Raw genomic sequence first — 115,343 nt, forward strand, 5'->3', positions numbered from 1 at the left:
AGTTTTGGAAACATGCAAAACCAAATCTCTAGAGGGAAAGACGGTATTAACGTTTTCGACGTGCAGAAAGACACTAGAGAATTCAAAGGTTTAAGTATCGACCTTGGCGGCGCTTTCAATATGGATTTTCAAGCAACCAATTCATTTAACGACCAACCAACTAACATTACGACTACAACAACTACAGCTGCGGGAACTACTACTAGATCAATTACTGGATATCGTTTAATGAATACGGAAAACAATTTTACTCTTCCTGCTGCTGATATGTATATTGGCGCTCAATTGTTTGACGGAGTACGAGTAAATTTAGATATTTATTTAGCTTCAAGACACCACAATGATTCTTATGTAAAAGGTGGATACTTGCAAATTGACAAATTAGACTTCATCAAAAAAGACTTCTTGGCTGATGTAATGAAATATGCTACAATTAAAATTGGGCAAATGGAAAACAATTTTGGTGATGCACACTTCAGAGGTTCTGATAATGGAAACACAATCAAAAATGCGTTTGTTGGAAACAATATCATGTATTCTTTTACTACAGAAATGGGTATGGAGGTTTACTATAACAGAAATGGACTGGTAAGTATGCTAGGTGTTACAAACGGTAATTTAAATCAAAGTAATGAACAAGTTTTTTACACTGCTGGACCGAACACAAACACAACGCATAGTCCTTCAATCTTAGCTAAATTGGGTTATGACAAACAGCTTAACGAAGATTTAAGAATAAGATTAACTGGTTCTTATTATCATAATTCAAATCTTGGTAATGCAAACATATATTCTGCTAATAGATCAGGATTTGGTTATTGGGGTATCTTGAATAATAATGCTTATAAAAATACTATTACTAAGACCGATGCCAATGGTACTGTTATTTCTACAACTACTACTGATGTTGCTACTAGTTTTAGTAAAACATCTACTCCAGAAGCAACGTTTAATCCTAATTTCAAAAACTGGGCTACTACATACATGATTAACCCTTTTATAAAATATAAAGGACTTGAATTCTTCGGAACAATCGAATTAGCTTCAGGAGGAGATAAAGCTGGTACTGACGACAAACGTACTGCTAATCAATATGCTTCAGAGCTTATATACAGATTTGGAAAAACAGAACAATTCTATCTAGGAGGAAAATACAATACAGTATCTGGAAAATTATCTAATGCTGATGCTAAAGAAGTTACCGTAGATAAATTTGAAGCAAGTGCTGGTTGGTTTATGACTAAAAACATTTTAGCTAAACTAAACTATGTCAATCAAAACTATAAAAATTACTCACAATTTACAGGAGATCCTGCTACTGGAAACGTAAATAACTTTTATGGTGGTAAATTTAACGGTTTAGTATTCGAAGCAGTAATTGCATTCTAATATATAAAAAAATGAAAACGAGATTTTCAATATTAATGATGGGTTTAGCAATTTTCTTTTTATTAGGAAGTGCTAAACCCACTTTTTTTCCAGAAGATAACGCTGTGGTAATAAACAAAATTAAAATAGAAATCACAGGACTATCTACAGTTGGAAAGTACAATTGCTCTAATACCTTTAATATAAAAGATACGGTTTATGTAAATTGTGCTAAAAAAAACACTTTCAATACCGATATTAAAATGTCAAATTTTGATTGCGGCAACAAAATCATGACAAAGGATTTGCAAGGAACTGTGAAAGTAAAAAAATTTCCAAACAGCACAGTAAGTATTACTGACATCAAAAAAGACGGTAAAAATTACAAATGCAAACTAAACTTTTACATCACAGATAAAACGCTGAAATACAAAGATTTCATTTTATACAATTCTGATGATAAAATTCAGGGAACGCTAAATTTAAAATTCTCTGATATCGAATTAGAAGCTCCGGTAAAGATGGCTGGATTGATAAAAGTGAAAGACGATATCATTATAAATTTCAGCTTATATAAAAACTAAAAAAATTAGCATCACATTTCAAAATTGATAATTTTTGGCATAAGAATTGTCTTGCTCTCGAAAGAAAAATAATCTTACAAAGAGCTCAATCATTTTAAAATTTGTATTTTTATTTTTCAGCCATTAACCTTTAAGTGTTATCAACCTAAAAAAAAATTGAAATTATGAAAAAACAGATTTTAAGTTTAGCTGTAATTGCTTTATTAGCATTCGCTGTTCAATCATGCGAGAAGAAAGAAACGAAACCTGCAGAAGATGAATTAACTCTTGGAAACAAGGTTGATTCTCTAACGACAGACATCGAAGAAGTAACGGATAGCGCTGTTAGCAAAGCTGAAGGTGCTGCTGCAAAAGCAAAAGATGCAACTAAAACTGCAGCCGAAGATGTAAAAGACGCTACTAAAAAAGCTGCAAACGATGTAGAAAACGCTGCTAAAAAAACAGCAACAGACGTAAAAGACGCGACTAAAAAAGGCGCTGAAAAAGTTGAAAATGCAGCAAAAGCAGCAAAAGACGGAACAGTAAAAACAGCAAAAGAAGTTAATGAAGCTTTGAAAAAATAAGTTTCATTTAAACATTGAAAAGAAACCATTCGCCAAAAACGAATGGTTTTTTTATGCCAAATAGTTAGCATAATTTTTTTGTATTTTTGTTTTCAAATTACAAGATACTTCAACATGCATTTTATATCACAAGAACTAGAAGATTATATCGAACAGCACTCTGAAAACGAACCAGAATTGTTGGCAAAACTCAATAAAGAAACTTATCAAAAAATACTTTTGCCAAGAATGTTAAGTGGTCATTTCCAAGGTCGTGTTTTGAGTATGTTGTCTAAATTAATTCGTCCTGTCAATATTTTGGAGATCGGAACTTACACAGGTTACGCAGCATTGTGTTTATGTGAAGGAATGCAGGAAAACGGACAATTACACACAATTGATATCAAAGAAGAATTAGTTGATTTCCAGCGAAAATATTTTGATGCATCACCTTGGGGCAAACAAATTTTTCAGCATTTAGGTGAAGCTGTAAATATTATTCCTGATTTGGATGTAAAATTTGACTTGGTATTTATTGATGCTGATAAAGAAAACTATCTCAATTATTGGGAAATGATTGTTCCAAAAATGAATAAAGGCGGAATTATTTTGTCGGATAATGTTTTATGGAGCGGAAAAATTCTTGAACCAGTTCACCCAAATGACGTTAGCACAAAAGTACTTTTAGAATACAATCAGCTTTTGAAAGATGACCCTAGAGTTGAGACAGTTTTACTGCCTATTCGCGATGGATTGACGGTTAGTAGGGTTCTTTAATCTCATTTTTTGTCATTTCGACGAAAGGAGAAATCGCACTAGTGGCTCGACAAAGATTGGCGATTTTCTTTTTGGATTTCCGGTGTGATTTCTCCTTTCGTCGAAATGACAATCGGACGTTAACTTCAATAAAAAAAAATCAACAAGCATTTTAATCATGAATTATAACACCGAAATAAGGTCTGAAGGCTTTGCAATAATAAATGATGTTTTCACAGAAAAAGAAATTGAAAATATAATTGCATTAATTGAAAACAATACTGCTAATAATCAAGAAAATGCTACTTTCAGAAAATCTCAAGACTTATTTGCAATAAGACAATTTCATAAAGAAATACCTGAAACTTTAGATTTTATTTTCAATGAGAATTTAAAAGAAATTATCGAATCTAATTTTGGAAAAGGGTATTTCATAACCAAATCTATTTATTTTGATAAACCAGAAAAATCAAATTGGTTCGTAGCTTATCATCAAGATTTGACTATCTCTGTCAATCAAAAAATTGAGTTAGAAAATTTTGAAAACTGGACAGTAAAACAAAATCAGTTTGCAGTTCAGCCTCCCACAGAAATATTAGAAAACAATTTTACAATAAGAATTCATATTGACAAGACCACCAAAGATAACGGAGCTTTAAAAGTTATCAATAATTCGCATTCAAAAGGAATTTTAAGAATTGAAAATCTTGATTTTGAAAGCGAAAAAGAAACTATTTGCGAAGTCGAAAAAGGCGGCGTAATGATTATGAAACCTCTTTTATTTCATGCCTCTAATAAGACCACAAATAACGAACGAAGAAGAGTTATCCATATTGAATTTAGCAGACAAGAACTCCCAAATGGACTAGAATGGAGTGAAAAAATGACTTTAAACTAAAAAGCTTTAGCCAAAATCTAAACTAGTATTTGGATAAAGCCTTTTAATATTTTATTATATAAAAACCTTAGAATCTTAGCATCTCAGAACCTTAGCACCTTTTAAAAAAAAACCTACCCAGGAAAATATTGCGGTTTCAATTTTTTGTACACTAAATAAAGAAGCGAACCAAAAAGTGCTCCAAAGAAATATCCAGCAAGAATATCGCCTGGAAAGTGCAATCCTAAATAAATTCGGCTGTAAGCGAATATTAAAGGCCACAAAAATAAGAAGCCAATATATTTAAAATAACGTCTTAAAACCCAAAATAAGAAAGTTGCAACTGCCATTGTATTTGCAGCATGTCCAGAGAAAAAGCTAAATGATTTTCTAACCTGAACAACTCTGATAATTGTATTCACTTCTGGGTCATTGCAAGGGCGCAAACGCTGAAAAGTATGCTTAAATAAATTACAAGTCTGATCTGTAAAAGCAATCAAAACCGCTATAAAAAGTAATAAATATAGAGTCTGCTTACCTCCTATTTTTTTATAAATAAGATAAAAAAGCAATAGAAAAAATGGTGTCCAATACAACTGCTGAGTAATAATCAGCCAAAGTTTATCATAAGTTTCAGAACCTAATCCGTTAAGATATATTAAGAGATTTTTATCTAATTCCTTTATTGTTTCAAGCATTATCTTTGGCGTTTAATAGGTCCAGAAAGTGTGTCAATATCTTCTTTTACTTTTTCGATCTCGTTTGTGGTATCTCCTAAAAGATTTCCTGTATCTCCGAGTAAATTAGATTTTGCATTATTAATTTCTGCATTAATATTTCCGGTGATATCAGTCAAAGATTTAGAATCAAGACCGTTGGCCTCAGCTCCTTTTTGAATTTCACTTTTAATATCATTAGTTGCATTTTTTAACTGAGCCATAGCTTTTCCCATTGTACGAGCAATTTCCGGAACTTTATCTGAACCAAAAAGCATTAGTACTATAAACAGTATAAAAACTAATTCTCCTCCTCCTATACCAAACATAACTTTTATTTTTGTTGACGCAAAGATATTAAATTTTGCACCTTAGAGTTTTAAAATTAACTTAAAAAGTCCTTTAAAATGCATTTATTAGAAAAAGAAAAAAGTTCATTAGGCTTTTATACCCAATGAACTTTTCTCTAACTTTTTATTTATTTAGTCAAATTTCGACTTCGTTTCTACTTTTGGCCAAGAATTATTGGTTACATCAATATCTGCTGTAAGCAATTTTGGATCGACCTGAATACTTTTAATTGCTTTAGTAGTAGCGTATACTTTTCTAGCCGACTCATTACCTTTTCTCCAAATCTGCGCTGGATATTTGTAATTATCTTTTGAACCGTCTTCGTATGTAATTTCAACTAAAATCGGCATAATCATTCCGCCTGGCTTATTAAATTCTACTTCATAGAAATATTTAGGCGTTTTGATGCTTGCTTTTTCTTCAGCTGTAAAAGTCTGATTTACATAATCTGCCAAAGTTCTAAATTCTTCTACTTGCAAAGCTTTTTTAGAAGACGCTTTTACTTCTGCATTATCTCCAGCAACTAAGTAAACGAAAGGTCCTTTTTCAAATCCGAAACGACCTTTTCTTACTTTAACATTTTTAAGATCTGCAGTTGGAGTTTCTGAAACATAATATTGTTTTACTTCTTTAATTCCGATATCTACAAAATCTGTTGAGTAAAACCATCCTCTGAAAAACCAATCCAAATCTACTGCCGAAGCATCTTCCATCGTTCTAAAGAAATCTTCTGGAGTTGGGTGTTTGAACTTCCATCTGTTTGCATATGTTTTAAAAGCATGATCAAACAATTCTCTTCCCATAACCACTTCTCTCAAAATATTAAGACCAGTAGCTGGTTTTCCGTAAGCATTATTTCCAAATTGGTGAATTGTTTCTGAATTCGACATAATTGGTTCTAAAAACTTCTGATCACCACTCATGTAAGGAACGATATTTTTTGCTGGCCCTCTTCTTGATGGAAAATTAGAATCCAATTCTTGCTCTGCCAAATATTCTAAAAATGAATTTAAACCTTCATCCATCCAAGTCCATTGACGCTCATCTGAATTTACAATCATAGGAAAGAAAGTATGTCCAACTTCATGAATAACAACGCCAATCATTCCGTTTTTAACTTCTTTACTCGTTACGCCATTTTCGTCTGGGCGACCATAATTCCAGCAAATCATTGGATATTCCATTCCTTGATCTTCTGCAGAAACTGAAACTGCTTTTGGATATGGATAATCAAAAGTATGAGATGAATAGCTTTTCAATGTATGTGCCACGACCATTGTAGAAGTTTCTCCCCAAAGCGGATTTGATTCTTTTGGATAAACAGATTCTGCCATCACAGTTCTGTTTCCGATTTTTACGGCCATTGCATCGTAAATAAATTTTCTAGAAGACGCAATTCCGAAATCACGAACATTTTTAGCACTAAATTTCCATGTTTTTTTCTTTTCAGAAAAACCTTTTTCAGCTGCCTCTGCTTCTGCCTGTGTTACAATAACCACAGGTTTATCAAATGATTTCTGAGCTTGTTCGTATCTTTTTACTTGTTCTGCTGTAAAAACTTCGCTTCTATTTGTTAATTCCCCAGTTGCATCGATTACGTGATCCGCAGGAACTGTAATGTTTACGTCAAAATTTCCGAAAGGAAGAGCAAATTCACCACTTCCCCAAAACTGCATATTCTGCCACCCTTCTACATCATTGTAAACTGCCATTCTTGGATAAAATTGAGCAATCACATATAATTTATTACCGTCTTTCTCGAATAATTCATATCCTGAACGACCGCCTTCTTTTCTGTAATTATTGATATTGTACCACCATTTTATTGAAAAAGAAATTTTTTCTCCAGGTTTTAAAGGCGAAGTCAAATTAATACGCATCATCGTTTCGTTGATCGTATACGACATCGCATTACCTTTTGCATCTTTTACCTGCTCGATATTAAAACCACGTTCCAAATCTTTTTTCAAATATTTAGAAGAAAAACCATCAAGCGCTAAAACCTGACTTATTTTATCGCTTTCAGCTAATGAAGTTTGCGTATTAGCTTTAGCTTGGTTTTGATCTAACTGTATCCATAAATACTCCAAAGAATCAGGAGAATTATTGCTATATGTTATAACTTCAGACCCGCTTAATTTTGAATTTTTATCATCCAATTCAATATCAATTTTATAATCTGCTTGTTGCTGATAATAAGCTGGCCCTGGAGCACCAGAAGCAGTACGAAACATATTTGGAGTAGCCAATAGATCGTACATCTGGCTAAATTTGTTGGTATCGTATTTTCCTTGTTGCCTAACAGGAGCGGTTTCTTTTTCTTGTGCAATTAACATTGCTGGAAAAAGCAATAATAATGAAAGTTTTTTCATAAAAAGTTTAAAGGTAATTTGTCAGGCTGTGAAAATAATAATTAATACATAATTTCACGACTTCATTTAGTATTTTAACACTTCTTTCCTTGAAGATTGTGTAAAAAGAACACTCTTTTTAGTATCAAATGCTGAAATATGTGTAATGTTTTGCTGTTCTGAGTTCCAATCCACTAAGATTGTATTCGAAATTTCTATTGTTTTAAACTTATCAATATCCTTAATTCTAGAATAACAAACCAAAACATCGCCAGCTTCGACTTCTTTAGATAAAAAAGTTATTTTTTTTGATTGACCGTTTACTTTTATCAAAAAGTTTTCTGAAAGATATTTTTCGAATAAATCTAAATCTGCTTGCGTTTCTTTTTCGGTACCTACAAAAGTTTTTTTATGGTACTTTTTTTCCATTGCATTATTCAAATCATCAATAAAAATGCGTGAAGTTATCTGAATCATCTTTTTTTCGGCCGTATAATTTACCTGAAAAACTCCAACATAAAATTTATGGAAACTAAATGCAGAAGACAATACAAATACAACCGCCAGAAAACAGTAAACTAATTTATTTTTCATTTTTGAACAGCAGCAGCTTTCTTAAATTCTTTATTCTTATTAATCATGAAATCTATTAACTGAAATTTCTGATCTGGATTTACCATTTGCTTTGAATGCGGATCGTTTGAACAATACATTAAAAACAATTCGATTTCATCATCTTTAAGATTTAATGTGTTGGTGTAGAAATCTTTTGTAAAATTATCTTTAGCATATTCCACAAAAGCAATATCCGTAATTTCTTCGTCTTTTATGTCGTCTTTTTTCCTAAGCAGTTTTTTAACATCTTTAAAAATACGAACGAAATCCATTCCGTATTTTATCGTTTGATCTGAAAGCATCGCGGTATTTTTTGCCGTAGACTGTTTATCATCTTCAAACTGCATATCAACAATACCTTGCGGACCGCCTCCAAGCGCTTTAACTTTTAATTCCTTATGAACAACAACTTCTTTAAGCTGATTATTTACTAAATCTAATTTTACCTTAAAAAGCACTTCTGAACAATCTTTCTCCGTTAAAATGATTTTTTTTGATTGAAATGCCAGACCAGAAAATAGCAAAGTATCTTTTGGACGCGCCATGATATCAAACAAACCGCCTGAACCAATAAAAGTTCTGACATTGGCATTGATATTCATAACATAACCACTTTCAATGGCTAAAAAGTCATTTAAAACCTGACCGTGTAATGGCTTCCTTGAACCGTTTTGTCCTAATACAATTTGACAAAATAAGCAGACAACGAGTACTCCTAATTTATTTTTCATTTTCGAGAATTGTTAGATATTTTCTTGCTAGATCTGTGATTAAAAACATACTCATTGTTTTGTTTTTACTATTCAAAGATACAGCAAAATCGGCATCTTCCACACAAAATAATTGAAATCCTTTTATATCATCAACCGGAATCTTCAATCTATCTGTATAATAATTCTGCTCGAAAAGATATTCTAGTTTTCTAAAAAGCGCTTCTTTTTTCTCCACATTTACTTCCTTTTTCAGCATAGTAGTTCGGCCTGAAATGGCATTCAAAAGCTTATCTACCGAAGTTGACGTTGCGGTGTAAACTTTTCTTTCGGCGGGAGTATATTTTTTTTGTCCGTAAGGGATTATTCCTAAATTTTCTGCCGTTATATTAGCATTTTCGTTTACCACTACCTCTTTCAACTCCACTTCTTTCGCGGTCATTTTAATGACTAAAATATTAGGGTAAAAATCGCCTGAGACAACTCTATGCTTTAGCGGCTCAAGATTCACAGCAGACAAAACCAAAACATCTCCTTCTTTAACCTGCATTGCAAAATTACCTTCAGAATCTGAAACGGTTGCTACTTGAGTTGCATTATTGATGATATTAATACCTTCAATTGGAGTGGAATGCTCGACTACTTTTCCAATTAATTGCTTAAAATCATTTTTTTGTCCAAAACTAATTTGAACAAAAAACGCAAGAACGATTATGAATATGTTTTTATTTATTTTCACTAGAAATTATCTCTTTATACTTGGCCGCCAATTCTCCTAAAAGAAATTCTGCCGAAGTTTTATTTTTTGAATTTAGAACGTTGCAAAACTCTGCATTTTCAATCACAAAAAGCTTAAATTCATTTACATTTTCTTCTCGTATTTGCAACTTTTGGACAAAATAGACATCGTCAAATAAATAACCTAATTTTAGAAGATTTTTTTCCTTTTTCTCAATCTCTACATTTGCTTTTAATTGCTTTGTTCTTCCATTAATTTTATTAATTAACGGATCAAGCTGCATCGACCCGCCCAAAAGTCCCAACAACATTATAGGTTTAAAGTCTCCCGCTGTCGCTAATTGCCTTTCTGCCTGAGTATATTTTTTCTGCCCTCGCGGAATTATTCCTAAATTTTCGGCCGTTATATTAGCATTTTCATTTATAATAACTTCTTTTAATTCCAGTTCTTTTATTGTCATTTCAATTAACAGCAATTCCTCAGATGTCAAATGATCTTTCGTAATTCTCTTTTTTACAGGATTTAAATTAACTGCTGAAAAAACCAAGATCTCACTTTCTTTTACCTGAATTGAAAAACTACCTTCCACATCTGAAACCACAGTTATTTGCGAATTAGTATTGGTTATATTAACGCCTTCAATAGGTTTCGAATTCACGACCACCTTTCCATACAATTGTTTTAATTCGGTTTGCCCAAAACCAGTTTGGACAAAAAACAGAAAAAACACAGCAGATATGGTTTTACTTTTCTCCAAGAGCAAGCAATTCTTTATATTTTACTGCCAATTCGCCTAACAAAAATTCTGTAGAAGTTTTATTTTTCGAATTTAAAATTACCGTAAACTTGTCATTTTCTATTGCATAATATTCAAATCCTTTTACATATTCTGCAGGAATTTTTAATCTTTCAATAAAATGCTCCACACTAAACATATTTTCCAAAAGTTTCATGAAAAATTCCTTTTTTTCTACTGCAACCTCCTTTTTCAGCATCGCTGTTCTTCCTGAGAAAAAGTTAAGCAAAGGATCTGCAGAAATAGATCCGCCAACCATTCCTCCTCCATTGGCTGTGGCATTTAGCGCTGTTGCCGTATGCAATTTCCTTTCTGCTTCAGTATATTTTTTCTGACCGTAAGGAATTACACCCAAACTTTCTGCATTGATATTGTCGTATTTTTTAATTACTACTTCTTGCAGCTGATACATCACCATATTTAGTTTGACAGCAAAATTAAGATTCGAAAAATTTTCTGCCTTCAATAAAATTCTTTTTTCTTTATAACTGATAGAAGAAAAAACCAGCACATCATCTGGTTTTGCCAAAATAGAAAAAGATCCAGAAGTATCTGTTGTAACAGTTTCTTCTGTCTGAGCATTAATTACATATATACCGCTCAAATCTGAAGTATTTGATTCGACTTTTCCATTTATAACAGATCGATCTTGCGCTTGAGAAATACAAGTTTGCGCTAATAAAACAACTAAAAAGAAAGTAATTTTCTGAATCAAAATGAAATAAATTAAAAATATTCTTAAAACGGTAAAAATATCTCAATACGCTCCAAATTTAATATTAACGACTTGGTAAAAAAATGTTAATTAAAAATTTTAAAATTTACATGAAAACATACTTTTTAATACCTTTAACAAACAAATTACCAGTTAATAAATCATGAAAAGCATTATCATCGCAAGCACCTCAACTTTACACGGAGGAGGCTATTTAGAATACATTTTACCCGTTTTGCAAACGCATTTTAAAAATTGTAAAACCTTATTATTTATTCCTTATGCTCGTCCGAGTGGTATTTCACACGACGAATACACACAGAAAGCCAAAGAAGCATTTGCTAAAATAAATATTGACGTTAAAGGAATTCATGAATATGAGAATCCGCAGGATGCTGTAAAAAATGCCGAAGGAATATTTACAGGCGGCGGAAATACTTTTTTATTAGTAACCCAGCTTTACAAAAACAATATTATGCAGTTGGTCTCTGAAACGGTAAAAAGCGGCACACCATATTTAGGATCAAGCGCTGGAAGCAATATCTGTGGATTATCGATGCAGACTACAAACGACATGCCTATAATTTATCCGCCAAGTTTCCAGACTTTAGGATTAATTCCTTTCAATTTAAATCCACATTACCTAGATACCCATTTGCAGTCTAAACACATGGGAGAAACCCGCGAAACTAGAATTAAAGAATTTCATGCTTTCAATTCCATTCCGGTTTTAGGTTTAAGAGAAGGAAGTTGGCTTGAGGTAAAAGGAGAGCAAATTACTTTAAAAGGAAATCTATCAGCTAGATTATTCAAACAAAATCAAGAAGCTCAAGAATTAGAACCAGAAAGCGACTTAAGCACTTTAAAGTAAAAATAGTTTATCATATAAGCGATATAAGTTCATTTAAAAATACTTGAATAAAAAACTTAAATTTTCTTATATCACTTATATGGTTTAAAAATGATAAAAAACAAAAAAGCCTCAAACAATGTTTGAGGCTTCTGAAGAGCGAAAGACGAGGCTCGAACTCGCGACAACCAGCTTGGAAGGCTGGAGCTCTACCAACTGAGCTACTTTCGCATTACTAGGGTGCAAATATAAATAATTTTAATCTTTAAAAAAATAAAAATCTAAAAATTATTTATTTTTAGAGCGAAAGACGAGGCTCGAACTCGCGACAACCAGCTTGGAAGGCTGGAGCTCTACCAACTGAGCTACTTTCGCATTGGTGGTGCAAATATAAAAAGAAAGTTCAGTTCAAAACAAGCTTTTTCGCAAAAAAATTCAATAAAAAACAACAATTATTTATAACTTATTTAAAATTAAAAAGTTATAAAAGCAATATTTTTTAAAAAAATCATGATTACAATTAAAGAAATTACATCAAAAGAAACTTTTACCGTTCGTCAGCCAGTTTTAAGAGCGGGAAAACCAATAGAAAGCTGTATCTTCGAAGGAGATGATTTGGAAACAACACATCATTTTGGATTATTTGTTGATAAAGAATTAATAGGAATTATTTCCTTATTTCAAAAAATCAACACTATATTTGCCGAGCAAAATCAAGCACAAATTCGTGGGATGGCTGTTTTAGAAACACATCAAAAAATGGGATTTGGAGAGGCTTTGGTTAAACATTGTGAAACCTACTGCAATGCAAACAAAGTCGATTTGATTTGGTTTAATGCCAGAACGGCAGCCGTTGGCTTTTATCAAAAACTGAATTACCAACCCCTAGGTGAATCTTTTGATATTAAAGACGTTGGCGAACATTATTTGATGTTTAAAAATTTACGAGAATGAAAAAACTTTACTTTTTATTGGTAATATGTATTATTGCGGGCTGTAAAAAAGATATGCCCAAACCTGTTCCTGCTGCTCCAAAAAAAGCACCAGCAATCATACTTACTGATGAAAGAAAAGTTGATATTGATACCGCTATAATTGGCTCTTATAAGAGCGAAACACTAAAACAATTTTATATTGCTTCTGAAAACCAAACGGTTTGGGGAAATCTTCAAAAAAGAAAATATGTCTTATCTCAATTAGAAAAATCAGACAAATTAGGTTTAAATCCAGAAGATTACAAGGCATCTCAACTGAAAAAGTTTGAAACCAAAATAGGCTCACTGAGCGATAAAGATTTAGCTACGTATGATATTTTGCTGACTTATAATTTTGAAAAGTATCTAAATGATTTATACAAAGGTAAACTAGACCCTAAAAAACTTTATGGCAACTGGGATCTTGACGAAAAGGTATTTGATGTAAATAATGTTTTAATTAAAGCTTTCAATAAGAATAAATTAGACAGCATTGTTGACAATATCCAACCAAAAACTCAAACTTACAAACAGCTATTAAAAGCCCTTGAAATCATCAATACTTTTCCTAACGACGAGATCAAAACAATCGAATCAGTAGAAAAAATTGTTTTGAATGACACCAATACAGCTTTGATCAATATTAAGAAAAGATTACGCTATTGGAATGATCTAACAGGAAGAGATAGCCTAACAAAGATATACGACAGTAAAACTTTTGAAGCCATTAAAAGGTTTCAAGAAAGACATGGTTTAGCAGCAGATGGCGTAATTGGCGTAGGAACAATCAAAGCTCTGAATTATTCTAAAGAACAAAGAAAAGAGCAAATTATAGCCAATTTAGAACGCTGGAGATGGTATCCAAGTGAATTTGCAGAGAATTATTTCATTATAAATATTCCCGATTACAGTTTAAATGTGGTCGAAAATCAAGATACTACTTTAGTTAGAAATGTGGTAGTTGGAACAAGCAAAAGAAGAACCCCGATTATTACTTCTGTTTTAAAAACAGTGGTTTTTAATCCGACTTGGACTGTTCCTCCCACAATTTTAAAAGAAGACGTTGTTCCGGCAATGAAAAGAAATCGAAATTATTTAGCCAAAAAGAACATCACTATTTACGATTCGTCAGGAAATGTTGTTGATCCCGTTAATTGGAATGAAAACAAACCGAACAATTACCGCTATGTACAAAGCCCTGGATATTATAACTCCTTGGGTTTAATGAAAATTTTATTCCCAAATCATCATAGCGTTTATTTGCACGATACTAATCACCGTAATATTTTTGGAAGAAATAATCGTTCGATGAGTTCAGGCTGTGTACGCGTTGAAAATCCGCTCGAACTGGCGCAGCATATTTTGGATGTAGATGGAAATTGGCCTCAAGATAGAATTGACACCATCATTGCAACTAAGAAAACAATGAGTTTCAAAATCACTAAAAAATACGCACTCTATCAGTGGTATTGGACCGCTTGGAGCAAAAAAAATCAGCTCCTATTCAGAGCTGATATTTATAATCTAGATTCGGATTTATATGCTAAATTAAGAAATTAGCCTCTCTTCCATCGCGAAGCTTCTTGATGGATGATAAATATATAAACACGATTTTTCTTTTATTAATTGAATGATTTCATTTGTCAATTCAACAGGAAGAGCAGGACAACCTTGGCTTCTTCCTAATCTTTTATGATCTCTAATGAAAGATTCAGAAACATAATCTGCACCATGCATTACAACACCTCTTTCGCGAGCATTATCATTTACACCATTTTCTAAACCATCTAAACGAAGAGATGCACCATGTTTTCCTTGGTAAATTTCTCCAGTAGCGTAAAATCCTAAACTGCTTTTAAAAGAAGAATTAAGATTTGAAAATGCTGAAGCAAATTCTTCTCCTGTATTTCTTCCGTGTGCAACAAGTGAATTATACAAAATAGTATTGGTTGTCAAATCAATAACCCACAGACGTTTTGTATTTGATGACAAACTAAAATCAATAAGGGTCAAGATATTTTTCTTGATAACACCTTTGTCTTTCAACAAATAAAATCCCTTTAAAGCTTCCGAAAAAGTCTTCAGTTCAGGCATTTTGTAATTGTTTGAATTAAGGGCACTGTAAACGCTTTCGATTTTTGAATCAACAGTTACTTTTTCAACTTTAGCAATCGTTTTTTCAGCAGCGTTCTTTTTCAGGTCGGCTGTGTTTTTAGAATCTTTTGTAAAAGACAATAGCAAAAACACGAATAACGGATAGATCTTGTAAATCATTGAATTTCTTTAGGTTAAACAAAAAATTTGGGTAAGGCAAAAGTATAAAAATTTCATTCCTTGCAAAATACAACCCTGATTTTCAGGCGTTTTTTGCTTAAACTTTAACATTATTAACATAAATGCGCCGATTCTGTAAGATTTTTTCTTATGGTTAAAAACTTAACATTTTGACGAATTTTCCTAAAAAAATCAAAAAAAAGTGGGAATTTTGAAACTTAAACTGTAACAAATAGAACAAATACGTGTCTATAATTCATAAATTCTTGTACTCTAAAGGGCATTTTGCATCCAAAACATTAATGAAAAAAGTAATTTTATTCGGTTTTATATTATTTACAACCTGGAGTTACGGGCAGAAAAAAACAATTCATGCTCAGTTAGCTCCTCAAAGCATTACTATTGACGGAAAACTGGACGAAAGCGCTTGGGAAAATGTGCCGATTGCCACAGATTTTGTTATGTTGGAACCAGACAATGGAAAAGCGATTCCGCATGAAAAGAGAACAGAAGTTAGAGTTCTTTATGATGATGACGCCATTTATATTGGTGCTACAATGTATGATAATGAGCCTTCAAAAATTTTAAAAGAAATTTCGCAACGGGACAATTTTGGTACAGCCGATTTGTTTGGCGTTTTTATAAACGGATTTAATGACGGACAGCAAGATTTTATGTTTTATGTTTCTGCTGCAGACGTTCAAGGAGATTGTATTATGACAGATGCGAATGGCGAAGATTATTCCTGGGATGCCGTTTGGATCAGTAAAGCTTCTTTAACGGAAAAAGGATGGATCGTGGAAATAAAAATCCCATATTCTGCTTTGCGTTTTTCGCCAGAAAATAAGCAAACTTGGGGAATCAACTTTTTTAGAGAAATAAAACGTGAACGTTATAAGTATACCTGGAATTTTGTAGATGGAAAAATAGGCAGTTTTACACAACAAGCAGGAATTCTGGAAGGAATCGAAAACATAAAACCTCCTACTCGATTGTTTTTGATGCCTTACGCCTCGTATTATTTAAACGCTGCTGAAGGTCAAAAAACATACGGAACTATTAAAGGAGGTATAGATATTAAATACGGAATAAATGATGCTTTTACCGTAGATGCGATTTTAATTCCAGATTTTGGACAGACAAAATACGATGATCAAATATTAAATCTCGGTCCTTTTGAACAACAGTTTAATGAAAACAGAGCTTTTTTTACAGAAGGAACTGATTTGTTTAACAAAGGAAAAATGTTCTATTCCAGAAGAATTGGCGGCGCTCCATCTACCGAACCAGAATTAAATGAAAACGAAGAAATCAGCGAAATTCCGTCTGCTGTTAATCTTTTAAACGCTTTAAAAGTATCAGGCAGAACCAAAGGCGGATTAGGAATTGGGATTTTAAATGCTGTGACCGAAAAAACTTTTGCCGTTATAAAAGACACTGTTTCCGGAGAAACCAGAAGAGAAATTGTAGAACCACTTACCAATTACAATGTTTTGGTTTTAGATCAACGTTTTAGAAAAAATTCTTCAGTTACTTTAATTAATACAAATGTTAGTCGAAACGGTCATTTTAGAGATGCAAACGTAACTGGTTTGGCTTGGGATTTAAACACAAAAGCCAACACTTATAGTTTGTTTGGAAACGTAAAATATAGTTTCATTAATGATATTGAAGATAAAACTGGTCTATATTCTACAGTAACTTTTGCAGAAACCAGCGGAAATTACAGATATAGTTTTGGTACAGATTTCGTAACTAAAGATTTCGATCCGAATGATTTGGGAATTAATTTCTACACCAATTATTACAATTTTTATGGAAATGCCAACTATAGAATTCTTAATCCAACCAAACGTTTTAATACGTTTCGGGTAAACTATAATATGTATACAGAATTCAATAAAGAATCTGGAAAATTACAAGACAACAGCATTAATGCGAATCTGAATTTAACCACAATAAAAAATAATTATTATGGAACAGGAATTACTTTTTATCCTTTAGAAATATATGATTATTATGAACCTCGCGCAGAAAACAGATATGTTGCAATTCCGAGAAGAATAGAAACTTGGGGAAGTATTTCAACCAATTACAATCATAAATTTGCAATTGACTTAAATGGAACATTTAATGTTTTTGATGAATCTGAGAGAATTTCATATGGATTTGATATTGGTCCGAGATACCGTTTTAGCGACAAATTATTATTGACCTATTTCTTCAGCTATCTTAGAAGAAACAACAACAAAGGCTATATTGACCAAATTGATGATGATAACAACTCTAATTCACCCAATGAAATAGTTTTTGCAAATCGTAATGTGATTACTTATTCTAATACTTTAGGAGGAAAGTATGCAGTAAATAGTGCGATTACGATTAATCTTGCTGTTCGTCAATATTGGTCTTATGCAGACAATAAAAATATTCTTTTACTGGAACCAGACGGAGATTTAAGTCCTTATCCGCAATATACAATCAATAAGAATTCAAGTTTTTATTCCTGGAATGCTGATTTATCATTCTCTTGGTGGTTTGCGCCTGGAAGTCAGCTTTCTGCATTATACAGAAATAATGCTTCTAATTTTGAACGTATTATAGATAAAGATTTCAAACACAATGTTTCTGGACTTTTAAATAATGACGCCTTAAAACACATTTTTTCTATTAGTGTAAAATATTTTATTGACTATAATGCTGTCAAAAATAAAGTCAGAAAAAGAGCTTAGCGTGAATAAATTTTAAAAAATAAAGACTTCTGTAATTAAATTAATATTTTTTGTCGAGCTTCATTTTATAAAACATAAATGTAACAAAGCTTTCTTGCCTATTTTAGAAATGACTTATCTTTGTAGAAAACAAAAAGTAATGAACAAAAAAGTTATCCTTATGATTTTAGACGGTTGGGGAAAATCTCCTGACCCTAAAGTATCTGCAATAGACAATGCAAATGTTCCTTTTATAAACAGTCTTTACAAAAATTACCCAAGCGCTCAACTTAGAACCGACGGATTGAATGTTGGTTTACCTGAAGGTCAAATGGGAAACAGCGAGGTTGGACACATGAACCTTGGTGCTGGAAGAATTGTATATCAGGATTTAGCCAAAATAAACTTAGCTGTAGAGCATAAAACATTAGCAAAAGAGAAAGTGTTAATTGATGCTTTTACTTACGCTAAAAACAACAATAAAAAAGTACACTTTTTAGGATTAGTTTCAGATGGTGGTGTTCACTCACATACTTCACACCTTCGCGGATTAATCGATGCTTCTCAAGAATACGGTTTAGATCAGGTTTATGTTCATGCTTTTACAGACGGACGTGACGTTGATCCTAAATCAGGAGGAAAATACATTCACGATTTACAAGATTATATTAAAGATACTCCAGTAAAAATTGCTTCTATCATTGGACGTTATTATGCAATGGACCGCGACAAACGTTGGGAACGTGTAAAACTTGCTTACGATTTAGTAGTAAACGGTGTTGGAACTCCATCAACCAATGCTGTTGCGAGTGTTTTAGACAGCTATGCAAAAGATGTAACTGATGAGTTTATCGAACCTGTTGTTATTGTTGATGAATATGCAAAACCACTTGCTACAATTGTTGAAGGTGATGTTGTAATTTTCTTCAATTTTAGAACTGACAGAGGTCGTGAACTTACAGAAGCGCTTTCTCAACAGGATTTCCACGAGCAAAACATGCATAAATTGAACCTATATTATGTAACATTGACAAACTACGACGAAACGTACCAAAACGTAAAAGTAGTTTACAATAAAGATAATATTACAGAAACTCTTGGTGAGGTTTTAGAAAAAGCGGGTAAAACACAAATTAGAATTGCTGAAACTGAGAAATATCCTCACGTAACTTTCTTTTTCTCTGGAGGAAGAGAAGTTCCTTTTGTGGGCGAATCAAGAATTTTGAGAAACTCTCCAAAAGTAGCAACTTACGATTTAAAACCAGAAATGAGCGCTTACGAACTTACTGATGCTCTTGTTCCTGAATTGAATAAAGGTGAAGTTGATTTTGTTTGTTTGAATTTCGCAAACGGAGATATGGTTGGCCACACCGGAATTATGGAAGCAGCAATTAAAGCTTGTGAAGCTGTTGATGCTTGTGTAAAACAAGTTATTGAAGCTGCACTTGCAAATGATTATACTACAATCGTAATTGCCGATCACGGAAATTGTGAAACTATGATTAATCCTGACGGATCACCAAATACCGCACACACAACAAACCCAGTGCCTATTATTTTAGTTGACAAACAATTGAAAAGCATTCAAGATGGTGTATTAGGTGATATCGCTCCAACAATTTTAGAATTAATGGACGTTCAGCAGCCAAATGCAATGACTTGTCATTCTTTATTATAATTTTTCAAACCATATAAGTGATATAAGTTCATTTAAATAGAACTTAAAAAAATCTCGCAAAGACGCTAAGTCGCAAAGAAATTTATAAACTTTGCGTCTCTGCGACTTTGCGAGAACTATTTTGTAGCAGATTGTAAAGCTTAAAAATGTTCGAGTCCCATATATTTCTTTTGTGATTTTATTTTCGCAAAGAAAAAACTACGAATTTATATTTACTTATATCACTTATATGGTTTAAAAAACATAATGATAAAGCTGTTCAACTCCATAAATCACAAGTCCGATAAAACCTCCAACCAAAGTTCCATTAATCCTTATATATTGAAGATCTTTTCCGATTTCCAATTCCAGTTTTTCTGAGACTTCTTTTCCGTCCCAGCTTTTTACGGTGGAAGAAATTAAATCTCCAATTACTTTTTTATTGTTCAAAAGAACCGAAAGCAAATCGTTTTTAATGAAATTATTGATTTTATCAACCATTACGGAATCTTCTTTAAGTCCGTTTCCAAAACCTTGAATTAAATTGGCAATATTATTTTTGATGGAAGAATCATCTCCTTTATTAATATCGTTTGTAATCGAAAGTTTTATTTCGTCCCAAATTCCGTTGATGTAATCCTGAACTTCTTTTTTTCCAACAAAACCTAAAATCATATCGTTGATTTTAATTCTCATTTCTTCTGAGTTTTTTACTTTCTCCAAAAAATTAAAAATATATTCATCAATCTTTAAACGAACGGCGCTTTCAGGCTTTTTAGCTTCATTCAAAAAATCCTGCAAACCATTAAAAACTCCTTCCGTGATTTTTTTATCAGCCAATCCAAAACTCAATAACGGAGTAGATGCTTTTACTTTCTGTCTTATTAAATCCTTATTGCTAGTCAATTCGGCACTCATTACTTCAAGAAGGTTGGTTAGCATTTGATTTTTCAAATCACCTTTTTGCAAAGGTTCTAACGCAACGGCAACCCAATTTCCAAAGTTTATTCCTTCCATTTTTTCTTTGAACTGAACCTGAATAAACCTCTTAACATCTTCATCTTTTATGGTTCTTAAAATTCCTGGAATAATATTTATTGCGACGGCATCCGCAATCTTATCGGCATTTTCTTTTTGCGAAAGCCAGTCTGAAGCTTTAGTTGCAAAATTGAATTCGTCTAATTTAATTTCTAATTTTTCACGATCAAGAAATTCCTCAGAAACAAAATTTCCCAGATTTTCTCCAATTTCGTTTTTCTTTGTTGGAATAATTGCGGTATGCCAAATCGGAATTCCCATCGGATGGCGAAACAATGCTACAACAGCAAACCAATCAGCGATTCCTCCTACCATTGCTGCTTCGCTAAAAGCTTGAAGCATCGGGATTTTAAAATAAATAGCAATGACAAACAACAGCACTGCAAAACCTAAAAGTGCAAAAGCATTTCTCTTCATTTTCTTGAGAGCCTTTACTTTTGCTATATCTTGATCTGTAATTGTTTCCATAATTAAAAGCATTTGTACATCTAATTTATGGCTTTTTTATCAAAATTCTTAACTCTATTAAATGTTTAATAGCCTTCAATTGATGAATTTTTTCTTTTTTTAGCTCTAAAAATTGAAATTGCTGAAATTCAATTTTAGAAAATTTATATATATATTAATTCGAGAATTCGTGGCTAAAAAATTTAGATAAAAAATTGTACTTTTGCGAACTGAAAATGGGAAAAATATGATTATCCAAAAAACTAGAGAGGAAATCGAATTAATGCGCGAAAGTGCTTTAATCGTATCAAAAACATTAGGAATGATTGCTTCTGAAATTAAAGAAGGAGTAACCACATTATATCTTGACAAATTAGCGGAAGAATTTATTCGCGATCATGGTGCTGTACCAAGTTTTCTTGGATTGTACGATTTTCCGAATTCCCTTTGTATGAGTCCAAATGCTCAGGTTGTTCACGGTATTCCTAATAACACACCTCTTAAGAATGGCGACGTTATTTCGGTTGACTGTGGTGCTTTTAAAAATGGTTTCCACGGAGATCACGCATACAGTTTCGAAATTGGAGAAGTTGCACCAGAAGTTAAAAAACTTTTACGCATTACTAAAGAATCTCTTTACGTTGGAATTAGAGAATTTAAAGCTGGAAATCGCGTAGAAGATGTTGGAAATGCGATTCAAAAATATACAGAAGCTCACGGTTACGGAGTTGTTCGTGAATTGGTTGGACACGGTGTTGGGCAAAAAATGCACGAAGAACCAGAAATGCCAAACTACGGAAAACGCGGACGTGGAAAAATGTTTGTTGAAGGAATGGTTGTTGCCATCGAACCTATGATTAACATGGGAACAAGAAACATCAAACAACTAAAAGACGGCTGGACTATTCTGACCGCTGATGGAAAACCAAGCGCGCATTTCGAGCACGATGTAGCTTTAATCGATGGAAAACCAGAATTATTATCGACTTTCCAATATATCTACAAAGCTTTAGGAATCGAAAGTAATGAAGAAGACGAATTCAGACAAATACCACTTATTCTCTAACACTAATTTCACGAATTATCACGGATTAGTGTTACAGTAAAAATTACACTAAAACGAAATAAAAATAATGAGTGAATTGTATTTAAGAGAAGAGTCCTATAAAATTATTGGGATTTGTATGGAAGTCCATAAAATATTAGGAAAAGGACATAGTGAAAAAGTTTATGGCGACGCTTTAGAATATGAATTTCAACGAAATCATATTCCATATAATAGAGAATTAAGATATAATATTGCCTACAAAGACATCATATTACCAAGTTATTATTTTGCAGACTTTGTTATTTTTGGTGAAATTATATTAGAACTAAAAGCAATTGCAACATTAACAACAGGAGAAATCAAGCAAACATTAAATTATTTAGCGGCATCAAAAAATAAATTAGGCTTATTAGTCAATTTTGGAGAAGACAGCCTTAAATACAAAAGAATAATACTTTAACCCAAATCAAAAGTTCGTGAAATTTCACCACAATATTAATCCGTGTAAATTTGTGAAATTCGTGTTCAAATTTATTTAACTGTGAAGAAACTTTTTAAATTAGTACTTAATACAATTCCACGTCCATTATTAATTCGATTGAGTTATGTGGCGCGTCCGATTTTAGCATTATCTCTGAAAGGAAACAAATATACTGATCCTATTGACGGGAGAAGTTTTAGATCTTTTTTACCTTACGGATACGGAAAACAACGCAATAATGTACTTTCACCAAGTACACTTTCTTTAGAGAGACACCGTTTACTTTGGTTATATTTAAAAGATCAGACCGATTTTTTTACTGCACCAAAAAAAGTATTGCATTTTGCTCCAGAACAAGCTTTTTACAAAAGATTTCGCAAACAGAAAAATCTTGATTACACCACAACCGATTTACTTTCGCCTTTGGCCGATGTAAAAGCAGACATCTGTAATTTACCTTTCAAAGACAATGAATATGACGTTATTTTATGTAATCACGTTTTAGAACATATTCCAGACGATACAAAAGCGATGCAAGAATTATATCGTGTTTTAAAACCTGGCGGAATGGCAATTTTGCAAATTCCACAAGATTTATCGCGCGAAGTTACTTTTGCAGATGATTCGATTACAGATCAAAAAGAACGCGCTAAAATTTTCGGACAATACGATCACGTTCGTGTTTACGGACGCGACTATTTCGACAAATTAAGAAGCATTGGTTTTATTGTAATTGAAGAAGATTATACTAACAAAATTGCACCAGAATTGGTAGAAAAATACTGTTTAGCAAAAGGCGAAATTATTCCGCTTTGCTTTAAACAGGAAAACTAATTTTTTCAACATATAAATGATATAATTTCATTTAAAAAGGAGTTTTCAAATTATTATTATTTTGAAAACTCCTTTTATTTTTTGCCCAAACCTAAATTATAAGCCTAACCAAATCCCAATATTTTGCAACCTACAAAATCATTTCAGTTCTGTTTTGACATCAGTTTTGAAAAAAATCTGAATGCCTATATTCCTACAGCCTATATTGTTGAAAATACTAGCGAAATCAAATATCTAGACAAAAAAGCAACAAAAGGCGTGCTTGAAAGTTTCGGAATTGATTTTGAAAATTTAGATCCCAATTCAAAAAAAATAATAACGATCTGTGAATCTTTAAAACCTGAATTTATTTTCAAAAAATTTGGTGCAAAAATCAAATCAGCCAAAACAATTGCAGATTTGCAGAAAGATTCTAAAATTGATTTTGCGATTCGCCAGCATTTACAACTTAATCTAAGTACCTTTTACGATTTGATTGTTAGAGAACAATTTCTGCTGTCGCTAAATTTAGGACCTGAAAAAGATTTTTATCGCTCTAGAATTAGCATCGATCCGCTGGATTTTGAACCTCAGATTCAATTTGACAAACATGCTGAAGGAATCGCTTATACCCTTTTATTAAAAGAAAATGAAACTACATTTCTTCCAATGAATAAAACTGCTGATATTCTTTTAGACGAACCTGGCTGGTTAATTATCGACAAGAAATTAGGACGATTAAAAGAACTGAATGCCAAAAAACTAACTCCTTTTTTGAAGAAAAAATCTATTGAAATTCCTTCAAAATTAGTCGATGATTATTTTAAAAATTTCATACCAGCAATAGCTAAAAAAATTGATATCGAAGCAAATGGTTTTGAAATTGAACTTCGCGACCAAATTGTTTCCTGTACTATTCAACCTATTTTTGATTTCTTTAAAAACTGTTACTATCTCAATCTTTATTTTGATTATAATGGCTATATTTTTGACGCAAGCAAAACCAAAAAAACACATTCTTTTGTAGATTTTAGTGTGGCGAATGAACCTAGAATTATTCAGTTTAAAAGAAATGCTGAAGAAAATTCATATATCGAAAAATTAGCTGAAATTGGTTTAGAAAAAATCAAAAACGAATTATTCGGATTGAATTCTGATCTAGAAACTTCTGATCCTTATGTCAATATTCAATTGATTATTGACCATAAAGAGAAACTTGAAAGTTTAGGATTTACAATTCAAAAGTTAAAATTAGAAAGTAAAGAAATCATTACCGAAAGCAATACAATTTCGATTGCAAAAGAAACAAAAGCAGATTGGTTTGATATTAAAATTATCATTACAATTGGTAATTATAAAATCAATTTCAGCGAAATTATTCCGAACATAAAAAGCAAAGAAAGACTTTTCCAGCTGCCCGACGGAAACTATTTTTTAATTCCGTTAGAATGGTTCAGTAAATATGGTTCTTTGGCAAAATTGGCTAAAACAGAAAATGGAGCATTACTTTTAAGAAAAAGCAATTTTACTGCTTTAGACGGTATTTCTGAAATCAGTAATGATTTAGACCAAATCCATAAAGCTGAGTTTAAGGCTTCCGATTTACTAAAAGCAACTTTAAGACCTTATCAAATTGATGGCGTAAAATGGCTTTTAGGTCATTTCAACTCCAATCTTGGAGCTTGCCTTGCTGACGATATGGGACTTGGAAAAACCTTGCAAACTTTAGCCGTTCTAGTTTCAGTACAAGAACAATTAGGTTTTACCACCAAAACCACCAATTTTGATTTGTTTGCAAATGAAACTACTATTGAAAGAGAACCGCTTAAAGCTTTAATCGTTTTACCTTCTTCTTTAGTTTTTAACTGGTTTAACGAAGCTGGAAAGTTTACACCACACTTTTCTAAAATGCAATATGTGGGCAATGACCGAAAATTATTGGCCAGCAGATTAGATTCGACCGATTTAATTTTTACAAGTTACAGTATTGTTCACCGTGATATTTCTATTCTAGAAAAATACGATTTCCGTTATTTGATTTTAGACGAAAGTCAATACATCAAAAATAAAAATTCTAAGATTTTTAAGGCCATAAATAAAATAAGTACAGGTCATAAAATTGCGCTAAGTGGTACGCCAATCGAAAATTCGCTTGACGATTTATGGTCGCAAATGCAATTTATCAATCCGGACATCTTGGGCAGTTATGCTTTTTTTATGGAAAATTTCAAAAATCCGATTGAGAAAAAACAGAATGAAGAAGTTTTAAGCGAATTAAAAAATCTCATTGCCCCTTATATTTTACGAAGAACCAAAGAACAGGTTTTAAAAGATTTACCCGAATTAACCGAACAGATTTATTATTGCGATATGGATCCTGAACAGGAAAAATTATACGAAAAAGAGAAATCTAAAGCTCGTAACTTTTTACTTAAAACAGATGGATCTGGTCCGGCCAAAATCAGTATTATTAATACATTGATGAAGTTACGTCAATTAAGTAATCATCCTAAAATGGTCGATTCAGCTTCAGAAATTGATTCAGGAAAATATATTGCGGTTACCCATTATCTGGAAAGTTTGGTAAAAGGAAAACAAAAAGCGATCATTTTCAGTTCATTTGTAACCAATTTAAATTTTTACACGGATTGGTGTAAAGAAAATAAAATAGAATTTTGCGAAATTACTGGAGAAACTCCGGCAAGCAAACGAGAACAAGAAGTAAAACGTTTTCAGGAAAAAGAAAATACGTTGCTATTTTTTATTTCGTTAAAAGCTGGTGGGGTTGGTTTGAATATTACAAAAGCTTCTTATGTATTGTTCTTGGATCCTTGGTGGAATCCTTTCGCAGAAAAACAAGGAGTTGGACGTGCACACAGAATTGGACAAATGAATAAAGTAAACGTGATTCGTTTTATTTCTAAAAACACCGTTGAGGAAAAAATCATTAAACTGCAGGAAAACAAAAAATTGTTATCTGATTCTCTTTTAGAAGAAAGTTATATCAACGATGAAATTGAGGGCAATTTAGAATATATTTTAGGATCTTAAGAGTTAAAGCCAATAGATTGGGCTATTTTTCGTTATATAAATTTGTTATATTTACAATCTTTCAACGTAATAAGATGCCGAAATTTTTATATACAAGCTTTATTTTTCTTTTTATTTTCACTTTCGCGAAAGCACAAGAAAAAGAAATTGATCCGCCTTATAATATTAAAACCGTTTCTTTTGTTCAGAATGGCAGTAACGCTGTTCCTATTTTCGAATTAGGTTCTACTTTCACGTTTCAATTTGATGATCTATTTGGAAGCGAAGCAAATTATTATTTTGAGGTAATTCATTGTGATTATAACTGGAAACCAACTGAGATTCCGAAAACAGATTATATTTATGGCCAGGATAATCAGCGAATTACAGATTATTCTAATTCGTTTAACACTTTGCAGCTTTACTCTCATTACAATCTTTCTTTTCCAAATCAATTTACAACGCAATTACGCCTTTCAGGAAATTACATGCTTCGAATTCTTAATGAAGATAGAGAAGTCATTTTTTCAAGAAAATTTATTTTACATGAAAATCAATCGACCGTTTCAGCTCAAGTAAAAAGAAGCCGAAACTTAAGCAATATTGATTTTAAGCAAAATCTTGATTTTGCGATTGCTTCAAATGATATAAATTTTCAAACCCCTTTACAAAATGTAAAAGTGCTTTTACTGCAAAACGGAAACTTCAATACGGCGATAAAAAATATTGTTCCACAATATACAATCGGCAATCAGCTAATTTATAAATATGATAAAGAAACACAGTTTTGGGCTGGTAATGAATTTTTATATTTTGAAAACAAAGACATTCGTGCTGCAAATAATTTTGTTGCGCGCATAGGCTCAAATAATGACATCTACAATGCGTATCTATATACCAATGCCGCACGAGGAAATCAGATCTATACATTGTATGAAGATGTAAATGGAAATTTTGTAGTCAAAAACATTAACGGTTCAAACAACGATATTGAAGCTGATTATGCTTGGGTTTATTTTACTTTATCGGCTCCCGCTTTCAGATTGAACAAAGACATTTATATTACGGGAATGTTTAACAATTACAGCCTTTCGCCAGAATACAAAATGGATTACAATACAGACAAGGGCGTTTTTGAAAAAGCAATCATGATCAAACAAGGTTTTACCAATTTTCAGTACACAGTTGCCGACAAAAAAGGAGTTATTGATTATGAAAATGCTATTGATGGAAACTTCTATCAAACTGAAAATGAATACACCATTTTAGTCTATTATAAAGAGGCAACAGACCGCTACCAGCGCGTAATCGGAAAAGGAAATGCAAACTCTATCAATATAGTCAACTAAAACAAATGTTAAGGTTCTAGATTAAATGATTTTTTTTTGTAGCTTTGCCACTATAACACTCACATATATACTGCGTTAGTATGGTTTCTCAGATAACAAGAGGCATAAAAATATCTGTTTTGACTAGTTTTGAAGGTACTTACTTCAAGAACTACAAGATTCATTTTGCTTTTAGTTATGTAGTTACAATCGAAAACCATAGTAAAGATTCTGTTCAACTTACTTCACGTCATTGGGAAATTTTTGATTCTCTTAACGATTTAGAAGTGGTAGACGGCGAAGGTGTAATTGGCAAAAAACCAGTTTTAAAACCAGGAGAAAATCATACTTACAGTTCTGGCTGTTTATTATCATCTCCATATGGAGCAATGAAAGGTCACTTTAATATGATCAATTTTACTACTACAAAAATATTCAAAGTAATAGTGCCTACTTTTAGAATGTGTGCTCCTTTTGCTTTAAACTAATTTGCAATTAAGCAATAGTTTCTTTTTATTTTTTCTTTTGTTACAGCAGTTTTAATAAATTACTGTGATTTTATATCGCCATTTTGTTAATTTATCACTAAGCGAAACTTGTTCTACAATAAAATACAACTTTTTAATATTGTATTGTGATATATTCAAATTATCATTTGTACTTTTGTAAAAAATTAAACAAATCGTAATTTTAAAATAATTTATCCCATGTTAAAAGGATTCTTTCATGTACCAAAAGCGGTAAACGAGCCTGTAAAAAGCTACGCACCGAACTCGCCAGAAAAAGCAGCTGTTCAGGCAGCTTACACCACAATGTGGAATTCTCAAATTGACGTTCCATTACATATTGGAAACGAAGAAATTAGAACTGGAAACACAAGAAACATTACGGCGCCACATGATCACCAGCATGTTGTTGGAAAATATCATTTGGCTGAAAAACAACATATTGAAAAAGCAATTGCAAATGCACTTGAATCAAGAAAAGCATGGGCAAATATGGCATGGGAACAACGTGCTGCTATTTTCTTAAAAGCTGCTGAACTTATTGCAGGGCCTTATAGAGCTCGTATTAATGCAGCAACAATGATCGGTCAGTCTAAAAATATTCACCAAGCAGAAATTGATGCTTCTTGTGAATTAATTGACTTTTTACGCTACAACGTTGAGTTTATGACTCAAATCTACAACGATCAGCCAAAATCAGATTCATCTGTTTGGAACCGTGTAGAATACAGACCATTAGAAGGTTTTGTTTACGCTATTACTCCTTTTAACTTTACTGCTATCGCTGCAAACCTTCCTGCAAGTGCTGCTATGATGGGTAACGTTGTAATTTGGAAACCAAGTGATAGCCAAGTATTTTCTACAAAAATCATTTTGGATGTTTTCAAAGAAGCTGGAGTTCCTGATGGAGTTATCAACGTAGTTTTTGGAGACGCGTTAATGATTACAGATACTGTTTTAGCGAGCCGTGATTTTGCTGGAGTTCATTTTACAGGATCAACTCATGTATTTAAAGATATCTGGGCAAAAATTGGAGCTAACATTCACAATTATAAAACATACCCAAGAATCGTTGGTGAAACTGGTGGTAAAGATTTTATCATTGCTCACCCAAGCGCAAACGTAAAACAAGTAGTTACAGGAATTACTCGTGGAGCTTTTGAATTTCAAGGACAAAAATGTTCTGCTGCATCTAGAGCTTATATTCCACAAAGTTTATGGCCAGCTGTAAAAGAACAATTGATTACTGATGTAAAATCTATGAAAATGGGTTCTCCAGAAGATTTCGGAAACTTTATCACTGCAGTTATTCACGAAGGTTCTTTTGATAAATTAGCAAGTTATATCGACCAAGCTAAAAAAGATGCTGACGCAGAAATTATTATTGGAGGAAATTACGACAAATCTGTTGGATACTTTGTTGAGCCAACCGTTATTGTAACTACAAACCCAAAATACACTACAATGGAAACTGAGTTGTTCGGACCAGTTATCACAATTTATGTTTATGAAGATGCTAAATGGGAAGAAACTTTAGAATTAGTTGATACTACTTCTGAATATGCTTTAACTGGAGCTGTTTTTAGCCAAGATCGTTATGCTATTGAAGTAGCAACTACAAAATTGCAAAACTCAGCTGGTAACTTCTACATCAACGACAAACCAACTGGAGCGGTTGTTGGAATGCAGCCATTTGGTGGAGCAAGAGCTTCAGGAACTAACGATAAAGCAGGTTCTGCATTAAACTTATTGCGTTGGGCTTCTCCAAGAACTATCAAAGAAACTTTTGTAACTCCAGAAGATTACAGATATCCTTTCTTAGGTTAATTCGTTTCAAATTTCAGGTTTCAAGTTTTGTGACCTGTCCACATACAAAAGCCGAATCTTTATGAGATTCGGCTTTTTGCTTTTATATTTCATTTAAACATCATTTTATTTTGTAATATTTTTCTTATTTATTTAAAAATCAGCACTTTAATATTTTTAATTGTCTTATTCTAACATTTTAAAAACTTTTTGTTCCTATCAAAAAAGAAGCATCAATTTAAATTTGTTTTCAATATTAAACAGCATTAAAGCATATAATTAAGATAAATAGCATAAGCATGAGAAATTTGAATAATGTTCCTAAGATCATAATGGAATCAAAAAGCATAGGCCATTCAATAGACTACAAATGGACAAAAAAGAAAATTGATAAAATGTTAGATCCAGTTTTTGGAAATGATGAACTCGAAAACATTTTAACGCAGATTAACCACAAAGGATCATTAGGACTTACCGCTGCTTTATTAGAATGGATTTACTGGCGCTTCACAGGTTACACTCAAGCAACAAGTGACACTCAGAAACGTATTGAGGCAATTTGGTGTTTAATTAACAATAAAGAACAAACGAATCCTTTGCTATTTGATATAGATTTTCAAACAGCAGCTTCAGGTTCTGTCAATGGCGCTTTATGGATCGCATTAATGAATGTAAGAATGATTGATGTAAGATATCGAAAAGGTTCTTATTTTTTACAAAATGAACTTGTCGGCTTAGTTTTATTGGCAAGACATATTACACCCAAAAAGAAAAAATTTGATAATTGGTTTAATAAAATCACTACTCAATTAATATACACTCATCCTAATCCGTACAAAAATAATAAGCTAGATGAAAGTGATGAAGCAGTTTATGATTCTTCAAATGAACCCGTAATCTCTCGCGAATATTTCTTTGACTCGGCGTTTACCTATACAATCGAAGCTTCAGAAAATGCCCTTCATAACTTCATTGATAATTTAAATCACAAAACAAATGCTTTTCTAAATTTCTCTAAAAAAGCCTCTTAATAGTATTTTCAATTAAAAAAATAACCCGATCAAATAATTATTGATTGGGTTATTTACTTTTATCTAAGCTTTAAATTTCAAAGGCAAATGCACTACTTTTTTAGTTTCAAAAAACTCATCTTCAAATATTTCAGACAAATCATATAAAGTAGCATTTGGAAAATCTTTTAGTTCTTCGCTCAAATCTCCACCTTTTAAATATAGAATTCCATTTTTCAACTTGTGCTTATGCTGTTTCTTAATCTTATCTTTAACCCAAGAAACAAAATCTGGCATGTTCGTTACGGCACGGCTTACAATAAAATCAAAATCACCTTTTACCAATTCTGCACGCTTTTGTTCCGCTTTTACATTTTTCAATTCTAAAGCCTCAGAGACACCTTGAACCACTTTTATTTTTTTTGCAATAACATCAATTAAGTAAAAACGGGTTTCAGGAAAGAGAATCGCCAACGGAATTCCAGGAAAACCGCCTCCAGTTCCAACATCTAAAACTGTTGCTCCTGGTTCAAACTTCATAATTTTAGCGATCCCTAGTGAATGCAAAATATGTTTTGTATATAAAGAATCAATGTCTTTTCGCGAAATAACGTTGATTTTTTCATTCCAATCGTGGTATAAAAAGTCTAATTTTTGAAATTGTTCGATTTGAAGATCGGTCAAATTGGGAAAATATTTCAATATCTCATCCATTGCTGTAAATTTTTAACAAAAGTACTACTTTACGATTGAAATATTTAACTCAATTTTGCAAATTGAAAATTTATAATAATTACCTTTGAAAACTATTTAAATTAATTATGAATAACAACGCTCCAATTTTTGCAAGGCAAGACAATCTGAAGTTTTTCAGAACACTTAACTCTCGAGTAAACAATTACTTCAAGGAGAACAACATTCAGAAAACTGGAAACTGGAAGTTACATCTAAAAGCGGTTATTCTTTTTGCTATTTTCCTTACTCCTTACTTTTTAATTCTAACACTAAACATGCCTTTTTGGGTAATGTTATTATTATCAATAGTAATGGGAGTTGGAATGGCGGGCGTCGGAATGAACGTAATGCACGACGGTAATCACGGTTCCTATTCTAACAAAAACTGGATCAATAAATTTATGGGTGGTACCATATACGTTCTAGCCGGAAACGTTTATAACTGGCAAGTACAACATAACGTACTGCATCACACTTATACCAATATTCATGGCCATGATGAGGATTTGGATGCGGGAAGAATTATTCGCTTTACTGAACATGCTGAATGGCATAGTTTTCACCGTTTTCAACATTATTATTCTGTTTTCTTATATGGATTATTAACTTTCAATTGGGCAATTACTACAGATTTTAAACAAATGCGTAGTTACTTAAAAAGAAAATTATCTTATGGAGAACCAAAAAGCCCAAAAATTCTTTGGACAACTTTAATTATTACAAAAATCATTTACGCGTCTATCTGGATTGTGTTACCAATGGTAATTGGAATTACATGGTGGAAAGTACTTCTTGGGTTCTTTGTAATGCATTATACAACAGGATTAATTTTGAGTATTGTATTCCAGTTGGCACACGTAGTAGAACATACTACAAACCCAACACCTAATGAATTAGGAGAAATGGATAATACTTGGGCAATTCACCAATTGTACACTACAACTAATTTTGCACCAAAAAATGCAATTGTAAATTGGTATACTGGCGGGTTAAATCATCAAATCGAGCATCATATTTTTCCTCATATCAGTCACATTCATTATGGCAAAATTGCAAAAATTGTAAAAGAAACTGCAAAAGAATGCAATTTACCTTATTACGAATACAAAACAATGAGAGGTGCTATTGTAGCTCACTTCAAGCATTTACGTGAATTGGGAGTAAAACCTGAATTATCAGTTTAAAACTAAAAAAAATCTATTAATAATAACCTTCCTTAATCGGTACAGCAAATTAAGGACATTCAAAAATTTTATAATGAACCATATTCTTTCGGACAGAATCAACAACTTAGCGACTTCACAAACTTTAGCAATGGCTGCTTTAGCACGCGAATTAAAAGCACAAGGAAAAGACATTATCAGTTTAAGTTTAGGTGAACCAGATTTTAATACACCAGACTTTATTAAAGAAGCTGCTAAAAAAGCAATCGATGATAATTACAGTACATATTCTCCTGTTGATGGATACCAAGATTTAAAAGAAGCTATCTGCAGAAAATTCAAAAGAGACAACGATTTAGAGTACAAACCATCTCAAATTGTAGTTTCTACAGGAGCAAAACAATCTCTATACAACATTGCGCAAGTAATGTTAAACGATGGTGACGAAGTTATTTTACCAGCACCATACTGGGTTTCTTATTTTGAAATCGTAAAACTTTCTGGCGGAGTTCCTGTTGAAGTTCCAACTTCTGTAGAAACAGATTTCAAAATCACACCAGAACAATTAGAAGCTGCAATCACGCCAAAAACAAAAATGATGTGGTTCTCTTCTCCATGTAATCCTTCAGGATCTGTTTACAGCAGAGAAGAATTAACAGCTTTAGCAAAAGTGTTAGAAAAACACCCAAATATTTACGTAGTTGCAGACGAAATTTATGAGCACATCAATTTCTCTGGAACTTTCTGCAGTATCGGTTCAATTCCAGGAATGTTAGAAAGAACTATTACTGTAAACGGAGTTGCAAAAGCATTTGCCATGACAGGATACAGAATTGGATATATTGGAGCGCCAGAATTTATCGCAAAAGCGTGTACAAAAATTCAAGGACAAGTAACTTCTGGAGCAAATTCAGTTGCACAAAGAGCTACAATTACAGCTGTAGATGCAGATCCAAGCGTATTAAACGAAATGGTTCAGGCTTTCCACGGTCGTAGAGATTTAGTTGTTGGATTATTAAAAGAAATTCCAGGAGTAAAAATCAACGTTCCAGAAGGTGCATTTTACGTATTCCCAGACGTTTCGTCTTTCTTCGGAAAAACTTTAAAAGGAACTGAAATTAAAGATGCAAACGATGTTTCGATGTATCTTTTAGCTGAAGCAAACGTTGCAACAGTAACGGGTGACGCTTTCGGAAATCCGAACTGTATTCGTTTCTCTTACGCAACAAGCAACGATATTTTAAAAGAAGCATTACGCAGAATCAAAGAAGCTTTGACTGCATAACAATATTCTAAGTTTTTATAAAAACGGCTTAAGGTTCAAAAGTTTCATCACTTTTATACTTTAAGCTGTTTTTTTATAACGTTATTTTGGGCGTGCCCCTGTCCCGATAGCTATCGGGAGGCTATCCGTTGCAAGTACTCGCACTTCCTTCGTCAGGCTGTGGGTTTTCCACTTCTATCTCTCACGCAAAGCACAAAACGAGAAGCTTTCGTTTCCAAAGAAAAAATCTGCTAAAATCTGCCAAATCTGCGTGAAACAAAAAACAGTTTCAAAATTCCCATTCTACAATATTGTAAAACTTCGCTCGTAATCCTGTAAAACATACCACTTTATAAATCGCCAACTTTGTAATGTATTAATTTAAAAACTATTAGTCATGATACATACAGATGAAACCACAAAAGAAGCAGTTAAAACTTTAGAAGGATTAATTTCAATTCTTGAAGATGGAAAACTAGGATATACAAATGCAGCAGAACACGTAGAAAACCCTGCAATGAAAACCGATTTCCTAGAATATGCGAGAGAAAGAGCCCTATTTATTGTAGAACTACAAGACGAAATCAACAAATTAGGAAAATCAACAGACACTTCAGGAGGTGGACCACTTGGTGCTTTACACCGCACATGGATTGATATTAAATCATCTTTCACAGGCGGAGATACAGAAGCAATTATTAATGCATGTATTACAGGTGAAGAAGCTGCAATTGAAAAATATAAAACGGCACTCGAAGAAAACCATCTAGAACACAACCAAGTTTCAGTTGTTTCTAAACAATTAAACAGTATTCAAAATACTTTATCACAAATTAAAATGAGAGCGAATTAATCGATCGATCGATTCATGCTTTTTTTTTGAGAACTGCTCGGTCTTCGGATTGAGCAGTTTTTTTATTTGCTAAAATAAAGCAATAATACTTACATTCGCCTTAACCAATTTTTAACCAAAGTAAAACCAATATGAACCTAAATTTACGCAGTTTTATAATTATGTTATTTACTTGCTTTTTTTCTTCTTTAATTCAAGGACAAACAGAAGGCAAATTCATTAAAGCTTCTATCGGATTTGGATCAAGCACCTCACATTATGAAGAAGAAAATCCTGAAATTATAGACGGTTTTGGTTTTTATACACAAGGAGAATATATAATTGGAATAAAAAAATGGTTTAGTGTCAGGCCTTATGCCGGATTAATTATAACCTCTACTGACGAAGATAAAATAAGAAATCCGCAAAATTATAAAGTAGAAACTAAAGCTTTTTTTCTAGGCGGAAAAGTTCGTTTTTGCGCTCCAATTCCGTGGGTTGCTCCTTTTATAGAAACGGGTATTGGTGCTTCTATTGGCTCTTTCGAAACCTATACAGAATATGTCAATGAGAAAAAAAGTGGCGTTGTAGCTCACATCCCAATTAGCTTTGGACTTGCTGTTGGCCGAAAAAATAATATAGAACTTGGAATTTCTTTTTACTCCAATTTATCAACCGAACAATCTTTCGGAGGTTTTACGGCTGGATATACTTTTCCTCTAGACTAAAAATTTCATTTATCATCATTCCATATTAAGTTAACAAATTCAAAAAAATCGCTTCAGCATTAGCAAACTCAAATAATTTATAAGACCTTTGCACACTTTTTTTCGGGAATACCACAAAAGTCTAAAGTTTTAGAAATGAAGAAGAAAATCGAAATATTAGCTCCTGCTAAAGATTTAATTGGAGGAATGGCGGCCATAAATAGTGGCGCAGATGCAGTATATATTGGTGCACCACAATTTGGAGCGCGCTCTAATGCCAACAATTCTATTGAAGATGTTGCTGCTTTGGTACAATATGCGCACTTGTTTAACGCTCAGGTTTTTGTTGTTATGAATACCATTTTGTATGACAACGAATTAGAAACTTGCCGTTCAATGATTTGGGAATTATACGATATTGGTGTAGATGCTCTGATTATTCAGGATATGGCGATTATGGAAATGGACTTGCCTCCTATCGTACTTCACGCCAGTACACAAGCTAATAATCGTGATGCCGATAAAATTAAATTTCTTAAAGATGCCGGAATTAAACGTGTGGTTTTAGCGCGCGAATTGAACTTGCATCAAATTAAAACGATTTACGACGAAGCTGATGTTGAACTAGAGTTTTTCGTAACCGGAGCCTTATGTGTTTCATTTAGTGGAAACTGTTATATGAGTGTGGCTAACGGAGAACGCAGCGCCAACCGTGGTTCTTGTGCACAAAATTGTCGTTTACCTTATAACTTAATTGATGGAAACGGAGAAACTTTAATCAGAAACAGTCACTTACTTTCGATTAAAGATTTAGATATTTCTGAGCAAATCCCAAATTTGATTGAAGCTGGAATTGTTTCCTTTAAAATTGAAGGCCGATTGAAAGATGTTGTTTACGTAAAAAACAACGTGTCTTACTTACGTCAAAAACTAGATAGTTATTTAGAAGGCGCAGGAAGCGAAAAATACATGAAAGCTTCTTCTGGAACTTGTACATATACTTTTGATTCTTCTTTAAGCAGAACCTTCAACCGTGGTTATACGGATTATTTCGTAAACGAAAGACACAGTTCTATTGGTTCTTGGGAAAGTCCAAAATCAAAAGGACAATATATTGGAAAATTAATTAGAACTGTTGGAAATGCTTACGAAATTGAAAACGGCGAATTATTAAACAACGGTGACGGACTTTGCTTCATCAACGAAAATAATGAAGCCGATGGAATTTACGTAAACAAAGCCGAAAATGGTAAAATTTACCCGAACGTTTTAAAAGAAGTAAAAGACGGAACTTTCATCTACAGAAATAACGACGCTGCTTTCATCAAAATTGTGGAGAGAGAAGACAGCGCTGTTCGTAAATTAAGCACCACTTTGTTACTTACAGAAACAGAAACTGGTTTTGAATTAATCGCAACTGATGAAGACGGAAATGTAAGTATCGTTAATTTAGAACATGCAAAAGAACAGACCAAAACTGGCGAATCAATAGAAGAAAACATTAAAACACAATTGGCAAAAACAGGTTTTACACCTTATACTGCTAATGAAATCAACATTATGTTTTCGCAAAACTGGTTCCTTCCTATTTCAAAAATTAACGAAATGCGAAGAACCGTTTACGATCAGTTGACAGAAATTCGTTTGGCAAACTACAAACGTGAAGAGCACCAAATGGTAAAAACGTCACATCCATATCCTGAAACCAAATTGGATTTCATGTACAATGTTTCGAACAAAACGGCTCGTAAATTCTACGAACGTCATGGTGTTACCGAAATCGAAAAAGCATTCGAATTGCAATGGGATCCAGGAAAATCGCGTGTAATGACAACAAAATATTGTATCAAATACGAATTGAAAAAATGCCCGATACATCAAAAAGACATAGTGGGTGTTAAAGTAAAAGAACCATTGGTTTTAAAACAGGGAGAACTTGAATATAAACTAAAATTCAACTGCAAACCCTGCGAAATGGAAATCTGGGAAAAAGATGCTGAATTTGAGATCGAAGAAGATCATTTTCATTAATATACAAACCGATACTTTTAAAAGAAGTATCGGTTTTTTATTTTGGGCGTGCCCCTCCGGGTCGGGCTATCCGTTACAAGTCCTCGCCTGTTCGTTCCTCACGACTGTGGGCTTTCCACTTCTATCCCTCACGCGAACGGGCTTATAAGAACTTTTACGTTTGTAACACCCTCAACCTTGTCATTTCGAGGAACGAGAAATCGCACGCGGGATTCCGCAAAGTAAAGCGCCAATCTTTATCGAGCATCTAGTGTGATTTCTCGTTCCTCGAAATGACAAACTATAATAATTACTTTATTTAAAAAACAAATCGGTTATTAAATTAAATCCGTCGAATCTCCAAAATCTACGTGAGAATAAATTTCATTTTATTTATCTTTACTCTCAAAATAATTTTAAATGGAATCAAAAAACAACATTCAAAAACATGCAATTATTGCTGGTTTTTTTGTGACCTCTTTTTTTCCACTTTTAATTTTTTCAAAAAGCCTTTTCATCGACTTATGTATACAAATATGTGATTTTGGTGTTTTTTGGAACCCTATATTTTGGGGAATTTTATTCCCACTATTTATTATTTTTCTCTTTTGGAATACTGCTAGAAAATTAAACTACTCGTTAGATCAAACAACTTATTTTCAAGATTGCTCCCAGTTTTCTTTTGGAGTAAGTTCTAAACTTATAATATCACTTTTTACAATTTACATAATCGGACAATTGGTTAATGGACTGTCTGTTGTATTAAAATCACAAATTCCAGATATCATTCTGTTTTCGATACTAATGATTTTATTCCTATCATTTGTATTAATGATTTTAACTTTTATAAGCAGTTTAATAATTGTAAAAGCAAGCCAAAATACCCAAACTTTAAATCAAACAAAATGAAAATACTACTCCTAGGTTCAGGCGAATTAGGCAAAGAATTTGTCATTGCCGCACAACGAATCGGACAAACCATAATTGCAGTTGACAGTTACGAAAATGCTCCCGCCATGCAGGTTGCACACGTTTTTGAAGTCATCAATATGCTCGACGGCGAAGCGCTGGACCGAATCGTAACCAAACACCAACCCGATTTTATCGTTCCAGAAATAGAAGCCATTCGCACCGAACGTTTTTATGATTACGAAAAACAAGGAATTACCGTTGTTCCTTCAGCGAAAGCGGCAAATTTTACCATGAATCGCAAAGCCATTCGTGATTTAGCAGCAAAAGAACTTGGTTTGAGAACTGCAAAATACGAATACGCAACTTCAGCAGAAGAACTTCAAAAAGCTGTTCAAGAAGTTGGAATTCCGTGTGTAGTAAAACCTTTAATGTCATCATCAGGAAAAGGACAATCAACAATCAAAACAGAAAACGATATAGAAAAAGCATGGCAATATGCCGTTGCTGGTTCGCGTGGCGATGTTATCGAAGTGATTGTTGAAGCTTTTGTCGATTTTCATTCAGAAATTACGCTTTTAACGATTACTCAAAATAACAACCCAACTTTGTTTTGCGCTCCAATTGGTCACAGACAAGAAAGAGGTGATTATCAGGAAAGCTGGCAACCGGCTTTGGTATCAGAAAAGGATTTATATGAAGCTCAGGATATGGCCGAAAAAATTACGGAAGCGCTTGGCGGTGCCGGACTTTTTGGTGTTGAATTTTTCCTAACGAAAGAAGGCGTTTATTTCTCTGAGCTTTCTCCCCGCCCGCATGATACCGGAATGGTAACTTTAGCAGGAACGCAGAATTTTAACGAATTTGAATTGCATTTGAGAGCGATTTTAAGTCTTCCGATTTTTGAAATTACTTTAGAAAAAGCTGGCGCAAGTGCTGTAATTTTAGCATCAGAAGATTCAGCCAATCCAACTTTCAGCGGAATAGAAAAAGTAGCCGCTTTACCCAAAACCGATTTCAGGATTTTTGGAAAACCGACGTCAAGACCCTACCGAAGAATGGGTGTGGTTTTAAGCCACGATACACTTTCAACTCCAATTAACGAAGTAATAGAACGTGCCAAAGAAACGGCAAAATTAATAACTGTAAATTCTTAACTATGAAAAATATACTTTTAGCGACTTTCATTTTTATCGGAATCGCAGTACAAGCACAAGACAAAAAGAAATTTGACAAGCCAACAGTCGTTGAGGCTTCATGCGGAGAATGCCAATTTGGAATGAAAGGCAAAAGCTGTGATTTAGCCGTACGTATTGACGGAAAATCTTATTTCGTTGACGGAACAACCATTCACGATCATGGAGATGCACACGCTGAAAAAGGTTTTTGTAATGCAATCAGTAAAGCTTTAGTTACAGGAGAAATCAAAGGAGATAGATTTAAAGCAACTTCATTTACCTTAATCGACGATAAAAAATAATGGCATTAATTCTCGAAAACATTGCCAAACACGTTTCTCTGACACCAGAAGAACAGGCGCTTTTTTTATCTAAACTAGAAACCAACACTTACAAAGCCAAAACGCTTTTATTAAACGCCGGCGAAGTCTGCAAACATTCGTATTTTGTAAACTCTGGAATTTTAAGAAGTTTCAATATCAACGACAATATTGTTGAACATGTCTTATCGTTTGCCTGCGAAGGCTGGTGGATGAGCGATATGTATAGCTTTTTTTCACAAAAACCAGGACAACTTTTTATTGAAGTTCTGGAAGAAGCCGAAGTTGTTTCTTTATCAAAAGAAAATCAGGAACAGTTATATCTTGAAATTCCAAAACTGGAACGCTTTTTCAGGATTTTAATTGAAAATTCATTGGTTGCCAATCAACAGCGATTAATGGATAACTTAAGTTTACCTGCCGAAGAACGCTTTGAAAAATTCACTAAAAAATATGGAACATTAGTTCACAAAGTTCCTCAAAAACAAATCGCTTCTTTCATTGGTGTAACACCAGAATTTTTCAGCAAAATGAAAGCCAGGCTTTTGAAGAAATAGTTTTTTTTGCCACAGATTAAAAGGATTAAATAGATTAAAAAAATATTGCCACGAATTACACAAATTTCCACGAATTAATTGATTTAAAAATTAAAATAAAATTCGTGGAAATTTGTGTAATTAGTGGCGAAAAAAAAAATCCTTTTAATCCTTTTAATCTGTGGCAAAAAAATAAAGCCAGTTCAATGAACTGGCTTTTCTTTTGAATTAAAATTGCTCAACCTCAGTAGAATGTTTCATCGCTGTTATTGCCGATTTTCCTAACATAACCGTATTCTGTACAGCGTCGAAATAAGAAGTTCCCACAAAAACCTGATGTTTTACTGCTCTGAATCCGTTTTTTTGTAAAGCGAATTCGCGTTCCTGCAATTCAGAATATCCTGCCATTCCACGTTCTTTATAGGCTTTAGACAATTCGAACATACTGGTATTCAAAGCATGGAATCCTGCTAAAGTGATAAATTGGAATTTATAGCCCATTGCAGCTAAATCTTCTCTAAAGGTTTCCATTTCGGCAATTGATAATTTTGCTGCCCAATTGAAAGATGGAGAACAATTGTATGCCAGCATCTTATCTGGGAATTCTTTTTTCATAGCCGTTGCAAACTTTCTTGCATAATCCAGATCCGGATTACTGGTTTCCATCCAAATTAAATCAGCGTAAGGTGCGTAACTCAAACCTCTTGCAATTCCTTGATCGATTCCGTTATTTACATAAAAGAAACCTTCAGCCGTTTTTTCGCCAGTTAAAAACTTTCTATCTCTTGGATCGGCGTCGCTTGTTAATAAATTTGCTGCATCAGCATCTGTTCTAGCAACGATTAAAGTCGAAACGCCCATAACATCTGAAGCCAGTCGCGCAGCAATCAGTTTATTAATTGCTTCTTGTGTTGGAACCAAAACCTTTCCGCCCAAGTGTCCGCACTTTTTAGCAGAACTTAATTGATCTTCAAAATGAACTCCAGAAGCTCCCGCTTCAATCATCGATTTCATTAATTCGAAAGCATTTAAATTTCCTCCAAAACCTGCTTCGGCGTCAGCTACAATTGGCACTAAATAATCTTTTCTATCTTCAATATTGTTAACCGTCTGAATCTGATCGGCACGTAACAACGCATTATTGATTTTTCTAACAACCATCGGAACGCTGTTTACAGGATAAAGCGATTGGTCAGGATACATTTCCCCCGCCAGATTTGCATCAGCAGCAACCTGCCAACCGCTTAAATAAATCGCCTCTAAACCTGCATCGACTTCCTGAATTGCCTGATTTCCAGTCAATGCTCCCAAACCCGCTACATAATCCTGATTTTTTAACTTTCTCCATAATTTCTCTGCACCTATTTTAGCAATAGAATGTTCGATTTTATACGATCCCTGTAGCGTTACTACTTCACTCGCAGTATAAGGACGCTCAACGCCTTTCCATCTTGGGTTCGTGATCCAATCGTTAATCAATTCCTGAATTCTGTCTTCTGTTGTTTTCATAAATAGTTTAGTTAAAGTGGTTAGTAAAGCATTTCATTCAATTAAAAATTGAGAATTAAAAATCAAAAATCTTTGTTATCTGCTAAATCTTGCTGATTTTTTTTTAATTTTTAATTCTCAATTTTTAATTGTTTAGAGGTATTTGTAGCACGGAATCGTTAGAAAATCAACAAAATGTAGATTTACAACCAGTCTTTCCAACATTTTTTCAGCTAATGGAAATTGCTGTTTTTCGTGATTTTCCTCTCCTAATTCTTCTTTGATCTTTTGAAATTCATCAAAAGCAAGTTTATGATAATATGCCAAATCAAGCTTTTTACCATTATCTAGAATTACTTTATTCTGAAGCCATTGCCACAGTTGTGATCTCGAAATTTCTGCTGTCGCCGCATCTTCCATCAAATTATGCAAAGCAGCTGCACCTTGTCCGTTTAGCCATGAAGCGAGATACAAAACCGCAACATTGATATTTTTTCGAACACCATTTTCTGTAATCAATCCGATTGGTGGTTCAATCAAATCTGCTTCTGTAATTCTTCGATGCTCTCTTTTTACGTGAATCTGATTTGGAGTTGGCATTCCTTTATCAAAAATCTCTTTTGCCACGGCAACCAAATCTGGATGTGCTACCCAAGTTCCGTCGTGGCCGTTTCGAACTTCACGTTCTTTATCGGTTTTCACTTTCGCGAAAGCTGCTGCATTTGCTTCTTCATTATTTCTAATCGGAATCTGTGCAGCCATCCCGCCAATCGCATGGATTCCTCGTTTGTGACATCTCTGAATTACTAGATTTGAATAGGCATTCATAAAAGGCGAAGTCATATTTACCTGATCACGATCTGGAACAATGAATTTTGGATTCTTTCTAAACTTTTTGATATAAGAAAAAATGTAATCCCAACGCCCACAATTTAAACCAACAATATGTTCTTTTAACTCGTAAATGATTTCATCCAGCTGAAAACTCGCCGTTATGGTTTCAATTAAGACCGTCACTTTTATGGTACATCTTTTTAGATTCAAATAATCCTCAGTAAAATCAATTACATTATTCCACCATCTCGCCTCTAAATAATGTTCTAGTTTCGGAATGTAGAAATATGGCCCTGAATTATTTTCTAAAAGTTTTTTATGATTATGAAATACATACAAGCCAAAATCTACCAAAGATCCAGAAACCTCATGACCTTCAATTAAAATATGCTTTTCTGGCAAGTGTAAACCTCTTGGGCGAACAATTAGCGTTGCGATTTTTTCATTTAAATGATAGGACTTTTGCTTTGCCAAATCGGTAAACGTAATCGTTTTGTTAACAGCATCAATCAAATTCACTTGTCCATCCATTAGATTTTGCCAAGTTGGCGAAGTACTGTCTTCAAAATCGGCCATAAAAGTTTTTGCTCCTGAATTCAAAGCATTAATAATCATTTTGCGATCAACCGGACCTGTAATTTCTACTCTGCGATCCAATAAGTCTTTCGGAATTTCTCCTGCTGTCCAGTTTCCTTCTCGAATACTTTTTGTTTCTGGAATAAAAACCGGCATAATTCCCTGATCAAAATTGACTTGTTTTTGTTCGCGCTGCAAAAGAAGCAACTTACGCTGTAATTCGAATTTTCTGTGCAATTCGGTTATAAAAACAATCGCTTCTTCTGTCCAAATTTTTGGATAACGAAGCTTCTTTTCGGCTAAAAATTCCATTGCCGTTTCGATAATTTCAGTTTGGTTTCTCATAGCTGTGGTTTTTAATTTTTATTAGAAACAATTGAATCATCTTTGTGTTTTTCAAAACATCAAATCATAACAAACTGATAACTAATATTTTCTACACCACAATATTAGCAAAAAGTTTTTTACAAAACAAGCGAACGTTCGCTAAAAATGAAAAATAATTTTTTGGCGATTATTTCTAGAATAACTATATTTGGTTCATGGATATTGAAAAAGACTATATAAAGCTGATCTTCGGACTAAAATTGAAGCAAGTCAGAACGCAAAAAAATCTGTCTCTTTTTGGCTTGGCCAAATTGACAAATCTTTCAAAATCGTACTTAAACGAGATTGAAAAGGGAAAAAAATATCCAAAAACAGACAAAATTTTGCTTCTATGTGAACATTTGGATGTGACTTACGACCAAATGGTATCATTAAAACTGGATAACAACCTCGCTCCGATTGGCGAAATTCTAAAATCAGGAATTTTAAAAGAGATTCCTTTAGAATTGTTCGGAATTCAAGAAACTGATTTAATTGATATTATTGCCAATGCTCCTGCAAAAGTCAATGCTTTTATCAGTACCATTTTTGAAATTGCCCAACATTATAATTTAAGCCGTGAAAGCTTCTTTTTGGCTTCATTACGCTCTTATCAGGAAGCACATAGCAATTACTTTGAAGACTTAGAGGAAAAGGTAATTGCATTTTCAAAATCTTTCCAGATTAACCTCGATTCTAAAATCAGCGTTGAAGAACTGGAAGCCATTTTAAAAGAAGAATACGAATACGTCATTAAAGAAATTGCTTTTACAGATCAAGAAGCTTTGGGCGATTTGCGTTCGATTTATGTTCCCAAAAGCAAGACTTTATTACTTTCGACCGAACTAGATTCTCCGCAGAAAGCTTTTATTTTAGCAAAAGAAATTGCTTATAATTATCTAAAAATTTCCGATCGCTTATTGACTTTCAGTTGGATTAAGTTTGAAAATTTCGATCAAGTTTTGCACAACTTTTATGCTTCTTATTTTGCTGGCGCTTTATTATTGCCTAGAAAATTGGTTGTAGATAAAATCAATTCTTTTTTAGAAAACGAAAAACCAAAACCGCAAGAATTTGTTTCATTGATTGAAAGTTTTGAAGTCTCACCAGAATCGTTTTACCAAAGGCTGACCAATTTACTACCGAAAGATTTTCAGCTGAAAAATTTATTTTTTTTAAGATTATCACATAAAATAGGTTCCGATTTTTATCAGATAAATAAAGAATTACACATTACGCATCAGCAGGAACCACATGCCAACGAAACCAATGAGCATTATTGCAGAAGATGGGTTTCGGTAAAAACCATTGACGAGGCCATCAAACAAAATAAATCTCATTTTTTCGATGCTCAAATATCCAGCTACGCGAATAGCGGAAACGAATATTTGGTTTTTTCATCGGCTACAAAAGATCCTTTTTCGCATGATACCATTAGAAGTATTTCTGTTGGGATTTTGATTAATCCAGCAATGAAAAAGAAATTTAAATTTATTGAAGGCAAACCTTTAGTTAAACGAATTGTTGGCGTTACTTGCGAAACCTGCGCTGTTCACGATTGCCTAGAAAGAGCTGCTCCTCCAATTATTCTAGAAAGAAAGAAACGACATGAGAATACGGACATGGTTGTGCAGCAGTTTATTAATCAATACAGTTAGAATTTTATGAAATATTTTGCTTTACTTATCACCTTACTTTCTATTAACTTCATTCAAAAAACGGACAAACTTACCGGACGTTACAATTATTTGATAGAAAACGACAATTCTTATATCCAAAAAGATAAAATTACTTTCAGGGACAGCATTTTTGCTTTTGACAACAAATACTTGCCAAAAGGAAAAGTTTCTTATGGAAATGTAATACTACTAGATAATTTTATCAATACTGATTTGATTATAAGCATTCCGAAAGACCAGATTACAAAAGATACAATTCCTTTTTTTATGCATGATAAGAAAAGTTCTGCTGCGAATTATCTTGATGAAGTTGTTGGGAAAGGAAAATTGATTAGGATTAAATAATTCGAAACAATCTTGTCATCTCGACGAAGGAGAGATCACACTAGAAACTCTGATTCAATAATCGCCAATCTTTGTTGCCCCACTTTGAAGAATGGATTAAAATCCATCCCTACAATATGTTTTGTTCCTTCGGAACGTTTTCCCTTTTCGTCTATTCAACTTCTGAAAACAAAAACTTCTAAATTAGCCCCGATAGAAGTGGAAATCCTTTTGTGTCTCGTTTCTTTAACGAGACACAAAAGATTGCAACGGATAGCGGGACTAAACGTCTTTTGAAAACTAAAATTTCTGCTCCAGAAAAAACTTAGCATCTCAGCATCTTAGAACCTTAGCACCTTTTCTTAATCTAGGTTAAGTGCTTTTCCTCTACATCGACCGTATCTTTGTACTATAAAATTAACAAAAGGACAAATCATGGAAAATATAGTATTACATAAAGCAGACACAAGAGGAAACGCAAATCATGGATGGCTTAACGCTTATCACAGTTTTAGTTTTGCAAGCTGGTACAATCCAGATAGAATTCAGTTTGGAGCGCTTCGTGTTTTGAATGATGATACGATTGCTGCGGGAATGGGATTTGGAACACACCCGCACGATAATATGGAAATTATTACGATTCCACTTGAAGGAGATTTGGCGCATAAAGATAGCATGGGAAATACTGAAATCATCAAAAATGGTGATATTCAGGTTATGAGCGCTGGAACTGGAGTACAGCACAGTGAATTTAACCCGAATGAAGATCAGCAGACTAAATTGTTGCAAATCTGGTTGTTTCCAAATAAAAGAAACGTTGCGCCACGCTACCAACAAATCACTTTAGACGTTGCTGACAGACATAATAAATTGTCTCAGATTTTATCTCCAAATGCAGATGATGAAGGCGTTTGGATTCACCAAGATGCCTGGTTTAATATGGGTAATTTCGATTCTGGATTTACTACTGAATATAAAATCAAAAAAGAAGGAAACGGAGTTTACGCTTTCGTTTTAAAAGGAAATGTAACCGTAAACGGTCAGGAATTAAACAGCCGTGATGCAGTTGGAATTTCAGGCACAGATATTTTAAACATCAAAGCAAATACAGACGCTGAAATTTTATTAATGGACGTTCCGATGAATTATTAATTCGAAAACAAAAAACAATTAATACCTGTATGCCGAAACGATAACGAATCTATTAATCAGATTGTTATCGTTTCTTTTTTTACATAAACTTTACACTCAACCAAAAAAGAACACTTAAATTTATAAGTATAAGTTTCTTTTAAAGAAATCTAAATCTTTCATTTCTTAATCTAGGTTAAGTGCTTCAGGACAACTGTCACCGTAACTTTGTCCTATCAAAATGAAATAAATTAATTATTAAAAAAATAAAATTATGGCAACTACAAAATGGTCAATTGACCCAACCCACTCAGAAATTGGTTTTAAAGTTAAACACATGATGTTTACAAATGTTTCAGGAAAATTTGGAACTTACGACGCTACAATCACTACAGACGGAGACAACTTCGAAAATGCTACTATCGAATTTTCTGCTGATATCGCTTCAGTAGATACTGCAAACGCAGACAGAGACGGACATTTAAGAAGCGGAGATTTCTTTGATGCTGAGAATCATCCAAAATTGACTTTCAAAGCTTCTTCTTTCAAAAAAATCAATGAAGGAAGCTATGAAATTACTGGAGATTTAAACATTAAAGGTGTTTCTAAAAGTGTAACTTTTCCTGTAGAATATAGCGGAATCTTAACTGATCCTTGGGGAAATACAAAAGTAGGTTTAAGCATAGAAGGAAAAATCAATCGTAAAGATTGGGGTCTAAACTGGAACTCAGCTCTTGAAACTGGTGGTGTTTTAGTTGGCGAAGAAGTAAAATTAAACATTGAATTACAATTTGTAAAACAAGCTTAATTTTTAAAAATAGGTTTTAATTTGGTTGGCTAAAGAGCCTGCACTTTTTCTCGGAGTGCAGGCTTTTTTTTTGGTTTGCCACTAATTACACTAATTTTCACTATTTTTTTTCTTTCCCAACTGGAAATTTTTTTTGGCCACAGATTAAAAGGATTTTCACTGATTATTTATTCGTAGCAATGCAGAAAAAAAAATCTTTTTAATCCTTTTAATCTGTGGCAAAAAAAAAAAAAAAAAATCAACGCAAAGCATTTCGAAATTCCGTCGGAGACATTCCTGTTTGTTTTTTGAAGAATCTGGAGAAATACGAATAGTCATCGTAGCCTACTTTGAATGCTACTTCGTTTACCGCTAATTGTTTGTCGATCAACATTCTTTTTATTTCCAGAATTACGCGATCTGTAATCACTTCTGTGGCTGTTTTTTGGAGAATTTCGTTGCAGATTCTGTTTAAATGTTTCAGCGTTATATTTAGTTTTTCCGCATAAAAAGAAGGCAATTTTTGAGTTCTGAAATATTCTTCTAAAAGCGACTCAAACTTATTGATTTTAATGTTGTACGAATGTGTTTGATGCGAATAGGTTTCGCTATATTTTCTTGCGACTTCGATATGAATGCAATCAAGCAAATTCAATAATTTATCCAATTGATATTTATTATCTTGAATGTTTTCCTGAATGAGCAAATCAAAATAAGGCTGAATTTTCGAGATTTCTTTTTCTTCAAAAACCATTTCTGGTCGGTTTTGAATGGAATGGTAAAAATTATAATCATTAATTTTTTTCTGTCCAAAATATAAATTGTACAATTCCTGCGAAAAGATAATTACAAAGCCTTCAATATCTTCAGATAGATTCCAATGATGCATTTGCCCCGGCTGCAAAACAAATAAACTTCCTCTTTTGATTTCGAATTGATCAAAATCGACTTCGTGAAATCCCGAACCTTTTGTAAAAAATACCATTAAATACGAATCATGACGATGCGGTTCTTCGACAAAACTGTGACTTTTTAAGTGTTCTGTAAAAGTATTAACGTAAAAATCGCGATGGATATCATTACAGCTGAAATTCTGAACACTATAAATGGGATATCGTTTCATAAATAAGTATTATTTATTTTTTTGATTATAAAAATCACCGTTTTCCATTTTGTAATTTGGAATTTGTTTTTTAAAATTTAAATCAAAAATGTCTTTTTTGTGCTATAATAAGCGAAGATATAAAAAAGACTTTTAATTCATTACAAATTACCTTTGTATAAACAAAAATCAACAATATCATGTCAAGCGCATTAACACATATTTTAAAAAACGAATGTCCTGTTTGTCATAAAGGAAAAGTTTTTACTGACAAGAATATCTTTTTAAATTTCAGTTTCCCTAAAATGAATGAACATTGCAGTCACTGTAATTATAAATTCCAAAAAGAGCCTGGTTATTTCTTTGGCGCAATGTACGTAAACTACGGATTAACAGTTGCTCAGGGAATTGCAACATATTGTATTGCCCAATTTTTCTTTGAGAAAAATTTTGATTTGAGAATTCTTCCCATTATTGCTATAACCATTACTTTATTCACTCCGTTTAATCTCAGATTTTCAAGGTTAGCATGGATTTATATGTTTAAAGGTTATACGAGCTAAAAAAATATTACTTTTGCGTTCCAATTGAAACTAATTTTCAATTTTAAAAAAAAGTAAAAATTAAATTAGACAAATGAAAGCATACGTATTTCCAGGTCAAGGCGCGCAATTTACAGGAATGGGCAAAGACTTATATGAAAATTCGGCTTTAGCCAAAGAATTATTCGAAAAAGCCAATGAAATTTTAGGTTTTAGAATTACAGATATCATGTTTGAAGGCACTGCCGAAGAACTAAAAGAAACTAAAGTTACACAGCCGGCTGTATTTTTACACTCTGTTATTTTAGCTAAAACTTTAGAAGATTTCAAACCAGAAATGGTTGCAGGACATTCATTAGGAGAATTTTCAGCTTTGGTTGCTAACGGAACTTTATCTTTTGAAGATGGTTTAAAATTAGTTTCTCAACGCGCTTTAGCTATGCAGAAAGCCTGCGAAATTACACCGTCTACAATGGCTGCAGTTTTAGGATTAGCTGATAATGTTGTCGAAGAAGTTTGCGCTTCTATTGATGGAGTTGTGGTTGCTGCAAATTATAACTGTCCTGGACAATTAGTTATTTCGGGCGAAACTTCAGCTGTTGAAAAAGCTTGTGAAGCTATGAAAGCTGCGGGTGCAAAACGCGCTTTAATTTTGCCTGTTGGTGGAGCTTTTCACTCACCAATGATGGAGCCAGCAAGAGAAGAATTGGCTGCTGCAATTGAAGCAACTAATTTCTCTACTCCTATCTGTCCAGTGTATCAAAATGTAACTGCAAGTGCTGTTTCTGATGCAAACGAAATTAAAAAGAACTTAATCATTCAATTGACTGCGCCAGTAAAATGGACACAATCTGTACAGCAAATGATCGCTGATGGAGCTACATTATTTACTGAAGTTGGGCCAGGAAAAGTTTTAACTGGATTGATTAATAAAATAAACAAAGAAGCTGCTGTTGCTAATGCTTAATTTTTAAGTGTTCAGTCGCAGTGACAGTTTTCAGTTAAAAACTACACACATAAAAAAGCTCTGAAAAATAGATTTTTCAGAGCTTTTTGTCATTCGACGGAGGAGAAATCTTCGCAAGAAACTCTACATAGAAAGTCCAAAAACTTTGCCGAGCTACTTGCGAAGATTTCTCCTCCGTCGAAATAACATACTAAAAGGAAAGCAAAAAAGACATATACTTTTAGAATTTACATTACAAAACTTTCTTTTCCTTCTTTTTGTAATTAATAATAAAAACTCCCAAAATGATCAGGATTGTTGCAATTATAAAATCAACGGTAATTTTTTCATCCAAAATAAGCCAACCAAAAAACACCGCAATTATAGTGTTTATATAGGCTAAAATAGAAACCTGAACTGGAGTAACGTGTTTCAGAGCATAATTATAGCTAAAAAAAGCAATTACAGATCCAAAAACCGACAAATACAATGCTGCTAAAATACTTTTAGTACTCCATAAATTCACATCAATAGTGGGCGAAAAAATAAATGCCAAAACAATCTGAATGCATGAAGCCATTGTAAACTGGTAAAATAAATTAAGAACTATATTTTTAGATTTATTCCCATGAATTTTGGTATAAATTGTTCCGGCTGCCCAAGCGGTAATTGCAAATCCCATAAACATCATTCCGATTCTGTAATCGGCATCTAAAAAAGATCCTAATCCATCTTTAAATATAAAAACAACTCCCGAAAATCCTATTACAACCCCAATAAATCCTCTTAAACTTGGCTTTTGTAATTTAAACAAAATACTGCCCAAAAAAATAAGTATAGGAGCCATAGCACTGATTACCGAAGCTAGTCCGCTTGGCACAGTCTGTTCAGCAACGGTTGTAAAACCATTCGCTACTACGATCATCAAAATAGAAGGAACGAGCTGATGTTTTAAATTTTCCCAGCCAATCCATTTCAATTCTTTTTTAAACAATAAAATAATCATCATGATTATTCCCGCCAATCCCTGACGAATTGAAGTTACAAACCAAGGCGGAATCGTTTCAACCGCAACACGAATTCCTAAAAATGTTGTTCCCCAAATAATTCCAACCGCTGCGAGAGCAAAAATTAATTTATAATCTAAATTTTGTTTCATAAAAATCTCTTTAAAAAAAATCCCAAATTATATTGCTATAATCTGGGACTTTAAAAATTTATAATTTTATTTAAAAAATTATTTATTCCTCACCTTTTGTTCCCATTTCCAAGCGCTCGACATTGCTTCGTCTAAGCTTAACTCAGCCTTCCACCCTAAGACATTATTTGCCTTATCTGTATTTGCATAAGCTTCTGTGATATCACCTTCGCGACGTGGTTTAATTACATACGGAAGTTTTTTATCGCTTACTTTCTCAAAGCTATGAATGACTTCTAGAACCGAACTTCCTGTTCCTGTTCCTAAATTAAAAGTTTCAACTTTCGCTAAATTCTTTTTATTCAATAAACGCTGTAAAGCAATTACGTGTGCTTTTGCTAAATCAACCACATGAATATAATCACGAACAGCAGTTCCGTCTGGTGTTGGATAATCATTCCCAAAAACAGATAATTCCTGGCGCAATCCTGCTCCTGTTTGCGTAATAAACGGAACTAAATTTTGAGGAACACCTAAAGGCAATTCGCCAATTTCTGTTGACGAATGCGCTCCAACCGGATTAAAGTAACGCAGTAAAATAGCACTGATATTCGTAACTTTTGCTGTATCTGTAATAATTTCTTCTCCAATCTGTTTTGTATTTCCATACGGAGACATTGCCGTTTGAACAGGAGCATCTTCTGTAATTGGCATTTTTTCGGCTTGACCATAAACTGTACAAGACGAACTAAAAATAAAACTCGCTTCAGGTTTTTGTTGTAATTCCTGCAAAAGATATATTAAACTGCTAATATTGTTTTCATAATACAATAAAGGCTGTTCAACACTTTCACCAACTGCTTTTGAAGCCGCAAAATGAATTACCCCAGTAACATCATTATGTTTTTTAAAGAAATCCTGAACGGAACTTTTTTCTCTTAAATCAATTTTTTCGAATAAAGGCGTTTTTCCCGTAATGGACGTAATTCCTTTTAAAACATCTTCTGAAGAATTGGAAAGATTGTCAATTATCACTACTTCGTAGCCTTCATTTTGCAATTCGACTACCGTGTGAGAACCTATAAACCCTAATCCTCCTGTTACTAATACTTTCATTTTGTGGTTGTTTTTCGCGGTTATTATAGTTTAAATTTTTATTTATTTAAAAATTCTAAAACAGAGTCAGTAATAAATTTAATCTGCTCATCATCAAGTTCTGTATGCATTGGCAGAGCGATTACTTCTTGTACTAGTTGGTTCGTTACAGGAAACTGCTCTTCTTTATAGCGAGGATCCAAATAAGCTTTTTGAGAGTGCAACGGAATTGGATAATAAATCGCACATGGAATTCCTTTATCCAATAAATGCTGCATTAAAGCATTTCTGTCTGCATCTAAAATTCTTAATACATATTGATGAAAAACGTGATCATTTTCGTTTTCATCAAAATCTGGTGTAACGATATGTGGATTCCCAGTGAAAGCTGCGTTATATTTTGTTGCTGCTAAACGACGTGCCTGATTGTATTCATCTAAAAGAGGCAATTTTGCATTTAAAACTCCAGCCTGAATACTATCTAAACGTGAATTTACTCCCACAACATCATGATGATAACGCTCGTACATTCCGTGATTTACGATTCCGCGGATGATATGAGCCAATTTATCATCATTTGTAAAAATTGCTCCTCCATCTCCATAACAACCTAAATTTTTAGATGGAAAGAAAGAAGTCGCGGCAACATGACCAATTGTACCTACTTTTGATTTTGTTCCTGATTTAGAAATATAATCAGCACCAATGGCTTGCGCATTATCTTCAATTACATATAAATTATATTGCGCTGCAATTTCCATAATCGCATCCATATTCGCAGCTCGTCCAAATAAATGCACCGGAACAATTGCTCTTGTTTTTGGAGTAATTGCTTTTTTTACAGCATCAATATCGATATTCATATTAGTCATATCAACATCAACCAAAACTGGAGTCAATTGTAGCAAAGCAATAACCTCAACCGTAGCTGCAAAAGTAAAATCGGCAGTAATAACCTCATCTCCTGGCTGAAGACCTAAACCCATCATAGCTATCTGCAATGCATCAGTTCCGTTCGCACAAGGAATAACATGTTTTGCGCCCAAATAATCCTCAAGATTCTTTTGAAACTGGTGAACTAAAGGCCCGTTGATATAAGTATTTGTATCCAAAACTTCTTGAATAGAAGCATCTACAGTAGATTTTATTTTTTCATATTGACTTTTTAAGTCAACCATTTGAATTTTTTTCATTTTTGAATTTATTTTAAAATTAAAGAAGCTGTTTTCACACAGAAATCTCTAAAGGGAGCAACAAAAATAGTTATTAATCACTTCAAACCAATGAAAATAGTCGAAAGAAATGTAATTTAGCTGCAAAAAAAATTACATGCTTTTTTTATACAATCTACTCATACATATCGCAGGATTTTTCTTAAGAATCATCGCCTTATTTAGTCCGAAAATTAAGCTTTTTGTTGAAGGCAGAAAAAATGTATTTTCAATTTTAAAAGAAAAAATAAAAGCAGACGACAAAACGATTTGGTTTCATTCAGCTTCATTGGGTGAATATGAACAAGGACTTCCGGTTATAGAAAAAATCAAAGAAAAATATCCTTCCCATAAAATAATTGTAACTTTTTTTTCACCTTCTGGATACGAAGTGCGTAAAAATAACACAGTGGCAGATCTAACGCTTTATCTTCCTTTGGACACAAAAGCAAATGCTAAAAAATTCATCAAACTTGTTCATCCAGAACTTGCTTTTTTTATCAAATATGAATTTTGGCTGAATTATCTAAAAGAGTTAGAAACAAACAAAATCCCTACTTATTTAATTTCAGGAATTTTTAGAGACAACCAAATGTTCTTTAAATGGTATGGCGGATTTTACAGAAAAGCATTGAAAGCTTTTACCTACTTCTTTGTTCAAAACGAAAAATCAAAGCAAAAAATAAAAAGCTTAGGCTTTAATAATGTAATTGTTTCTGGCGACACTAGATTTGATCGTGTAAATGCCATTTTACAACGTGACAACTCTTTAGATTTTATAGAAAACTTCAAGAACAATGAACCTGTTATTGTAATTGGGAGTTCTTGGCCAAAGGACGAAGTTATACTTGCAGACTATATCAATCAAGCTTCCGAAAATGTAAAATTCATTATTGCTCCGCACAATATTAAAGCTGATCAAATTGAAAACCTTAAATCTCAGATTACAAAATCAACTATATTATATTCTGAAAAAGAAAACATTGATTTATCTAAATACAATGTATTAATTGTAGATACAGTCGGCTTATTAACCAAAATTTACAGCTACGGAACGATCGCTTACGTGGGTGGTGGTTTTGGAAATCCTGGAATACATAATATTTTAGAACCTGCCACTTTTGGAATTCCAATTGTAATTGGCCCTAATTATTCTAATTTCGCAGAAGCCGTTTCGCTCGTACAATTAAAGGGCTGCAATGTTATTTCTAATGCAGAAGAACTTAAAAATGCATTTGATAAGCTTTTATTAGACCGTTCTTTCTTTGAAGAAAAGAGCAAAATCTGCAGTTCATTCATTCAAAACAACAAAGGCGCCACAGAAACCATTATGAAAATTGTTTCTTAAATCCTTCAAATCGCATCATTTTAATTCACAAAATGAAGTTTTATTATACAAAAAGAACACAAAACTATAATTTTACAACTATTTACAAATCGAAATAATCCTTAAAAAACAAAACAAACTACAACAAACCTAATTAAAAGAGCCAAAATAGCAACAGAATTTTCAACAAAAAATAAAATAGACAAAACATACCGTAATATAATTTATTTTTACTATTTTGGCATATTATTTGATAAATAACATAATCGTGAGTAAGGAAAATATTTTAAAAAAAAAGTGAAAAAATATTTTACATATTAAAAAATTTATATCTTTGCCACGAATTAATAATTAACCTTTTATAATAAAGTAAGATGAAAAAAGTATTTTTAAGTTTAGCTGTTGTTGCTGTTTTAACTGTTGTATCTTGTAAAAAAGCTGACGCTGCTGCTTCAGAAGCTGCTGTAGATTCTACTGCTGTTACTGTTGATTCAGCTGCTGCTGTTGTTGATTCAGCTGCTGCAACTGTTGATTCTGCTGCTGCTAAAGTTGATTCAGCTGCTGCTAAAGTAGAAGAAGTAAAAAAATAATTAGAACCTAAGTTCTAACGATTTTAAAACCATCATTTAGATGGTTTTTTTTATGATTAATTTTAATATTAATCTACTTCAATAAAAAAAAAAGCGTTTACAAATTGTAAACGCTTTTTTTATTGTTATTCTGCAGCCTCATCTTCATTTTCTTCTTCATCTCCAAAAATAGATTCACTCGAAGAGAAATCCAAAATTTCCGACTTAGAAGAATAAGTCACAATCTCTTTTATTCCTTTTTGCAAAAGCAATTCCGTACTATATTTTCGACTTGTAGCAAAGTGAACCTCACCCAACATCAGTTTAAAAAAATACTTCCCTCCAGAGCCTTTAAATTTTAAAAACCTCGCCAGCTCAATGTTCTTTTTAAACTTCTCAATATCCTCTTCACACTCAAACCTCAACTCATAACTCAAACTTGTAAAAATAACTTTCCCTCTACGCGAAGTAAAAGTAAATTTATATTCATCATTAAATCGCTTGCTAATTACAAAAGCACCCATATTTGAATTTTAGATTTTAGATTGTTGATTTTAGATTGTCGCTTTTAAACCCTCAGAACCTTAGAATCTCAACACCTTAGCACCTTTTAAAAGTTTACATAATAAAAAAAGCCTCTTCAAAAGAAGAGGCTTTAGTACTCAGAGCGGGACTTGAACCCGCACGAACATTGCTGTTCACTGGATTTTAAGTCCAGCGTGTCTACCAATTTCACCATCCGAGCATTATATGGTTTTGAGCGAAAAACGGGGCTCGAACCCGCGACCTCGACCTTGGCAAGGTCGCGCTCTACCAACTGAGCTATTTTCGCATTTCAAATCTTAAAAAGAACTCGCAACACTTGATTTGTTTCGTATTGCGAGTGCAAATTTAGGACATTTATTCAATTAAACAAGTATTTTTCGAAAAAAAAATCGACTTATTTTATAACATTCTGATAACCTAAACTTTAAAATTTAATTTTTCTTGAATTTACTTTTTAACGAGCATTCTTTTAATCTCATTCAGTTTCATTAACGCTTCAACAGGCGTAATTGCATTAATATCGAGACTTAAGATTTCCTCTTTTATTTCTTCCAACAAAGGATCATCCAAATTAAAGAAACTCATTTGCATTTCATCATTTGCCGCTTTTATACCGTTTAAGGCATCACTTGAATGATTCTTCTCCAATTTCTTTAAAAGTTTCTGCGCTTTTGAAATAACCAGTTGAGGCATTCCGGCCATTTTAGCCACGTGAATTCCAAAACTATGTGCGCTTCCTCCTTTTACCAGTTTTCTAACAAACAAAACAGTGTCTTTTAATTCTTTAACTGCCACATTAAAGTTCTGAATTCTCGGCAATGATTCTGTCATTTCATTTAATTCATGATAATGCGTTGCAAAAAGTGTTTTTGCTCTTCCAGGATGTTCATGCAAAAATTCAGCAATTGCCCATGCAATCGAAATTCCATCATAAGTACTCGTTCCTCTTCCAATCTCATCCAAAAGCACCAAACTGCGGTCTGAAATATTATTCAAAATAGAAGCCGTTTCGTTCATTTCGACCATAAAAGTAGATTCGCCCATCGAAATATTATCTGAAGCTCCAACTCTGGTAAAAATCTTATCTACAATTCCCATTCTAACGCTATCAGCAGGTACAAAACTTCCCATTTGAGCCAAAAGCACAATTAACGCTGTTTGTCTTAAAATAGCCGATTTACCCGACATGTTTGGCCCGGTAATCATAATAATTTGTTGCGCTTCTCTATCCAAGAAAACATCATTAGCAATATAAGGAGTTCCAACCGGCAGTTGTTTTTCAATTACAGGGTGTCGTCCGTTTTTGATATCCAACTCAAATGTCTCGTCAATTTCAGGCTGCACGTACTGATTTTCTACAGCCATTTGTGTAAATGAACACAAACAATCTAGTTGCGCAACTAAATATGCATTCATTTGAACAGGCTTAATATAAGTAGAGATCCAAGCGACTAATTGCTCAAAAAGTTCGCTTTCTATTTTATATATTTTTTCCTCAGCGCCTAAAATTTTGGTTTCGTATTCTTTTAATTCTTCTGTAATGTAACGCTCTGCATTCACTAAAGTCTGCTTACGAATCCATTCTTCTGGAACTTTGTCTTTATGTGTATTTCGAACTTCAATATAATAGCCGAAAACATTATTGAAAGAAATTTTCAATGAAGAAATTCCTGTTCTTTCTGATTCTCTTTTTTCAATTCCTTCCAAAAATTCTTTTCCAGAAGTCGAAATTGCTCGTAATTCGTCTAATTCTTCACTAATTCCTTTTGCAATGGCATTTCCTTTTGAAATCGCAACAGGCGCATCTTGATTTAAAGTGGTTTTAATTTTTTCACGAAGCAAATCACAAGCGTGTAAACTGTCTCCAATTACTTTAACAGCTTCCTGCGGACTTTGAAGCGCCAATGTTTTTATTGGAATAATTGCATCAAGAGATTCTTTCAAATAAACTATTTCACGAGGCGAAACTTTTCCTGCTGCAATTTTAGAAATCAAGCGTTCTAAATCTGAGATCTGCTTGATTTGATATTGAATGTTATGCAGAATTTCAGGATTTGATTTTAAATAGGCCACAACCTCATGACGACCTTTAATTTTGTTCGCATCTTTTAAAGGCAGAGCCAACCAACGTTTCAATAAACGTCCTCCCATTGGAGAAAGCGTTTCATCAATAACATCCAAAAGCGTAACCGCATTCGGATTATAACTGTGATATAATTCTAAGTTTCTAATCGTAAAACGGTCCATCCAAACATAAGCATCTTCTGCAATACGCTGAATTGCCGTAATATGTTGCACACGATTATGCTGTGTTTCTGACAGATAATACAAAATTGCACCAGAAGCAATGATTCCTTCTTTCAGTTCTTCGACGCCAAATCCTTTTAAAGAAACCGTTTGAAAATGCTTAGTCAATGTTTCTAAAGCATAATCTTCCTTATAAATCCAATCTTCTAAATAAAAACTATGAAAATCTTCTCCAAAAGCAGCTTTAAAATCACTTTTATTATTCTTTGGAACCAAGACTTCGCTCGGGTTAAAATTCTGCAATAATTTATCAATGTATTCTGCATTTCCCTGAGCCGTTAAAAACTCTCCCGTAGAAACATCTAAAAAAGAAATTCCGATATTTTTATTAGCAAAATAAACCGATGCTAAAAAGTTATTTGATTTGGATTGCAAAACCTCATCGTTCAAAGAAACTCCCGGAGTTACAAGCTCCGTTACACCTCTTTTTACAATTGTTTTGGTCATTTTTGGATCTTCCAACTGATCACAGATAGCAACACGAAGTCCAGCTTTCACCAATTTTGGCAAATAAGTATTTACAGAATGATGCGGAAATCCAGCCAAAGCCGTTTCTGTATCAGAGCCCGCTCCTCTTTTAGTTAAAGTGATTCCTAAGATTTTAGAAGCTCTAATGGCATCTTCTCCAAAGGTTTCATAAAAATCTCCTACTCTGAAAAGCAGACATGCATCAGGATATTTAGCCTTGATTTCGTTGTACTGTTTCATTAAGGGTGTTTCCTTCACCACTTTCTCTTTAGCTGCCAAATTATTATGTTTTAAATGAAAAATTAAGACAGCGAATTTATGATTTTTTGGTGGCATATGAAAAGCTTCAAAAATTAAAATATTTTAAGATATTTTTAGGTTCTGATTTAAGTTTTTTACATAGCTTTGTTTATCATTAAAAAAAGACCCTTAAAGATGAAAAAAATAATCTTATTTGCTATGTTAGCTGTTGCTGGTATCACGGCTACTAATGCACAAACAACTAAAAAAGCTAAAGCTACTAAAGTTGCTAAAGTAGAAGGAGCTGGAATGGCTTTTGAAACTGAAACTATCGATTACGGAACTATCGCTCATAATGCTGATGGAAAACGTGAATTTGTTTTTGTAAACAACGGAACAAAACCATTAATCATTACAAACACTCAAGGATCTTGCGGATGTACTGTTCCAACTACTCCAAAAGAGCCAATTGCTCCAGGAGCTAAAGGTGTTATTGGTGTTAAGTATGCTACAGATAGAGTTGGTGCATTTACAAAAACAGTAACTGTAACTTCTAATGCAGAAGGACAACCTACAAAAATCCTTACTATTAAAGGTACTGTTTTACCAGATCCAGTAAAAAGCTAATCTGAAAAACATTTAAAATAATCAAAAAGCTTCCTTACCTTTGGAAGCTTTTTTTATGACTTGAATTTAAAACAAATGAGAAAACTCGAAAACAGTGAACTAGACCGCAAATCAATTGAAGATTTTAAGAAATCTGAAAAAACACCTCTAATATTAGTTTTAGACGATATTAGAAGTCTGCATAATATTGGTTCTGTTTTTAGAACTGCCGATGCGTTTCTGATTGAAAAAATAATCTTATGCGGAATTACTGCAACTCCGCCAAATAAAGAAATTCACAAAACTGCTCTTGGCGCAACCGAAACGGTAACGTGGGAACATCATGAAAATGTTTTGGAAGTTATTGAAAACTTAAAAAAAGAGAATATTTTAACTATGGCTATTGAACAAGTTGAAAGTTCTATTTTTCTTCAGGATTTCGAAATTAAAAAAGATCAAAAATATGCTTTAGTTTTTGGAAATGAAGTTTTTGGAGTTTCTCAAGAAGCCGTTGCTATTTGCGATGGATGTATTGAAATTCCACAACTCGGAACTAAACATTCTCTTAATATTTCTGTAAGTGCCGGAATTGTAGTTTGGGATTTGTTTCAAAAAATAAACTGGCCAAATAACAATTAAAGAATATTTTCACATTATAAATGTGATTTTAACATATTTCTAACGCATTAAATGTTAGAAATATAAAAATATTTTTTTATTATTATAAAATTGATACTTTTATAAAATGAAAAAATACATTTTCTTAAAAATATCAATTTTATTTATTTTACTGCTTTCCGGTTCTACCGGATTTGCACAATATACTTCCATTCCTGATCCTAACTTCGAACAAGCTTTGATTGATTTCGGGATTGACGTTGGTCCTAGAGATGGCCAGGTTTTAACATCAAGTGCTGTAAGCGTAATTAGTTTAAATATTTCCAACAGAGGAATTACAAACTTAAGTGGTATAGAAGATTTTGTTTCTTTAAAAGAATTGTATTGTGTTCAAAACCCAATATTTACTTTAGATCTTTCCAAAAATATCGCTTTGACCAATTTGAGTTGCAGCCTAACTCAGTTGTCTAGTTTAGATCTTTCTAAAAATGTTGCTTTAAAAGAATTTGAATGTGAAAAGACCAATTTAACCAGTTTGGATCTTTCTAAAAATATTGCACTTACAAAACTATATTGCGCTGAGAATAAATTAACGATTTTAGATTTATCTAAAAATACACTGCTAGATTTTGTTCAATGTAACAAAAACCAAATAACTACCTTAGATGTTTCGACTTGTACTGTTTTAAATCATTTAAATTGTGGTGATAATCTAATAACGAGTCTTAACTTAAGTTCTAGTGCGATTTTAACCAATTTAGAATGTAGTAATAATAAATTATCAAGCTTAGATGTTACAAACAATCCTGCTTTAATTAATATTTATTGTAGCCACAACCAAATAACTGCATTAGATTTCTCCAAAAACATAGCTATTGAACGTTTATTAATAGATGACAACCAGCTTACTAAATTGGATTTAAGAAACGGTAAAAACACTTTGCTTTCTATTGGTAATTTTAAAATAAATAGTTCCCTCACCTGCATAGATGTTGATAACGAGATTTATTCGATGACAAATTGGTCAACTTATAAAGATGGAAGCGCTTTTTATTCTAACGATTGCAGCAAAGTTATTTACAGCATACCAGAATTAAACGCAACAGGAGACCAAACTTACTGTCCAGGTTCTGAAATAAAGATAGTAGAAACATTTTCAATTGCGCACGATCCAAACGAAACAGGAACAACAGCTGGTTATGTTCAAATTTCTTCTGGTTATTCTAGCGGAGATCAGCTTCTGCTTTCAAATTCAACTGCGTATCCAACAATCGTAACGCAATGGGATGATGTAGCTGGAAAACTAACAATTACCAAATCAAACGGAAGCGAGATTTTATACTCTGATTTAGAATCGATTATAAAAGACATTGTATTTTCAAATCCTTCTGCAACAATATCTGGCACAAAAACTTTTTCAATAACAATTGGAAAAGCTAATTTTTTGGCCTCTACAGGTCACTTTTACATGTACATTCCTATCGCTGGCATTAGATGGTCTACTGCAAAAGCAGAAGCAGAAACTCTTGTATATTATGGACTTAAAGGATATTTGGCCACAATTTTATCTGCGGACGAAGCAAAATTAGTTGGAGAACAAGCTTCTGGAACTGGATGGATTGGCGGAAGTGATGCCGAAACTGAAGGTGTTTGGAAATGGGTTACAGGTCCTGAAGCTGGAACTATTTTTTGGAATGGAAATGCAAATGGTTCAACTCCCAATTTTGCCTTTTGGAATACTGGAGAGCCAAATCAGAGAGGCGATGAAGATTATGCCCATATTACACAACCAGGAGTTGGAATTAAAGGCTCTTGGAACGACATCTCAAACACAGGAGATCCTACTGGTAATTACCAGCCAAAAGGCTACGTTGTTGAGTTTGGAGGAATGCCTGGCGAAGCTCCGGTAAAAATTGCCGCGAGCACCAAAATCACAATTCCAGTTGCAACGCCTGCTGCAAATCCGAGTCCGCTTTGTGATTTTGGAAGCTTTAATTTTAGCGCAACTGCGACTGCTGGAGCAACAATTAGTTGGTATGACGCCGCAACTGGAGGAAATTTATTAGGAACTGGAAATACTTATACAACTCCAACAATAAACACAACAACAACTTATTATGTAGATGCTGGCTGCGAAGTAAATCGTAAACCTGTTATTGCTACTATAAATCAAACTCCAAATAACCCAACTGCTACTAACACAACCGTTTCTAGATGCGGTGCAGGAACGGTAACTCTTGAAGCTTTATCAAATATTGGAACAATCAATTGGTTTACTGCTTCAACTGGAGGAACAAGTATCTTTACAGGAAGCAATTTCATAACTCCTTCTATTTCTTCCAATACAACTTATTATGCCGAAGCTTCGAGCAATGGATGTATAAATCCTAATAGAACCGCTATCGACATTATTATTTATGCACCGCCAGTTGTTACCGACGAAACTTTGACTTTATGCCAATTTGAAACCATAACTCTTGATGCTGGAATTTCTGGAATGAATTATTTATGGTCTAACGGAACGACAACTCAAACTACTACCGTAAATACAGGAGGAACTTATACCGTTGATGTAACAAGCCCAGCACCAGAAAATTGTACAAGCAAAAAAACAATCGTTGTTGAAGAACACAAAATTCCGCAAATAGACCGTGTAAATGTAGAAGGAACAAGAGCCATTATTTTCCCTGTTAAAGCAGAAGATTATTTTGAATATTCGGTAGACGGAATTAATTATCAAGCTTCTAACATTTTCTACGATGTTCCTGCTGGATTACATACTGCATATATACGAGAAAAAAGCGGTTGCGGCGAACACACCAAACAATTTGTAGTACTTGTTTTCCCTCCTTTCTTTACTCCAAACAATGATACTTATAATGATGTTTGGGAAGTAACCGGAATGGAAAATTATCCGCAAGCACAAGTAACCATTTATGATCGATATGGAAAGCTGGTAGCGCAATTAAGTAAATCTAAAATGACCTGGGACGGTACTTTTAACCAAACTCCTCTTCCTTCTTCAGATTATTGGTATGCTTTAAAAATAGATGATACAATGCCAATTTTAAAAGGGCATTTTACTTTGAAAAGATAGTTTTTAATGAGAGAATATATCAATTTGATAATTAGATAATTTTAAAAAATGCAAAAATAATTATCAAATTTTCTAATTTTCTAATTGACACATTAGCGTAGCTTTTTCTTGATTTCGTTTAAAATAAAAATATAGTCTTCGTGTCTTTTTACAAAATCACGATCAGAAACATCCACAATCAAAACATTCAAATCTGTTTGCGATTTTATGTATTCTAAATAACCATTATTGATTTTTTCTAAATAAGAAGCCTTTATATTTTGTTCGTAAGCACGCCCGCGTTTTTTGATGTTTTGCAAAAGGCGTTCGGTATTCTGATACAGATAAACATATAGATCTGGTTTTGGCATTTCTTTGTAAATAATATCGAATAAATTTCTATAAAGACGATATTCATCTTCCTGCAACGTAATTTTCGCAAAAATCAATGACTTGAAAATATGATAATCGGCTACAATAAAATCTTTAAACAAATCAAATTGCGCCAAATCATCTGATAATTGCTGGTAACGGTCGGCCAGAAAAGACATTTCTAAAGGAAAAGCATATCGGTTTTGATCCTTATAAAATTTAGGCAAAAACGGATTATCAGCAAATCTTTCTAAAACTGTTTTTCCGTTAAAATCTTCTGCTATCTTATGAACTAAAGTAGTTTTTCCAGCACCAATATTGCCTTCAAAAGCAACATAATTAAATTGGTTTAACGAAATTTCATCAAGCGGGCTTTTCAAATCTTGCACTACTGTACAAACACTGTCATCTGGTGTAGTAGCAATTAATTCAGAAATTGTTTTTTGAAGGATTGGATGTTTCCAATTTAATTTCAAATCCTGTATCGGAAGTAATACAAAATTTCTGTTCTGCATTAAAGGATGCGGAACCTGAAGTTTTTCTGAATCAATAATTTCATCATCAAAAACAATCAAATCAACATCTATAATTCTAGATTGATAACCTTCTTGATTCGAACGGATTCTTCCTAGCTCCTTTTCAACTTTTAAAATCTGATTTAAAATCTTTTGTGCAGATGAATTCGTGTATAAAAGAAGTGCACAATTATAAAAAGCATCACTTTCAAAACCCCATGCAGGAGTTTCATAAAGTTTTGAAACTTTGATAACAGACCCAACTTTTTGATGGATTAAATCAATACAATTTTGGATATTTTCTAGTCTGCTGCCTTGGTTGCTGCCTATCGATAAAACGACTTGATGCTGTAATTTCATAATTAATGCAAATTAACTAAAACTATTTTAGAATTAACCAATATATTTGTGAAACGACATCTGGATTTAATCATAAATTTTAGATTTCTAATTTGTAACACTTTGCACTTTTTTGCTACTTATTAAAAAAATATACACATGAAGTTTTTAGGAAATGTACTTGCCACCGTTATTGGTATTTTTGTATTTATGATGCTCTTCTTTTTTGGAGTAATTTTTATTGGCGCTCTTTTTGGCAGTGACAATACCGTTTCTGTTAAATCTGATTCGGTTATCGAATTGAATTTAAAAGAAATCAAAAATGATTACGCAGGAAAATATAAAGATCCTTGGGTAAGTGTCTTCTCAGACAAAAAAGGAATTGGTTTAACCGACGTAATCAATGCTATTGATGCTGCAAAAACTGATGACAACATCAAAGGAATTTCTATTTTAAATGACGAATCTTCACTAGGTCTTGCACAATATAAAGACTTAAGAAATGCTCTTGAAAGATTTAAAAAATCGGGAAAATTTGTTTGGGCTTATGCGAATACGTATTCTCAGAAAGAATATTATTTAAATTCTGTTGCTAATACAGTCTACATCAATCCAGCGGGAGATTTAGACTTTAAAGGTCTTTCTTCTGAAGTAATGTTTTTCAAAGATTTTCAGGATAAATCGGGTATTCATATGGAAGTCATTCGCCACGGAAAATACAAAAGTGCGGTTGAACCTTTCTTAGAAAACAAAATGAGTGATGCCAATAGAGAACAAATGACCGCGCTATTAAACTCTATCTGGACAACTGTTTCAACTGATATTTCAAAAAGTAGAAATATTCCGTTACCGAAATTAAACGAAATCGCAAACGGTCTTTTAGCTAGAACGCCCGAAATGGCAAAACAACAACATTTAGTTGATGTTGTTGCTTACGAAGATGTTTACCACAATGCTATTAAAAAAGCGTTGAAAGTAAAAGGAGACGAAGATTACAACAAAATTTCAATTTCAGATTACACTCAAAACAACGTTACCACTGCTTTAGCTAATACCGCAACAGATGAGATTGCAATTATTTACGCACAAGGCGAAATTGGCAGCGGTGAAGGTGATGTAAATACTATTGGTGAAGGTTCTATGCGTCGTTCTTTGCAAGAAGCTAGAAAGAATGACGATGTTAAAGCAATTGTTCTAAGAATTGACAGTCCAGGAGGAAGTGCTCTAACTTCTGATTTAATCTGGAGAGAAATTGAAATTACTAAAAAAGTAAAACCAGTTGTGGTTTCTATGGGAAATTATGCGGCTTCTGGAGGTTATTATATTGCTTGTAATGCCAATACAATTTTTGCCGAAAACAACACAATTACAGGTTCTATTGGAGTTTTCGGAATGCTTCCGAACTTTAGTCCGCTTGCGAATAGATTAGGAATCAATTCTGAACAAGTTAAAACTCATGAGAATTCATCAAATTACAGTCCGTTTGTGCCTGTTGACGAAAAATTTAAAGCTTTTACTTTAGAAGGAGTTGAGAAAATATACAACACTTTTGTTACGCATGTAGCGGAAGGCAGAAAAATGACTTTCGAACAAGTTGACGCAATTGCTCAAGGTAGAGTTTGGTCTGGAACAGAAGCTAAAAAATTAGGATTAGTGGACAAAATTGGCGGATTGAATGATGCCATTGCAGAAGCAGCCCGAATTGCCAAAATAAAAACATATAGCACTCAAAATTATCCTGAATACGAAAAGACTTTTAATGACTTAATTTCAGGTTTACCTTTTGCAAAATCTAAAGAAGCTTTCTTAAAAGAAGAAATTGGAGAAGAAAACTATCTTCTTATTGAGCAAGTAAAGAAATTTCAAAAACAAAAAGGCGTTCAAGCAATTATGCCTTACGGAATCAACATTTACTAATTAGATGAAGAAATGAACAAAATAATTCTTTTTTTAACGGTTTTGTTTTTGAGTGTTTTAAATGCTCAAACCAAAAAAGAAATTACTTTTAAGGAAAGTCCGGCGATACTTAAAATCAACAACGACCAAATTTACGGAACGTTGACTACGCCAGATTTAACCAAGAAAGTTCCAGTTGCGTTGATTATTGCGGGTTCTGGACCAACAGACAGAAACGGAAATAATCCGATGATGAAAAACAATTCATTGAAAATGTTAGCAGAGGCGCTGGCAAAAGACGGAATTGCATCTTTACGATATGATAAAAGAGCCATCGGAGAAAGTAAAGCTGCTGGAGGTTCAGAGAGCAGTTTGGTTTTTGAAAATTATATTCAAGACGCAAAAAGCTGGATAAACTATTTAAAACAAGATAAACGTTTTTCTAAAATCATTATCATTGGTCATAGCGAAGGTTCCTTAATCGGAATGGTTGCCAGTACAAAGGCAGATAAGTTTGTTTCAATTGCAGGCGCTGGAGAACCAGCAGATCAAATTATAAAAACACAGATTGCTGCAAAAAAAATGAAACAATTGGACGACATGACTTTTCCAATTATTGATAGTTTAAAAAATGGATTTCAGGTTAAAAAGGTAGACCCAATGTTAAATGCACTTTTCAGACCAAGTGTTCAACCCTATTTAATTTCGTGGTTCAAATACAATCCGCAAACGGAAATAAGCAAACTGACAATTCCGGTTTTAATTTTACAAGGAAACAATGATTTGCAAATTGCAGTTAAGGATGCCGAAAATTTATCTAAAGCCAATAAAAGTGCTGAAATGGCGATTATTGACAAAATGAATCACATGATGAAAATCATTGATGGTGATCAAAATGCAAATATGGCAAGCTATAACAACGAAACACTTCCGTTATCGGAAACACTCGTCGAGAAAATTGTTTCATTTATTCAGAAATAATTAAAATAAACAAGATCTAAAATCCGTTTGAAGTAGTTTCGAACGGATTTTTTATTTAATAAAACATAGAGTTATTCTTACAATTTAAGAAAACTTTATCTTGAGACTCTTGTAAAAAAAACTATTTTTGCAAGGTCGATTTTAAGAAACCCTCAAATCTAATTATATGCTAAAGAAAGTTTTAAAAATAAGTGCCATCGTTATTGTGATATTTGTTGCTGCATTATTTGCCTTGCCTTTTTTATTTAAAGATCAGATCAAAGCCAAAATTGTCGAAGCTATTAACGAAAGTGTTGATGCGAAAGTTAGTTTTACAGATGCTGATTTAAGTTTATTTAAAAATTTCCCGAACGCAACTGTTGGGATTGAAAAACTGGTTATTATTAACAAAGCACCTTTTGAAGGTGACACTTTGGTTTCGCTTGGCGAATTAAATTTAAAAATGAGTGTTAAAGAACTTTTTAAAGGAAAAGACGAACCATTAAACATTCAAGGAATTAGTTCTACAAACGGATTAGTAAATATTATTTTCAACAAAGACGGCGTTGGAAACTTTGATATCGCGTTAAAAGATAAGAAAGAGGATAAAAAAGATGAAGCAAGCAAACCGCTTTCTTTAAAAATCCAAAATTACAAAATCGAAAATTTTACTTTTAGATATATCGATCAAGGTTCTAAAATTAAAATGGTAATTGACAGTTTAAATCACGAAGGAACTGGAGATTTTACCAATTCAAAATTAGATTTGAATACCAAAACAACTGCTAAAGTTTCATTGGATCTGGATAAAATGAATTACATGAAAAATGTAAAACTTACTTTAGATGCCATCCTCGGAATTGATTTAGATAAAAGCAAATATACTTTTAAAGAAAATAAAGCTTTAATCAATCAATTGCCTTTAGAGTTTGACGGTTTTATTCAAATGGCTGAGAACAAACAGATTTATGATTTAAAATTTAAAACCCCGACTTCTTCTTTTACAAACTTCTTAGGTTTAATTCCGTCTGCATATGCTTCTAGTTTAGACGGTGTAAAAACCACCGGCGATTTTACCGTAAAAGGTTTTGCAAAAGGAGAATTAACAGAAACTACGGTTCCTAAATTTAATGTCGAAATTGCGTCAAACAACGCCTCTTTCCAATATCCAAATCTTCCGAAATCAGTTCAGAATATTGTTATTGATACTAAAATCATTAATGAAACAGGAATTTTAAACGACACTTACGTGAATTTAGATAAGCTGTCTTTTAGAATCGATCAAGATATTTTTAATGCTAAAGCGAATATCAAAAACATAACTGTAAATCCAATAATTGATGCAGCATTAAAAGGAACAATCAACTTGGCTAATCTTTCAAAAGCGTATCCAATTAAAATGGATAAACCTTTGGCAGGGATTTTAAAAGCCGATGTTACTACCAATTTTGATATGGCTTCTGTTGAAAAAAGTCAATACCAAAACATCAAAAATGCGGGTACAATGAGTTTGTCAGGATTTAAATATACTGATGAAAACAATAAATCAATGAACATCAGCACTGCTTTAGTAGAATTCAATCCGAGCAGAATCAACTTAAAACAATTTGATGCTACAACTGGAAAAAGTGACATTAGCATTAATGGAGTTTTGGAGAATTTCTATGGTTTTATGTTTAAAAAGCAAGAACTGAGAGGAAACTTCAACATGAGTTCAAATCAATTGGCGGTTGATGATTTTATGACTTCTGGAGAACCTTCAAAAGCAGAAACGAAAACAGCGGCTAAACCAGCTGAAGCCATGAAGATTCCTGCTTTCTTAAACTGTACTTTGAATGCAAAAGCAACAACTGTTTTATATGACAATTTAAAATTAAAAGATGTTTCTGGAAGATTGTTGATTAAAGACGAAAAAGCAACTTTAGAAAATTTCAAAACCAATATTTTTGGAGGATCAATTGGTCTTAACGGAGCAGTTTCTACAAAAGAAAAAGTGCCAACTTTTGATATGAATTTAGGTTTCAATCAAGTTGATATTGCACAGACTTTTACACAATTGGATATGATGAAAAAAATCGCTCCGATTGCTGGAATCATTAACGGAAAATTGAATTCGACTATTAAATTGAATGGAAATTTGGATGCAAAAGAATTAACACCAGATTTAAAATCAATTTCTGGAGATTTAATTGGCCAGTTGCTTTCTACAACGGTAAATTCTCAAAATTCAACTTTACTTAAAGCTTTAAGTTCTAATGTGAAATTTGTTGATTTAAATAAGGTCAATTTGAATGATATTAAAGCCGCTTTGACTTTTGATAATGGAAAAGTAAACATCAAACCTTTTGATATTAAATACCAAGACATTAAAGTAACAGTTGGCGGAACTCACGGTTTTGACCAAACAATGAATTATAACTTAAAATTTGATGTACCAGCTAAATATTTAGGAACGGAAGCCAACAATTTAATCGCTAAATTATCTCCTGCTGATGCATCAAAATTAGATAACATTCCAATTAACGCAACTTTGACTGGAAACTTTTCGAATCCTAAAATAAATACTGATATGAAAACTGCTGTAAGTAATTTGACCACGCAATTGGTAAATCAGCAGAAAGAAAAACTGACTCAAAAAGGTACTTCAGCGCTTACAGATTTAATCAATAAAAACACAAAAGCTAAAGATACAACGCAAGCTGCAAAAGCAGAAAAAGAACAAAAAACTCAAGAAGTTACTAAAAAAGCAAGTGATTTATTGAATGGTCTTTTTAAGAAAAAGAATCCGTAATTTTTAAGATGCTAAGGTTCTAAGGGACTGAGGCGCTAAGGTTTTATTATCATAAAAAATCCTGTTCGTAAGAACAGGATTTTCTTTTTTATATATCGTAATTCTACTTTTTTAGAACTTTTTTTATTGCTTTTATAAAATCTGGAACACCTAAAACGTTTGTATCTAAACCCAAACTTCCGTTTCCGTAAGGCTCATATTTTTTCATATTCGAACCAGAAAACAAACCTAATGTAGGCGCTTTTGCAGCACTTGACAAATGCATAATGCCACTGTCTGCTCCAACAAAAACATCTACATTGGCTAAAACAGATCCAATTTCTCTAATATCTTTACTATAAAAAGTAGGCGCTTCAAAATTGATTTGAGAAACATTTTCTACTGGTAAAACTTCAAAAATATTCTCGTCTGGAAATTCGTTTTTCAAAACGGTATAAAATTCTGCCCACCAATCAGTACTGTAGCATTTCTCTCCTGTAGCAAAGGTAAAAATTGCAATTGTTCTTTTGTTCGGATCAATAATTTTATCTAGAGTTTGCTTTCCGTTTGCTATTTCGTCTTTTGATAATTTCAAATCAATTAGCGCAACAGGTTCACTTTTATCTTCAACTCCAACCTGACTTAAAAAATGTCTGAAATTGTAAACTGGATATTTTGCAATGTGTTCGTAATCTGAATGATTTAAATTAACTCCTTCAGGCAGATTTCCGAAAAATTTATATTTTGCAGTTGAAAATTTTACGCCAAGTCTTCCGGATGAAGAATTCTGATCTACATTTATGGCGAGATCATAATTTTGTTTTCTAATTAAAGTCCAAACTTTAAAGTACTTTATTAATTCTTTAAAAGGTTTTTTAGGAAGATGAATAATCTTATCTACATTATCGTAGTTTTCAAAAACAATTGGCGCAAGAGTGCCTTTTACAAACACATCAATTTTACATCCAGGAAAAGTTTTAGTTACTTCTTCAACCAATGGAGTAATCAAAAGCATATTTCCCAATCTTCCGTTTGGTCTGCAGATCAGAACTTTTTTAATCTTGCTTTTATCAATTGGCTCAATATTTCTAATGTCTAAATTTCCAACATTCTTGGTTAAACTCTGCATTAGAGAACGCCTAAAAGCGTTGACTTTTTTTTTGCTACTCATGTGGTATTTGTTTTGTACTAATTGTTTTTGAAACGTTAATTTGCTTTAGCATACCAAAGCTATAATTATTTCATCAATTAATTAACACAAAACGATCAAATAAATTGTAATTTTTAAATTAAAATAATTTTAATCTAAAAAAAGATAACAATTTAATAATAAAACCTTACACATTTATCGTTACAACGTACCCTTCAGAACCACGCACATTAAATACAGTACCATTTTCAAACAATAAGTATTGCCCTTTAATTCCAGTTAGTTTTCCGCTGAAAGAAGGTGTTTTATCCAAATTTAAACTATTTACTTTTGGAGGATAACTCAAAACAGGATAATTTAGCTCATAAACATCATTTTTTTGAGCGTAAAAATAATCTTTAACCTCAGCAGGAATTAAATTCTCCACTTTTGATTTCTCAAGAATTAAATCACAACCTTCAGCCGTACATTGCAACATTTTGCGCCAATTGGTTTTATCTGCATAATGATCTTTTAGCGCTACCTCAGTAATTCCAGCCAAATATCGATTTGGAACCTCAACAATTGCAATGGCCTGTGTTGCTCCTTGGTCAATCCATCTCGTCGGAACTTGGGTTTTACGGGTAACCCCAACTTTGATTTCACTTGATAAAGCCAGATAAACAACGTGTGGTTGCAATTGGACTTTAGATTCGTATTCTAAATCTCTATCAGCAACTCCTAAATGTGCCGTACTCAATTCTGGTCGCATAATCCAGTCACCAACCGCGGGACTAGAGTAAAAACAATCGTAACAAAAACCTTGTCGGTAGATTTTTTTCTTTTTACTGCAATTCAAACACTGATAACCTATAAAGTTAATTTCAATTTCTTTATCCAATAATTGATTGACATTTAAAAAACTATCTTCGAAAACCAAATAATATTGAATTGGACTTCCAAGTTCGGTTTGCATTTTTGTCAGGACACCTTGATATTGCATTCGTATTTTTATTTATTATTGCTGATTTAGATTTATCAAAAGAATTATTTTTTTGTGTTAAAATTCGGGTTATTAGTTAGAATCTTTACCTCAAATCGAATGGTTTTTTACAAAAAAACACTATTTTTGATATGAAGACAAAGTTACTATTTGTCTCTCGATATTCAAATTTTAAGTTTTCTGTTTTTACGTTAATTGCGTAACTTAAAACCTAAAATCAGTTAACTAAAAAACAAATTCATGCCTTTATCTATAATCAATTCGTTTGCATCTTGGGTTCTTAAACAAAGAATTCATCAAATAGAACTTTTTTTAAAATACCCAAATGAAGTTCAGGAAGAATTATTGCACAACTTATTGACGGCATCTGAAAATACGATTATTGGTAAACAATATGATTTTGCCAGCATCAACTCCTATCAGACATTTTCAGAAAGAGTTCCAATATCAACTTATGAAGAACTACAGCCACTTATAGAACGTACGCGTTTGGGCGAACAAAACGTTTTTTGGGAGACTCCAATTAAATGGTTTGCAAAATCTAGTGGCACAACCAATGCAAAAAGCAAATTTATTCCTGTAAGTAATGAAGCCTTAGAAGATTGTCATTATAAAGGAAGTAAAGATTTATTATGTCTTTATTTGAACAACAATGAAGATTCTGAATTGTTTTTAGGAAAAAGTCTTCGATTGGGCGGAAGTTCTCAAATTTACGAAAACAACAATACTTTCTTTGGGGATTTATCGGCAATTTTAATTGAAAATATGCCTATTTGGGCCGAATTTAGCAGTACCCCAAGCAGTAAAACTTCGTTAATGAGCGAATGGGAAACTAAAATGGCCGCAATTATTAACGAAACTAAAAATGAAAACGTTACGAGTTTTGCCGGTGTTCCTTCTTGGATGCTAGTTTTAATGAATAAGGTTTTAGAAAATACAGGCAAACAAAATTTATTGGAACTTTGGCCAAATCTTGAGGTGTATTTTCATGGAGGTGTAAGTTTTTCTCCATACAAAGAACAATACAAAAAAATTCTACCAAGTTCAGATTTTAAATACTACGAAATTTACAATGCTTCTGAAGGTTTTTTTGCCATCCAGGATTTGAACTACTCCAGTGATTTATTGCTGATGCTAGACTATGGAATTTTCTACGAATTTATTCCGATGGATACTTATGGAACTCCTAATCAAAAAGTTGTTCGTTTAGCAGATGTTGAATTAAATAAAAACTACGCAATTGTTATTACAACCAATTCTGGTTTATGGCGTTATTTAATTGGTGATACGGTTCGTTTTACATCTTTAAATCCGTATCGAATTAGAGTCACAGGAAGAACCAAACATCATATCAATGTTTTTGGTGAAGAATTAATGGTGGAAAATACCGATCAGGCAATTGCAAAAGCATGTCAGGTAACTCAAACAGAAGTAATTGATTACACGGTTGCTCCAATTTTTATGCAAGACAAGGAAAAAGGTGCACACGAATGGATGATTGAATTTAAGAAACATCCTGCCGATGTTGGTCTTTTCCAAAAAGTTCTGGACGAAACGCTACAAACTTTAAATTCTGATTACGAAGCTAAGCGCTACAATAATATGACTTTAAATCCTTTGGTGATTAATGTTGCGCGTGAGAATTTATTTTATGATTGGTTGAAAGAAAGAGATAAATTAGGCGGTCAGCATAAGATTCCAAGACTTTCTAATCAGAGAGATTATTTGGAGCAATTGAAGGAAATGTGTTAATTTATTATATTATTAGAAACATGAAGAATACAAAATTCAGCGATATGAGTACCGAAGAACTCATTAAAAATCAGAAAACATTGAAAACAGTTAATACTATTTTTGCTGTGGTGTTATTTATGCTTTTTGCTCTCAATATTTTCATTGTTTTCAACAAAGGTTTTAGTGCTATGAATGTTGTTCCGATTGCTTTGTTACCTATTCTATTTTTGAATATTAGTAATTTAAAGGAGATTAAGAAGGAATTGGAATCGAGGAAATAGCAATTAAAATTTACTGAAATAAAACGATTCACAACTTGAATTGCCTCTAGCTTTAGCTAGTGGTTATAAATACAATTGCTGTTGGCTTTAGATAAAATTCGCTTTGATTGTTAATTTGGCTAAAGCCGAAAATCAATTTCAATCAATTTTCCTCCAGCTAAAGCAGGAGGCAATTCAATTAAAACTTCTTTTTAAATTTCATTTTTCTTTTGGAATAGATAATTCCACTAAACTCGCATGAGGGATAGAAGTGGAAATCCTTTTTGTTTTTTCTTTAAAAACAAAAAGATTGGAACGGATAGCCCGACCCGGAGGGACATGCCCATAAAAAAAACCTCAGCTCTTTTAAAAGACGGAGGTTTTTGTTTTTATTTTGATTGTCGAGTTTCTTGTGGAGATTTCTCCTTCGTCGAAATGACAATATTGTGTTGAACTCTTCGACTTCGCTCAGGGTGACAAACTAGATTTTACATCATATCAATATATCTGTCGTGGTATCCTAAAAGATATAGAACACCATCAAGACCTAAACTTGAGATAGACGTTGAAGCGCTTTCTTTTACTTTTGGTTTGGCGTGGAAGGCGATTCCAAGACCAGCTAAGTTTAGCATTGGCAAATCGTTTGCGCCGTCTCCAACTGCGATGGTTTGGTTGATGTGAATTCCTTCTTTTTCGGCAATTGCTTTTAAGTATTCTGCTTTTTTCTGACCGTCTACAATATCACCTAAATATTTACCGGTTAATTTACCGTCTATAATTTCCAGCTGATTGGCGTGAACGTAATCTATTCCTAGTTCTTTTTGCAAGTATTCTCCAAAATAGGTAAATCCTCCTGAAAGAATTGCGGTTTTATAACCGTAATATTTTAAGGCTTTCATTAAACGATGTGCGCCTTGCGTAATTGGCAAATTGATGGCAACATTTTGCAAAACTTCTTCGCTTAAACCTTCAAGCAAAGCCATACGTTTTTTGAAACTTTCGTTGAAATCAATTTCACCATTCATAGCAGATTCTGTAATTGCTCTAACTTGTTCTCCTACTCCATTCAATTCTGCCAATTCGTCGATTACCTCAGTTTGGATTAAAGTTGAATCCATATCAAAGCAAACCAAACGGCGGTTTCTTCTATAAATATTATCTTCTTGGAAAGAAATGTCAACATTAAGCGTTCTGGAAATTTCCATAAAGCTTGCTGTCATAATAATTTTGTTTACAATTTCTCCAGTTACAGACAATTGAATACAAGAGCGAGGATATTCTTCTTTATCAACAACAGAAGTTCTTCCCGTTAAACGAATAATCGAATCAATATTTAGATTTTGATCTGACATTATTTGGGTCACTGCAGACAGTTGAGAAGCCGCCAACTTTTCGCCTAAAATATTGATGATGTAACGTTGTTTAGATTGTGATTTTACCCACTTTTCATAATCTTCAATAGAAATCGGAATAAATTTTACTTTTATTTCTAATTCGTAGGCTTTAAACAATAAATCTTTTAAAACTGGCGCTGACGAAGAACCTGCGGCAATTTCGAACAAAATTCCTAAAGAAAGTGTATCATGAATATCGGCTTGACCAATATCTAATATATTGGCATCGTATGTTGCCAAAACAGCTGTTAAACCTGCTGTAACTCCAATTTTATCGTGTCCTGAAACTTTTAATAAAATTATTTCTTTATCTTCTGCTGCCATTTTCTTTCTTGAATTTTGAAGCGACAAAAATCGACAATCTATTGTTGATAAAAAAGAATAATCATTGTTTTTTTAAAACGAAAAAGCACATTTTCATGTGCTTTTTTGAGTAATTTAACAATTATACTTTAGTATTAAAATAACTTAACTTTAAAATTCTCCTACTGGCGGGTTTTTATCAAAACTTACCATCCAGTTCACTCCGAATTTGTCTTTAAACATGCCGAAATAAGATCCCCAGAAAGTATCGTTCATTGCCATCTCTACATGTCCTCCAGCCGAAAGTCCACTAAAGATTTTATCTGCTTCTTCTCTGCTTTCTGTATTAATGGAAATTGAAAAATTATCTCCAAAACCTACATCTCCGTATCTCGGATGACTGTCACTTCCCATTAAAATAGTATTTCCAATAGGAAGCGAAACATGCATAATTCGATTTAACGCTTCCTCAGAAAGTACTTCTCCTTCTTCTGCGGGTGCATCTTTATATTTTCCAATGTATGGAAAATCTCCACCAAAAACTGACTTGTAAAACAAAAATGCCTCTTCGCAAGTTCCGTTAAACATTAAATAAGGATTAATTGCTGCCATTTTTTTAATTGTTAATTGTTGATTATAAATTGTTAATGCCTTCGTATTCTATTCTTCAGACAATTCTTTAATTTTTTCCAGCCCTTTAGGAAACGCTTCTTTGAAATAGTCGATATGTTTTTCAATTACATCAACTTCTGCTTGAAGATCTATCTCATCTCCTTTTTGAGTCAGTCTATAGGTTTCCATTGCTCCCACCCATTTCTGCGTTTCTTCATTTGGCGGAACTTCTTTAAAATCTTTAATTTCACCCATATGCTTAAATGCCATGTACTCATTTGGAATTTTAGTTTCAATAATACTATTCATTCCTTCTCCTGTCGGGCCTAAAAAATAAATTTTATCTCCTTCTTTCCAATTCGTTTCAACGTAGCTCCCTTCACAAAAAGCACTTGTCCACTTTCTGTATGTTTCGTCATCCCATAAAACTTTCCAAATCTTTTCTTTAGAAGCTTTAATATCAATATTGAATACTAATTTTTCCATCTTAACTCGGTAATTTACTAAAGTCCATAAATAAAACATTCCAACGATGACCATCCAAATCGGCAAAACCGCAACCGTACATCCAGCCTTGACTTTCGGCAGGAGGTGCAAAAATAGTTCCGCCGGCTTCCTCCACTTTTTTAGCCAATTCGTCTACTTCTTCTCTGTTTTCTGCATCAATAGAAATCAGTAGTTCAGAGTTAGATTTTGTATCAGTAAGACCGTTTTGAGAAAAACTCGAAAAAAGCATTTCCTCAAAAAGCATTACAACAAAATGCCCTTCGCCTACAACCATGCACGTCGAACTTGGCGTGTCATGCTGTTCATTAAACGAAAAACCAATTTTCCAGAAAAAATCTTTCGCTTTTGCCACATCCTTTACAGGAAGATTCAACCATATTTGCTTTGTCATTTTTTGTTTTTTTGTTGGGTTAGATATTTATTTTTTTCTTTTTTAAACCATATAAGTAATGTAAGCTATTTTAAGTTTTTAATCTTTTAACCTTTGTCACTTTGTTTCTTTGCACCTTAGAATCTTAGTTATTCTCTACGTAATTTTTAAAATTATCTAAAATCGCTTGCCAGCCTGCGCGTTGCATTTCTTCTGGATTTTGCGATTCTGGATCAAAACTTTCAATTATTTCCACTCCGCCCGAAGTTTCATTAAAAGTAATTTCAACCTTTCTTCCGTCTGCCATAACGTACGAAAGCGCTTCATTTGGTTTTACCAAAGTAAATTCGCCTTCAAAGTCAAAACTCATGCTGCCGTCCTTAGCCGCCATAGTCGATTTGAATTTTCCTCCTTCTCTTAAATCAGCTTCTGCATAAGGCGTATGCCAATCTGGTGAAGCAAAACTCCATTTTGTAATATGTTCAGGCGTATTCCAGAAATTCCAAACTTTGTCTAGCGATGCCTTTATGGTGCTTTTTATTGTTATCATTTTTATATCTTTTAATAATTTAGTATTGAATTTAATTTTTACATCTCATTTGGAATCTGACTTTCATTCATATAGAAGACTTCCCAATGATGTCCATCTAAATCAAGAAAAGTTCTTTGATACATCCATCCATAATCTTTTGCAGGAATGTAATCTGTTCCACCAGTTTTTACTGCTTTATCAATCATTTCATCAACTTGTTCACGAGAATCTAGAGAAATTGAAATAAGAACTTCACTTGTTGTGGTAGAATCACAAATCTGCTTATAGGTAAAGGTTTTATAAAACTCTTCTACCAAAATCATTACAAATATATTTTCGTCAATAACTATGCAAGCTCCCTTTTCGTTTGTGAATTTTGGATTGGTCGAAAAACCAAGTCCGTTGTAAAAAGACACTGCCTTGTTTAAATCTTTTACGGCAAGATTTAAGAAGATTTTTGTTTTCATCTTTATAAAATTACGAATTAATTAAAACAAATTTAATTTTTTAAGATTAGTTTAAAATGCTAATAAAAGTCATTTTTAGGGGCATTTGAGACAAAATACTTATTTTTGTTAGGCAATAAACCTTCAAAAACAATCAAAATCATGAGCAAGAAATTAGGATTAATAGTGCCTCACGACTACAAATTATTAAGTATTGCAGCTATTTTAGAAGTATTCGAAACTACCAATAAATTGAGTTCTGGAACTGAAAAACCATTCGAAATCATGCTTTTTCAATCCAAAGAACAGTCTGATCAGGGAAATATTTTTGGTTACACTTCTAACCATGTTGAAACTTCAGATATTATTTTAGACCTGATTTTGATCCCAGCTTTTACAACTGATAATATGGGAGAAATGATTAAAAAAAACAGAAACTTCATTCCATGGTTGCAAAAGCAGCATCAAAACGGAGCCGAATTGGCAAGTTTTTGTACTGGAGCTTTTTTGTTTGCCGCTTCTGGTTTGTTGAACGAAAAATTAGCCACAACACATGTCGATGCTTGCAGTGCTTTTACAAAGGCATTTCCGTTGGTAAAATTGAAAGCTGAGGAAACCTTGACAGCCGATGGAAGCTTATATACCAGCGGAGGATCAACCTCAACTTTTCATTTATTGATTCTTTTGGTTCAAAAATTCTGTGGAAACGAAATGGCAGTTAATATTGCTAAAATTTTCTCTATCGATTTAAATCGTTATAAACAAAGCTATTTCAGCACTTTCAGACCCAATCACTTACACAATGATTCTCTAGTTGCTATGCTGCAGCAAAAAATTGAAAGCCAGTATCATTCTATAGAAAAGCTTGAAGAAATTACTAAAGACATTCCGACGAGCGCCAGAAACATGACAAGACGTTTTAAACAAGTGACAGGAATTCCGCCAATTGAATATCTACAAAATATAAGAGTTGAAAGTTCCAAGAAATATTTGGAACAAACACAACTTTCGATTTCAGAAATTATCGAAAAAACAGGTTACAATGATCCGAAAGCTTTTAGAAAAGTCTTTTACAAAATGGTTGGCATGAAACCAATTGAATATAGAGAGAAATTTAGAGTGCAATAATTTTTACTGTAGTGACGCAGAAAACACTTAGGATTTAATAACCCACATCAGCATTTTTTTGTTGGTTTTCAGTAATTCATCAATTTCTTTCATTGCTTCATTTGAAACAGCCGGACAACCCCAACCTTCTGGAGTTCCTTCAGGATAAACTTCATTATTTGGAATTGCATCCCAAGAGTGCAAAACAATGGCACGGCTTCTAGCATTAGAATTTGTTTTGTCTTTTCCCTGCAAAACATAATTAACTTTTATTCCCCACTGACTTACACCGCGATCTAAAATCACATATTTTCCAAGCGACGAACAATGCGAATCAAATTCGTTACTAATCTGTGGTTTTTCTTTTGATGAAGTTCTTCCCCATTGATTATCGCCACAACCGTGGCTTACCATATAGGATTTACAAACCGCTTTCTTTTTAAAATCGTAAACAAAAAATCTTTTATAACCGGAATGCAATCCTAAATCAATTAAAATAAATTTATTCAGATTGAGATTTTTTGTTTTGCAGTATTGTTGTGCTTCTTTATAATAGTCATTGTAATTGATTTCTACACGGGAATCTGCTGTTGAAACTATTTCTTTTTTATTTTCATTTTTAAAAACATCAGCTTCTTTTTTTTCTTTATTACAAGAAAAAATCAGAGACAGACAAATTATAAAAATCATTTTTTTCATGTTTACATTTACATAAAAGAGAAACGAAAATCGAACTTAAAAAGTATAAAAAAACCTATTCAAATAATGAATAGGTTTTCTATAATTAAAACTCTTTTACAAAGTAAAGCGTTTTATAATTTAAGAAGCAATCTCCATACGCTTCAATAAGTTTTTACTCAAAGTATGTTCTGCGTATTCTTTATCAATTGACAAAGTTGTATCGTCAGAACTTGGTAATTCGTACATTGCATCTGTTAAGATAGCTTCACATAACGAACGTAATCCACGCGCTCCTAATTTGTATTCTAAAGCTTTATCTACAATAAAATCTAAAGCTTCGTCTGTAATAACAAATTCAACATCATCCATTAAAAATAATTTTTGATATTGTTTTACTAATGCATTTTTAGGTTGCGTTAAGATAGCACGAAGTGTTTCTTTATCTAAAGGATCCATGTGCGTTAACACTGGCAAACGACCAATAATCTCTGGAATCAATCCGAAATCTTTAATATCTTTTGGAATGATATATTGCAGTAAATTGTCTTTGTCAATATTATCTACATTTTTAGAAGTCGAATAACCAACTGCCTGACGGTTTAAACGTTTTGAAATAATACGCTCAACTCCATCAAAAGCTCCACCTGCAATAAACAAGATGTTTTGAGTATTTACCTCAACAAATTTCTGGTCTGGATGTTTACGTCCTCCTTTTGGCGGTACATTTACAACTGTTCCTTCTAATAATTTAAGTAAAGCTTGTTGAACTCCTTCTCCAGAAACGTCACGTGTAATTGATGGATTATCGCTTTTACGAGCAATTTTATCAATTTCATCAATAAATACGATTCCTCTTTCTGCTTTAGCTACGTCATAATCTGCAGCTTGAAGCAAACGAGTTAAGATACTTTCAACATCTTCTCCAACATAACCTGCTTCTGTTAATACTGTTGCATCAACAATTGCTAAAGGAACATCTAACATTTTAGCAATAGTTTTTGCTACCAATGTTTTTCCTGTTCCGGTTTGACCAACCATGATGATGTTACTTTTTTCAATCTCAACTTCGTCGTCTAACTGCTGTTGCATTAAACGTTTGTAGTGATTGTAAACCGCAACCGACATCACTTTTTTAGTCTGATCCTGACCAATAACATATTGATCTAGGAAAGCTCTAATTTCTTTTGGCTTCTTCAAGATTAAGTCACCAACCAATTTTGTGCTTCCGCTAGATTTTAATTCTTCTAAAACAATTCCGTGCGCCTGCTCAATACACTTATCACAAATATGGGCATTGATACCTGCAATTAATAAATTAGTTTCTGGCTTCTTTCTTCCACAAAACGAACATTCTAATACTACTTTTGCCATTCTTTATTTAAGTTACTAAGCTGCAAAGATACTAAGTTTCTAAGCTTTTTAATCTAAAACTTAAAAACTTAACTTCTTTACAGCTTAATATTTTTATTTTTTATTTGATTTTAAAATCACAAAGAACACTTAGTCCCGAAGCTTTGGGATAGTGTCTTAGCAACTTAGAAGCTAAAAAATTATCCTCTTCTTAATACTTCATCAATCATTCCGTATTCTTTTGCTTCGTCAGCAATCATCCAGTAATCACGCTCACTGTCTTTGTGAACTCTTTCGAAAGACTGGCCAGAATGTTGTGAAATAATATGGTATAACTCGTCTTTTAGTTTCAACATTTCACGTAAGTTGATTTCCATATCTGTCGCAACACCTTGTGCACCTCCAGATGGCTGGTGAATCATTACGCGAGAATGTGGTAGAGCAGAACGTTTTCCTGCTGCTCCTGCACATAATAAAACTGCCCCCATAGAAGCTGCCATTCCTGTACAAATTGTAGCAACGTCTGGTTTAATATATTGCATAGTATCGTAAATTCCTAAACCTGCATAAACACTTCCTCCTGGAGAGTTTAAATAAATCTGAATGTCTTTTGATGCATCTGCACTTTCTAAGAATAATAACTGCGCCTGTACAACATTTGCAATCTGGTCATCGATACCAGTTCCTAAAAAGATGATTCTATCCATCATTAATCTTGAGAAAACGTCTAAGATTGAAACATTTAATTGACGTTCTTCGATAATATTTGGAGTTAAATTCGTCGGCGTCATTGCGCTGATGATTTTATCATAATATAAGCTATTTACTCCGTGGTGCTTTGTAGCAAAATTTTTGAATTCTTTACCGTAGTTCATATTTTTAGTTTAAAGTTGAAAAGTCTAAAGTCAGCAAGTGACTTAAACGGATAAGACAAAGTTCATACCTTTTTATAAAGGATGCCAATTTGTCTTCTTTTTTTTAAGATGCCAAGATTCTAAGGCACTAAGATTCTAAGTTTTTTTTATTACGAAACGTTTCCCAATTTGAACCTAAAACAAAAAAAAAGAACGTCAACAGAATAAAAATCCATTGACGTTCAAATATAATTATTTTTATCTTTCAGTTTCTGTAATAAAATCTTAATTTTTAAAAAGTATACTTCTTAAACTTTCGACTTTATAACCTTAGACTTTCAGATTAAAATTTATTCTCCGTAAGAAGCAGCAATAAATTCTTCGTAAGTAACCTCTTTAGTTGTAGGGTTTGCTTTTTCTTTGAAAATATCTAACATTTTAGCTGCTACAACTTGCTCAGAAAGTCTTTTTACTTCATCTTGATTAGATAAAACTCTAGCCACAATTCCTTGAACTTCTTCTTCAGTTGGATTTGTTTGACCAAATTGAGCCATTTGTTGTCTGATTGCGCCTGATGTAAACTCTTTTAAATCTTCAAAATTAATTTGAATATTGCTTTGAGCTAATGCTTTTCCTTCGATTAATTGGAAACGTAAACCTTTTTCAGATCTTGCGTATTCAACTTCAGCTTCTTCTGCAGAAAGTTTTTTCTCTCCAACAGTTTGTAGCCATTTTTTAAGGAATTCAGCTGGTAAATCGAATTTAGTGTTTTCGATCAAGAAATCTTGAACATCTAATAATAATTTTTGGTCAGCTTGCTGTGCGAATTGTGCTTCAGCATCTTCTTTAATTTTAGCTTTTAAATCATCTAAAGAAGCTACTTTTCCTTCACCAAAAAGTTTATCAAATAATTCTTGGTTTAATTCAGCTGGCTCAGAACCGTTAATTGCTTCGATAGTAAAGTTTACTTCAACATCTAAACCGTGAACACCTTCGTGACCTACTTTTAAGTAATCCATTAATTGGTGATCGTCATCAAATAAACCTTTTGTGCTTACTGTAACAACATCTCCAACTTTTTTACCTACGAATTGTTTTTGAGCTTTTTTGCTAAATGCATCTACAGAAATTGTAGTTGTATTATTGATTCCGCTTGCTTCGTTAGAAAAAGTTCCAGTTAAGTCAGATTTTGCATCAGATACTTCTTGAGGAATTGCTTTACCAAATTGTTTTTGGATACGCTCAACTTGTCCGTCGATTAATTTATCGTCAGCAGTAACGATATATTTTACGATATTATTTTTAGCTTCAAGATCAATTTCGAAGTTTGGCACTAAACCAATTTCGTATTCGAAAGTTAATTCTTCAGCATCCCAATCAAAGTTTTCGTTTACTTTAGCAAGAGGAGTTCCTAAAAGATTTAATCTTTCAGATTGAATATAACGCTCTAAAGCCAAATCAACTACTTTTTTAATCTCTTCTTGTTTAATACCTTTTCCGTATTGTTTTTCAACAAGATCTTTAGGCACAGCGCCTTTTCTAAATCCTTTTACTTGCGCTAAAGGCATTTTTTCGTTAATTCTTTTGGCTACTTGACCTTTATAATCCATATGAACAACGTTCATAACAATTGTCTCGTTTACAGCGTCTATTGCTACTCTTTTAATATCCATCTTCTTCTTTAATTTACATAATAAAATTGGGTCGCAAAATTATAAAATTTTTGCAACCCAACCAAGTTTTTAATCTATTGTATTTGAACCAGTTTTAATCTGCTCCATTTGTTTTATTTATCGTCTCCCAGTATTTTATAGGTAATAGATTGTAGAACCGACAAAATAACACTAAAAATCAATGCCGTCCAGAAAGAATTGACCTCAAAACCTCCAACGATTTTAGTACATAACAAAATAATTATGGCATTGATTACCAACAAAAACAATCCAAGCGTTACAAAGGTAACCGGTAAGGTTAACAACACTAAAATTGGTTTTATAAAAATATTCAGTAATCCTAAAACTACTGCCACAATTACTGCAGTACCAAAACTTGCCACGTGAACCCCAGTTAAAAGGTTAGACAGCAACAGAACTAAAGCAGCGGTAACAAGGAGTCTAAGTAATAATTTCATAGTTTTTCAGGTTTTAAAATTTATTTAAAAGTAATAAATTTTTCAATAAGGTACTTATTCTTTTAAAAACTCTGTTGTGAGCTCGAAGAACATTTTTGGATTTTCTGCATGGAGCCAATGACCAGCATTTGGAATGGTTTCTAATTTTAAATTTGGAAAATGTTGACGAATTGAATCAATATCAGCATCTTGAACATAACCAGAATTTCCGCCTCTTATAAATAAAGTTGGCTTATCAAAAACTAAATTGTCTGGCAAGGGCTTTCCAATTGCATCTAAATTAGCGTTAAAAGCTTCAAGGTTAAATCTAAAAGCTAATTGCCCTGGCTCTTTCCAGTATAAATTCTTCAACAAAAACTGACGTGTTCCAAAATCAGAAACATACTGTGATACTATTTCTTCAACATCATTTCGACTTGGTTTTACAGAAAAATCAACAGCGTTCAATCCTGACAAAATTTCCTGATGATGCTGTTTATAGAATTTTGGACCAATATCTGCCACAATTAATTTATCAACTAATTCTGGATGTGTAGTTGCAAAAAGCATGGCTACTTTTCCTCCCATCGAATGACCAAGAATATCAATTCTAGTTAAATTATTCGCCTGACAATACTCATATACATCTTGAACCATAGCTTCATAACTCCATTCGTCAGAATGAAAACTGCGCCCGTGATTTCTTAAATCTAAAATATGAACTTGAAACCCAGCTTCTACATATTGACCTGCTAGTGTTTTCCAGTTGTCCGACATTCCAAGAAATCCATGCATGATGACAAATGGCTTTCCTTCACCTTCTATTTTTGAATAAAGCATATTTTATTTTTTAGTCCGAAGAATTACTTCAATTTATTTAAATACATATTTACCACATTGTCTAAACCAAGATAAAGTGCTTCTGAAATTAAAGCATGCCCTATTGATACTTCTAATAGTCCAGGAATATTTTGCTTAAAAAACTGAATATTATCTAAACTTAAATCATGGCCTGCATTAATTCCTAAACCTAATTCGTTTGCCAACTCAGCAGCCTTTATATAAGGATCAATTCCATTTTTATTCCCTAAATCATATTGATGGGCAAAGGCTTCGGTATACAACTCAATTCGGTCCGTTCCTGTTTTTTTTGCTCCTTCAATAACTTCTAAAACTGGATCAACAAAAATAGAAGTTCTGATTCCGTTTCTTTGAAATTCCTGAATTACTTCTGTTAAATATTCTTGATTTTTAATGGTATCCCAACCTGCAGAAGATGTGATTGCACCAATTGCATCTGGAACCAATGTTACCTGATCTGGTTTGCATTCTAAAACCAAATCAATAAAATTATGCTGAGGATTTCCTTCAATATTATATTCTGTTGTAACAATTGCTTTTAAATCGCGAGCATCCTGATAACGAATATGGCGTTCATCTGGACGTGGATGTATGGTGATACCTTGTCCTCCAAAACGCTGAATATCTTTAGCTACTTTTAATAAATCAGGGACATTTCCTCCGCGAGCATTTCTAAGGGTTGCAATTTTATTGATATTTACACTTAACTTTGTCATATAAATAGATAATTAATTCTAGTAACATTATATTTGTTACGACAAAAATACAAAGTAAAACAGAGCAGTTTTCGGTATTTTTTGATTATTTTGCATCTAAATATCTTCAATTGATTTATGACAGAAATTACGAACTATATCACAAACGATTTCAGAGCGATTGATAGTCAGGAAACGATAGCCTCGATTCAGGACTTTTTTATTGATGTAAATTTTTCTCATTTCCCGATTTTAGAAGATGGGATTTTTATTGGAAGTATTTCTTCTGATGATGTTGAAACATTTGATATCGACAAAAAAGCAATTGACTACAAATACACTTTGGAACGTTTTTTTGCTAGAAAATCTATGATTTGGCTAGACGTTTTGGAGGTTTTCTCAAAAAACCATACCAATACAATTCCGGTTCTTGACGAAAATAATATTTATGTAGGATACTACGAAATGGAAGACATCATGAAATTTTTTCAGGAAACTCCATTTTTAAAAGAACCTGGAGCTATTATAATTGTTCAGAAAGGTCTTTTAGATTATTCTATGAGCGAAGTAAACCAGATTGTAGAAAGCAATAATGGTAAAGTTTTAGGCTGTTTTGTATCTGAAGCAGACACCGAAAATGTTCAGATAACTGTAAAAATCGGTTTAGGAGCTATAAATGAAATTATTCAGACCTATAGAAGATATGGATATGAAATTATTTCAGAACATCAGGAAGACAACTATATTAATAGTTTAAAAGAACGTTCAGATTATTTAGACAAATACCTGAATATATAAATTAGATAATTAGTTCATATGTCAATTAGAAAATTTTTATCCTAACTGGCATTATCTAATTTTCAAAATTGCCACATTATCTAATTGCCATATTATCTAATTTAATTAAGAATGAAAATAGCCATTTACGGACAATATTATCAAAATAGTACTGAACCAATTATAAAAGACATTTTCAAGTTTTTCAATTCCAATAATGTTGAAATGGTAATTGAAGAAAACTTTTTGAAAATGCTTTACGAAAAACAGTTAGTTAAAAAAGAATACAAAACCTTTCCTGCTAATACTGCTTTAGATAATAGTTTTGAAATGTTGATAAGTATTGGCGGCGATGGTACGATTTTGAGAGCAGCAGCTTTCGTTCGCAATTCGGGCGTTCCATTATTAGGTATTAATGCGGGAAGACTAGGCTTTCTTGCTAAAGTGCAAAAAGAAAATATCGATATTCTATTACAATATGTCATCGATCAAAACTATACTACTTCTGAGCGCACTTTATTAGGTTTAACCGCTGAACCAAAAAATGAAGCTTTTGAGGAACTTAATTTTGCTATGAATGAAGTTACAGTGAGCAGAAAAGACACAACCTCGATGATTACTGTTGAAACTTATTTAAACAATGAATATTTAAATTCATATTGGGCAGATGGTCTGATAATTTCTACGCCAACGGGTTCTACGGGATATTCTTTAAGCTGCGGCGGCCCCATATTAACTCCAGATGTAAAAAGTTTAGTAATTACTCCTATTGCACCTCATAATCTAACCGCCAGACCACTTGTTATTCCGGATGACACTGAGATTACTTTACGTGTAACAGGAAGAGAAGACCAATATTTAGTTTCTTTAGATTCTAGAATTTCTTCGGTAAAAAACGAATCTATTTTAAAAATTAAAAAAACAGATTACAAAATCAAAATGGTCGAAATACCAGGCGAAACTTTCCTAAAAACACTAAGAAATAAATTGCTCTGGGGAGAGGACAAAAGAAATTAAACTCTTTTCTGATTCCCCACTATACGATAATACCACATTTTCTCGTTCTGCTTGTAGTGAATCATCAGTAAATGGCTCAAAATCATTTTATAAATTGAAAAAAAAGCACATTTAACCAAAGGAACTTTGATTCGTATTGATAATTATTATATTTGCACGCAATTTTGAATTAAATGAAGAAAATTTTTAATTTACTGTTATGTTTTTTCCCCTTTATTACACTTACTGCTCAAATCAACGAGATAGGTGTTTTTCTTGGCGGAAGCAACTTTGTTGGTGATGTAGGTAAAACAACTTACATTGCCCCAGAAAAACTTGCTTTTGGTGTTCTTTACAAATGGAATAGAAGTCCGAGACACTCATGGCGTTTCTCTTACACACAGTCAAATGTTAGTGGTAATGATTTTAAATCAGATGAAACGGGAAGAAATCAAAGAGGATACCGTTTTGACAATGACATTAAAGAGCTTTCTGCAGGATTAGAATTTAACTTTTTCGATTTTAATTTACACGATTATCATCAAAAAATAACACCTTATATATTCTCTGGATTAAACTTCTTTCTCTATGACAATTTATACCGATACGACACAGCTCCAAATACTATATATGCTCAAAAAAATGTGCATTCATTTGCTATACCTATTATATTAGGTATAAAATCGAATATAACACCGCGTCTTATTTTAGCGGCCGAAGCAGGAGTTCGTTACACTTTTACAGACAACATAGATGGAAGTAATCCTAACTCGAGTAATACGGATATTTTAAAATTTGGAAATCTAAATAATAATGACTGGTATGTTTTTTCGGGTGTCACCTTAACGTATACCTTTGGAAAAAAACCTTGCTATTGCGCAGAATAAAATGAATTTACTAGAATCAATAGATCACACAAACTTACCTAAACACCTAGCCATTATTATGGACGGTAACGGACGATGGGCAAAACAGCAAGGCTTTTTGCGCGCGTTTGGCCATGAAAATGGAACAAAATCTGTAAAAGAAATAATCAAAACCTCAGCCAGGCTAGGAATTGAATACTTAACCCTATATGCTTTTTCTACAGAAAATTGGAATCGTCCAAAATTAGAAGTTCAGGCTTTGATGAAAATATTGATTAATTCATTAAAAAAAGAGCTAACTACACTTCAAGAAAACAATATAAGACTAAATGCAATTGGAAATCTTGACAAATTACCAAAAACAGCCCAAAAAGAACTTTTGGATGTGATGGAAAAAACCAAAAATAATACGAGATTAACACTAACACTGGCTTTAAGTTACGGATCACGAGAAGAATTGGTAAATGCCGTGAAAATCATCAGCGATAAAGTTAAAAATAATATAATTTCAATAGACACTATTGACGATTCAATTATAAATGAGCATCTTTACACGCAAAATTTACCAGACGTAGATTTATTAATACGAACAAGTGGAGAACATAGAATAAGTAATTTTTTGCTGTGGCAGATCGCTTATGCAGAATTGTATTTTACTAATGTCTTGTGGCCAGACTTTAAAGACCAAGATTTATATGAGGCTATTATTAGTTATCAAAAAAGAGAACGTAGATTTGGAAAAACCAGTGAACAAATTAAATAATTTTTTAGTGTTGCAAAAAAAAATACAAATAGTCCTTACCCTTTTACTTTTGGGTAGTTTTTCACAAATTAAAGCACAAGAAAGAGTTCCTTTTGATCAAGGGAAAAAATATATTCTAGCAAAAGTTTCTGTTGTTGGTAAAATAAGTTTTAACGAACAAACGGTTGTAACGTTTTCTGGTCTACAAAAAGGTCAAGAAATTACCGTTCCTGGAGAAGAAATTAGTAGTGCAATTAAAAAATTAGGTAAATTAGGACTCTTTGACGAAATCTCTTTTTACGTTAATAAAGTAGAAAATGACAGTATCTATTTAGACCTAGATATTGTTGAACTTCCAAAATTAAACGAAGTTAAAATCGTGGGAGTTAAGAAAAGCAAAATCGAAGGCTTAATTAAAGACAACAACCTGACAAAGAACAAGATTGTTAACGAAAACTTAATTACTACGACAAAAAACTACATTGAAAATAAATACAAAAAAGAAGGTTTTTATAATACAAAAGTTACCATAACTAATACTCCAGATACTATCAATGGACATCAAGTTAATATGCTTGTGAGGATAGATAAAGGAGATAAAGTCAAAATCAGCAGTATCGATTTCACAGGAAACAAACAACTCACTGACAGCCAATTACGTGCTGCAATGAAAGATACTAAGCAAAAAAACTTTATTCGTGTATTTAAGGCTTCTAAATTTATTCCGGAAAAATATAAAACGGATTTAGAAAAAGTTGTTGCGTCTTACAAAGAAAAAGGATATCGTGATGCACGTATTATCTACGATTCAGTTAAATACAACAAACAAAAGAACACTCTTGCTATTAAAATTAATGTAGAAGAAGGAAACAAATATTACTTCGGAAACATTAAATTCTTAGGAAATACCGTTTATTCAGATCAGCTTTTAAGCCGTTATTTAGGTATTAAAAAAGGAGAAACTTACAACGGAGTTTTATTAGAAAAAAGAATTGCTGACAAATCAAAACCTGATGCAGAAGATATTACGAATTTATACCAAAACAATGGATATTTATTCTCAAACATCAATGCTGTAGAGGTAAAAACGGTAAATGATACAATCGATTTTGAAATTAGAGTTACAGAAGGTCCGATTGCTTATTTCAACAAAATCACTGTTGTTGGAAATGATAAAACAAACGACCACGTAATTTATCGTGAGTTAAGAACAAAACCAGGAGAAAAATACAGTAAAGAACAATTGGTAAGAACCATTCGTGAGATTGGACAATTAGGTTTCTTTGACCCAGAGGCAATTGATCCAAAATTCAAAAATGTTGATGCTGCGGCAGGAACTGTTGATATCGAATATAATGTTGTAGAAAAAGGATCTAGCCAGGTCGAGCTTCAAGGAGGTTATGGCGGTGGAGGTTTCATAGGAACCTTAGGGCTTTCGTTTAACAATTTCTCGGCAAGGAAACTATTCGATAAAGAAGCATACAAACCTTTACCAATGGGAGACGGACAAAAAGTAGCACTTCGTTTACAAGGAAGTACTTATTTCCAGACCTATAGTGTATCGTTCTCAGAACCTTGGTTTGGAGGAAAAAAACCGGTACAATTTAGTTCATCTATCTCATACAGTAAGCAATTTCTTAACAATTACATCACTAGAACTGTCGATAAAAGCAAAAGTTTTAATATTTTTACAGTACAAGTTGGTTTAGCAAAAAGGTTAACTGTGCCTGATGATTATTTCGTATTATCACAATCTTTAAGTTATCAGCATTATGACTTAAATAACTATAACACAGGTCTATTTACTTTTGGTAATGGTGCGTCTAGAAACTTAGCTTATACTATTGGACTTTCAAGAAGTAACAAAGGGGTAAATCCAATATTCCCTACTTACGGTTCTGAATTCAGTATTTCTGCTAAAGTTACAGCTCCTTATTCATTGTTTAACGGAATTGATTATGGCGATTTACAGAACCAAAAAGAATACAAAACACAGTATACAGGAACAACTACAACCACTGGTATTGACGGACAAGCAATTAATCCAGGTGATTATATTAAGAGTGAAACTGTAAATGGCCAGTCTGGATCTGTAAGTGTAGGATCGGATTTTTCAAGTGCGGATACAGATGTTGCAAAAGTCGATCAGAAGAAATACAATTGGCTGGAGTATTATAAAATTAAATTTAAAGGAGACTGGTATACTAAAGTTTATGGAAAATTAGTCTTGAGAACCCTAACAGAATTTGGTTTCTTAGGAGCTTACAATCAAGAAAGAGGTGTTATTCCTTTTGAACGTTTTTACTTAGGAGGTGATGGTATGGCAAATTACTCAATGGATGGTAGAGAGACGATTCAGTTGAGAGGTTATCCAAACAACTCTTTGACTCCGGTAAATACAGCAGGAGATGCAATTGGAGCAACTATTTATAATAAGTTCTCAATGGAGCTTCGTTATCCAATTACATTAAAAGCATCGGCTTCTATTTTCGCATTAACATTCTTAGAAGCAGGTTCATCATACGCTAATTTTAAAGATTATAACCCATTTGATCTAAATCGTTCTGCTGGTGCTGGTTTACGTGTATTCATGCCTGCGTTTGGATTATTAGGAATTGACTTTGGTTACGGATTTGATGCTCTTCCTGGACAAACAAAAGCTAATGGCTGGGAAACACACTTTATTATTGGACAACAATTTTAAAGAAATAACGTTTGGTTAAAAATCATCAAATAAAGTTATGTTATGAGAAAACAATTTTTATTTATATTTTTAGCCTTGATTGTAGCAAATACAAGTCAGGCACAAGGTAAGACGACTAGAATTGGCTACATCGACATGGAATATATTTTAGAAAATGTTTCCGATTATAAAGAAGCTAAATCACAATTAGAGCAAAAAGCTCAAAAGTGGAAGCAAGAAGTTGAAGCTAAAAAATTAAATATAAATACACTAAAGGAAAGCTTAAAGACCGAAAAAGCTTTACTTACTAAAGAATTAATAGAAGAAAGAGAAACTGAAATCAAGTTTCTTGAACAGGAAATGATGGATTATCAGCAGAAACAATTTGGTTCTGATGGTAATTTAATGAGACAAAAAGCAGCTTTAGCTAAACCAGTTCAAGATCAAGTTTTCACAGCTGTTCAAGACATTGCTGAAGCTAAAAATTACGATTTCATTTTTGATAAATCATCAGATTTGACTATGCTTTTTAGCAATAAAAGATTTGATATCAGCGATCAAGTTTTAAGAGTTCTTAATCGTTCTGAAAAACGTGAACAGCTTACAAAAAAACAGCTTAAAGATCAGGAAGCAAAAGAAAATCTTGAAAATGCAATTGATGAAAATCCAGCAATGGCAGATCGTCAAAAAGCACTTGATGAGAAAAAGGCGGCAAGAGAGAAATTAATTCAGGATAGAAAGTTAGAACAAGAAGCGAAGAGGAAAGAATATGAAGACAGAAGAAATGCTTTAGCAGCCGAAAGAGAAGCTAAAAAAAATGGCACGGTTTCTGGAACAGCTAAAACAACGACAGAAACACAAACAGGAACCGAAGCTGCAAAAACAAGCACTACTGCTAAACCTGCAGCAACCGGAACAGAGCAAACGCCAACCGCTGAACCAACAATGACTAAAGCAGAAGAAAGACAGATGCTTTATGAACAGCGTAAAAAAGAATTGGAAGAGAAAAGAAAGAAAATTTTAGAAGAAAGAGAAGCGGCTAAAAAAGCAAAAGAAGCCGAAACACAAAAAACAAATACGACCAATAATTAATTAATATTTTAAAAATGATGAAACAAATCAAAACTTTACTAATTGCTGCAATTCTTATTTTAGGAGCAAGTAACACAATGAACGCACAAGCGAAGGTAGCTCATGTTGATGTAAGCGAGATCATGTCGAAAATGCCAGCTATGCTAGATGCTCAAAATCAACTGCAAAAATTAAGTGGTACATACGATGCTGAATACAAAAAAATGGTTGATGAGTACCAAGTAAAAATTAAAAAATACGAAGCTGAAGCTACAACTGTAACTGATGCAGTAAATACTGATCGTTCTAAAGAAGTTCAAGACATGCAAAAAAGAATTGTTGATTACAGAGACAATGCACAAAAAGAACTACAACAAAAAGAAACTGATATCGTAAAACCTTTAATGGAAAAAGTTAGAGCTTCTATCCAAAAAGTTGGAAAAGCTAAAGGTTTCCAATATGTTTTAGATGGTTCTACTTTATTGTTAGCTGATGGTCCAAACATTACTGCTGATGTTAAAAAAGATTTAGGATTCTAAGAAATTCAATCCTCATAATTAAACTGCTCAATTTTATAATTTGAGCAGTTTTTTTTTACAAAAAATTAAAACTTAGCTACAATAATATTTCAATTTTTGAATTAACTTAGAGTAAAAAATTATAGTAAAAAATATTAAATTTGCTTTATGACAAACAACAATCCTATAGGCGTTTTTGATTCTGGTATTGGAGGAACTTCCATATGGAGCGCCATTCATGACCTGCTTCCTAACGAAAAAACTATATATCTGGCTGACAGCAAAAATGCACCATATGGCCAAAAAAGTAAAGATGAGATTGTTGCTTTGAGTAAAAAAAATGTAGAGTTTTTACTCGATAATAACTGTAAAATAATTGTTGTCGCTTGTAATACAGCTACAACAAATGCAATACGAGAACTGCGTGCCGATTATGACATTCCATTTGTCGGAATTGAACCTGCAATAAAACCTGCAGCAAACAATTCGCAAACACAAGTAATCGGAATTTTAGCAACAAAAGGAACTTTGAACAGTGAGTTATTTAACAAGACTGCAGAAATGTTTCAAAACACCACAATTATTGAGCAAGTGGGTCATGGACTTGTACAGCTTATTGAAGATGGAAATCTGTATTCTACAGAAATGACACAATTGTTAGAATCCTACTTACAGCCAATGATTGATGCCAATATCGATTATCTTGTTTTAGGATGCAGTCATTATCCTTATCTAATTCCACAGATAAAAAAAATTCTCCCAGATCATATTAAAATAATAGATTCAGGAGAAGCTGTTGCTAGACAAACTAAAAATTTACTTCGAGATAATGTTGGGTTTTCAGATAGTTTAGAAAATGATCCCGTTTTCTATGTCAATTCTAATCCCGCTGTTTTAGAATCAATTTTAGAATATAAATATCCCGTAATCAAAAAAGACTTTTAAAATATTATTCAATTTTTCGCTTGACGAACCAAATTCCGTCTAAAGATAAATTGAGTGATATTTTATGATAATTTTCTTTTATTAAATCATTGGCTATTCTTCCTTTTTGTCCATAAGAATAAGAAACATTTAGAGAAGAAAAAGTGTTGTCAATTGGCAGATTAAGTCCAATCGAAAATGAAGCATTATTGATACGTTCTTTATTCACTTCAAGATATCCTGTATCGTAACTTATACCTGCGGCATATCCTACCCTATCCCAATATTTACGAACATTCTTTTTAGCACTATAAGTAAATCCAAGCGCAAAACGATCTTGATTTACAAAATTACCATACAACTCAGATTGCTTGGTATCGTTCCAGAAACTTTTCTCATAATCTAGAGTTGCATTTAAATTATTTTTGAATCTTTTGCTAACTCCAAAACCGATTTCAAGAGGCATATAATAATCGTCGGTATCTGAAGCTTGTTCAGATTCGATAGTTGATTCTACTTCATCAGCAATACTGGTTACCGATTGAATTTTTGATGCTTTTACTCTTGTTGGAACCTTAAATGTAGACGCAATAATAAAGGTTGAATCTACTTTAAATTGTGCCCCTAATGTAGCACGAACTCCTGAATAGTTTGTTTTCTTATTTATTGTAGTAATTGCGTTTGAAATTAAAAACGAACGCTCATCAACAGTATTCCCAAAAAGTGCCGTTGCCGTTACTCCTAAACTTAGTTTTTTTCCAAATCGATAACCATATGAAAAATCCAAATTATTCAATCCACCGGAACCTTGTGCACTTACATAATAATATTCCTGACTATCTGCGATTGGCAATTTTAAATTTGAAATCTTAAAAACAGAACTAGAATAAGGCTGAAGTGAAAAACTGAAACCAGAGTTTTTAGTTACTGGAAATGCCAAAGCTATATGCGAAAACTGAAAATTATTGCGTTTTTCTGTGCGTGAACTACTTTGATAAGTGGTTGCGATAGCCTTTCCTCCAATATCAAAAAGAAAATGATTTTGATACATAAACCCAAGCGATGCTGGATTTAAATTATTAATAAAACTATCCGAAGGCAAAGCCATTCCAGAAGAACTTGTTGAAGACAAATAGCCAAAATTTGAATCGTATAAACTTCCGACACCATACAAAGAATAAGGTGAACTGGAAATACTTTGAGAAAACGAAGTCAGCGACATTAAAATGAAGCAGCTCCATAAAAGAATTTTATTTTTCATTTAGTAAGAGATGTAATAAATTTTGAGCTGAATTTTATTGTTCAAATGCTTCTGATCGCCTAAAACAATTCTATTGACCGATTTAGAAATTGTAGGCAAGGTTAATATGAGTGAAGACCTTGAATCTGACTGTTTAAGCATTTCTTTCTGCAGAAAACTTCCAATCGGAATTGTGTATCCGATGTTTTCATTAAATTCATCACTCTTTTTATTTAATATTCCATAAACTGTAGAATTCGCAGAGTTTACTAATGTTGAACTTATCCTATTTAAGTTGTCTCCAACATAAACACTTAAAGAGTCTGCTAAAGGATATTTTTCGGAGTAGGAATTATTTACAGGCTTCAGAATTAATTGCGCATCAACTATGGCTCCATTAGTTGATATATTTTTAAACTGCTTAATGTTCGGAAAATCTATTTTACACGCTACACCTGTTCCAGATTGAATAAATCCTTGATTATTGGTCAATGTGCTGGATAATTTGCTGCTCGAAATGGGAAGATTTTGAAGAATCGTTCCTGTCCTATCTAGAGAAATCGAATTGAACTGCTTTGCTACATCTGCAATCGTAAAATCAATTATGTACGGAACCTCATCTGCTTCAGCCTGATATTTTGAATAGTACATTCTAACTTTACTTGTAGAAACATTAAACCCAATAACATTAGCAGAATTAGACGTGTCTGGCACTAAAACCAATCCCTTTAAATATTCGGTAAAACTATCAAAATCGGTAATTTCCCTTTTTTTGATTTTTTGGAAAAGAGCAGATCCAAATTCATCATTCATTCTAATATTAATCGAATCTTTCTCTGTAGGTCTAGGTTTAAGAGATATTGTTCCTAAACTTTGAGAATCGTATGCTAAAGTTGAATTATTGTAAAAATTGCTATCATCGGTATTAGGCTTAACTTTCTGCGTTAATCGATGAATATTGAAAGTTTGCACTCTTGTTGTATCTCCATAATAATAATTATCATATTTTAGAATCATTGAGATTGAATCGAAAACATAATTTACAGCTTGTGTATCTGAACCAGTATTATTTAAGGCATAAGTGGTTGTAGAAAGCTGGAAATAACTATCTGATTTCACTTTCCCAAAAATAGGATCCTCATAATTTCCAATCAAAATTCTACTTTTGTTCGATGTTACAAGCGAATCAAAATTAATAGTTGACATCTCGACTGTAACGGTATCGATCATAATAACTTTATTGCTTAACGCCAAATAATCTGACCCAACAGTAAACTCACCTGTATCCGTATCTGTACCACATGAAAATAGTGTTAGTACAAAAAGCAATATCAATATAAACTTGTGCATAATTTATTTTTTGAGCAAATATAAAATGCAAGGTTTGGTGGCACACTATAACATATACTATCGCCCGATTTCGAGCTATAAATCGAAGAAAACAATCTATGAAACCAATGACGTTGATAAAATTTAATTCGACCTTAAAAACGTCGATTTTGTCTATCAAAACACGTCATACATATATCTTCTTTTTTTTAAGACGGTCATACACCTAATTTTGAGCCAATAAAATAAATAATGAAAGTAAGGTTTTTAATTTGTTCTCTTTTTTTGATTTCTATCTTAAGTATGAACGCTCAGGAAAATTTTGCCGCTTACGCGAACATCAAAATCGAGCCGACAGAAAAAATAAATTTCAGTGAAACCAACGTTGGTGTTTTTTATCAAAAAAAACTGGGAACAAAAAACCAAATTTCGAATACATTAGAATATTCCAGTCTGAAAGTAAATTATGAATTAAATCAGCATAATTATTATGCAGACCAAGAACGATTCAATCAAATTCAGAACAACTTTCAGTATTCGAATCAAATATTAGAAAAAACAAAACTGGGAATCTCTGTTCTACCAACAGCAAATTTTCAGGAAAATCTAGATTTTGAAGCTATAACCGTTTTAGGAAATCTAGAAATTGAACAACAATTAAGTTCTAAATCAAAGGTAATAATTGGAGCAGGAAGAACATCCATTTTTGGCGCACCGAAATTTACTCCAATTGCAGCTTTTGATTATAAAATGAATGAGAAAACGAATTTTAGAATTGGATTTCCAGATTCTAAAGTTTCTTACTCTAATAATGAGAGAAATAAGTTCAGTTTGACAAATAGTTTTAATGGTAATTTTTATCATCTAGATGAAACCAACAATAGCGATAAAGCGGAGAAAGTTGTTTTATCGCAAATGACGTCAGCACTTGAATACGAAAGAAATGTCAGCAATAATTGGTTTTTGGATTTTAAAGCTGGTTATGATTTTAATAAAAAATACAACTTGTTAGATCGTAATGACCATAAAGTTTACGACTACAATACAGGAAATGGTTACGTTTTAGGGATAGGGATCAAATACAAACAATAAATATTAAATACACTATGATTAATCTAAAAAAAGGAATTTTATTCACAGCGCTTTTTTCGTGCCTCTTTTTTGTAAGCTGCAGCAATGATGACGATGACGATGATTTAATTGGGAACTGGATAAAAAAATCAGCTTTTGATGGCCCGGCAAGATCTAGTGCTACAAGTTTTGTTATTGGAGACTATGCCTACATTGTTGGTGGTTATACGGGAGATGTATACTTAAAAGATTTATGGATTTACAATTCAAATGGCGATTACTGGGAACAAAAAGCCGATTTTACTGGAGTAGGAAGAAGTTCTGCTTCTAGTTTTGCTTTAAACGACAAAGGTTATGTGGGTCTTGGTTATGACGGAACAAACAAATTAAAAGATTTCTTTCAGTACGATCCATCTGCTAACAGCTGGACACAAAAAGCTGATTTTGGAGGAACAGCTCGTTATGCTGCTGTTGGTTTTCAAGTTGGAGGAAAAGCATATTTTGGAACTGGTTATGACGGAAATTATCTTAAAGATTTTTATCAATATGATGATCAAGCCAATACTTGGACACTTGTAAACGGCTTTAGCGGAAATAAAAGACGTAACGCTACTGTTTTTGTAATTGCAGACAAAGCCTATTTGGTAACTGGTGTAAACAATGGAACTTATCAAGAAGATTTCTGGGAATTTGACCCTTCAAATGATACTTGGACAAGAAAAAGAGATGTTGACAAAGATACTGACGACGATTACACTTACAATGACGAATATGCGATTGTACGTGCAAATGCTTCAAGTTTTTCTATGAGCGGTTTAGGTTATATTGTTGGTGGAGAGAATATCAAAACTGTTTGGGAATATAATCCAACAACTGACTTATGGACTGAAAGAACTCCAATGGAAGGTGCTACAAGAACAGATGCCGTTGGTTTTGCAATCAATAATCGTGGTTTTTATATGTTAGGAAGAGTTGGTTCTACTTACTTTGATGATGCATGGGAATTTAAACCATTAGAGGAACAAAATGACGATGACAACTAAAATTAAACAATTCTTCTGGATTAACCTCCAGAAGAATTTAATGCTTTTTGTAATTCTTCTTTTTTTTGCAGCTTGCACAAAAAAAGAAGTTTTGACCACTGCTGTTTTTAAAACAGATTCAGGATGGGGATATACCATTTCCTACAAAGAAAAAGTTCTCATTAAGCAGTCCATTATTCCCGTAATAAGCGATAATAAAAGTTTTGCGACAGAAAGCGACGCACTAAAAGTAGCAGATTTTGTAAAGCAGAAACTCAAACAAAACTTATCTCCCACGGTAACTAAAAATGAATTAATTTTATTAAAAATAAAATTGTAAATGCAGGTCGATACCATTAAAAATACAGGCTATAACAAAATCTTGTTCCATTGTGCAATATGGATTTTCTTTATTTTGACTTCCTTAATTCAGTTTTATGAAAGTCCGTTTAAGATAAACAATGACTTCTACGCGCAATGGTCAACAGGAATTATATTGTTCTATCTGAACTATTTTTATTTGGTTCCTAATTATTTACTGCAAAAAAAATATTGGTTTTACTTTACGTTTGTCTTTATTCTAATTAGTTTCTTTATGATTATTCGTTTGAATTATTTCATTCCAGAATTTAGACATTTAAGACCGGAAAACATAACGCCAAGAATGATGCCCAACGATGTGAGGATTTTTGATAGCGGTCCGCACAGAAGAATCGAAATGCGACAACCACTTTTCTTTAAAATTGGCCCGTCATTTTTCTACATTTTGGTTATCACTATTTCTGCCATTATTAGAACACTAACCGAATTTTATAATAATCAGCAAAATAAACTGATTGCCGAAACGCACAGAACAAATACTGAATTGATTTATCTGCGAAAACAAACCAATCCGCATTTTTTGTTCAATTCTTTAAACAGTATTTATTCTTTGGCACACAAAAAATCTGATTTGGTCCCTGATGCCATCGTGACCTTATCTGAACTTATGCGCTACATGCTGTATGAGACAGATAACAGAACGGTGGCTTTAGAAAAAGAGGTCAATTATATTCAGAATTATATAGAGTTACAAAAGCTCCGATTAAACAATATTGAAGACATTGTAATCAATGTACATGGCGACACTAAAAATAAATTTATTGAACCATTATTACTAATTTCTTTTGTCGAAAACGCTTTTAAATATGGAACTGATTATAAAGGTGCAGCACACGTAAGAATTAAAATTTTGATTACAAATAACAATCTTGATTTCTGGATTGAAAATTCTATCGAAAATTATGTTAAGGATCCTGAAAATTCAGGAATTGGATTAGTCAATATCCAAAACCGTCTTGATCTGCTTTATCCAAACGCACACGACCTAACCATAACCCAGGATAATGCCTACTACCGAGTTCATTTAAATTTAAAATTAGACGAAATAAAAACCGCAATGCATTAATAAAGTGAATTACGGGCACTGACTAAAACTATTATCTTCAACCGTATATTTTTTATTTCTTATTCCGTATTTTAGGAAAATTTTAAAACTTAATTCACTGGTTTAAAATTACTTTTGAATGCCGAAACAAATTATAAACCTAATTCTGAAAAAATGAAATGTGTAATTATTGATGACGAACCTTTAGCAGTAGAACTATTGCAGGATTTTGTCAAGAAAGTAGACTCATTAGAATTGATTAATTCTTTTAATAATGCAATCGATGCCGTTTCATTTATCAATCAGAATAATGTTGATTTGATTTTTTTAGACATACAGATGCCTCACTTTTCTGGAATTGATTTTTTAAACACAATTGAAAAAAAACCTTTGGTGATTTTCACAACTGCTTATTCTGATTATGCTGTTGAAGGATTTAATCTTGGAGCAGTCGATTATTTAGTAAAGCCAATTCCTTTTCATCGCTTTTTAAAAGCAGTTGTTAGAGCACAGCAGGTTCTTAACCCAGTTCCGCCTCAAGCTATTTCCGAGAATACAAATACACCCGAAATCGAACAGGATTTCATGTTTGTTAGAGCTGAATATGAAAATGTAAAATTAAACTTTGCAGATATCCTTTTTATTGAAGGATTAAAGGATTATGTAAAAATTTATACGACCGATAATAAATTTACCCTCACTTTAATCAGTTTGATTAAACTTGAAAATTTACTTTCTAGTAAAGGTTTTGCACGAATACATAGATCCTATATTATCAACATCAAGCATGTGAAATCTATTCAGAAAAATAAGGTTTTAATAAGCGATAAGAGAATTCCAATCAGTGAAAGTTATAAAAGCACTTTCTTTGAAAAAATCAATCTTTAGTTTTTAAATTCAATAAAAAATCCAAATTTCAAGAGTCTAAACTTTTTGAAATTTGGATTTTTTATTGTGATTTTTATAATTTATTCTTCGTTTTTAAACCAGCTCGAGTACATGACATAATTATTTGAAATACGTTCTATTTCGCCTGCAAAATTAGACTGATCAATATCTTTTACTTTTTTAGCCGGAACACCAGCGTAAATACTTCCTGAAGGCACAACAGTATTTTGAGTTACTACAGCTCCTGCAGCAATAATAGCATTACTTTCAATAACACAATTATCCATTACGATGGCACCCATTCCTATTAAAACATTATCGTGAATTGTGCAACCATGTACAATAGCGTTGTGTCCGATAGAAACATTATTTCCTATAATAGTAGGATGTTTTTGATACGTACAATGAATAACAGCGCCGTCTTGAATATTTACTTTATTACCAATTTTAATAAAATGAACATCTCCTCGAATAACCGCATTAAACCAAACACTGCAAGTTGTTCCAAAAGTTACATCACCAACTATAGTTGCATTCTCGGCAACATAACAATCTTCTGGAATTAACGGTGATTTTCCGTTTACAGATTTAATCAGCATAAAATAAAATTTAATTAATTGCTGGACAGTTACAATCGTAACGTGCTTTTCTACAGAATAAATTGACTCCTAAAGTAATTTGATGGTAGCCACCAGTGTCGAATTTCACATCTCCTGTTACTTGAGAATAAGTATAAGCAAACATAAAGTTCTTAAAATTAACTCCAACAATTGGCGTAAAATATTGTAATTTTTGAGAAGCAACTCCGCTTCCCGAAAGATACTGAGCACCATCAAAACTTCTTCTATAAGATAAAGCAGCCCAAAGACTTCCAAAATCCATATTTTTGTAGGCTTTCATATTCAAGTCGAGTGTTTTTTCTTTCGTTTGATCGAATAGCTGAAAAAGAATAGAAGGTTCCCAGGTCCAATTATCATTTTTACCAAAAACATAACCTGCACTCAATAAAAACTTTCTTAGATTATCGCTTTCATAATCTGTATATAATTCTCTTCTAGTTTCTAATAACCCCTGAACAGTTGCATGAGCATAAAAATCCAGATAGTTATAAGAGGCTCCTACATCTACATTAAAATAAGAATCTTTTTGAATTGAACCGAAAACAGTAGGATCAAAAGTTCCTCCAAATTTCGTTTCATCCAATTGATTTTGTATTAAACCTCCGCTAATTCCAAAAGACAACTGATTCAAATCTATTTCGTCTCTCGAAAACATTATATGGTGTGCGTAGGTTACTTTTACTCCCTTTTGAGAATGATATCCATTTTTGTCATTAAAAACAATTATACCAGCTCCAGAACGTTCTCCTAGTCTTCCGTTAAAACTTAAGGTCTGCAAAGTCGGTGCGTCTTCTTGCCCAAACCACTGCTTTCTTGCCGTCAATCTAATTTTAGCACAGTTAGCCGCACCAGCCATTGACGGATGAATTAAATAGTAATTATCGGACAAGTAATCAGAATACACAGGTATTCCTTCTTGAGAATAAGAATGAAAACTGATAATGAGAAAAATTAATAAAACCCTGATTTTAAATTTCATAAAGGCAATTTTGTATCTATATAATTTTCACTCCTGCAATTTAACACGATTTCTATGAGAAGAGTCTTAATTATTTCATTAAAAAATCAAATATAGTTATTAGTAGAAAATAACTTTAGTAAATTTGCAAAAAATATACAATCATGACAAAAATCACTATAAAAGAGACTCAAAATCCAACCATTTTAAAGTTTGAGTTTGAAGACTTTATTACACAGAATCAAAATTTCGAATTTAAAAACATTGATGAAGCAGAAGCTTCTCCTTTAGCACAGCAATTATTTTATTTACCATTTGTTAAAACAGTTTACATCTCTGGAAATTTTATAGCTATAGAAAGATATAGTATTGTGGATTGGGATGACGTTAAAGATGCTGTTGCGGAACAAATTAGTGCTTTTGTTGAAAAAGGCGGTGTAATTATTAAAGTTGATGAGAACAAAGCAAAAAAACAACCCATTACTGTTTACGGAGAAACAACTCCAAATCCTTCAGCTTTAAAATTTGTGGTAAGCAGAATGCTAACTCGCAACGCAGTAGAATATAAAAATATCGATCAAACTGTTTCTTCTCCATTGGCTCAGGAATTATTTAAATTTCCGTATGTAAAAGAAATTTTCATTGACGAAAACTATATTTCTGTTACTAAATATGAAATCAATGACTGGTCTGAAATTACATTAGAATTAAGAACTTTCATTAAACAATTTATCGAAAACGGCGGAACTGTTTTAGATGAAAGTCTAATTCAGACTACTACCAAAAATGAAGTTACCAAAGATGAAGCTTTCGATAAATTAGATGTTACTTCTCAACAAATCATTAATATCTTAGAAGAATATGTAAAACCAGCTGTAGCCGCAGATGGTGGAAATATTGCTTTTGAATCTTATAACGAAGAGGACAAAACAGTAAAAGTGCTTTTACAAGGTGCATGCAGCGGTTGTCCTTCTTCAACTTTCACTTTAAAAAGCGGTATCGAAAATATGCTTAAAAGCATGTTGAATGATGAGGCTATTAAAGTTGAAGCTTCTAATGCTTAATCTTATTTAAATTATATTAAAAAGCGTCTCAATGAGACGCTTTTTTTTATTTTTAATCACTTAATATCAATTATTTACCAATAAAAAAACCAGTAATTCTATAAAATTAGTTAATATTGTATTTATAACCAATTAATTAAAAACCATGGGATTAACTTCATTTTTTAAAAATCTATTTGGCTCAACAAAAGAGTCTGCTTCAGAATTGGCTACTAGTGCCGAAAATACTTTTGAACAAGCAAAAGAAGCGACTGCTCCGTACATCGAAAAAGTAGAAACTTTTGCAGAAGAAACTATTGATAAAGTAAAAGAAGTTTCAGAACCGATTATTGACCGCGCCTCTGATTATGCTGATAAAGCAAAAGAAACAGTAAGCGAATATGCAGATAAAGCATCAGAAGCTATAAGCGACGTAATTGATTCTGTTAAAGAAAAAACCGCAGCTCTAACAAGTGATGAAAGTCCAGAACTTATAACAGAAACCGTAGTGGATGCCAGCGAAATTGGTGACGAAGATGACGGTAAAGCGTAAACACGATTTTCTAATAATGTAAATATTTCTATATTTGCATCTCTAATGTACCTTCTCTTTTGAGAAGGTTTTTTTTATTTTAAAATCATGAATCTTAATCCCGAACAAGTCAGTAAATACATTAGCCGATTTATTGATATTTTAGTTGATTATTCACCAAAATTAATCTCTGCATTCATCATCTTATTTGTTGGTTTGTACGCCATCAGATTGATTAATCGCATTATGAGAAAAGTAATGATTCAGCGAAATCTGGATCCGACATTAACAAAATTCTTAGCTGATATTTTACTTTGGGCATTACGAATATTATTGTTTGTAACTTTTATTTCTAAATTAGGCATTGAAACTTCATCTTTCGTAGCTATTTTAGGAGCAATGGGACTTGCAGTTGGTTTATCATTGCAAGGTTCGCTTTCTAACTTTGCAGGCGGAATGCTTATCATTGTTTTTAAACCATTTAAAGTTGGAGATACCATAGAAGCGCAAGGCGTTATTGCGACAGTTCTTGAAATTCAGATTTTTGTAACCAAGATGCTGACTGGAAATAACCAAACTGTTTTTGTTCCAAATGGTGCTTTATCAAACGGAAATATTATCAATTATTCGATGCAGGGAGAAAGAAGAGCTGATTTGACTTTTTCAATTTCATACGATTCTGATATTAAAAAGGCTAAAGATATTCTTTTGGATGTTTTAAATAACAATCCAAAAATATTGAAAACGCCTGCACCAGAAGTTTTCGTAAAGAATTTATCGGCAAGTTCAATAGATTTTGCAGTTCGCCCTTGGGCTAAAAATGCTAATTACGGAGCTGTTTTTTCTGAAACGTTAGAAAACTGTAAAACTGCTTTGGATGAAGCTGGAATTTCAATCCAGCCGTATACGATACAGAAATAAAATATTATTGCTTTTTTGGAGGAGCAATCATAAAATCTTTTAAATAATAAGGTTCAAAATAAGCGACATCTACAGTGTCGCTTATTTGATACTTATCATAACTGATTTTACTCATAGCGTTTGCTGAAGGGTATTTTACATCTTCTAAAAACACAAAATTCTGTTTTGTTAAGACAGCTTTACATTTGTCCGCACAATCTCCAACAAAATATATTTTATCATGATATTCTTGAAATGAATTTTCGTCAATAATCTCCGCTTTAATAGCTCTGTCGATTGTCAAATCTGAATTAAAAATGGCACTGTAAACTTCCATTCTTCGTGCATCTAACATCGGAATAATTTTCCCATCAATCACTTCGGCCTGAGAAGCTAAAGTTTGAAGTGTATCAACAGCAATTAGAGGTATATTCAAAGCATAACACAGCCCCTTAGCAGCCGAAACGCCAATTCTTAATCCAGTATAAGATCCTGGACCTTGACTTACAGCAATTGCTGCTAAATCTTGAACTGAAATTCCTGCTTTTGCAATTACTTCTTCTATAAAAACATGAAGTTTTTCAGCATGCGAATATCCTTCGTCTGCAAGCTCATTGCAAGCAATTGTTTTTCCATCTTTTGCGACAGATACAGAACAATTTTTAGTAGCCGTTTCGATGTTGAGAATAAAAGACAAAGTATTAAAATTTAAAATATTATTGAATTCTTTTTATTATTTTTTTGGAGCTTCTACTTTTTTAAGCTTCACCTTATCTCCAGAATTAAGATCCTTAGAAACTGTAGTATAAGGTCCAGTAATTACAACATCCCCAGCTTTTAATCCAGACATTACTTCGATATTCGAATCGTCCTGAATTCCTGTTTTAATTACTCTTATTTGAGCTTTATCACCCACTTTCACAAAAACACATTCGAATTTTTTATCATTCTTTGGTGCTGTTTTTTTCTCTTCATCTGGAGCCTCTATCTTAATTTCTTTTACAGCTGTAGTATCCGATTTAACCACAACAGAACTAATTGGCACTGCCAAAACATTTGCTTTTATTGTTGTAATAATATCCACCGTTGCAGTCATTCCTGGTCTGAACGGAGAATAAGTATTTGGTTTCCCTTCCAACAAATCTTGATAAGACTCTTTTACTATACGAACCTTTACTTTAAAATTAGTTACCTGATCTGAAGTAAGTGTTGTACTGGCAGAGTTAGAAATGCTAGTTACAATTCCTTTAAACTTCTTTTTTAAGTAAGCATCTACCTCGACATTTGCCTCGTCTCCTATCTTAATTTTTACAATGTCATTTTCATTTACGTCTACTTCAACCTCCATATTATTAAGGTTTGCAACACGTAAAAGTTCTGTTCCTGCCATTTGCTGCGTTCCTAAAACTCTTTCACCTAATTCCACATTTAAAACAGAAATTGTTCCGTCTGCAGGAGAATAAATTGTAGTTCTGCCTAAGTTATCTCTAGCTTCGTTCACAGAAGCCGAAGCACTTTGAACATTATAATAAGAATTTTGTTTTGTTGCTTTTGCTACTTCAAAAGATGCAATTGCTTTATCCCAATCTGATCTCGAAATTACACCTTTATCGTATAATGTTTTATTACGTTCATAATTAGCTTTAGCTTCCTTAAAACTTGCTTCTGACTGTGTTAAACCAGCTTTAGAACCAGACAAATTAGAAACTGAACGATTATAACTAGAGGTATATAAATCAGGATTAATTTTTACCAACAAATCTCCTTTTTTAACAACTTGGCCTTCTTTTACATTTAGCAAAATAATTTCTCCCGAAACTTCCGGCGAAATTTTCACTTCAATTTCTGGTTGAATTTTACCTGTTGCCGAAACGGTTTCAACAATTGTTGAAGCCATTACTTTTGCTGTTTCTACTTCTTTTCCTTCTTCCTTATTTCCTATTACCCCAGCCTTTGAAAGACCGATTAAAGCTATAATGAGCACTATTGCACCACCTACTAAGAAATAAATTGTTTTTTTTGACATAATAAATTATTTTGTAATAATTGGAACAATTGGAATTCCGAAATAAAATTCAAGTATTTTAATTTTAAACATGTAATCGTATTTTGTTCGAATTACATCTGATTGTGCATTAGTCAACAATGTTTGAGCTTGTGTAAAATCAAAAGAATTCATCAAACCTACATCATATTTTTCTTTTGCATAATTGTAAGCTTGCTGTCTTGCTTCCAAAGTAACAGTCGAAGCTTCATAAGTGTTTAAAGCTGCTTTTGCATCTGTAAATGCAGTATAAACATTACGCTGTAAATCTAAACTTTTTTGCTCTAAATCTATTTTAGATTTTTCTAAATTTACTTTATTTCTTTCTACATTATTTCTAGCAGAAAAACCATTAAAAATCGGCACAGAAAGTTGCAATCCGAAAGACTGTCCTTTATTGTCATTAAACTGATCAAAAATAGGTTGTGCATTACCTAAAACAGATGAATAATTGTCTCTTAAAACGGGTTGATTTGTTCCTTGCACATATCCAATCTGAGAAGTTGGATTTGCAGTATTTAAGGTAGAACCAGTTATAATATCAGAATAACTAGCTCTGGTATTAAAATTGTAAAAAGCACTTAAAGTTGGCTGATAAGCTCCTTTAGCGATAACTACATTCTTCTCGGCAATTTCAAGGTTGGTTTGTGCTAATTTTAAGTCTGTTCTTATTTCTTTAGCTTTATCATAAATTTCAATTGGAGATTGTGCCAAAATATTGTTCTGATCTTCCAATTTATTATCATCAACAACATCAAAATCAGCAAATTCTTTTAATTGTAAAAGTTGTGCTAAACTTAATTTAGATATTAATAAATTATTTTCAGAAACGGCAATATTTTGCTTATCTGTAGCAACAGTTGCTTTTAAATCAAATAAATCTCCACGCGGAATTGTTCCAGCATTTACCATTTCTTCAGAACGGGCAAAGCGTTTTTCATCAATTGCCAATTGTTCTTTTTTAACTTTAAGATCTTCTTTATTAGATAAAATTTGTAAAAATGCGCTGGCAACATTCAAAGAAATATCTTCCTGCATTTTTAACAATTGGTATTTTGCAGCTACAATAGAAAGATTAGCTCTTCTTAAATTATTTTGATTTTGAAGTCCTTTGTAAATATCGACTCCTACAGAAGCTCCTACAGAAGAATATTGTGTAGTTTGGTTTTCAAGCAAACCTGTTGTAATATTCTGGTTCAAACCAATGTTCCAAGAGTGCGATGCATTTGCATTTACAGATGGCAGATAATTTCCAATTGCACCCTTTTTATCGATTGCAGCCGTTTTTAAATCAAGCTCTGTCAACTTTATCGTAATATTATTTTCTAATGCGTATCTAACGCATTCTTCTAAAGTCCATTGTTTTGATTGCGCTTGGCTCGTTAATCCGAAACCGAATAACATTGCAAAAACGAGACTATTATATTTGTTTATTTTCATATTTTTTTAATGAAAGCGCAGTAAATCGAACCGCGCAAATTTAACATTTTTTAAAACCAAAAAGATCCTTAAACTTTTAAATTAGTTTATTTTTTTTCTTTATCTCCCTCATTAATCAAGCCCTGATTCCAGATTTTTATTTTATCTGTATCTTTTATACCGCTTTTAACTTGAACATAGATTCCGTCGCTAACTCCAAGTACCAGATCTTTTCTCTGAAATTTTTGTGGAGCGGTTTCAATCTCCACATAAGGTTTTTGTGTTTTTTTGTCAAACTGAACTAACGATTCTTTAATAGCTAAGATTTTATCTGCTTTTTCTAAAATAATAGAAGCATTTGCACTCAATCCAGCTCTGATAAAAGTATCGTCTCTATTGATCATTTGCGCTTTTATTTCAAATTGAATTGCTCCGTTTTCGGTTACCCCTTTTGGTGCAATATAATTTAAAACTGCTTCAAATTTTTTGTTTTCGATAGCTCCAATTGTGATTTCAATTGGCATTTTTTCTTTGATTTTTCCAACTTCAGATTCATCGATTTTCCCAATAAAAATCATTCTTCCAACATCTGCAACACTTGCTATTGTTGTTCCTTCATTAAAATTATTACTTTCAATTACCTGATTTCCAACTTTTACCGGAACATCTAAAACCATCCCGTTTACCGTCGAACGAATCAATGTATTTGCATAAGTTCCTAATGACGAAGTAGTTCCTGTTTTTACAATATCCAAACTTTGTTTTGCCGCCAAATAAGTTTGTTTTGCCTGATTGTAAGCAACTTGAGCTGCATCAAAATCATTTGCAGAAATTACATCTTTCTCAAATAATGTTTTTTGTCTCTTGTACAGTTTTTCTTGATTGTCTAAAGCAATTTTAGCCGTTGTAACTTGATTTTGAGTACTGCTTACATTAGAAACATTTGCTACAACTCTAATTTTAGCAATCATATCGCCAGCTTTGATTTTTTCACCAGCTTTAATGTATACCTCTTCAATAATCCCTGAAATATTTGGTTTGATTAGAACTTCCTCATCAGGCTGAATATTTCCTGTCGCAATAGTATTCTTTACGATAGTCTTAATTTCTGCTTTCTCCGTTTTAAATACAACTGGTGGTTCTTGATTTTTAGCATACAAATAATAAAGTGCGCCAAAAAAAACAATTGCAATAAATATTAAAATGGTTACGGTTACTCCTTTTTTCATTTGTTTTTTGGTTTAATCGATTTATTTTGATTGATAATTTTATTCTGTTCTTAAAGCATCTACTGGCTTAACATTAATCGCAGTCTGAGCGGGAATAAATCCTGCAAGCAATCCTGAGCCGACCAATATTAATAAAGCCACAAACACTACTGTTAAATCTACACTAGGATTGGCAAACATGGTATTGCCGCCGGGGGGCATGGCATCTAATGCGATATTTAATAATGCTATGATTCCTGTTGCGACCGCTATTCCGAGCATACCTGAAATAATGGTTAAAAATATAGATTCTGATAATATTTGTGCTCTAATATTTCCTGGTGTTGCCCCTAAAGCTCTTCTAATTCCAATTTCTTTTGTACGCTCTTTAACCACAATAAGCATGATGTTAGAAATACCTATTACTCCTGAAATCAAAACTAAGGTTCCAACAAAATAAGCAATCACTTTTAGAATATTAAATAAACTTTGGACTTTATTAAATTGTTCATATAAGTCAAAATTTCCGACTGCACGATCATCCGTAGGATTAACTGAATGGAGCGCTTTTATAATTTCTAAAATTTTTGGCTTTAGTTCTGTAATCGAAGCTTCATCATTTGCCGTTAATGCCATCCAGCCTACTTTATCACCATAATTAAAAGCTTGCTGAAAGGTAGTAAACGGGATAAAAATATTTTTTTGTTCTTGTTCAGCATTTCCTCCTTGCTGTTTAGAGGTATAAACTCCAACCACCATAAAATTAATGCCGTTAATCTTTATATAAGTTCCTACAGCTTCTTCGGCTTTTCCGTATAGTTCGCTGATTACACCTTTTCCAATTACCGCAACTTTTCTTCGTTCATTAATATCCTGCTGATTTACAAAACGTCCTTTAATAATATCCATTGGCTGCTGTTTAATCAGCTCTGGATAATCTCCGTAAATTGTAAAGGCTGAAGTTTTAGTTCCTCTTACAACATTATTTGTTCCGTTAAAATCTCCAAGTTGATTTCTAGGCGAAACATACAATAAATCTGGTATAGCTTGTTTTAATGCTGCCACATCACTATTTCTAAAATCATAACGGCGTGTTTTTGGCAGACCTTTATAGGCTTTTGAAGTCGTTTGACTCCACATAAACATTGTATTGGTTGCTATTCCATCAAATCCTTTTTTTACACCATTTTCGAGACCGTTTCCAGCAGCAAGTAATATCACTAATATAAATATCCCCCAAAACACACCAAAAGCAGTCAGTATAGTTCTGAATACATTTGCTGTTAAAGCCTGTAAAATTTCGTCCCAATTATCTTTACTAAACATAATTATTCGTCTCTAAGTGCTACAATAGGTTTAATTTTGGCAGCTCTGTAAGCTGGGAAAAATCCAGCCATGGCTCCGGCAAAAACGAGCAAAACTAAGGTGGTCAATGCCACACTAAAATCTACTTCCGGATTTCTAAAAAATTCGCTCTGAACCATTGGCCCAACAAATTCTAACAAAAGAAGACTTCCAAGTAAACCAACAAAACCAGCAATTGTTGTAATAAATATTGATTCGTGAAGAATCATAGAAATGATTGAAAATGGCGATGCACCAAGAGCTTTTCTAATGCCAATTTCTTTCGTACGCTCTTTCACTATAATAAGCATAATATTACTTACTCCTACAACTCCAGCAATAATAGTACAAATACCAACCCACCAGAAAAACAGTCTAATATATAAATTCAAATCATAAAACTGCTTAGCGTCTTTAACTGAATTATAAGCCCCTATACCACTATCATCTTCAGGAGCAACTAGATTTTTGCTTTTTAACAGGTTCTTTAAATCTTGAGTAAACTTTTCAGATTGCGCTAATGCTTCATCATAATTATCTGTCTTTTTTAAGGTAAAAAACATATTGCTAATTTTATCGCCAGCACCAAAAGTTTTCTGAACAGTAGTTAATGGCAAATAAGCACGGGTTTCTTCTCTTTCTCCTCCTGGATCAGTAAAAACTCCAATTACTTTAAAACTAATATTGTTGATTAAGATTTCTTCTCCAATAGCATTTTTATCTTTAAGCAAATCGGTTTTTAATTTCATTCCGATAACAGCCACTTTCGCATTGCTTTCCAAGTCTTTAGCATTTACATAACGCCCCTGAACTATGGTTAAATTTTCAATACCTCCATAATCTGGATTTACTCCTCGATACTGATAATTACCAGACTCTTTACCATAAGCAAAAGACTGTCCCCAATAATTCTGTGTTGAAGCTCTCAAATCTAATTTGTCTTCAAACTTTTGAATAGATTGATTGTAGTCGCTATTTCGAAACTGAATTTGACGGCCAGGATTTAATCCTTTGTATTCTTTAGTTGTTGTTCCTGTCCAAACCTCAATAATTCCGGCAGCATCACGTTCAAACTGTTTTTCAATTCCGTTTTGAAGACCTTTTCCCGCACCAAGTAAAATCACCAAAATAAAAATTCCAGAAGCCACAGAAATTCCGGTTAAGAATGTTCTTAAACGGTTTTTAGAAATGGCTTCAAATATTTCCTGCCAACGCTCGATATTAAACATAAGACGAAGCTCTAACTTGTTCTACTTTTTTATCGTCAATAATTAGCCCATCTTTTAGGACTACGTTTCTTTTGCACATTGCTGCAATATCAGGTTCGTGTGTAACAATTAGGATCGTTTTCCCTTCATCATTAATTCCTTGAATAAGCTCCATTACTTCATAAGAAGTTTTCGTATCAAGAGCTCCAGTAGGCTCATCTGCCAACAAAACTTTCGGATTAGAAGCTAATGCTCTCGCAATAGCTACACGTTGTTTTTGTCCTCCAGAAAGCTCACTAGGTAAATGATGCGAATGACTTCCTAAACCTACTTTTTCTAAATATTTCATTGCAATTTCATAACGTTCTTTCCTTTTTATACCTTGGTAATATAGAGGCATTGCAACGTTATCAAGTGCACTTTTATAATTAATTAAATTAAAAGATTGAAAAACAAAACCTAAGAATTTATTACGATATCTTGAAGCTATGGTTTCGTTTAACTTTTTAATAGGCGTTTTATCCAAAATATAACTTCCTGAATCTGCTTCGTCCAAAATTCCTAAAATATTTAGGAGTGTCGACTTACCAGAACCAGATGACCCCATGATTGCAACCAATTCACCTTCTTCAATATTAAAATTAATACCCTTTAATACATGCAATTCAGAACTGCCCATTTTGTATGACTTGTGTAAATCTTTAATTTCAATCATGGTATTGTTAAATTTTTAGACAATAATAACATTTTTATTAAGTAATTTATGATAATAAAAAGTTAATACTTTCGTTACCATTTCTGTATAAGACTTCAATATTTACTAATTGTTACACTTTTTTAAGAAAATATGATTGTTTTTGTAATTTTACTCCAGTATTAAAAATTCATATTAATGAAACTTACTTCAGTCATTTCAATATTTACAGCCTTCACCTTACTTACAGGCTGTTCATCTTCTCAAAAATTAGATACATTAAAACCAGAACCAGACGATGCAAGTCCGCTGATTTACGATATTAATCCTTCGTTTATTAATCTGCCCATTACTATAAAATTAACTGACATTGAGAATCAAACCAATGCTGTTTTAAATGGATTGATTTATGAAGACAATACTATTGACGACGACGATATCGAAATGAAAATTTGGAAACAAGCTCCAATTAAAATTCAAAACGACCCTTCAAATCCCGATAAAAAACTTAAAACAATTTTACCTCTCAAAGCCAATATTAAATATCGCATAGGCACTAAAAAATTAGGTGTAGAATTGTACGATGTTAGAGAATTTAACCTAAACGGAACTATCACATTGTCTAGCGAAGCCGCTTTGACAAATTGGAAACTTACCACCAAAACTGAATTTAAATCTATTGAATGGAGTGAAAGTCCAACAATGAACGTTTTTGGCAAAAATATGCCAATTACCTACTTAATTAATCCTGCAATCTCTATTTTCAAAAACAAATTGGAAAAGAAAATAGATGAAGCTATTGAAAAATCAATGGATTTTAAACCAAATGTTCTTCAGGCTGTTGAAAAAATTTGTACTCCTTTTCAAATGAGCGATACTTATGAAAGTTGGCTTCGAATTGTTCCTATTGAAATCTATTCTACAAACGCCAAACTTAAAAACGATTCTTTTTTATTGGATATGGGAATGAAATGCAATATGGAAACAATTGTTGGTAAACAGCCCGAATCTAAATTCAATGCCAATAAAATTGTATTAAAGCCGGTTTCGAAAATTCCAAATCAAATTTCAGCCAATATTGCAGCTATTTCAAGCTATGTTGATGCTTCTAAAATTATGACTAAGAATTTTGCTGGACAAGAATTTGGATCCGGAGGCAAAAAAGTAACCGTAAAAAATGTATCTATCTGGCACAAAAATGGAAAAATGGTTATTGCACTAGACGTTTTAGGCTCTATAAACGGAACACTTTATTTAAATGGATTTCCTCAATACAATCCGCAGAGTAAAGAAATCT

The 115,343-nt window shown here is 32.8% G+C and carries 107 protein-coding genes and 4 tRNA genes (2 of these 111 cut by a window edge); 61 read left to right on the top strand and 50 right to left on the bottom strand.

Annotation, left to right across the window (positions count from 1 at the left end):
• The 5 genes from LL966_RS14950 to LL966_RS14970 all read left to right on the top strand — a co-directional run.
• Positions 1-1,389, top strand: the 3' portion of a protein-coding gene (locus tag LL966_RS14950) for a hypothetical protein (protein ID WP_229354392.1). It extends 63 nt beyond the left edge of the window; only the last 1,389 of its 1,452 coding nucleotides appear in the window; the start codon falls outside the window, past its left edge; its stop codon occupies positions 1,387-1,389.
• Between the two features lie 11 nt (positions 1,390-1,400).
• On the top strand, positions 1,401-1,952 hold the full coding sequence (locus LL966_RS14955; RefSeq protein WP_229354394.1) for a YceI family protein: 552 nt from the start codon (positions 1,401-1,403) through the stop codon (positions 1,950-1,952).
• 164 nt (positions 1,953-2,116) lie between these two features.
• Positions 2,117-2,515, top strand: coding sequence for a hypothetical protein (locus tag LL966_RS14960; protein ID WP_229354396.1), 399 nt, complete (start codon positions 2,117-2,119; stop codon positions 2,513-2,515).
• Positions 2,516-2,629: 114 nt separating this feature from the next.
• A complete protein-coding gene (locus tag LL966_RS14965) occupies positions 2,630-3,271 on the top strand; it encodes an O-methyltransferase (RefSeq protein WP_111284805.1) in 642 nt (213 codons plus the stop codon).
• Between the two features lie 157 nt (positions 3,272-3,428).
• Entirely contained in the window at positions 3,429-4,148 is a 720-nt protein-coding gene (locus LL966_RS14970; RefSeq protein WP_229354397.1) for a phytanoyl-CoA dioxygenase family protein, read from the top strand.
• Between the two features lie 113 nt (positions 4,149-4,261).
• On the opposite strand, the gene LL966_RS14975 is transcribed toward LL966_RS14970, so the two are convergent.
• From LL966_RS14975 to LL966_RS15010, 8 genes are all read right to left on the bottom strand, one after another.
• The gene (locus LL966_RS14975) at positions 4,262-4,825 is read right to left on the bottom strand and encodes a phosphatase PAP2 family protein (protein ID WP_229354398.1); all 564 of its coding nucleotides are present in this window, start codon (positions 4,823-4,825) and stop codon (positions 4,262-4,264) included.
• Complete coding sequence (locus LL966_RS14980) at positions 4,825-5,172, bottom strand: Sec-independent protein translocase subunit TatA/TatB (RefSeq protein ID WP_229354399.1); 348 nt, start codon at positions 5,170-5,172, stop codon at positions 4,825-4,827. Before LL966_RS14980 ends, LL966_RS14975 begins: the two co-directional genes overlap by 1 nt.
• Positions 5,173-5,325: 153 nt before the next feature.
• Positions 5,326-7,566 carry a M1 family metallopeptidase gene (locus LL966_RS14985; protein WP_229354401.1) on the bottom strand — a complete coding sequence of 747 codons (2,241 nt, stop codon included), beginning with the start codon at positions 7,564-7,566 and terminating at the stop codon, positions 5,326-5,328.
• Positions 7,567-7,632: 66 nt separating this feature from the next.
• Positions 7,633-8,139: a DUF6702 family protein gene (locus LL966_RS14990; RefSeq protein ID WP_229354403.1), complete on the bottom strand. Its 507-nt coding sequence runs from the start codon at positions 8,137-8,139 to the stop codon at positions 7,633-7,635.
• Positions 8,136-8,891, bottom strand: coding sequence for a hypothetical protein (locus tag LL966_RS14995; RefSeq protein ID WP_229354405.1), 756 nt, complete (start codon positions 8,889-8,891; stop codon positions 8,136-8,138). The genes LL966_RS14990 and LL966_RS14995 overlap by 4 nt, the downstream gene beginning before the upstream one ends.
• The gene (locus LL966_RS15000; protein WP_229354406.1) at positions 8,881-9,609 is read right to left on the bottom strand and encodes a carboxypeptidase-like regulatory domain-containing protein; all 729 of its coding nucleotides are present in this window, start codon (positions 9,607-9,609) and stop codon (positions 8,881-8,883) included. Before LL966_RS15000 ends, LL966_RS14995 begins: the two co-directional genes overlap by 11 nt.
• Positions 9,596-10,366: a carboxypeptidase-like regulatory domain-containing protein gene (locus LL966_RS15005; RefSeq protein ID WP_229354407.1), complete on the bottom strand. Its 771-nt coding sequence runs from the start codon at positions 10,364-10,366 to the stop codon at positions 9,596-9,598. Before LL966_RS15005 ends, LL966_RS15000 begins: the two co-directional genes overlap by 14 nt.
• The gene (locus tag LL966_RS15010; RefSeq protein ID WP_229354408.1) at positions 10,353-11,120 is read right to left on the bottom strand and encodes a carboxypeptidase-like regulatory domain-containing protein; all 768 of its coding nucleotides are present in this window, start codon (positions 11,118-11,120) and stop codon (positions 10,353-10,355) included. Before LL966_RS15010 ends, LL966_RS15005 begins: the two co-directional genes overlap by 14 nt.
• A gap of 163 nt (positions 11,121-11,283) precedes the next feature.
• On the opposite strand from LL966_RS15010, the gene pepE reads away from it, so the two are divergent.
• Positions 11,284-11,991 carry a dipeptidase PepE gene (gene pepE / locus LL966_RS15015; protein ID WP_229354409.1) on the top strand — a complete coding sequence of 236 codons (708 nt, stop codon included), beginning with the start codon at positions 11,284-11,286 and terminating at the stop codon, positions 11,989-11,991.
• Positions 11,992-12,128: 137 nt separating this feature from the next.
• Here pepE and LL966_RS15020 read toward each other — a convergent pair.
• Together LL966_RS15020 and LL966_RS15025 are read right to left on the bottom strand one after the other, a co-directional pair.
• A tRNA-Gly gene (locus LL966_RS15020) sits at positions 12,129-12,201 on the bottom strand.
• 71 nt (positions 12,202-12,272) lie between these two features.
• A tRNA-Gly gene (locus tag LL966_RS15025) sits at positions 12,273-12,345 on the bottom strand.
• Positions 12,346-12,480: 135 nt separating this feature from the next.
• On the opposite strand from LL966_RS15025, the gene LL966_RS15030 reads away from it, so the two are divergent.
• Positions 12,481-12,924, top strand: coding sequence for a GNAT family N-acetyltransferase (locus LL966_RS15030; RefSeq protein WP_229354410.1), 444 nt, complete (start codon positions 12,481-12,483; stop codon positions 12,922-12,924).
• Positions 12,921-14,504 (top strand): L,D-transpeptidase family protein, encoded by a 1,584-nt coding sequence (locus LL966_RS15035; RefSeq protein ID WP_229354411.1) that lies wholly within the window; start codon positions 12,921-12,923, stop codon positions 14,502-14,504. The genes LL966_RS15030 and LL966_RS15035 overlap by 4 nt, the downstream gene beginning before the upstream one ends.
• Here LL966_RS15035 and LL966_RS15040 read toward each other — a convergent pair.
• The gene (locus tag LL966_RS15040; RefSeq protein ID WP_229354413.1) at positions 14,493-15,218 is read right to left on the bottom strand and encodes a murein L,D-transpeptidase catalytic domain family protein; all 726 of its coding nucleotides are present in this window, start codon (positions 15,216-15,218) and stop codon (positions 14,493-14,495) included. The genes LL966_RS15035 and LL966_RS15040 overlap by 12 nt on opposite strands.
• 302 nt (positions 15,219-15,520) lie before the next feature.
• Here LL966_RS15040 and LL966_RS15045 point away from each other — a divergent pair, with 302 nt between their 5' ends.
• Together LL966_RS15045 and gpmI are read left to right on the top strand one after the other, a co-directional pair.
• Positions 15,521-17,950, top strand: coding sequence for a DUF5916 domain-containing protein (locus LL966_RS15045; protein WP_229354415.1), 2,430 nt, complete (start codon positions 15,521-15,523; stop codon positions 17,948-17,950).
• A 139-nt stretch (positions 17,951-18,089) separates the two neighbouring features.
• On the top strand, positions 18,090-19,607 hold the full coding sequence (gpmI, locus tag LL966_RS15050; RefSeq protein ID WP_229354416.1) for a 2,3-bisphosphoglycerate-independent phosphoglycerate mutase: 1,518 nt from the start codon (positions 18,090-18,092) through the stop codon (positions 19,605-19,607).
• Between the two features lie 234 nt (positions 19,608-19,841).
• Here gpmI and LL966_RS15055 read toward each other — a convergent pair whose 3' ends face one another.
• Positions 19,842-21,092, bottom strand: coding sequence for a DUF445 domain-containing protein (locus LL966_RS15055; protein ID WP_229354417.1), 1,251 nt, complete (start codon positions 21,090-21,092; stop codon positions 19,842-19,844).
• 226 nt (positions 21,093-21,318) lie between these two features.
• Between LL966_RS15055 and map the strand changes: the two genes are divergently transcribed.
• The 8 genes from map to LL966_RS15095 all read left to right on the top strand — a co-directional run bounded on the left by map (position 21,319) and on the right by LL966_RS15095 (position 31,114).
• Positions 21,319-22,137, top strand: coding sequence for a type I methionyl aminopeptidase (gene map / locus LL966_RS15060; RefSeq protein WP_229354418.1), 819 nt, complete (start codon positions 21,319-21,321; stop codon positions 22,135-22,137).
• 67 nt (positions 22,138-22,204) lie between these two features.
• Complete coding sequence (locus LL966_RS15065; RefSeq protein WP_229354419.1) at positions 22,205-22,579, top strand: GxxExxY protein; 375 nt, start codon at positions 22,205-22,207, stop codon at positions 22,577-22,579.
• An 81-nt stretch (positions 22,580-22,660) separates the two neighbouring features.
• Positions 22,661-23,434 carry a class I SAM-dependent methyltransferase gene (locus LL966_RS15070; RefSeq protein ID WP_229354420.1) on the top strand — a complete coding sequence of 258 codons (774 nt, stop codon included), beginning with the start codon at positions 22,661-22,663 and terminating at the stop codon, positions 23,432-23,434.
• Between the two features lie 123 nt (positions 23,435-23,557).
• Positions 23,558-26,464, top strand: a complete 2,907-nt coding sequence (locus LL966_RS15075; protein WP_229354421.1) for a DEAD/DEAH box helicase — start codon at positions 23,558-23,560, stop codon at positions 26,462-26,464.
• A 74-nt stretch (positions 26,465-26,538) separates the two neighbouring features.
• Positions 26,539-27,792 carry a type IX secretion system plug protein gene (locus LL966_RS15080; protein ID WP_229354422.1) on the top strand — a complete coding sequence of 418 codons (1,254 nt, stop codon included), beginning with the start codon at positions 26,539-26,541 and terminating at the stop codon, positions 27,790-27,792.
• An 80-nt stretch (positions 27,793-27,872) separates the two neighbouring features.
• Positions 27,873-28,259 carry a Co2+/Mg2+ efflux protein ApaG gene (gene apaG / locus LL966_RS15085; protein ID WP_110348906.1) on the top strand — a complete coding sequence of 129 codons (387 nt, stop codon included), beginning with the start codon at positions 27,873-27,875 and terminating at the stop codon, positions 28,257-28,259.
• Positions 28,260-28,478: 219 nt separating this feature from the next.
• On the top strand, positions 28,479-30,104 hold the full coding sequence (gene pruA, locus LL966_RS15090; protein WP_229354423.1) for an L-glutamate gamma-semialdehyde dehydrogenase: 1,626 nt from the start codon (positions 28,479-28,481) through the stop codon (positions 30,102-30,104).
• Between the two features lie 278 nt (positions 30,105-30,382).
• Entirely contained in the window at positions 30,383-31,114 is a 732-nt protein-coding gene (locus tag LL966_RS15095) for a hypothetical protein (protein WP_229354424.1), read from the top strand.
• Positions 31,115-31,177: 63 nt separating this feature from the next.
• Here the strand turns inward: LL966_RS15095 and rsmG are convergent, their stop codons facing one another.
• A complete protein-coding gene (gene rsmG / locus LL966_RS15100; protein ID WP_229354425.1) occupies positions 31,178-31,807 on the bottom strand; it encodes a 16S rRNA (guanine(527)-N(7))-methyltransferase RsmG in 630 nt (209 codons plus the stop codon).
• Positions 31,808-31,914: 107 nt separating this feature from the next.
• Between rsmG and LL966_RS15105 the strand changes: the two genes are divergently transcribed.
• The 9 genes from LL966_RS15105 (at position 31,915) to LL966_RS15145 (ending at position 40,768) form a co-directional block, all read left to right on the top strand.
• The gene (locus tag LL966_RS15105; protein WP_229354427.1) at positions 31,915-33,012 is read left to right on the top strand and encodes a fatty acid desaturase family protein; all 1,098 of its coding nucleotides are present in this window, start codon (positions 31,915-31,917) and stop codon (positions 33,010-33,012) included.
• 73 nt (positions 33,013-33,085) lie between these two features.
• Positions 33,086-34,276, top strand: a complete 1,191-nt coding sequence (locus LL966_RS15110) for a pyridoxal phosphate-dependent aminotransferase (protein ID WP_229354428.1) — start codon at positions 33,086-33,088, stop codon at positions 34,274-34,276.
• Positions 34,277-34,652: 376 nt separating this feature from the next.
• Complete coding sequence (locus tag LL966_RS15115; protein WP_229354429.1) at positions 34,653-35,108, top strand: ferritin-like domain-containing protein; 456 nt, start codon at positions 34,653-34,655, stop codon at positions 35,106-35,108.
• A gap of 131 nt (positions 35,109-35,239) precedes the next feature.
• Positions 35,240-35,815, top strand: a complete 576-nt coding sequence (locus LL966_RS15120) for a hypothetical protein (RefSeq protein WP_229354430.1) — start codon at positions 35,240-35,242, stop codon at positions 35,813-35,815.
• A 135-nt stretch (positions 35,816-35,950) separates the two neighbouring features.
• The gene (locus LL966_RS15125) at positions 35,951-37,825 is read left to right on the top strand and encodes a peptidase U32 family protein (protein ID WP_229354431.1); all 1,875 of its coding nucleotides are present in this window, start codon (positions 35,951-35,953) and stop codon (positions 37,823-37,825) included.
• 399 nt (positions 37,826-38,224) lie between these two features.
• Positions 38,225-38,713 (top strand): hypothetical protein, encoded by a 489-nt coding sequence (locus tag LL966_RS15130; RefSeq protein WP_229354432.1) that lies wholly within the window; start codon positions 38,225-38,227, stop codon positions 38,711-38,713.
• Positions 38,710-39,870 carry a formate-dependent phosphoribosylglycinamide formyltransferase gene (gene purT, locus LL966_RS15135; RefSeq protein ID WP_229354433.1) on the top strand — a complete coding sequence of 387 codons (1,161 nt, stop codon included), beginning with the start codon at positions 38,710-38,712 and terminating at the stop codon, positions 39,868-39,870. Before LL966_RS15130 ends, purT begins: the two co-directional genes overlap by 4 nt.
• 2 nt (positions 39,871-39,872) lie before the next feature.
• Complete coding sequence (locus LL966_RS15140) at positions 39,873-40,193, top strand: DUF6370 family protein (protein WP_229354434.1); 321 nt, start codon at positions 39,873-39,875, stop codon at positions 40,191-40,193.
• Positions 40,193-40,768, top strand: coding sequence for a Crp/Fnr family transcriptional regulator (locus tag LL966_RS15145; RefSeq protein ID WP_073407828.1), 576 nt, complete (start codon positions 40,193-40,195; stop codon positions 40,766-40,768). Before LL966_RS15140 ends, LL966_RS15145 begins: the two co-directional genes overlap by 1 nt.
• 207 nt (positions 40,769-40,975) lie before the next feature.
• On the opposite strand, the gene aceA is transcribed toward LL966_RS15145, so the two are convergent.
• Both aceA and aceB read right to left on the bottom strand, forming a co-directional pair.
• The gene (gene aceA, locus LL966_RS15150) at positions 40,976-42,256 is read right to left on the bottom strand and encodes an isocitrate lyase (RefSeq protein ID WP_229354435.1); all 1,281 of its coding nucleotides are present in this window, start codon (positions 42,254-42,256) and stop codon (positions 40,976-40,978) included.
• A 132-nt stretch (positions 42,257-42,388) separates the two neighbouring features.
• Positions 42,389-43,990 (bottom strand): malate synthase A, encoded by a 1,602-nt coding sequence (gene aceB, locus LL966_RS15155; RefSeq protein WP_229354436.1) that lies wholly within the window; start codon positions 43,988-43,990, stop codon positions 42,389-42,391.
• A 197-nt stretch (positions 43,991-44,187) separates the two neighbouring features.
• On the opposite strand from aceB, the gene LL966_RS15160 reads away from it, so the two are divergent.
• The 4 genes from LL966_RS15160 to LL966_RS15175 all read left to right on the top strand — a co-directional run bounded on the left by LL966_RS15160 (position 44,188) and on the right by LL966_RS15175 (position 47,953).
• Positions 44,188-45,669: a helix-turn-helix domain-containing protein gene (locus LL966_RS15160; protein WP_229354437.1), complete on the top strand. Its 1,482-nt coding sequence runs from the start codon at positions 44,188-44,190 to the stop codon at positions 45,667-45,669.
• A gap of 6 nt (positions 45,670-45,675) precedes the next feature.
• Entirely contained in the window at positions 45,676-46,035 is a 360-nt protein-coding gene (locus LL966_RS15165; RefSeq protein WP_229354438.1) for a hypothetical protein, read from the top strand.
• 414 nt (positions 46,036-46,449) lie between these two features.
• On the top strand, positions 46,450-47,166 hold the full coding sequence (locus LL966_RS15170; RefSeq protein WP_229354439.1) for a pirin family protein: 717 nt from the start codon (positions 46,450-46,452) through the stop codon (positions 47,164-47,166).
• A 253-nt stretch (positions 47,167-47,419) separates the two neighbouring features.
• Positions 47,420-47,953 carry a YceI family protein gene (locus LL966_RS15175; protein ID WP_229354440.1) on the top strand — a complete coding sequence of 178 codons (534 nt, stop codon included), beginning with the start codon at positions 47,420-47,422 and terminating at the stop codon, positions 47,951-47,953.
• A 238-nt stretch (positions 47,954-48,191) separates the two neighbouring features.
• On the opposite strand, the gene LL966_RS15180 is transcribed toward LL966_RS15175, so the two are convergent.
• Positions 48,192-49,055: a helix-turn-helix domain-containing protein gene (locus tag LL966_RS15180; protein WP_229354441.1), complete on the bottom strand. Its 864-nt coding sequence runs from the start codon at positions 49,053-49,055 to the stop codon at positions 48,192-48,194.
• 179 nt (positions 49,056-49,234) lie between these two features.
• On the opposite strand from LL966_RS15180, the gene LL966_RS15185 reads away from it, so the two are divergent.
• Positions 49,235-49,597 carry a DUF983 domain-containing protein gene (locus LL966_RS15185; protein ID WP_229354443.1) on the top strand — a complete coding sequence of 121 codons (363 nt, stop codon included), beginning with the start codon at positions 49,235-49,237 and terminating at the stop codon, positions 49,595-49,597.
• A gap of 73 nt (positions 49,598-49,670) precedes the next feature.
• Positions 49,671-50,543, top strand: coding sequence for an ACP S-malonyltransferase (gene fabD, locus LL966_RS15190; RefSeq protein WP_229354445.1), 873 nt, complete (start codon positions 49,671-49,673; stop codon positions 50,541-50,543).
• A 232-nt stretch (positions 50,544-50,775) separates the two neighbouring features.
• On the opposite strand, the gene LL966_RS15195 is transcribed toward fabD, so the two are convergent.
• The 3 genes from LL966_RS15195 to LL966_RS15205 form a co-directional block, all read right to left on the bottom strand.
• Positions 50,776-51,681: a DMT family transporter gene (locus tag LL966_RS15195; RefSeq protein WP_229354446.1), complete on the bottom strand. Its 906-nt coding sequence runs from the start codon at positions 51,679-51,681 to the stop codon at positions 50,776-50,778.
• A gap of 78 nt (positions 51,682-51,759) precedes the next feature.
• The gene (gene galE, locus LL966_RS15200) at positions 51,760-52,776 is read right to left on the bottom strand and encodes a UDP-glucose 4-epimerase GalE (protein ID WP_229354447.1); all 1,017 of its coding nucleotides are present in this window, start codon (positions 52,774-52,776) and stop codon (positions 51,760-51,762) included.
• Between the two features lie 38 nt (positions 52,777-52,814).
• Positions 52,815-53,948, bottom strand: coding sequence for a DegT/DnrJ/EryC1/StrS family aminotransferase (locus tag LL966_RS15205; RefSeq protein ID WP_229354448.1), 1,134 nt, complete (start codon positions 53,946-53,948; stop codon positions 52,815-52,817).
• A 136-nt stretch (positions 53,949-54,084) separates the two neighbouring features.
• On the opposite strand from LL966_RS15205, the gene LL966_RS15210 reads away from it, so the two are divergent.
• Complete coding sequence (locus tag LL966_RS15210; RefSeq protein ID WP_229354449.1) at positions 54,085-55,314, top strand: 3-deoxy-D-manno-octulosonic acid transferase; 1,230 nt, start codon at positions 54,085-54,087, stop codon at positions 55,312-55,314.
• 353 nt (positions 55,315-55,667) lie between these two features.
• The gene (locus LL966_RS15215) at positions 55,668-55,883 is read left to right on the top strand and encodes a PG1828 family lipoprotein (RefSeq protein ID WP_057117327.1); all 216 of its coding nucleotides are present in this window, start codon (positions 55,668-55,670) and stop codon (positions 55,881-55,883) included.
• 125 nt (positions 55,884-56,008) lie between these two features.
• Here the strand turns inward: LL966_RS15215 and LL966_RS15220 are convergent, their stop codons facing one another.
• The 4 genes from LL966_RS15220 to mutS all read right to left on the bottom strand — a co-directional run bounded on the left by LL966_RS15220 (position 56,009) and on the right by mutS (position 59,462).
• The gene (locus LL966_RS15220) at positions 56,009-56,386 is read right to left on the bottom strand and encodes a DUF1508 domain-containing protein (protein ID WP_229354450.1); all 378 of its coding nucleotides are present in this window, start codon (positions 56,384-56,386) and stop codon (positions 56,009-56,011) included.
• 135 nt (positions 56,387-56,521) lie between these two features.
• Positions 56,522-56,607: transfer RNA gene (locus tag LL966_RS15225), tRNA-Leu, on the bottom strand.
• 14 nt (positions 56,608-56,621) lie between these two features.
• Positions 56,622-56,694: transfer RNA gene (locus LL966_RS15230), tRNA-Gly, on the bottom strand.
• A gap of 161 nt (positions 56,695-56,855) precedes the next feature.
• Entirely contained in the window at positions 56,856-59,462 is a 2,607-nt protein-coding gene (gene mutS, locus LL966_RS15235; protein WP_229354451.1) for a DNA mismatch repair protein MutS, read from the bottom strand.
• Between the two features lie 156 nt (positions 59,463-59,618).
• Here mutS and LL966_RS15240 point away from each other — a divergent pair, with 156 nt between their 5' ends.
• From LL966_RS15240 to LL966_RS15250, 3 genes are all read left to right on the top strand, one after another.
• On the top strand, positions 59,619-60,050 hold the full coding sequence (locus LL966_RS15240) for a DUF1573 domain-containing protein (protein ID WP_223709533.1): 432 nt from the start codon (positions 59,619-59,621) through the stop codon (positions 60,048-60,050).
• 75 nt (positions 60,051-60,125) lie between these two features.
• On the top strand, positions 60,126-60,668 hold the full coding sequence (locus tag LL966_RS15245; protein ID WP_229354452.1) for an RNA methyltransferase: 543 nt from the start codon (positions 60,126-60,128) through the stop codon (positions 60,666-60,668).
• Between the two features lie 106 nt (positions 60,669-60,774).
• Entirely contained in the window at positions 60,775-63,744 is a 2,970-nt protein-coding gene (locus tag LL966_RS15250; protein WP_229354453.1) for an Ig-like domain-containing protein, read from the top strand.
• 92 nt (positions 63,745-63,836) lie between these two features.
• Here LL966_RS15250 and folK read toward each other — a convergent pair whose 3' ends face one another.
• Positions 63,837-64,970, bottom strand: coding sequence for a 2-amino-4-hydroxy-6-hydroxymethyldihydropteridine diphosphokinase (folK, locus tag LL966_RS15255; protein WP_229354454.1), 1,134 nt, complete (start codon positions 64,968-64,970; stop codon positions 63,837-63,839).
• Positions 64,971-65,108: 138 nt separating this feature from the next.
• Between folK and sppA the strand changes: the two genes are divergently transcribed.
• The 3 genes from sppA to LL966_RS15270 all read left to right on the top strand — a co-directional run bounded on the left by sppA (position 65,109) and on the right by LL966_RS15270 (position 70,596).
• The gene (gene sppA / locus LL966_RS15260; RefSeq protein WP_229354456.1) at positions 65,109-66,866 is read left to right on the top strand and encodes a signal peptide peptidase SppA; all 1,758 of its coding nucleotides are present in this window, start codon (positions 65,109-65,111) and stop codon (positions 66,864-66,866) included.
• Between the two features lie 12 nt (positions 66,867-66,878).
• Complete coding sequence (locus LL966_RS15265) at positions 66,879-67,826, top strand: alpha/beta hydrolase family protein (protein WP_229354457.1); 948 nt, start codon at positions 66,879-66,881, stop codon at positions 67,824-67,826.
• A gap of 166 nt (positions 67,827-67,992) precedes the next feature.
• A complete protein-coding gene (locus LL966_RS15270) occupies positions 67,993-70,596 on the top strand; it encodes an AsmA-like C-terminal region-containing protein (protein WP_229354458.1) in 2,604 nt (867 codons plus the stop codon).
• A 103-nt stretch (positions 70,597-70,699) separates the two neighbouring features.
• Here LL966_RS15270 and LL966_RS15275 read toward each other — a convergent pair whose 3' ends face one another.
• Complete coding sequence (locus LL966_RS15275; protein ID WP_229354459.1) at positions 70,700-71,746, bottom strand: glycosyltransferase family 9 protein; 1,047 nt, start codon at positions 71,744-71,746, stop codon at positions 70,700-70,702.
• 166 nt (positions 71,747-71,912) lie between these two features.
• A complete protein-coding gene (locus LL966_RS15280) occupies positions 71,913-72,707 on the bottom strand; it encodes a DUF2797 domain-containing protein (RefSeq protein WP_229354460.1) in 795 nt (264 codons plus the stop codon).
• A 240-nt stretch (positions 72,708-72,947) separates the two neighbouring features.
• On the opposite strand from LL966_RS15280, the gene LL966_RS15285 reads away from it, so the two are divergent.
• The gene (locus LL966_RS15285; RefSeq protein ID WP_229354461.1) at positions 72,948-74,459 is read left to right on the top strand and encodes a GH3 auxin-responsive promoter family protein; all 1,512 of its coding nucleotides are present in this window, start codon (positions 72,948-72,950) and stop codon (positions 74,457-74,459) included.
• 20 nt (positions 74,460-74,479) lie between these two features.
• Positions 74,480-74,722: a redox-active disulfide protein 2 gene (locus LL966_RS15290; protein ID WP_229354462.1), complete on the top strand. Its 243-nt coding sequence runs from the start codon at positions 74,480-74,482 to the stop codon at positions 74,720-74,722.
• A gap of 467 nt (positions 74,723-75,189) precedes the next feature.
• On the opposite strand, the gene serB is transcribed toward LL966_RS15290, so the two are convergent.
• The 6 genes from serB to LL966_RS15320 all read right to left on the bottom strand — a co-directional run bounded on the left by serB (position 75,190) and on the right by LL966_RS15320 (position 78,886).
• On the bottom strand, positions 75,190-76,419 hold the full coding sequence (gene serB, locus LL966_RS15295) for a phosphoserine phosphatase SerB (RefSeq protein ID WP_229354463.1): 1,230 nt from the start codon (positions 76,417-76,419) through the stop codon (positions 75,190-75,192).
• Between the two features lie 150 nt (positions 76,420-76,569).
• The gene (locus LL966_RS15300; RefSeq protein WP_229354465.1) at positions 76,570-77,010 is read right to left on the bottom strand and encodes a VOC family protein; all 441 of its coding nucleotides are present in this window, start codon (positions 77,008-77,010) and stop codon (positions 76,570-76,572) included.
• Positions 77,011-77,058: 48 nt separating this feature from the next.
• Positions 77,059-77,496 (bottom strand): SRPBCC family protein, encoded by a 438-nt coding sequence (locus LL966_RS15305; protein WP_229354467.1) that lies wholly within the window; start codon positions 77,494-77,496, stop codon positions 77,059-77,061.
• A 1-nt stretch (position 77,497) separates the two neighbouring features.
• The gene (locus tag LL966_RS15310; RefSeq protein ID WP_229354469.1) at positions 77,498-77,908 is read right to left on the bottom strand and encodes a VOC family protein; all 411 of its coding nucleotides are present in this window, start codon (positions 77,906-77,908) and stop codon (positions 77,498-77,500) included.
• 124 nt (positions 77,909-78,032) lie between these two features.
• Positions 78,033-78,437 (bottom strand): SRPBCC family protein, encoded by a 405-nt coding sequence (locus tag LL966_RS15315; protein ID WP_229354471.1) that lies wholly within the window; start codon positions 78,435-78,437, stop codon positions 78,033-78,035.
• 38 nt (positions 78,438-78,475) lie between these two features.
• Positions 78,476-78,886, bottom strand: a complete 411-nt coding sequence (locus LL966_RS15320; RefSeq protein ID WP_229354473.1) for a VOC family protein — start codon at positions 78,884-78,886, stop codon at positions 78,476-78,478.
• Positions 78,887-79,027: 141 nt separating this feature from the next.
• Here LL966_RS15320 and LL966_RS15325 point away from each other — a divergent pair, with 141 nt between their 5' ends.
• A complete protein-coding gene (locus LL966_RS15325) occupies positions 79,028-79,993 on the top strand; it encodes a GlxA family transcriptional regulator (RefSeq protein ID WP_229354474.1) in 966 nt (321 codons plus the stop codon).
• Between the two features lie 27 nt (positions 79,994-80,020).
• On the opposite strand, the gene LL966_RS15330 is transcribed toward LL966_RS15325, so the two are convergent.
• From LL966_RS15330 to LL966_RS15360, 7 genes are all read right to left on the bottom strand, one after another.
• Positions 80,021-80,662, bottom strand: a complete 642-nt coding sequence (locus LL966_RS15330; protein ID WP_229354476.1) for a murein L,D-transpeptidase catalytic domain-containing protein — start codon at positions 80,660-80,662, stop codon at positions 80,021-80,023.
• 129 nt (positions 80,663-80,791) lie between these two features.
• The gene (gene clpX, locus LL966_RS15335; protein WP_229354477.1) at positions 80,792-82,024 is read right to left on the bottom strand and encodes an ATP-dependent Clp protease ATP-binding subunit ClpX; all 1,233 of its coding nucleotides are present in this window, start codon (positions 82,022-82,024) and stop codon (positions 80,792-80,794) included.
• Positions 82,025-82,203: 179 nt separating this feature from the next.
• Positions 82,204-82,878: an ATP-dependent Clp endopeptidase proteolytic subunit ClpP gene (gene clpP, locus LL966_RS15340; RefSeq protein WP_229354478.1), complete on the bottom strand. Its 675-nt coding sequence runs from the start codon at positions 82,876-82,878 to the stop codon at positions 82,204-82,206.
• Positions 82,879-83,207: 329 nt separating this feature from the next.
• A complete protein-coding gene (locus LL966_RS15345) occupies positions 83,208-84,530 on the bottom strand; it encodes a trigger factor (RefSeq protein ID WP_229354479.1) in 1,323 nt (440 codons plus the stop codon).
• A gap of 113 nt (positions 84,531-84,643) precedes the next feature.
• Complete coding sequence (locus LL966_RS15350) at positions 84,644-84,988, bottom strand: phage holin family protein (protein ID WP_229354480.1); 345 nt, start codon at positions 84,986-84,988, stop codon at positions 84,644-84,646.
• 54 nt (positions 84,989-85,042) lie between these two features.
• Positions 85,043-85,807, bottom strand: coding sequence for an alpha/beta fold hydrolase (locus LL966_RS15355; RefSeq protein ID WP_229354481.1), 765 nt, complete (start codon positions 85,805-85,807; stop codon positions 85,043-85,045).
• Positions 85,808-85,830: 23 nt separating this feature from the next.
• Positions 85,831-86,544, bottom strand: a complete 714-nt coding sequence (locus LL966_RS15360) for a pyridoxine 5'-phosphate synthase (protein WP_229354482.1) — start codon at positions 86,542-86,544, stop codon at positions 85,831-85,833.
• 117 nt (positions 86,545-86,661) lie between these two features.
• On the opposite strand from LL966_RS15360, the gene LL966_RS15365 reads away from it, so the two are divergent.
• The 8 genes from LL966_RS15365 to murI all read left to right on the top strand — a co-directional run bounded on the left by LL966_RS15365 (position 86,662) and on the right by murI (position 95,121).
• Positions 86,662-87,321, top strand: a complete 660-nt coding sequence (locus LL966_RS15365) for a CBS domain-containing protein (RefSeq protein ID WP_229354483.1) — start codon at positions 86,662-86,664, stop codon at positions 87,319-87,321.
• A 111-nt stretch (positions 87,322-87,432) separates the two neighbouring features.
• Positions 87,433-88,317, top strand: coding sequence for an NAD kinase (locus LL966_RS15370; RefSeq protein WP_229354484.1), 885 nt, complete (start codon positions 87,433-87,435; stop codon positions 88,315-88,317).
• 173 nt (positions 88,318-88,490) lie between these two features.
• Positions 88,491-89,183: a type IX secretion system protein PorG gene (gene porG, locus LL966_RS15375; protein ID WP_229354485.1), complete on the top strand. Its 693-nt coding sequence runs from the start codon at positions 88,491-88,493 to the stop codon at positions 89,181-89,183.
• A 1-nt stretch (position 89,184) separates the two neighbouring features.
• The gene (locus LL966_RS15380) at positions 89,185-89,925 is read left to right on the top strand and encodes an isoprenyl transferase (protein ID WP_229354518.1); all 741 of its coding nucleotides are present in this window, start codon (positions 89,185-89,187) and stop codon (positions 89,923-89,925) included.
• Entirely contained in the window at positions 89,858-92,608 is a 2,751-nt protein-coding gene (locus LL966_RS15385) for a BamA/OMP85 family outer membrane protein (protein WP_229354487.1), read from the top strand. The genes LL966_RS15380 and LL966_RS15385 overlap by 68 nt, the downstream gene beginning before the upstream one ends.
• A 42-nt stretch (positions 92,609-92,650) precedes the next feature.
• A complete protein-coding gene (locus tag LL966_RS15390) occupies positions 92,651-93,679 on the top strand; it encodes an OmpH family outer membrane protein (RefSeq protein ID WP_229354489.1) in 1,029 nt (342 codons plus the stop codon).
• 14 nt (positions 93,680-93,693) lie between these two features.
• The gene (locus tag LL966_RS15395) at positions 93,694-94,197 is read left to right on the top strand and encodes an OmpH family outer membrane protein (protein ID WP_229354490.1); all 504 of its coding nucleotides are present in this window, start codon (positions 93,694-93,696) and stop codon (positions 94,195-94,197) included.
• 147 nt (positions 94,198-94,344) lie between these two features.
• A complete protein-coding gene (murI, locus tag LL966_RS15400; protein ID WP_229354491.1) occupies positions 94,345-95,121 on the top strand; it encodes a glutamate racemase in 777 nt (258 codons plus the stop codon).
• A gap of 4 nt (positions 95,122-95,125) precedes the next feature.
• Here the strand turns inward: murI and LL966_RS15405 are convergent, their stop codons facing one another.
• Together LL966_RS15405 and LL966_RS15410 are read right to left on the bottom strand one after the other, a co-directional pair.
• Complete coding sequence (locus LL966_RS15405) at positions 95,126-96,361, bottom strand: PorV/PorQ family protein (protein ID WP_229354492.1); 1,236 nt, start codon at positions 96,359-96,361, stop codon at positions 95,126-95,128.
• A complete protein-coding gene (locus LL966_RS15410; protein WP_229354493.1) occupies positions 96,362-97,690 on the bottom strand; it encodes a DUF4270 family protein in 1,329 nt (442 codons plus the stop codon).
• Between the two features lie 231 nt (positions 97,691-97,921).
• On the opposite strand from LL966_RS15410, the gene LL966_RS15415 reads away from it, so the two are divergent.
• From LL966_RS15415 to LL966_RS15435, 5 genes are all read left to right on the top strand, one after another.
• Positions 97,922-98,761, top strand: a complete 840-nt coding sequence (locus LL966_RS15415; protein WP_229354494.1) for a DUF6268 family outer membrane beta-barrel protein — start codon at positions 97,922-97,924, stop codon at positions 98,759-98,761.
• Positions 98,762-98,775: 14 nt separating this feature from the next.
• The gene (locus LL966_RS15420) at positions 98,776-99,783 is read left to right on the top strand and encodes a Kelch repeat-containing protein (RefSeq protein WP_229354495.1); all 1,008 of its coding nucleotides are present in this window, start codon (positions 98,776-98,778) and stop codon (positions 99,781-99,783) included.
• The gene (locus tag LL966_RS15425) at positions 99,773-100,102 is read left to right on the top strand and encodes a DUF4907 domain-containing protein (RefSeq protein ID WP_229354496.1); all 330 of its coding nucleotides are present in this window, start codon (positions 99,773-99,775) and stop codon (positions 100,100-100,102) included. The genes LL966_RS15420 and LL966_RS15425 overlap by 11 nt, the downstream gene beginning before the upstream one ends.
• Positions 100,103-101,209: a sensor histidine kinase gene (locus LL966_RS15430; RefSeq protein ID WP_229354497.1), complete on the top strand. Its 1,107-nt coding sequence runs from the start codon at positions 100,103-100,105 to the stop codon at positions 101,207-101,209.
• Between the two features lie 153 nt (positions 101,210-101,362).
• A complete protein-coding gene (locus LL966_RS15435) occupies positions 101,363-102,076 on the top strand; it encodes a LytR/AlgR family response regulator transcription factor (RefSeq protein ID WP_229354498.1) in 714 nt (237 codons plus the stop codon).
• Positions 102,077-102,156: 80 nt separating this feature from the next.
• Here the strand turns inward: LL966_RS15435 and LL966_RS15440 are convergent, their stop codons facing one another.
• Complete coding sequence (locus LL966_RS15440) at positions 102,157-102,675, bottom strand: gamma carbonic anhydrase family protein (protein ID WP_229354499.1); 519 nt, start codon at positions 102,673-102,675, stop codon at positions 102,157-102,159.
• 10 nt (positions 102,676-102,685) lie between these two features.
• Complete coding sequence (locus LL966_RS15445) at positions 102,686-103,675, bottom strand: PorP/SprF family type IX secretion system membrane protein (RefSeq protein ID WP_229354500.1); 990 nt, start codon at positions 103,673-103,675, stop codon at positions 102,686-102,688.
• A gap of 143 nt (positions 103,676-103,818) precedes the next feature.
• Between LL966_RS15445 and LL966_RS15450 the strand changes: the two genes are divergently transcribed.
• The 3 genes from LL966_RS15450 (at position 103,819) to LL966_RS15460 (ending at position 106,150) form a co-directional block, all read left to right on the top strand.
• Complete coding sequence (locus tag LL966_RS15450) at positions 103,819-104,718, top strand: NifU family protein (RefSeq protein ID WP_229354501.1); 900 nt, start codon at positions 103,819-103,821, stop codon at positions 104,716-104,718.
• Positions 104,719-104,863: 145 nt separating this feature from the next.
• Entirely contained in the window at positions 104,864-105,250 is a 387-nt protein-coding gene (locus LL966_RS15455) for a YtxH domain-containing protein (protein WP_229354502.1), read from the top strand.
• Between the two features lie 87 nt (positions 105,251-105,337).
• Entirely contained in the window at positions 105,338-106,150 is an 813-nt protein-coding gene (locus LL966_RS15460) for a mechanosensitive ion channel family protein (RefSeq protein WP_229354503.1), read from the top strand.
• 4 nt (positions 106,151-106,154) lie between these two features.
• Here the strand turns inward: LL966_RS15460 and tsaB are convergent, their stop codons facing one another.
• From tsaB to LL966_RS15495, 7 genes are all read right to left on the bottom strand, one after another.
• Positions 106,155-106,826: a tRNA (adenosine(37)-N6)-threonylcarbamoyltransferase complex dimerization subunit type 1 TsaB gene (gene tsaB / locus LL966_RS15465; RefSeq protein WP_229354505.1), complete on the bottom strand. Its 672-nt coding sequence runs from the start codon at positions 106,824-106,826 to the stop codon at positions 106,155-106,157.
• Between the two features lie 36 nt (positions 106,827-106,862).
• Positions 106,863-108,155: an efflux RND transporter periplasmic adaptor subunit gene (locus tag LL966_RS15470; RefSeq protein ID WP_229354507.1), complete on the bottom strand. Its 1,293-nt coding sequence runs from the start codon at positions 108,153-108,155 to the stop codon at positions 106,863-106,865.
• A gap of 6 nt (positions 108,156-108,161) precedes the next feature.
• Entirely contained in the window at positions 108,162-109,613 is a 1,452-nt protein-coding gene (locus tag LL966_RS15475) for a TolC family protein (protein WP_229354508.1), read from the bottom strand.
• An 86-nt stretch (positions 109,614-109,699) separates the two neighbouring features.
• Positions 109,700-110,821 carry an efflux RND transporter periplasmic adaptor subunit gene (locus LL966_RS15480; protein ID WP_229354511.1) on the bottom strand — a complete coding sequence of 374 codons (1,122 nt, stop codon included), beginning with the start codon at positions 110,819-110,821 and terminating at the stop codon, positions 109,700-109,702.
• A 39-nt stretch (positions 110,822-110,860) separates the two neighbouring features.
• On the bottom strand, positions 110,861-112,126 hold the full coding sequence (locus LL966_RS15485) for an ABC transporter permease (RefSeq protein ID WP_229354513.1): 1,266 nt from the start codon (positions 112,124-112,126) through the stop codon (positions 110,861-110,863).
• A gap of 2 nt (positions 112,127-112,128) precedes the next feature.
• The gene (locus LL966_RS15490) at positions 112,129-113,373 is read right to left on the bottom strand and encodes an ABC transporter permease (RefSeq protein WP_229354515.1); all 1,245 of its coding nucleotides are present in this window, start codon (positions 113,371-113,373) and stop codon (positions 112,129-112,131) included.
• Positions 113,366-114,067 (bottom strand): ABC transporter ATP-binding protein, encoded by a 702-nt coding sequence (locus tag LL966_RS15495; protein ID WP_184157807.1) that lies wholly within the window; start codon positions 114,065-114,067, stop codon positions 113,366-113,368. Before LL966_RS15495 ends, LL966_RS15490 begins: the two co-directional genes overlap by 8 nt.
• 177 nt (positions 114,068-114,244) lie before the next feature.
• On the opposite strand from LL966_RS15495, the gene LL966_RS15500 reads away from it, so the two are divergent.
• A protein-coding gene (locus LL966_RS15500; protein WP_229354516.1) for a DUF4403 family protein crosses the window boundary here: on the top strand, positions 114,245-115,343 show its 5' portion. The gene runs 308 nt beyond the window's last position; the window shows 1,099 of its 1,407 coding nt (coding positions 1-1,099); the start codon lies at positions 114,245-114,247; its stop codon lies off the right edge, out of view.

The sequence above is a fragment of the Flavobacterium chungbukense genome (genome assembly GCF_020805785.1).
Lineage (GTDB): Bacteria > Bacteroidota > Bacteroidia > Flavobacteriales > Flavobacteriaceae > Flavobacterium > Flavobacterium chungbukense.

Coding starts and splice junctions, on each gene's coding strand:
- LL966_RS14955 (WP_229354394.1), top strand. CDS start 1,401: ATGAAAACGAGATTTTCAATATTAATGATGGGTTTAGCAATTTTCTTT.
- LL966_RS14960 (WP_229354396.1), top strand. CDS start 2,117: ATGAAAAAACAGATTTTAAGTTTAGCTGTAATTGCTTTATTAGCATTC.
- LL966_RS14965 (WP_111284805.1), top strand. CDS start 2,630: ATGCATTTTATATCACAAGAACTAGAAGATTATATCGAACAGCACTCT.
- LL966_RS14970 (WP_229354397.1), top strand. CDS start 3,429: ATGAATTATAACACCGAAATAAGGTCTGAAGGCTTTGCAATAATAAAT.
- LL966_RS14975 (WP_229354398.1), bottom strand. CDS start 4,825: ATGCTTGAAACAATAAAGGAATTAGATAAAAATCTCTTAATATATCTT.
- LL966_RS14980 (WP_229354399.1), bottom strand. CDS start 5,172: ATGTTTGGTATAGGAGGAGGAGAATTAGTTTTTATACTGTTTATAGTA.
- LL966_RS14985 (WP_229354401.1), bottom strand. CDS start 7,566: ATGAAAAAACTTTCATTATTATTGCTTTTTCCAGCAATGTTAATTGCA.
- LL966_RS14990 (WP_229354403.1), bottom strand. CDS start 8,139: ATGAAAAATAAATTAGTTTACTGTTTTCTGGCGGTTGTATTTGTATTG.
- LL966_RS14995 (WP_229354405.1), bottom strand. CDS start 8,891: ATGAAAAATAAATTAGGAGTACTCGTTGTCTGCTTATTTTGTCAAATT.
- pepE (WP_229354409.1), top strand. CDS start 11,284: ATGAAAAGCATTATCATCGCAAGCACCTCAACTTTACACGGAGGAGGC.
- LL966_RS15030 (WP_229354410.1), top strand. CDS start 12,481: ATGATTACAATTAAAGAAATTACATCAAAAGAAACTTTTACCGTTCGT.
- LL966_RS15035 (WP_229354411.1), top strand. CDS start 12,921: ATGAAAAAACTTTACTTTTTATTGGTAATATGTATTATTGCGGGCTGT.
- LL966_RS15040 (WP_229354413.1), bottom strand. CDS start 15,218: ATGATTTACAAGATCTATCCGTTATTCGTGTTTTTGCTATTGTCTTTT.
- LL966_RS15045 (WP_229354415.1), top strand. CDS start 15,521: ATGAAAAAAGTAATTTTATTCGGTTTTATATTATTTACAACCTGGAGT.
- gpmI (WP_229354416.1), top strand. CDS start 18,090: ATGAACAAAAAAGTTATCCTTATGATTTTAGACGGTTGGGGAAAATCT.
- LL966_RS15055 (WP_229354417.1), bottom strand. CDS start 21,092: ATGGAAACAATTACAGATCAAGATATAGCAAAAGTAAAGGCTCTCAAG.
- map (WP_229354418.1), top strand. CDS start 21,319: ATGATTATCCAAAAAACTAGAGAGGAAATCGAATTAATGCGCGAAAGT.
- LL966_RS15065 (WP_229354419.1), top strand. CDS start 22,205: ATGAGTGAATTGTATTTAAGAGAAGAGTCCTATAAAATTATTGGGATT.
- LL966_RS15080 (WP_229354422.1), top strand. CDS start 26,539: ATGCCGAAATTTTTATATACAAGCTTTATTTTTCTTTTTATTTTCACT.
- apaG (WP_110348906.1), top strand. CDS start 27,873: ATGGTTTCTCAGATAACAAGAGGCATAAAAATATCTGTTTTGACTAGT.
- pruA (WP_229354423.1), top strand. CDS start 28,479: ATGTTAAAAGGATTCTTTCATGTACCAAAAGCGGTAAACGAGCCTGTA.
- LL966_RS15095 (WP_229354424.1), top strand. CDS start 30,383: ATGAGAAATTTGAATAATGTTCCTAAGATCATAATGGAATCAAAAAGC.
- rsmG (WP_229354425.1), bottom strand. CDS start 31,807: ATGGATGAGATATTGAAATATTTTCCCAATTTGACCGATCTTCAAATC.
- LL966_RS15105 (WP_229354427.1), top strand. CDS start 31,915: ATGAATAACAACGCTCCAATTTTTGCAAGGCAAGACAATCTGAAGTTT.
- LL966_RS15110 (WP_229354428.1), top strand. CDS start 33,086: ATGAACCATATTCTTTCGGACAGAATCAACAACTTAGCGACTTCACAA.
- LL966_RS15115 (WP_229354429.1), top strand. CDS start 34,653: ATGATACATACAGATGAAACCACAAAAGAAGCAGTTAAAACTTTAGAA.
- LL966_RS15120 (WP_229354430.1), top strand. CDS start 35,240: ATGAACCTAAATTTACGCAGTTTTATAATTATGTTATTTACTTGCTTT.
- LL966_RS15125 (WP_229354431.1), top strand. CDS start 35,951: ATGAAGAAGAAAATCGAAATATTAGCTCCTGCTAAAGATTTAATTGGA.
- LL966_RS15130 (WP_229354432.1), top strand. CDS start 38,225: ATGGAATCAAAAAACAACATTCAAAAACATGCAATTATTGCTGGTTTT.
- purT (WP_229354433.1), top strand. CDS start 38,710: ATGAAAATACTACTCCTAGGTTCAGGCGAATTAGGCAAAGAATTTGTC.
- LL966_RS15140 (WP_229354434.1), top strand. CDS start 39,873: ATGAAAAATATACTTTTAGCGACTTTCATTTTTATCGGAATCGCAGTA.
- LL966_RS15145 (WP_073407828.1), top strand. CDS start 40,193: ATGGCATTAATTCTCGAAAACATTGCCAAACACGTTTCTCTGACACCA.
- aceA (WP_229354435.1), bottom strand. CDS start 42,256: ATGAAAACAACAGAAGACAGAATTCAGGAATTGATTAACGATTGGATC.
- aceB (WP_229354436.1), bottom strand. CDS start 43,990: ATGAGAAACCAAACTGAAATTATCGAAACGGCAATGGAATTTTTAGCC.
- LL966_RS15160 (WP_229354437.1), top strand. CDS start 44,188: ATGGATATTGAAAAAGACTATATAAAGCTGATCTTCGGACTAAAATTG.
- LL966_RS15165 (WP_229354438.1), top strand. CDS start 45,676: ATGAAATATTTTGCTTTACTTATCACCTTACTTTCTATTAACTTCATT.
- LL966_RS15170 (WP_229354439.1), top strand. CDS start 46,450: ATGGAAAATATAGTATTACATAAAGCAGACACAAGAGGAAACGCAAAT.
- LL966_RS15175 (WP_229354440.1), top strand. CDS start 47,420: ATGGCAACTACAAAATGGTCAATTGACCCAACCCACTCAGAAATTGGT.
- LL966_RS15180 (WP_229354441.1), bottom strand. CDS start 49,055: ATGAAACGATATCCCATTTATAGTGTTCAGAATTTCAGCTGTAATGAT.
- LL966_RS15185 (WP_229354443.1), top strand. CDS start 49,235: ATGTCAAGCGCATTAACACATATTTTAAAAAACGAATGTCCTGTTTGT.
- fabD (WP_229354445.1), top strand. CDS start 49,671: ATGAAAGCATACGTATTTCCAGGTCAAGGCGCGCAATTTACAGGAATG.
- LL966_RS15195 (WP_229354446.1), bottom strand. CDS start 51,681: ATGAAACAAAATTTAGATTATAAATTAATTTTTGCTCTCGCAGCGGTT.
- galE (WP_229354447.1), bottom strand. CDS start 52,776: ATGAAAGTATTAGTAACAGGAGGATTAGGGTTTATAGGTTCTCACACG.
- LL966_RS15205 (WP_229354448.1), bottom strand. CDS start 53,948: ATGAAAAAAATTCAAATGGTTGACTTAAAAAGTCAATATGAAAAAATA.
- LL966_RS15210 (WP_229354449.1), top strand. CDS start 54,085: ATGCTTTTTTTATACAATCTACTCATACATATCGCAGGATTTTTCTTA.
- LL966_RS15215 (WP_057117327.1), top strand. CDS start 55,668: ATGAAAAAAGTATTTTTAAGTTTAGCTGTTGTTGCTGTTTTAACTGTT.
- LL966_RS15220 (WP_229354450.1), bottom strand. CDS start 56,386: ATGGGTGCTTTTGTAATTAGCAAGCGATTTAATGATGAATATAAATTT.
- LL966_RS15240 (WP_223709533.1), top strand. CDS start 59,619: ATGAAAAAAATAATCTTATTTGCTATGTTAGCTGTTGCTGGTATCACG.
- LL966_RS15245 (WP_229354452.1), top strand. CDS start 60,126: ATGAGAAAACTCGAAAACAGTGAACTAGACCGCAAATCAATTGAAGAT.
- LL966_RS15250 (WP_229354453.1), top strand. CDS start 60,775: ATGAAAAAATACATTTTCTTAAAAATATCAATTTTATTTATTTTACTG.
- folK (WP_229354454.1), bottom strand. CDS start 64,970: ATGAAATTACAGCATCAAGTCGTTTTATCGATAGGCAGCAACCAAGGC.
- sppA (WP_229354456.1), top strand. CDS start 65,109: ATGAAGTTTTTAGGAAATGTACTTGCCACCGTTATTGGTATTTTTGTA.
- LL966_RS15265 (WP_229354457.1), top strand. CDS start 66,879: ATGAACAAAATAATTCTTTTTTTAACGGTTTTGTTTTTGAGTGTTTTA.
- LL966_RS15270 (WP_229354458.1), top strand. CDS start 67,993: ATGCTAAAGAAAGTTTTAAAAATAAGTGCCATCGTTATTGTGATATTT.
- LL966_RS15275 (WP_229354459.1), bottom strand. CDS start 71,746: ATGAGTAGCAAAAAAAAAGTCAACGCTTTTAGGCGTTCTCTAATGCAG.
- LL966_RS15280 (WP_229354460.1), bottom strand. CDS start 72,707: ATGCAATATCAAGGTGTCCTGACAAAAATGCAAACCGAACTTGGAAGT.
- LL966_RS15285 (WP_229354461.1), top strand. CDS start 72,948: ATGCCTTTATCTATAATCAATTCGTTTGCATCTTGGGTTCTTAAACAA.
- LL966_RS15290 (WP_229354462.1), top strand. CDS start 74,480: ATGAAGAATACAAAATTCAGCGATATGAGTACCGAAGAACTCATTAAA.
- serB (WP_229354463.1), bottom strand. CDS start 76,419: ATGGCAGCAGAAGATAAAGAAATAATTTTATTAAAAGTTTCAGGACAC.
- LL966_RS15300 (WP_229354465.1), bottom strand. CDS start 77,010: ATGGCAGCAATTAATCCTTATTTAATGTTTAACGGAACTTGCGAAGAG.
- LL966_RS15305 (WP_229354467.1), bottom strand. CDS start 77,496: ATGGAAAAATTAGTATTCAATATTGATATTAAAGCTTCTAAAGAAAAG.
- LL966_RS15310 (WP_229354469.1), bottom strand. CDS start 77,908: ATGACAAAGCAAATATGGTTGAATCTTCCTGTAAAGGATGTGGCAAAA.
- LL966_RS15315 (WP_229354471.1), bottom strand. CDS start 78,437: ATGATAACAATAAAAAGCACCATAAAGGCATCGCTAGACAAAGTTTGG.
- LL966_RS15320 (WP_229354473.1), bottom strand. CDS start 78,886: ATGAAAACAAAAATCTTCTTAAATCTTGCCGTAAAAGATTTAAACAAG.
- LL966_RS15325 (WP_229354474.1), top strand. CDS start 79,028: ATGAGCAAGAAATTAGGATTAATAGTGCCTCACGACTACAAATTATTA.
- LL966_RS15330 (WP_229354476.1), bottom strand. CDS start 80,662: ATGATTTTTATAATTTGTCTGTCTCTGATTTTTTCTTGTAATAAAGAA.
- clpX (WP_229354477.1), bottom strand. CDS start 82,024: ATGGCAAAAGTAGTATTAGAATGTTCGTTTTGTGGAAGAAAGAAGCCA.
- clpP (WP_229354478.1), bottom strand. CDS start 82,878: ATGAACTACGGTAAAGAATTCAAAAATTTTGCTACAAAGCACCACGGA.
- LL966_RS15345 (WP_229354479.1), bottom strand. CDS start 84,530: ATGGATATTAAAAGAGTAGCAATAGACGCTGTAAACGAGACAATTGTT.
- LL966_RS15350 (WP_229354480.1), bottom strand. CDS start 84,988: ATGAAATTATTACTTAGACTCCTTGTTACCGCTGCTTTAGTTCTGTTG.
- LL966_RS15355 (WP_229354481.1), bottom strand. CDS start 85,807: ATGCTTTATTCAAAAATAGAAGGTGAAGGAAAGCCATTTGTCATCATG.
- LL966_RS15360 (WP_229354482.1), bottom strand. CDS start 86,544: ATGACAAAGTTAAGTGTAAATATCAATAAAATTGCAACCCTTAGAAAT.
- LL966_RS15365 (WP_229354483.1), top strand. CDS start 86,662: ATGACAGAAATTACGAACTATATCACAAACGATTTCAGAGCGATTGAT.
- LL966_RS15370 (WP_229354484.1), top strand. CDS start 87,433: ATGAAAATAGCCATTTACGGACAATATTATCAAAATAGTACTGAACCA.
- porG (WP_229354485.1), top strand. CDS start 88,491: ATGAAGAAAATTTTTAATTTACTGTTATGTTTTTTCCCCTTTATTACA.
- LL966_RS15380 (WP_229354518.1), top strand. CDS start 89,185: ATGAATTTACTAGAATCAATAGATCACACAAACTTACCTAAACACCTA.
- LL966_RS15385 (WP_229354487.1), top strand. CDS start 89,858: ATGAGGCTATTATTAGTTATCAAAAAAGAGAACGTAGATTTGGAAAAA.
- LL966_RS15390 (WP_229354489.1), top strand. CDS start 92,651: ATGAGAAAACAATTTTTATTTATATTTTTAGCCTTGATTGTAGCAAAT.
- LL966_RS15395 (WP_229354490.1), top strand. CDS start 93,694: ATGATGAAACAAATCAAAACTTTACTAATTGCTGCAATTCTTATTTTA.
- murI (WP_229354491.1), top strand. CDS start 94,345: ATGACAAACAACAATCCTATAGGCGTTTTTGATTCTGGTATTGGAGGA.
- LL966_RS15405 (WP_229354492.1), bottom strand. CDS start 96,361: ATGAAAAATAAAATTCTTTTATGGAGCTGCTTCATTTTAATGTCGCTG.
- LL966_RS15410 (WP_229354493.1), bottom strand. CDS start 97,690: ATGCACAAGTTTATATTGATATTGCTTTTTGTACTAACACTATTTTCA.
- LL966_RS15415 (WP_229354494.1), top strand. CDS start 97,922: ATGAAAGTAAGGTTTTTAATTTGTTCTCTTTTTTTGATTTCTATCTTA.
- LL966_RS15420 (WP_229354495.1), top strand. CDS start 98,776: ATGATTAATCTAAAAAAAGGAATTTTATTCACAGCGCTTTTTTCGTGC.
- LL966_RS15425 (WP_229354496.1), top strand. CDS start 99,773: ATGACAACTAAAATTAAACAATTCTTCTGGATTAACCTCCAGAAGAAT.
- LL966_RS15430 (WP_229354497.1), top strand. CDS start 100,103: ATGCAGGTCGATACCATTAAAAATACAGGCTATAACAAAATCTTGTTC.
- LL966_RS15435 (WP_229354498.1), top strand. CDS start 101,363: ATGAAATGTGTAATTATTGATGACGAACCTTTAGCAGTAGAACTATTG.
- LL966_RS15440 (WP_229354499.1), bottom strand. CDS start 102,675: ATGCTGATTAAATCTGTAAACGGAAAATCACCGTTAATTCCAGAAGAT.
- LL966_RS15445 (WP_229354500.1), bottom strand. CDS start 103,675: ATGAAATTTAAAATCAGGGTTTTATTAATTTTTCTCATTATCAGTTTT.
- LL966_RS15450 (WP_229354501.1), top strand. CDS start 103,819: ATGACAAAAATCACTATAAAAGAGACTCAAAATCCAACCATTTTAAAG.
- LL966_RS15455 (WP_229354502.1), top strand. CDS start 104,864: ATGGGATTAACTTCATTTTTTAAAAATCTATTTGGCTCAACAAAAGAG.
- LL966_RS15460 (WP_229354503.1), top strand. CDS start 105,338: ATGAATCTTAATCCCGAACAAGTCAGTAAATACATTAGCCGATTTATT.
- LL966_RS15470 (WP_229354507.1), bottom strand. CDS start 108,155: ATGTCAAAAAAAACAATTTATTTCTTAGTAGGTGGTGCAATAGTGCTC.
- LL966_RS15475 (WP_229354508.1), bottom strand. CDS start 109,613: ATGAAAATAAACAAATATAATAGTCTCGTTTTTGCAATGTTATTCGGT.
- LL966_RS15480 (WP_229354511.1), bottom strand. CDS start 110,821: ATGAAAAAAGGAGTAACCGTAACCATTTTAATATTTATTGCAATTGTT.
- LL966_RS15485 (WP_229354513.1), bottom strand. CDS start 112,126: ATGTTTAGTAAAGATAATTGGGACGAAATTTTACAGGCTTTAACAGCA.
- LL966_RS15490 (WP_229354515.1), bottom strand. CDS start 113,373: ATGTTTAATATCGAGCGTTGGCAGGAAATATTTGAAGCCATTTCTAAA.
- LL966_RS15495 (WP_184157807.1), bottom strand. CDS start 114,067: ATGATTGAAATTAAAGATTTACACAAGTCATACAAAATGGGCAGTTCT.